The following is a 113,151-nucleotide window of genomic DNA, read 5'->3' as shown; positions in this document are numbered from 1 at the left end:
AGCGTGTTCAGGACGCTCCCTAACTACGCCGACACCGTGTCCGTCCGCTCACGCGGAAGGGCGCCTGGTCCAGAGGTTGCGACGCTAGTGCAGGGACGTTTCAAGAGGGATGGCAGCGCTTCGGCGGAGCCGGAGCACGGCGGGACCGACCGAGGTCCCTCGCCCCAGCACGCCCAGAACCCGGGCCCGACGGCGTCGGTGGACGGTGGTGAGCGCTCCGGGCGCCCCGCCGTTTCGGCGTCCCCGGGCGCGGCAAACCCCACTCCACCGCCGACGGCGAAGCCGAAGGGCCCCGTCGGCCCCGGCTCGCGAATAGCCCTGCGCAACTGGCGTATCTCCACGCGCCTCGTGGCGCTGCTGACGCTCCCGGTGGTCGCGGCCACCTCGCTGGGCGCCCTGCGCATCAGCGACAACATGGACGACATCCAGCAGCTCGACAACATGCGGCTGCTGACGGACATGACCAAGCGGGCCACCGAGCTGGCCGCCGCGCTCCAGGAGGAGCGCGACCAGTCGGCCGGACCGCTCGCGCACGGCGCCAAGGCCACCGACTACACGGTCAAGGGCTACCGGGACAAGTCGGACCGGGCCATGACCAGCTTCATCGAGGCCTCCGAGGAGATCGACGACACCAGCAAGGACGGCAACCTCAAGGGTGTCCGCGACAACCTCGTCCAGCTCGTCGGCGACCTGAGCGACATCGCGAAGATCCGCAACACCGCCTACGAGGCCAAGGACAACTCCACGCAGACCGTGGAGGCCTACCACCGTCTGATCACCAACCTGCTCGGTCTCTCGCAGGACATGGCGGAGGCGACCAGCAACCCGGAGATGATCCAGAGCACCCGTGCCCTGGCCGCCTTCTCCACCGCCAAGGAGTACGCGTCCATCCAGCGCGCGGTCCTCGCCGCCGCGCTGCCCGCGGACAACAAGACCTTCGGCGATCTGTCCGACAACGACCGGCTTTACGCCGAGTCGGCACTGACGAGCCAGCGCTCCGAGCTGAAGAGCTTCCGGAGCATCTACGGCACGCAGTCCTCCGCCGACCTGCTGAAGTCGATCGAAGAGGGCAACCCCACGATCAAGGCCAGCGACACCTACGCCAACCGTGCCCTGACCTCCGCGACGGGCCTGCAGTCACTGGACAAGCGCTCGTACCGGGACTGGGTCGACACCAGCACCACCAAGCTCCAGGGCATGCGCGCCATCGAGACCACGCTGCTCGAGGAGATGGAGCAGAAGGCCCGCGAGCTGCGCAACGAGTCCGAGCGCGAAGCGATCATCTCCGGTGCGCTGATCCTGCTCGTGCTCGGTGTCTCGCTGGTCGGCGCCTTCGTGGTGGCCCGCTCCATGATCCGCTCGCTGCGCCGTCTGGAGGAGACCGCCACCAAGGTCGCCCAGGACCGACTGCCCGAGCTGGTCAAGCAGCTGTCCGAGACCGACCCGCAGGACGTCGACACCTCCGTCGAGTCGGTCGGTGTGCACTCCCGGGACGAGATCGGCCAGGTGGCCGCGGCCTTCGACGACGTGCACCGCGAGGCGGTCCGCCTCGCCGCCGAGCAGGCCCTGCTGCGGGGCAACGTCAACGCGATGTTCACCAACCTCTCGCGCCGCTCCCAGGGCCTCATCCAGCGTCAGCTCTCGCTCATCTCCGAACTGGAGTCCCGCGAGGCCGACCCGGACCAGCTGTCCTCTCTCTTCAAGCTCGACCACCTCGCGACCCGCATGCGCCGTAACGGTGAGAACCTCCTGGTCCTCGCCGGTGAAGAGCCCGGCCGCCGCTGGACCCGCCCGGTCCCGCTGGTCGACGTGCTCCGTGCCGCCGCGTCCGAGGTGGAGCAGTACGAGCGCATCGAGCTGGCCTCCGTGCCGACCACCGAAGTGGCCGGCCGTGTGGTCAACGACCTCGTGCACCTGCTCGCCGAGCTGCTCGAGAACGCGACCTCCTTCTCCTCGCCGCAGACCAAGGTCAAGGTCACCGGTCACGCGCTGCCCGACGGCCGTGTGCTGATCGAGATCCACGACACCGGTATCGGCCTCTCCCCCGAGGACCTCGCGGCGATCAACGAGCGGCTCGCCTCGCCGCCCACCGTGGACGTCTCGGTCTCCCGCCGCATGGGTCTGTTCGTGGTCGGCCGGCTGTCGCAGCGCCACGGCATCCGCATCCAGCTGCGCCCGTCCGACTCCGGTGGTACGACCGCGCTGGTCATGCTGCCCGTCGATGTCGCCCAGGGCGGCAAGAAGCCCGCTCCGGGCAAGCCCGGCCCGGGCGGTCCCGGTGTCTCCGGTGGCCCGGCCGCAGCGCAGGCCGCTGCCGGTGTGGCTGCCGCACGTCGCCAGGCCCAGGCCGGCGGCGGCTCCCTCGGCGCGGGTGCGCCGGGTGGCGGTGCGCTCGGTGCCGGTGCGTCCGGCGGTGGCCGGCTCGGTGCCGGTCAGGGACCGCGTGCCGCGCTGCCCGGACGTGACGGTGGCGGCATGCAGGGTGGACCGGGCGCGCCGCGTGGACCGCAGGGTCCGGGCGCCCCGTCGCAGGGCCGTGGTGCTCCGGCCGGTGCCGGCGCCGGGTTCGGTGGTCAGGCTCCGGGTGCTCCGCAGGGGATGCAGGCCGCGGGCATGGGTCCGGACTCCTTCGGACCTGGCCAGGACGCTTTCAGCGGCGGCCAGAACGCCTTCGGCGACTCCCGTGGCCCCGGCCGCGAGCAGTCCCGGCCGGGCGGGCCCTCGGCTCCGCAGTCGCCGCCCCCCGGCGGCGAGCAGGGCCGTCGTGGCCGTCAGCCGCAGCTGCCGCCGCGCGGTGGCCCGCGTGCCGAGCTGCCCGGCGGCAACCAGCCCTCCCGTCCCAGCTGGAGCGACGAGAACGCGCAGCCGCCGGTGCCGCGCGCCTCGCTCGACACCCCGCGCGGGCACGACGAGGACCCCTCGCAGACCTCCCGTATGCCGCGTGTCGACGACCGCCAGGGTCAGGGCTCGACCTCCGAGTTCGCCCGCCCGGACTTCGACGCCCCGGCCCCTGGCGGGTACAACCCGCAGAGCACGGGCCAGTTCGCCCGTCCCGGCGCGAACAACGGACAGCAGAACCCGGGTCAGTTCGTCCGCCCCGACGTCTTCGGCGCCCCGGGCGGTCAGAACAACCCCTCGCAGACGGGCCAGTTCTCCGTACCGACGGCGTACGACGGCAGCTCGACAGGGCAGCACTCCCTGCCCGGCCGCCAGAACCCCGAGTCCACCGGCCAGTTCGAGCGGCCCCAGGTCAACGGCACCTACGGCGGCGACTCCGGCCTCGTCGGCCCGGCGCAGCCCCCGGTGCCGCCGCGTCCGCAAGGGCGGCCGGGCCGTCAGGAGCCCGAGGCCCTGCCACCGGCGACCGGTCCCGGCGACGGGCGTACCCCGCTGTACGACACGCTGGAGACCAACTGGTTCCACGGCGGTCCGCAGGGACAGCAGCCCGGTGCGAACGGTTCGGCCCACGCTCCGCAGCATCAGGAGCCGCCGGCCCCCGCGGAGCGGCCACAGCCGTCCTCCGCTCCTCAACGTCCCGGGTCGACCGCCTGGCGCAGCTCGCCGAACGACGATCTCGTCCGGCAGGCGGAGCGCGTCCGGCAGCCGGCTGCGGGCGGTGTCACCACCTCCGGCCTGCCGCGCCGGGTGCCTCGGGCGAACCTCGTCGCGGGCACGGCTCAGCAGCAACAGCACCAATCCGGTCCGGCTGTCTCGCGTGCGCCTGACGACGTACGCGGCCGTCTGACCAATCTCCGTCGGGGTATCGCGCAGGGTCGCCAGGCCGGCACCGGCCAGACCGGCAGCTTCCCGAGCCCCACTCACCAGCAGGAGCGTTAGTTGAGCCAGATGAGCCAGGCGGCACAGAACCTCAACTGGTTGATCACCAACTTCGTGGACAACACCCCGGGTGTGTCCCACACCGTCGTCGTGTCCGCCGACGGTCTGCTGCTGGCGATGTCGGAGGGCTTTCCCCGCGACCGTGCCGACCAGCTGGCGGCCGTCGCGTCGGGTCTGACGTCTCTGACGGCGGGGGCATCCCGGATCTTCGAGGGCGGCGACGTGGCCCAGACCGTCGTGGAGATGGAACGGGGGTTCCTCTTCCTCATGTCCGTCTCGGACGGCTCTTCCCTGGCCGTCCTGGCACACCCCGAATGCGACATCGGCCTCGTCGGCTACGAGATGGCGCTGCTGGTCGACCGCGCGGGCGCGGTGCTCACGCCCGACCTGCGCGCCGAACTGCAAGGCAGTCTGCTCCACTGATCGCCCTGGATCCAACCCGTCTCACCAAATCACCGTCCGGCCGCCACAATCCCCCCACTGGCCCTCACCCAGACGGCTTGACTGACCGACTTGCTGTCCCAGCCCGGAGGATTCATGACCCCGCCCACCGCCTCTCATGATCCGTACGCGGAGCCGTACGAGGATGAGGGCGACCAGCCGCTGGTACGTCCGTACGCGATGACCGGCGGCCGGACCCGGCCGCGCTACCAGCTGGCCATCGAGGCCCTGATCAGCACCACGGCTGACCCGGCAGCGCTCATGGGACTCCTTCCCGAGCACCAGCGCATCTGCCATCTGTGCCGTGAGGTGAAGTCGGTCGCCGAGGTCTCCGCGCTGCTGTCCATGCCGCTGGGCGTGGCCAGGATCCTCGTCGCGGACCTCGCCGAGGCCGGCCTGGTCGCCATTCACCAGCCGGGTGGCGACGAGAACAACGGTGGCGCTCCGGACGTGACGCTGCTCGAAAGGGTGCTCAGTGGACTTCGCAAGCTCTGAACCGGGCCGGGCGACCACCTCCGCCAAGATCGTGGTGGCGGGTGGCTTCGGCGTGGGCAAGACCACGTTCGTCGGCGCCGTCTCGGAGATCAACCCGCTGCGCACCGAGGCCGTCATGACGTCCGCGAGCGCGGGCATCGACGACCTCACGCACACGGGCGACAAGACCACCACCACGGTGGCCATGGACTTCGGCCGTATCACCCTGGACCAGGACCTGATCCTGTACCTCTTCGGTACGCCGGGCCAGGACCGCTTCTGGTTCATGTGGGACGACCTGGTGCGCGGCGCCATCGGCGCCGTGGTCCTGGTGGACACCCGCCGTCTCGCCGACTGCTTCCCCGCGGTCGACTACTTCGAGAACAGCGGACTGCCCTTCGTCATTGCCCTCAACGGCTTCGACGGGCACCAGCCCTACACGCCCGACGAGGTGCGCGAGGCGCTGCAGATCGGTCCGGACGCGCCGATCATCACCACGGACGCCCGTCACCGGTCCGATGCCAAGAGTGCGCTGATCACCCTGGTCGAGCACGCGCTGATGGCCCGGCTGCGGTAGCGCAAGTCAGTAGCGCCATACGGCAGTTGTCGTAGATGTGCCGAAGCCGGCTGTGGCCTTTGACACGGTCGGCTTCGTTGTTCATAACGTTTCGGCAGAGGAATCGGGTGGTACGGCCACTCGTCGCGGTCAAGTGGTGTCGCTGCGCGACAAATGCCCCGTCTTTTGACGGGGCTCGCTCTTTATGACCGTTTTATCTAGGGCTTACATCACTCGGAATCTGCCTCTTCCACTGTTTGGAAGAGCGCAGGCCGACGTGCTGGAATGCGAGAACTGCCCAATAGTCAAAGACGTACTCAGCAGTAGCGCGTACTCGATGGCGAACTGGGCTGAAGAGACACAGCGGCACATACGTAGGTGCCGACCCCGCCGGAAGGTTGTTGGTCGAGTGAGGCGAAGCAAGAGCAGTCCCGAGCCGTCGGCCCGGGGCAACTTCACCCCGCCGCCGCGCGGAGCGGCGCCCGCCCCTGTGCCCGGATCGGAACCAACGGCGGCGCCCGCGCCAAGCGGCGGCCGTCTCTCCCCGCGCAACTGGCGCGTGCCGACCCGGCTGAACGCGATCCTGCTCATACCCGTGCTGGTCGGCCTCGTCATGGGCGGCTTCCAGGTGAAGAGCTCGATCGACACCTGGCAGGAGGCCGAGGACGCGGAGAACACCGCGCGTCTGGTGGCCGCCGCCCTGACCTACGGTGACGCGCTCCTGGTCGAGCGCGACACGACCGCCGCGCCTCTGCTGCAGGGCAAGGGCGAGGACGACCCGTCGGTCGTCAAGGCCCGCGCCACCACCGACAAGGCCGCCGACGCCTTCGACGAGGCCGCCCAGAACATGCCGGACCGGGCCAACCTGGTGCGCCGTCTGGAGCGCTTCCGTGAGGTGGAGCCGGACCTGACGGACCTGCGCGCGGCCGCCTACACCAACAAGCTCACCGGCGTGCAGACCGAAGAGGGCTACGTCGAGGTCGAGCACCGCCTGCTGGAGTTCTCCAACGAGCTGGGCCTGGGCACCGGAAACATCACCAGCTACGGCCGTACGGTCTACGCCATCTCGCTCACCAAGGGCGCGCTCTCACTGGAGCGCTCCATCGGTATGCACATGCTGGTCAAGCCGGGCCCCAAGGCCGCGGACCTGGCCAAGCAGCGCGTCGCCCTCTCCTCGTACGCCTACCTGGAGGGCATCGCCATCCAGGAGTACCTCAGCGGTGGCACCGAGGAGGACACCCAGAAGCTCGAGGACGCCACCAAGGAGATCAAGGCCGAGGGCGTGGCGATGGCCACGGCGGCCAAGCAGAAGAACCCGGACTACGTGCCGCCGCCGTCCGACCCGGTCAAGATGGTCGGGGCGCTCGCCCAGCTGAGCTCCACGGACACCAGCGAGCGTGCCACGCTCGCCCAGGGGGGCATCACCGCCGAGAACTGGTGGGCGGTCAACACCCTCAAGTACAACGCGTACCGCGACATCGAGAACGACCTCGCCAACACCGCGGTGAACGAGGCGTCTGTCATCTCCGACGACGCCAAGCGCGACGCCCTCATCACCGGTGCCGTCGTCGTGGTCGCCCTGCTCGCCGCGTTCATCCTGGCCGGCATGGTCGCCCGCCAGATGTCCCGCGCGATGCGCCAGCTGCGCAACGCCGCCTTCGGCATCGCCGAGCAGCGCCTGCCGATGCTGGTCGACCAGCTCTCGCGCACCGACCCGGGCCGCGTGGACACCCGCGTGCAGCCCATCCCGATCAACACCCGCGACGAGATCGGCGAAGTCGCCCGCGCCTTCGACCAGGTCCACCGCGAGGCCGTCCGGCTCGCCGCCGAGCAGGCCCTGCTGCGGGGCAACATCAACGCGATCTTCACCAACCTCTCGCGCCGCAACCAGTCGCTGATCGAAGGCCAGCTGACCCTGATCACCGACCTGGAGAACAACGAGGCCGACCCGGACCAGCTGGAGAACCTCTTCCGCCTGGACCACCTCGCGACCCGTATGCGCCGCAACGGCGAGAACCTCCTGGTCCTCGCCGGCGAGGAGCCCGGCCGCCGCTGGGACCAGCCGGTCCCGCTGGTCGACGTCCTGCGCGCCGCCTCCTCCGAGGTGGAGCAGTACGAGCGCATCGAGCTCTCCGGCGTCCCGGAGGCCGAGATCCACGGCCGTGCCGTGACCGACCTCGTGCACCTGCTCGCCGAGCTGCTGGAGAACGCCACGACGTTCTCCTCACCGCAGACCAAGGTTCGTGTGACCGCCACCCGTCTCCCCGACGGTCGGGTCATGATCGAGATCCACGACAAGGGCATCGGCCTCACCGCCGAGGACTTCGCGGACATCAACCACAAGCTGGCCAACCCGCCGACCGTGGACGCCGCGATATCCCAGCGCATGGGCCTGTTCGTGGTCGGCCGGCTGTCCGACCGGCACGGCATCCGCGTCCAGCTGCGCCCCTCCGGCGAGCAGGCCGGCACCACCTCGCTGGTCATGCTGCCGGACGCCATCACCCACGGTGGTGGCGGCGAGCAGCAGCCGGCCCACGACGAGTTCACCGTCTCGCAGATCATCCCGGAGCAGCGTTTCCAGGGTGAGAACTTCAACCAGCAGCCGATGCGTACGGCCGCGGAGCTCGGCTTCGACGACAGCCAGTACAGCGAGGTGCCGGACGACCTGCGCGACCTGGACCCGGTCGGCCGCTCCCTGGCGCGCGAGGAGCGCCGGGCGGCCCTGGAGGCCGAGGTGCAGGGCCCGATGCCCGCCCTGGAGAATCGTGAGGCGTCCGGCTACGCCGACGACTTCCCCGTCCAGCCCTCCTACGACAACGGCCCCAACGGCTACGGCGAACAGCCCGGGGCCTACGACCGGCAGTCGGCGTACGACGAGCAGCAGCAGGCGGCGTACGACGAGCCGCAGATGCCGTCGTACGAGGAACAGCGCCCGGCGTACGACGACACGTACTACGCGCCGAACGGCGGCCTGCCGCGCAACGACACCTTCTCGTCGGGCGGCGGCTACCCCGAGCCCTCCTATCCGGAGCCTGCTCGTGAGGAGCCCGCGGCCGCGCGGTCGTCCGCCCCGGAGAGCTTCACCGCCTTCGAGCAGCGCCGCCACCAGGACGACTGGCCGCAGCAGGACGGCTACCGCAACGGCTACCCGGACCAGTACGCTCCGCAAGCGGAATCCGCGCAGGCCGATGACGTGAACGAGCGTGACCGCGTAGGCTTCGACCGTCCGGGACCGGCTCCCGCCGCAGGCCACGCCGTGACCGACGCCGGACTTCCCCGGCGTGGATCCGCGGCGAGCGGCGCCAACGGCGCCCGACCGGCGCGACAGGAGGCGCCGGCCCCCACACCGGAGAACAAGGGCGACAGCTGGCGTTCGCAGAACGACGAGCGCTGGCAGCAGGCCTCGCAGCTCAAGAAGCCCAAGGCGGGCGGGGTCACCTCCTCCGGCCTGCCGCGGCGGGTCCCGAAGGCCAACCTGGTCCAGGGAGCAGCCGAATCCACCCCCCAGGGCGGCCCACAGGTCTCCCGCGCCCCCGAGGACGTCCGGGGCAGGCTGAGCAATCTGCGCCGCGGTGTCCAGCGGGGACGCAGCGCAAACAGCGAAACGAACGGCCAGGGCTTCGGCCCTGACAGCACCTACAACCAGGAGCGTTAGTGTGAGCCCGATGAGCCAGGCGGCACAGAACCTGAACTGGTTGATCACCAACTTCGTGGACAACACCCCCGGGGTGTCGCACACGGTGGTGGTCTCCGCCGACGGACTCCTTCTGGCGATGTCCGAAGGCTTTCCGCGCGACCGCGCCGACCAGCTCGCGGCCGTCGCCTCCGGTCTGACGTCTCTGACGGCAGGCGCCTCCCGCATCTTCGAGGGTGGCAGCGTGAACCAGACAGTTGTGGAGATGGAGCGGGGATTCCTCTTCATCATGTCCGTGTCCGACGGTTCCTCGCTCGCAGTTCTCGCACACCCCGAGGCGGACATCGGCCTCATTGGGTACGAGATGGCGCTTCTGGTCGACCGTGCCGGTACGGTCCTGACGCCGGATCTGCGTGCGGAGCTTCAAGGCAGCCTGCTCAACTAACAGACAGTCGGTGCGTTTTGGCGTCCCGTGGCCGTAAGGTTTCGGGACGCGGCTCCACATGATGGGTGCCAGGCACAGTCGGAGGAGGAGAGAAAGTGGCAACACCCCCAGGCGGTTCATCGTCCGGTAATTGGTCGTACGGCCCTGGCCAGGGTCACAACGACGGTTCCCAGAACCCGAACCGTTACAACTTCCCCTCCACACCGAGCCAGCGGCAGCCGTACGCACCCCAGGGTCCCGGACCCTCGCCGTACGACCAGCCGCCGGCCCCGCGCATCCAGCCGGTGCAGCCGCAGCGACGCACCCCTGAGCCGGCGCCCGCCGGGGCGTCGAACAACCCCCTGGTGCGCCCGTACGCCATGACCGGCGGCCGGACGCGCCCGCGCTACCAGCTCGCCATCGAGGCACTGGTGCACACCACCGCGCAGCCGCACCAGATGCAGGGCCAGCTGCCCGAGCATCAGCGGATCTGCAACCTCTGCCGCGAGATCAAGTCGGTGGCGGAAGTCTCCGCCCTCCTGACGATCCCTCTCGGCGTGGCCAGGATCCTCGTCGCCGACTTGGCGGAGGCAGGCCTGGTCGCCATTCATCAGCCCGGCGGCGACGAGAACGCCGGCGGCCAGCCAGACGTGACACTGCTCGAAAGGGTGCTCAGTGGACTTCGCAAGCTCTAGCGGCGGTCCTTCCCGCTCCACCACCTCAGCGAAGATCGTGGTGGCGGGCGGCTTCGGCGTGGGCAAGACCACGTTCGTCGGCGCCGTCTCGGAGATCAACCCGCTGCGCACCGAGGCCGTCATGACGTCCGCGAGCGCGGGCATCGACGACCTCACCCACACCGGAGACAAGACCACCACCACGGTGGCCATGGACTTCGGCCGTATCACCCTGGACCAGGACCTGATCCTGTACCTCTTCGGTACACCCGGCCAGGACCGCTTCTGGTTCATGTGGGACGACCTCGTGCGCGGCGCCATCGGCGCGATCGTCCTCGTTGACACGAGGCGCCTCGCCGACTGCTTCCCTGCGGTGGACTACTTCGAGAACTCGGGTCTGCCTTTTGTCATCGCGCTCAACGGGTTCGACGGGAACCAGCCGTACAACCCCGATGAGGTGCGGGAGGCTCTGCAGATCGGGCCTGACACTCCGATCATCACGACGGATGCCCGGCATCGGGCTGACGCGAAGTCAGCGCTGATCACGCTGGTCGAGCACGCATTGATGGCACGGTTGCGGTAGTGGATGTGCGGCCACCGGGCCGCCTGGGACGGTTGTTGGCCGTCTGCGGGTGGCCGGGTGGCCGGTCGCGCAGTTCCCCGCGCCCCCAGGGGCGCGGAAGGGGCCCCTCTCCTTCGAGAGGGGCCCCTTCTTCATGTTCGGTGTCAGCGCCAGCTGTGCGGGGCGCGGAAGCCCGGCTCGCGCTCCAGGCGGCGCCAGCCGGCCTTGGCGCGGCCGCGGTGGGCCGGGGCGATGTCGGTCGGCTGGGCGGCGGCACGCGCGAGCAGGATCGCCGTGATGGCGGCGACTTCCTCGGGCTCGGCGTGGCCCTTCTCGACGCGGATATCAGGGAGGTTCATGGGTGTCAGTCTCCGTGGAAGAGGTTTCCGCAGCGGTACCGGTGGGTTACTGCGGGGGGTTGCCGTGCTTGCGGGACGGCAGGTCGGCGTGCTTGGTGTGGAGCATCGCCAGGGACTTGACGAGTACTTCGCGGGTCTCGGCGGGGTCGATCACGTCGTCGACCAGGCCCCGCTCGGCCGCGTAGTAGGGGTGCATGAGCTCGGACTTGTACTCCTTGACCATGCGGGCCCGCATGACCTCGGGGTCCTCCGCCTCGGCGATCTGGCGGCGGAAGATGACGTTGGCCGCACCCTCCGCGCCCATCACGGCGATCTCGTTCGTCGGCCAGGCATAGGTGAGGTCCGCACCGATGGACTGGCTGTCCATGACGATGTACGCGCCTCCGTACGCCTTGCGCAGGATCAGGGAGATCCGGGGGACGGTCGCGTTGCAGTAGGCGTAGAGCAGCTTCGCGCCGTGGCGGATGATTCCGCCGTGCTCCTGGTCGACACCCGGAAGGAACCCGGGGACGTCCAGGAAAGTGACGATCGGGATGTTAAAAGCGTCACACATCTGGACAAAGCGCGCAGCTTTTTCCGACGCCTCGATGTCCAGGACACCGGCGAGCACCTGCGGCTGGTTGGCGACGATGCCGACCACCTGGCCGTCGAGGCGGGCCAGAGCGCAGATGATGTTCCGCGCCCAGCGCTCGTGGACCTCCAGGTACTCGCCGTCGTCGACGATCTCCTCGATGACCTTGGCCATGTCGTACGGCCGGTTGCCGTCCGCCGGGACCAGGTCGAGCAGCGCCTCGCTGCGCCGGTCCGCCGCGTCCGCGGGCTCCACCCGGGGCGGGTTCTCACGGTTGTTCTGCGGGAGCAGCGAGATGAGGTAGCGCACCTCGGCGATGCACGTCTCCTCGTCGTCGTAGGCGAAGTGGCAGACGCCGCTCGTCTCGGCGTGCACGTCCGCGCCGCCCAGGCCGTTCTGGGTGATCTCCTCGCCCGTCACCGCCTTGACCACGTCGGGGCCGGTGATGAACATCTGCGAGGTCTCGCGGACCATGAAGACGAAGTCCGTCAGGGCGGGCGAGTACGCAGCGCCGCCCGCGCACGGGCCGAGCATGACCGAGATCTGCGGGATGACGCCGGACGCCTTGGTGTTGCGCTGGAAGATGCCGCCGTAGCCGGCGAGGGCCGAGACACCCTCCTGGATACGGGCGCCCGCACCGTCGTTCAGGGAGACCAGCGGCGCGCCCGCCGCGATGGCCATGTCCATGATCTTGTGGATCTTCGTGGCGTGGGCCTCGCCCAGCGCGCCGCCGAAGATGCGGAAGTCATGGGCGTAGACGAAGACCGTACGGCCCTCCACCGTGCCCCAGCCGGTGATGACACCGTCGGTGTACGGCTTCTTGGCCTCCAGGCCGAAGCCCTGGGCCCGGTGCCGGCGCAGTTGCTCGATCTCCCGGAAGGAACCCGGGTCCAGGAGCAGCTCGATGCGCTCCCGGGCGGTCAGCTTGCCCTTGGCGTGCTGAGCCGTGGTCGCCTTCTCGCTCGGGCCGGCCAGCGCCTGCGCACGAATCTCGTGCAGCTCGGCCGTCCGCCCGCGGGCGTCGATCGGCTCACCCGGTGCCTCATCCAAAACGGTCATGTAGCGACCTTACGAAGGACGCGCGCGAAAGCGAGCCGTTGACTCCGTACAGTCTCCGGACCCATTTACTGGTACCCCTGAACAGAACCCGGACCGCATGCAGCCTTTCCGACTGCTCAGAGGGCCTGCGGGTTGTGGAGGTCGCACAAAGCCGTCAAGCGAGAGTCACCTCACATCGATGGGTCGCGCATACCATCCCCGGAGTGACACGGACCCGCAGTCGGCGTCCTGTCGCGAGGACCTCGACCGAGTCGTCCGCCCTCAGAACCCGCCGAACGGGATGGTCCCAGACGATCTCCAGCGGCTCGCCCGTGCGGGGCGGCTCGCTCACGCAGAGCGTAGCGGTACGGCCCCCGTGGCGGAGCAGCACACTCGCGCCGGCGGAGGCGGTGAGCGGGCCGGCCGTGCCCGGCTGCCAGAAGTTGGCGGCCGTGAGGCCCTCGGAGGGGACGCGGACGGCCTGGCACATGTCGTCGTTGGCGAGAACCGACAGCCACTTCCGGTCGGCGGCGCGGTCGGCCACCTCGTCGCGGCCGGCGCCGGGCATGAGCAGATAGACGTAGGCCGCGTCGGTCGGGTCCGTGCCGTGGTCCAGCCAGAGGGTCTGCCAGCGGCGGGTGCGGCGCTCGGCGGTGCCGGTGGTGTTGATGTCGGCCCAGGCGCCGGTGCGGTCCTCGCGCAGGGTGCGCAGTTCGCCGTACGGCACGACCCAGCCGCCGTGGCCCGCCAGGTGGGCCCATCCTCGGCCGCGCAGGAGGGCCGGGGTGCCGCCCTCCCCCAGGTTGCGGTTGTCGACGACGGTCTCGACGGGGACGCCGTCGGCGCAGGTGATCCCGGCGCCGAGGCAGATCACGGTGTCCTCGACGCAGAACCACGACTTCCGGGCTTCGAGTGTCGATCCCAGGCCCTTCAGGTGCTGCCCGACCGCCGCGTACTCCCCGTCGGTCGCGCCGCCGACCCAGCGCACGGCGGGCTTGGGCACGCCCCACTCGCCGCCCGCCTTGTCGGGGAGGCGGAGCGTGGAGACGGTCGTACCGGGAAGGCGGTACCAGTCGACGGTCGGCCAGTACCAGTCCGTGTACTGATCACCCAGGCCCTCCGCCCACCAGGAGAGCATCCCGGCGCCGGTGTGCCAGCCGCGCGGGTTCTCGCCGTTGCCGCACTCGTAGTGGGCGATGCGGTCACTGGCCATGGCGATGTTCGCGACGAAGCGCGGCCGGCGGTGCACCGCCCGGTCCATCGCGGCGAAGAGGTGATGGCCGGCGGGTTCGGGCGCGGCGGCGACCGGTGCCGCGGCGGCGGTGTGCATTCGGGCGAGGTCCCCCACGTCGAACTGACGGGCCCTCAAGATCGGTGTGACGGTGTCCCGTTCGATCCATCCTTTGACCCGGCCGTACCAGCGCTCCCGTTCCGCCTCGCTCGCGCCGCCCGCGAGCAGGGCGATCGCGGCGATGATGCCCTGTCCGTGGTAGTGGTCGCTCCGCATGACCTGCCGGTCGTCGCTCTTGAGGTAACCCCGGCTGATGGCACGGCCGTTGACGCTGTCCATCGCCAACCCGTCGTGGATGAGGGGCGCGTAGGCGCGCTCGACGCTGTCGAGGACGATCTGCCTGTTCGGGTCCGTCACCTCCCACTCGGATCCGGCGAGCAGCGCGAAGAGGCGGCCGAGGCCGTCGAGGAGGACCTGGCCGTAGGTGCCGGAGTAGGCGACCCAGGTGTGCTGCACGAAGGAGCCGTCGGCGTGCAGGCCATCGCCCTTCGTGACGTACGGGAAGACCGGCGAGAGCGCGTCCCGCGCGAGGGCGATCTTCGCCGGTGCCCGGCCTAGGATGCCGCGCAGGGCGACGCTGCGGCACAGGTCGACGCGGTTGGCGCCGGTGGAGGTGCCGGAGTAGTCGGTGAGCATCGCGTCCGGGATGAAGTGGTCGACGGCCGCGCAGGCCGCGTCGATCCGGGCCGCGGTGAGGTGGTCGTACAGGGCGGCCGTGATGTCCGTCAGCAGGCGAGGGCTGCCGATCTGCCATTCCCACCAGTTGCCGTAGCGCGTGGTGGAGGGGTTGTAGACGGTGGCGGCGAGGTGGTCGAGGCCGCGCAGGACGTCGGCGAGGAGGGCCGGGTCGGCGGTGGATCCGGTGCCCTGCTGGACGTAGGCCTGGGTCATGGTCCACAGGCGGCTGTAGCTCTGGGTGATGCCGGCGGGCGGGTCGAAGGGGTGGCCGGGCCAGAGGGAGCCGGCGGTGGGGGCCATGGTCGCCCGGAAGCCGCGGGCGAGGGTGCCGGTTTCGGCCAGGCGGGCGGCGTACGGCTCCACGGCCGGGTCATAGCCCTCGCCGAGGGCGATGTCGAGCCAGCGCCGGCGGAGGGTGTCGTACGCGTCGGAATCCGCCGCTCGGGCCGGGGTCGCGGCGCCGTGGGCGAAGGTCGCGGCGAGCGCGGCGGCGTACAGGAAGGCACGGCGCGTGGGAGTCATGTCCATGCCCTATCACGTGACGGCGGGTAGTTCCACAGATACGGTCCGGATGTTGAATGCTGAACGGAATACGTCTACGGTGGTCCACGTTGAGTAGTTCAAGATTCAACATCACCTCCCGAGGAGTTACGTCATGGGCATCTTCAACCGCAAGGACACCACCGACGCCGCCACCCAGGCCGCTGCCGCCGCCGTCAGCCCGGACCTGGCCGCGCTGACCGGCGACTACACGATCGACCCGGCCCACTCCACTCTCGGCTTCGTGGCGCGGCACGCCATGGTCACCAACGTCAAGGGCAAGTTCCTCGACTTCAGTGGCTCGCTGCACCTTGACGGCAACGACCCGTCGGCGTCGACGGCGTCCCTCGACATCAAGATGGAGAGCATCGACACCGGCTCCGCGGACCGTGACGGACACCTCAAGAGCGCGGACTTCTTCAAGACCGAGGAGTTCCCGGTGATGACCTTCCGCTCCACCAAGGCGGAGGCGCTCGGCGGTGACGACTACCGCATCACCGGCGACCTGGAGATCCTCGGCACCACCCGGCCGATCACCATTGACCTGGAGTTCAACGGCGCCGCGAAGGACCCGTTCGGCAACGAGCGCGTCGGCTTCGAGGGCAAGGCGGAGATCCTGCGCTCCGAGTGGGGCCTGACCTGGAACGCCGCGCTGGAGACGGGTGGCGTGCTGGTCTCGGACAAGATCAAGCTGAACTTCGACATCTCGGCGATCAAGAAGGCGTGAGCCTTCTCTGAGGCAACCCGATGGCATGGCGCCGGTGAGTCCGTCACTCACCGGCGCTGTGTCAGTTGCCGCAGGATCGCGACGACCTGAGCCGCTCGGCTCTGTGGGGTCCGGGCGCGCAGGAGCCCGAGCATGAGCTGGTAGCGCTCGGTCCTGCCCAGCTGCTCGAAGGCCGCTGTGGCCCGGGGGTTCTCCGCCAGCGCCGCGGCCAGCTCGTCCGGGACCTCGGCGTTGCGCTGCGACTCGTACGCCGCCTCCCACCGCCCGTCCGCCTTCGCGGCGTCCACTTCGGCGAGGCCCGAGGGGCGCATCCGCCCTTCGGCGGCCAGTTCCGCCACCCGCCGCACATTGACCATCGACCAGAGGCTGCCGGCCCGGCGCGGGGTGATGCGCTGCGTGTAGTACGACGCGTCGAGTCCCTTGCGCTGCCCGGTGATCCATCCGTGGCACAGGGCCACGTCATTGACCTCGGCGGCAGTGACGGAGGGGATTCCGGAGTCCTTCTTGGCGACCTTCACCCAGAGGCCGGGGTGCGGGGCCGGGTGGCCGGTCAGCCAGGTGTCGAGGGCGACGGCTGATGCGAAGGCGCGGGGTTCCGGGTCGCGGTGGGGGCTCATGACGGAAACGTAGGGGCGAAGTAGGTCAGAAACCGTCCTCCATCGGCGGGCTCGGATCCCGGGTCAGTAGGCCACGCTCGGGTACCAGCCGCCGCGTCCCTGCGGGAGCAGGTCCAGGAGGTTCCAGACGGGGGCCAGCAGGTCGATGCCCCGCTCGCCGATGTCGTCGGACATGCGGGGATGCACGGAGTAGAAGTGGCGGAGCGTGCCGTCGGCGTCGCGGGTGAACACGGAAACGGTGGAGTCCTGTGCGCCATCCTTGTCCTCGCTGCCCGTGTCGTACTTGAACGTGCTGCCGCCGCAGCTCAGCAGCCGCAGTCGGTGCCACCCACGGCTGCGGGCGTGCTGCCGCAGGACGGGCGGGTCGGCGGCCGCCGCGATGACGAAGTCGGCATTGCGCGTGACGTGGTGGCCGATGTTGCTGAAGCCGTCGATCCACATGGTGCACATCGGGCAGGGGTCGGTATCCGCCTTGCCGTACATGAACTGGTACATGAGCAGCGGCCGTTCGGGGGCGGTGAACAGCTCGCTCAGCCTCACCTCGCGGACGGGTTCGTCGCCGGCGTCGAGGTCGGCGGGGCCTTCCAGGAAGACGTAGTCGTCGACCGGCGGCCCCGGCGGGAGAGCGCGCCGACGGACGGCGACTTCCTCGCCCTGGCGCATCAACTCGATCTCGGCTAGGCGCAGTTCCTCGCGGGCGGCGAGGTACTCCGCGGATTCACCTGGCAGTCGCGTGTGCCGGAACATCGCGCCCTCCCGGGTCGGCTCCCGTTCCCCGTGCCGCCTTCAGTCTAGGCCGGGGGCTTTGAGCGCTCACCTTCGCCGCGGCGGCCGGGACGGCGGGCTCATGGCTGCTTTTCCGGTACCGGCAGGAGAGCCGCCGCCTGATCGCGGGCGTGCGCGATCGGATCCGGGAAGACCTTCAGGCCGTGGGCCACGAGGGCCCCCTCGTGAAGGAGCATGAGCGTCCGGCCCAGGCGGTCCGCGGCGTCCGGGTCGAGGTCCCCGGCGAGGCGGGTGAACAGGGAGAGCATCCATTCCTTCTGCCCGGCGATGACCGGGAACGCGGGGTGGGCGGGGTCGCTGATCTCGGCGTGGGCGTTGACCATGCTGCACCCCTTGGAGCCGTACTCCGCCGACCATGCGCGCGAGGCGTCGAACACGGCCAGGACGCGGGCCCGCGGAGTCGCGGGCACCGGGTCGAGATGGTCGTCGAGGTACCGGGCGAGGAAGGCACGCCAGCGCTCGTCGCGGCCCGTCAGGTACTCCACGACGATCCGCTCCTTGGAGCCGAAGCGGTCGTAGAGGGTCTTCTTGGTCACCCCCGCCTCCGCGGCGATGAGATCCACGCCGACGGCATGAATGCCGCGCTCGTAGAACAGCCGCTCGGCGGCCTCCAGGATGCGCCGTGCGGCACGCGTCATCGTGACGCGCTGCGGGGTCGCTGAGGTGTCCATGGATCAAAAGTATACCGATCTGTATAATTTTTGGTACGAGCATGTATACCGATCGGTCTAGTGGAGGTGCTTGACGTGCACGCCCTCCTGTCCCTCGCCTTCGTCCTGTGCTGGAGCTCCGGGTTCATCGGGGCCAAGCTCGGCGCGGGGAGCGCGCCCGCGGTGACGATCCTGATGTGGCGCTTCCTGCCGCTCGCCGTGATCCTGATCGGCGTCGCCGCCCTGGTGGGGCGCGCGGCGTGGCGGGGCCTCACCGCGCGGGACGTCGCACGGCAGGCCGTGATCGGGGTGCTGTCGCAGAGCGGCTATCTGCTCACCGTCTACTACGCGATCCAGCTCGGCGTCTCCAGCGGCACCACGGCCCTGATCGACGGGGTCCAGCCCCTCGTCGCCGGGGCACTGGCCGGACCCCTGCTGGGGCAGTACGTCTCGCGCCGGCAGTGGCTCGGTCTGGGCCTGGGGGTGAGCGGCGTCGTCATCGTCACCGCCGCCGACGCCGGGGCGGCGACGGGCGTCGCCCCGTGGGCCTATCTCGTCCCGTTCCTCGGCATGCTCTCGCTGGTGGCGGCCACGTTCCTGGAGAGCCGCTCCCGTGCGCCGGTCCCGCCCGGCGTGGCGATGACCGTCCACTGCGCCACCAGCGCCGTGCTGTTCACGGTGTTCGCCCTGAGCACCGGTGCCGCCGAGCCGCCCGCCGAGGCCGCGTTCTGGACCTCGATCGGCTGGCTCGTCGCCCTGTCCACCTTCGGCGGCTACGGGCTGTACTGGATCATCCTGCGGCGCTCCGGGGTCACCGAGGTCAATACGCTGATGTTCCTCATGGCCCCGGTCACGGCGGTCTGGGGAGCGCTGATGTTCGGTGAGCCGTTCGGCGTGCAGACCGCTCTCGGCCTGTTCGTCGGCCTCGTGGCCGTGGGCGTCGTGCATCGCGGCGGCGATGTGTCCCGCCCGAAAACCGGTGGCTCCCGGCTGCGGGACCCGCATAGCCTGCCTCCGTGTCCAGCCCCGAAGCCTCCAGACTCCGGCCACCGGCTCTCCGGTGGCCGCAGGTGATGTCGGGCTGATCAGCGTTCACTTCCGCTTCCGGGCTCACTCCGCCGCCGGACGGCCGTTCCACGTGCCGTTTTCGACTTCGACTTCGGGTTGCGGAGTTTCTTCATGCCGTTCGCTCTACTTCTGCTGGGCGTCGCCGTGTTCGCACAGGGGACGTCCGAGTTCATGCTGTCCGGGCTGGTGCCGGACATCGCCCGGGATCTGGGGGTCTCCGTGCCCTCGGCCGGTGCGCTCACCTCGGCCTTCGCCGTGGGGATGGCGGCCGGGGCGCCGCTCATGGCCTGGCTCGCGCGGCGGTGGTCCCGGCGCGGGGCGCTGCTGGGGTTTCTGGCGGTGTTTCTCGCCGTCCATGTCGTGGGGGCGGTGACCGACAGCTTCGGCGTGCTGGTCGTCACCCGTGTCGTCGGCGCGCTCGCCAGCGCCGGGTTCCTGGCCGTCGCCCTCGTCACGGCCGTACGGATGGTGTTGCCGGAGGCCAAGGGGCGAGCCACGTCCACGCTGCTCGGCGGGATCACAGTGGCCTGTGTGGTGGGAGTGCCGGCAGGGGCGCTGCTCGGTCAACTCTGGGGCTGGCGTGCGGCGTTCTGGGCCGTGGCGCTGCTGCCCCTGCCCGCCGTGGTGGCCGTGGTGTGGTCCGTGCCCGGCGGTGCGGCCGACTCGGAGCGTTCCGCGCTACGGGGTGAACTGCGGTCGCTGCGCAGCCCCCGGCTCCGGCTGACCCTGCTGCTGGGCGCTCTGGTGAACGGGGCCACCTTCTGCTCCTTCACCTATCTGGCGCCCCTGGTCACCAGGGTGACGGGACTGGAGAGCGGCTGGGTGCCCGTCGTGCTCGCGCTGTTCGGCGCGGGGTCGTTCGTGGGCGTCGGGGTCGGGGGCCGGCTCGCCGATCGCCGGGCCGCTGCCGTGCTGTTCCGGGGCGGTGGCGCCCTGTTTCTCGGGTGGGGTGCCTTCGCGCTCGGCGCCGGGACGCCGGCCGTGACGCTCGGGCTCGTCCTCGTGCAGGGCGCCCTGTCCTTCGGGGTCGGGTCCACGCTCATCTCGCAGGCGCTGTACGCCGCGCCGGGCGCCCCCACCCTGGCCGGCGGCTTCGCGACGGCCGCGTTCAACGTGGGCGCGGCGCTGGGCCCCTGGCTCGGCGGTACGGCGATCGGGGCGGGGCTCGGATACCGGTCGCCGCTGTGGGTCAGTGCCGTACTGGTCGCGGTGGCGCTGGTGACGGCGGGCTCGGCGCACGGTCTGGCCGCACGGCGAAATGAGCGCGCGGCCGGGGGTCGCGCTCGGGCATCATCGTCCGCATGACCGCCACCTCCCGCCCCGGTTCCGCCTGGGTCGCCGTCGCCTCGTACGAGATCGAGAAGGGGAGCCTCCACCCCCTGGCCGCCGCGCGCGCCTGACTGCGTGACCGCGGGATCGACTGGATGCCGTTCACAGCGGGCGAGGTCCGCTGGGATCGGGTGTGTGCGCCCGGGGCCGACGGGCACTGGCGTGCGTGGATCACGGTCCAGGTGAACGCCGGTGCCCTCCGGCGGCTCGGGCTGCACCCCGAACAGCCGACCTGTGTCGTCAACGGCCCCTCGCCGCCCGGCTGGTGGCATGCCGCCGGGGAGCGGTACGCCCGGCGATGCCCGGGTGGGGGACCCCGCGCCTGAACGGGCATGGCCGGAATTGGCCCCTTGTGGGGGCGGTCACAGGATTCCCATAATCCAGCAAAGGAATTGACCGGCGCATGCCAGTAGACGTTCACTCCCCTGCTTGGCATGCCCCCGACATTTCAGCGCTTTCTCCACGTTCGCATGTCCAACCCCCCACGGAAGGCATCACGTTGAAGAAGCTCCTCACCGCGCTCAAGAGATGCGCGGCCCTCGGCGCCGCCGCTCTCGCGATCGTCAGCCTTCAGCCCGTCTCGGCCGCGCAGGCCGCCGACTCGCGCGTCGTCGGCGGAACCCGTGCCTCGCAGGGCGAGTTCCCGTTCATGGTCCGGCTCTCCATGGGCTGTGGCGGCGCGCTCTACACCCAGCAGATCGTGCTCACCGCCGCGCACTGTGTGGGCTCGACCGGCGCCAACACCTCCATCACCGCCACCGCAGGCGTCGTGGACCTCCAGTCCACCAGCGGCCGGGTGCAGGTCCGCTCCACGTACGTGTACCGGGCCCCCGGCTACAACGGCGACGGCAAGGACTGGGCGCTCATCAAGCTCGCCCAGCCGATCAACCTGCCGACGCTGAAGATCGCCACCACCTCGCAGTACAACACCGGCACCTTCACCGTGGCCGGCTGGGGCGCGGCCCGTGAGGGCGGTGCCCAGCAGCGGTACATGCTCAAGGCCAACGTGCCGTTCGTCAGCGACGCCCAGTGCCGCTCCTACAGCGGCTACAGCGGCCTCATCGCCAACGAGGAGATCTGCGCCGGCCTCCCGTCCGGCGGCGTCGACACCTGCCAGGGCGACTCCGGCGGCCCGATGTTCCGCCGCGACGCGAGCAACGCCTGGATCCAGGTCGGCATCGTCAGCTGGGGCATAGGCTGCGCCCGCCCGAACGCCCCCGGCGTCTACACCGAGGTCTCCACCTTCGCCTCCGCGATCGCCTCGGCGGCGTCCTCGCTCTGACCTCCCGGCGGTTCCGACCTGCCACTTTCACGGGCCCGGTGTCCTCGGACGCCGGGCCCGTGCCGTGCCTCGGATCCCTTCGCACGGACTCGCTGGAAGAAATTCCGGCGACGATGTCGAGAACCCGTGCCCGGCTCCGTCCCCGGGGTGAGCGCGACCACAATGGGTCGCACAGCACCGAGGAGACCACCATGGCCAAGTACCTGTTGCTCAAGCACTACCGCGGCGCCCCGGCAGCGGTGAACGACATCCCCATGGACCAGTGGACGCCGGAGGAGATCTCGGCACACGTGCAGTACATGAACGACTTCGCGGCCCGGCTGGAGAAGACCGGCGAGTTCGTCGACGGTCAGGCGCTCGCCCCCGAGGGGACGTGGGTCCGGTACGACGGTGAGGGGCGCCCGCCGGTCACCGACGGCCCGTTCGCCGAGACCAAGGACCTCATCGCCGGCTGGATGGTCATCGACGTCGACAGCCACGAGCGTGCCGTCGAGCTGGCCGGCGAACTGTCCGCCGCTCCCGGGGCGGGCGGGAAGCCGATCCACGAGTGGCTGGAGCTGCGCCCGTTCCTGGGCGCGCCGCCCACCATCTCGGACTGCGCCTTCCATGGATGAGGCTCTGCTGCGGAGCCTTACGCCCAGCGTGCTCGCCGTCCTCGTCCGCCGCGGAGCCGACTTCGCGGCGGCCGAGGACGCCGTGCAGGACGCACTGATCGAGGCCGTCCGCGTGTGGCCGGACGACCCGCCGCGGGATGCGAAGGGCTGGCTGGTCACCGTGGCCTGGCGCAAATTCCTCGACGCGACCCGGGCGGACGTGGCCCGCCGCCGGCGGGAGGACCTCGTCGACGACGAGCCTGCGCCCGGCCCCGCGTCCGCGGCGGACGACACGCTCCAGCTCTACTTCCTGTGCGCCCACCCGTCGCTGACCCCGTCGTCCGCGGTCGCGCTCACGCTGCGCGCCGTCGGCGGGCTGACCACCCGCCAGATCGCCCGGGCGTACCTGGTGCCCGAGGCGACGATGGCGCAGCGCATCAGCCGGGCCAAGCGCACCGTCTCCGGCGTGCGGTTCGACCGGCCGGGCGACGTCGCCACCGTGCTGCGCGTCCTCTACCTGGTCTTCAACGAGGGCTACTCCGGCGACGTCGATCTCGCCGCCGAGGCCATCCGGCTCACTCGGCAGCTCGCGGCCGCGATCGACCATCCCGAGGTCCGGGGGCTGCTCGCCCTGATGCTGCTGCACCACGCCCGGCGCGCCGCCCGGACCGCGTCCGACGGCAGCCTGGTGCCGCTCGCCGAGCAGGACCGCGGCCGGTGGGACACCGCGGCGATCGCCGAGGGGGTCGAGATCCTGCAGGCGGCCCTGGCCCGCGACCGCCTCGGCGAGTTCCAGGCCCAGGCCGCCGTCGCCGCGCTGCACGCCGACGCGCCCACCGCCGAGGAGACCGACTGGGTGCAGATCGTCGAGTGGTACGACGAACTCGCGCGCCTCACCGACAGCCCCGTCGTCCGGCTCAACCGGGCGGTGGCCGTGGGCGAGGCCGACGGGCCGCGCGCCGGGCTGGCGGCGCTCGCGGCACTGGACGACTCCCTGCCCCGCCACACCGCGGTGGCGGCCTACCTCCACGAACGCGCCGGCGATCTGACGACGGCGGCGCGGCTGTATGCCGAGGCGGCCGGGCAGGCCCCCAACCTCGCCGAGCGCGACCACCTGACCCGTCAGGCCGCCCGACTCAACACCGGCCGGCCTCGCTGAACCGCCGCGCCGGGAGTCCTGTCACCCGGCGTGCCGGTCCCGTCAGAACCCTCCCCCGCCGAAGTCCCCGCCGCCGAACCCTCCGCCGTCGAACCCGCCCCCGAAGTCCCCGGTGTCGAAGTCCGCGCCGGAGACGTCGCCGCCCTCGTACCCGCCGGTGCCGTAGCCGTAGCCCGCGCCGTAGTCGGCCGCGTAGGCCGGGGTGGCCATCGCGCTGCCGAGCAGGGTGCCGATGAGGAGGCCGGGGAGGATGCCGCCGCCGAAGTAGCCGCCCGCCCAAGGGCCGTAGGCCGGGCCGGCGTCCCAGTACGGGCGGCGGCCGTACTCGGTGTCGACCTCGCGGATCACGGGGTCGCGGCCGTCGGCGAGGCGGGTGCGGTCGGCCGCGCAGACCGGGACCTCGCGGGCGGTGCCGCCGGGCGGCGTCCAGGTCTCGTCGGCCACCGAGGGGCCGTGCCGGGGGTCGAAGAAGCACGGCGGCCGGCGTTGCGGCAGGGGCTGGTGCTCCCGCCGGGCGGCGAGCTGGGTGAGGGAGAAGCGGCCGTCGTCCAAGGCCTGGCTGACCGCTCTGACGTCCTGAGGTTTGCGGGCCGAGTCCATCAGCCGTTTCGCCTGGTCGTAGGAGTCCAGGGCACGCTCGTAGTCCGCGCGCATCGCGTCGTCGGCGCCGGCCTCCGCCGGGTGGAAGTCCAGACGGTCCAGTTCCTCGCCGAAGGCGGTGATGTCCTCGTCGACCACCACCCGCAGCTTCTCCAGCGCCGCCCGCTGCTCCCGCTCGTGGCGCCGCCGGTTGCGCCGGACCAGCGCGTATCCGCCCGCGCCGCCCGCCACCAGCACCGCCCCGACGGCGACCAGACCGCCGACGTCCACGCCCGAGCCGCCGCCGTCGCTCCAGCTGGCCGGTGCCGTGCCGCGCACATTGCGCAGCGCCGCGTCGACGAAGTCGTTCAGCTGGGCCTTGGGATCACCGGCGGACTGCACGGAGGTGACCAGGTTGTCCACCGCCTGCCGGGACATCACCGAGGCGTCGGCCGCCGCGTCGAAGCGATCGCCGACCCGGACGCCGTACAGACCGGTGACACCGGTCTCGGTACGGAGGTTCAGCAGGAGGTTCTTGGTCGGCTGGTCGGCGGGGAGGACGGCGACGAAGACCGGCTTGTCGGCGTCCTCGATCTTGTCGGCGAGCGCTTCGGCGTCCGCCGACGACAACTGGTCCGAGGCGTCGGGGTCCACATACACGGGACCGTCGCGCAGCGCCTCGGCGACCTGTGAAAGGTCCGTGGCCGCATGTGCGCCGGGCGCGCCTGCCATGAGCACCGCGATTGCCGCGGCGACCGGCACGATCAGCGAGCGCATGAGGCCCCGGAAGAGCGGAGTCCTCATACTTCGACGCTACCTGATGGGACGGGCGAAGGCGCCGGTCCCGGTGGCTGGAATCCCACCGGGACCGGCGGCCCCACGGCATCCCGCCGCGTGCCGTACGGCGGCTCAGGCCGCGCGGTACGCCGCGCTCAGCCTCTCCACCGCCGCCCCGTACCGGCCCGTCAGCAGGAGATGGTCGGCTTCGGCGAAGGGTTTCGCCACCGCCTCGGTGATCCCCGCGCCGGTGGCCTCCCGCTGGACGATCAGCCGTGCCTTGGTGACGAGCGCGCGGCCCGCCTCCTCGGCCCCGGCCTTCTCGGCGGCCCGGGCCGCGATGCCGAGCGCCTTCAGGGTCGCGGCACCGCCCTGGGGCACCTTGGTCAGCGTGGTCAGGCCCCAGCCGTACGGGAACCGCGGGTCGTACGACGCGTCCCCGACGTTGATCGGCAGCTGTGCCTCGCTCTTCGGCCAGGTCACGGGGAGCTGTCCGGTGAAGGGCCGCCTGCCGTAGAGGACGTCCGCGACGCCGTCGCCCTCCGTGCCCGGCAGCCAGGAGGCGACCAGAGCGTCGATACCGGCCAGCGCCTCGTCGTCGATCAGCTGCGGGCGCCCGGAGACGACCAGCACCGCGCACCTCATCGCGCCGCACACCTTGTCCACGGCGGCCCGGTCGGCGGCGCTCAGTCGAAGGTCATGGCCGTTGCCGACGTCACCGACGCCCTCGGCGTACGGGGTCTCTCCGACGACGACCACGCCGACGTCGTAACCGGTCAGGGCCTCGGAGGCGTCCTTGGAGTACGTCAGCCGCGCGGAGTTCTCACGCATCGCCTCCAGGATCGTCGTGCCGGGCGTGATGTCGCCGGACGAGCCCTGCCAGGTGATCGTCCAGCCGCCGCTCTGGTTGCCGATGTCGTCGGCGTTGGATCCGGCGACGTACACCTTCTGCGACTTCCTCAGGGGCAGCAGCCCGTCGGTGTTCTTCAGCAGCACCTGCGACTCCGCCACCGCCTGCCGTGCCACGGCCCGGTGTCCGGCGGACCCGATCTTCGCCGCGCCGCTCGTGTCGGCGTACGGCTTCTCGAAGAGCCCCAGCCGGAACTTCTGGGTGAGGATGCGGGACACGGCGTCGTCGATCCGCTGCTCGCTGACACGCCCGGCCCGCACCTCGGCGACGAGGGCCGAGTGGAAGTCCTTGTAGGCGTAGGGGGCCATGACCATGTCGACGCCGGCGTTGACCGACGTCCGCACGTCGCTCGCGTAGTCGCCGGGGATCTGGTCGATGCCGTTCCAGTCGCTGATGACGAAGCCGTCGAAGCCCATGCGGTCCTTGAGCACGCCGTTGATCATGCCGGCGCGGGCGTGCATCTTGACCGGGCCCTGGCCGTCGCCGATGAGGTCGAGCGAGGAGTAGGACGGCATGACCGTGCCGACGCCTCGGTCGACGGCGTTCTGGTACGGCGCCAGGTGGACGGCCTCCAGCTGCTGCCGGGTGACCTTGGTGACGCCCTGGTCGATGGTGTAGGTGCCGTTGGTGGAGGAGCCGTAGCCGGTGCCGCCGTCGCCGACGAAGTGCTTGGCGGTGGCGAGGACCTTGTCGTCGTCCTTGAGGTCCTTGCCGTTCGCGGCGCCCTGGAGGCCCTGGATGATCGTCTCCATCGACTCGACGAGGGCCGGATCCTCACCGAACGACTCGTACGCCCGTCCCCATCGGTCGTCCCGTGTCACGCACAGGCAGGGCGCGAAGTCCCAGGGGATGCCGGTGGCCCGGGTCTCGGCGGCCGTGACCGCTCCGGCCCGGTAGGCGATGCGCGGGTCTCGGGTCGCGCCGAGTCCGATGTTGTGCGGCATGATCGTCGCGCCGGCCAGGTTGTTGTGGCCGTGCACCGCGTCGACGCCGTAGATCAGCGGGATCTGGAAGCGGGTGGCCTGCGCCCGCAACTGGAAGCCGTCGATCATCCTGGCCCAGGCCTGCGGGGTGTTGGGCGTCGGTGTCGAACCGCCGCCGGAGAGCAGCGAGCCGAGGGCGTAGGCGGCGACGTCGCCCCCGTTGCCGATGGCGCCGCGCTCGGCCTGGGTCATCTGCCCGGCCTTCTCCGCCAGGGACATCCGCGACAGGAGGTCCGCGACGCGCTTGCTCACCGGCAACTCGCGGTTCAGATACGGCAGTCCGTGCGCGTCGACCACCACCTGCGGGGTCTCGGCGGGGGCCTTGGCGCCGGTGACCGTCAGCTTCAGCGGGACGGTCTCGGCGGGCTCGGCGGACCGGTCCTTGAGGGTGGGCACCCGGACGGTGCGCGAGGTGCCGGAGACGGTGCCGGTGGGGAAGGTGAGCGTGCCGCTGACCGGCGTGTAGTCCTGGCCGGAGTCCGCGGTGCCGCCCGTGGTCTCGTACGTGACCGTCACGGGCTCGTCGAGCGGGGCGGACCCGGTGGTGGCGACCGAGATCTTCACGGCCGCCGTGCCGCCCTCGCGCACCGCGTGGACGGCGGCGTCGGTGGTGACGGAGGCGCGCAGCGACTGGTCGGCCTTGCCGTACAACTCCACGCCGTCCATGGCGAATTCGCCCTTGCCGCCGACGGGGAGGGTGACGGAATAGCCCCAGGTCTCGGTGAGGCCGAGGATGTGGTCGATGCCGCCGACGGGCTGGTAGTCCGTGCGATAGGTGAAGTCGGTGAAGGGCAGCTCGATCTGTTTCCAGCCGCTGAAGTCGTCGGTGAACGACGTCGTCCAGAGCTCGGAGGCCTCACCGTTGGCGCCGCCGTCCTTGAGCTCGAAGGGGATCTTCCTGCCGTTGTTGCGGCCGTCCCACCACAAGCGGATCCCCTTGTGGGCGGACCAGTCGTGGGCGGGTTCGGCGGAGGCGAAGTCGTGGGTGAAGCCGCCGTAGCCGCTGATGTCGTAGGCGCCGGTGAGCACCTTCTCGCCCTCGGGCGCGTCGTCGCGGGCGGTCAGCGTCAGGGCGGGCGGGTCGTCGCTGTCGCCGCCCCAGGTGAAGAGGCCCTCGGCGGGCGGGCGCGCGAAGGGTACCTCGCCCTCGAAGCGGTCCACGGAGACCGGGGCGGGGTCGTCGGCGCCGGACGCGGGGCCGGCCGCGGTGAGCGGGAGCAGGGTGGTGAAGAGGGCGGCGGAGACGAGCAGGGCGGTTCTTCGCATGGAACGTCCCTCGACTCTCATGGTTCACTTATGACTTACCTCACGCCTTGAGTTAACTGGGGGCGCGGTTTGGCGTCAAGACTTCACGTCAGAACCGGTACGCCCTCAAGTCCTGGCCGGATCCGCGGCGTTGTCCCTTCATCTCGTGAACGCGCGACCCCTTGACGCGTATACGAAGCCGTCATTTACTCACGCCTCGCACGCCCCCTATCCCCCACCCCAGAAGGGCGGCGCTCCATGAGGAGATCCACTCGGACGCTCGGCCTGCTCCTCGCCGGGCTCCTCACCTCGGCCGGCTTCTCGGCGGCCACGCCCGCGCAGGCCGCGGGTGAACAGGTCACCGCCTGGCTCACCACGACGGACGACTCCGGCGGCCGCCATGTGGTCCGCGGGCTCCAGCAGCAGACGCCGTTCGCCTTCCAGGCCGGCTCCGGCGGCGGTGGCGAGAACATCACCGTCGACGAGAACACCCGCTACCAGACCTTCACCGGCGGCGGCGCGTCCTTCACGGACACCGCGGCCTGGCTGATGGACGGCAGCGGGGCGCTGTCGCAGGCCACGAAGGACGACACGATGCGCAAGCTGTTCTCCCCGACGGAGGGCATCGGGCTGTCGTTCCTGCGCAATCCCATGGGCGGCTCGGACCTCGCCCGCTTCGGCTACACCTACGACGACGTGCCGGCCGGGCAGACCGATCCGGATCTGTCCGAGTTCTCGATCGCACACGATCTCCAGGACGTCGTGCCGCTGACCAAGCAGGCGCGTCAGCTCAACCCGGGGCTCACCGTGATGGCCTCACCGTGGACGGCGCCCGCCTGGATGAAGGACAACGGGCAGCTCAACGGCGGCTGGCTGAAGGCGGAGAACTACGGCGCGTACGCCTCGTACTTCGTGAAGTATGTGCAGGCCTACCAGGCCCAGGGCGTCCCGATCGCGTACCTCACCGCGCAGAACGAGCCGACCTGCTGCTCGGGGTATCCCTCGATGAGCTGGAACGGGAGCGGCCTCGCGTACTTCACCAAGAACGAACTGCTACCGAAGCTGCAGAACGCCGGCCTGTCGACGAAGGTGCTGGCGCACGACTGGAACTGGGACACCTACGACGCCTACGCGGCCCAGACGGTCGACGACTCGGCGGTGCGGAACCATCCGAACTTCGGCGGGATCGCCTGGCACGGGTACGGCGGCGACGTGGCCAAGCAGACGCAGGTGCACAACCAGTATCCGCAGCTGGACGCCTTCGGCACCGAGCACTCGGGCGGCACCTGGATCGCGCACCAGCAGCGCGAGGACATGATGAACATCATCGACTACACCCGGAACTGGGCGAAGTCGGTGACGAAGTGGTCGCTCGCGGTGGACCAGAACCGGGGGCCGCACAACGGTGGCTGCGGGACCTGCGACGGTTTCATCACCGTGCACAACGGTGACTCGCGGCACGGGCAGGTCGACTACACCGTCGAGTACTACACGATGGGCCATCTGACGAAGTTCGTGAAGCCCGGTGCGCAGCGGGTCGCGTCCACGGCGTCTTCGTCGGTGCCGAACGTGGCGTGGCGCAACCCTGACGGGTCCAAGGCCCTGATCGCCTACAACGACGCTTCGGCCGCGAAGACCGTCACGATCAACTGGGGTTCGCAGCACGCCACTTACTCGCTGCCCGGCAAGACGTCGGCGACCTTCACCTGGTCCGGGACGCAGGCCGAGGGCCCGTCGCAGTCGGGGGCCTTCGTGGGCCTCGCGAACAAGTGCCTCGATGTCGCGGGCGGTTCGTCTGCGAACGGTGCCGCGGTGCAGCTCTACGACTGCAACGGCTCGGGTGCCCAGCGGTGGACCGTGCAGGCCGACGGGTCGGTGCGGGCGCTGGGCAAGTGCCTTGACGTCACGGCCGGCTCTACGGCCGACGGGGCGCAGGTGCAGTTGTACGACTGCAACGGCTCGGGTGCCCAGCAGTGGTCGTACAACGCGTCGACGGGCGATGTGGTCAACCGTGCCGCCAACAAGTGTCTGGACGTGACCGGTAACTCCTCGGCGAACGGCGCCCGTGCACAGATCTGGAGCTGCACGGGCGCCGCCAACCAGAAGTGGCGTCTTCAGTAGCGTCCGGGCGCACCCTCAGGCGTACGGCTCGCCCACGCCCAGCAGGTTGCCCTCACTGTCGTGGAACCAGGCGGCGCGCTCACCGCGCAAGCCCTTGCTCGGGTAGTGCCCGTCGATGTCGGCGATGCCGTCGACCGTGCGCAGGCCGGGCACGTCGACCTCCTCGAACTCGACGCCGCGCCGCCTGAGTTCCGCGACCACCGCCTCGACGTCCTCGACCTGCCATCCCATCTGGGTGAAGGTGCCGGGGGAGGCACCCGTCGACTGGTACACGGCGAACTCCGTGCCCCCGCACCGGTACAGCAGCCCGCCGGGGCGTTCGTCGACGGGTTCCAGACCGAGCTTCTCGGCGTAGAAGCGCCGGGCCCGCTCCAGGTCCTGGGCGGGCAGGCGCGGCGCCACCTGCCCCCGGCCGAGGAAGTGCCTGGCGTCTGTGTCCTTGTCGTCCATGGCTCCACTGTGCCGTGGACGACGGGGCCGGGGGGCGGCGGCGGGGTCCGTTCGGCCTACTCGGCCGGTGTCACCCCGGCCCGCAGCAGGCCGTACGTGTACGCGTCCTCCAGGGCCTGCCACGACGCCGCGATGACGTTCTCGGCGACGCCGACCGTCGACCACTCCCCCGCCCCGTCGGACGTGGAGATCAGCACGCGGGTCGTGGACTGGGTGCCGTGCACGCCCTCCAGGATGCGGACCTTGTAGTCGACCAGGTCCAGCTTGGCGAGCTGTGGGTAGATCTTCTCCAGGGCCACCCGGAGTGCCCGGTCCAGGGCGTTGACCGGGCCGTTGCCCTCGGCCGTGGCGACGATGCGCTCGCCCTTGGCGAAGAGCTTGACCGTGGCCTCGTTGGCGTGGCTGCCGTCGGGGCGGTCCTCGACGATCGCCCGCCAGGACTCGACCTGGAAGTAGCTCAGGGGCTTGCCCTCGACCTCGGTGCGCAGGAGGAGTTCGAAGCTCGCGTCCGCCGCCTCGTAGGTGTAGCCCTGGAGCTCGCGCTCCTTGACCCGCTCGACGACCCGGCCGACCAGTTCGCGGTCGCCGCCCAGGTCGATGCCTAGTTCCTTGCCCTTGAGCTCGATCGAGGCGCGGCCCGCCATGTCGGAGACCAGCATGCGCATCGTGTTGCCGACCTGTTCCGGGGCGATGTGCTGGTACAGGTCCGGGTCGACCTTGATCGCGGAGGCGTGCAGGCCGGCCTTGTGCGCGAAGGCGGACACGCCGACGTACGGCTGGTGGGTGGAGGGGGTGAGGTTGACGACCTCGGCGATGGCGTGCGAGATGCGGGTCATCTCGCGGAGGTGACCGTCGGGGAGGACCTTCTTGCCGTACTTCAGCTCCAGGGCCGCCACCACCGGGAAGAGGTTGGCGTTGCCGACGCGCTCGCCGTAGCCGTTGGCCGTGCACTGGACGTGGGTCGCGCCCGCGTCGACCGCGGCGAGGGTGTTGGCGACCGCGCAGCCGGTGTCGTCCTGGGCGTGGATGCCGAGCCGGGCGCCGGTGTCGGCGAGGACGGTGGAGACGACCGCCTGGACCTGGGCGGGGAGCATGCCGCCGTTGGTGTCGCAGAGGATCACGACGTCGGCGCCGGCCTCGGAGGCGGTGCGTACGACGGATTTCGCGTACTCGGGGTTGGCGCGGTAGCCGTCGAAGAAGTGCTCGCAGTCGACGAAGACGCGGCGGCCCTGCGCGCTCAGGTAGGACACCGTGTCGCGGACCATCTCCAGGTTCTCGTCCAGGGTGGTGCGCAGGGCGAGCTCGACATGCCGGTCGTGGGACTTGGCGACGAGGGTGATCACCGGGGCGCCGGACTCCAGGAGCGCGTTGACCTGCGGGTCCTCGGACGCCTTGCCGCCCGCGCGGCGGGTGGCGCCGAAGGCGACCAGCTGGGCGTGCTTGAAAGTGATCTCCTGCTGGGCGCGGGCGAAGAACTCGGTGTCCCGCGGGTTGGCGCCGGGCCAGCCGCCCTCGATGAAGCCCACGCCGAAGTCGTCCAGGTGCCGTGCGATGGCCAGCTTGTCGGCGACGGTGAGGTTGATGCCCTCCCGCTGGGCGCCGTCGCGCAGGGTGGTGTCGAAGACGTGGAACGAGTCGTCGAGTTCGCTGGTTACCGTCATGGTCGTAAGGCTCCTGTGTTGGATCTCGGTCTACCGGAATGACCGGTTCCACCGCCCCACCTATGGTCCCTCACGCTCTCCGCCCGGCTGCTGGTGGGCCGGGAAACAGAAAAACCTCTCGCGGGTGCGAGAGGTCTGCGCGCGGGTCGAGGACGACGGTGTCCGCCCGTACCTGGTCGTACGTGGCGGTCACTGCGGACCGGCGCGCCTGCTGCCAATAATCATGGCGAACGAGAGCACGGGGGCAGTCTGGCACAAGTCGCCCCCGTGCTCACCGTCCGTCTCAGGATGCGAGCACTGTGCTGATCACCGCAGGTGGCGGACGAAGCCGTCGCTCACCCCGTTGGTGTCGCCGGCGACGAGCTGGGACGAGGCACTGCTGAGGGCGAGGCGCTCGGCCCCGTCGCTCACCGACGCCAGCCACACGCTCGCGTCCGTCACCGGCCCGCCGCCGACGGCCTCGCTGACCAGGCGGGTGGACCCGGTGCGCAGATCGCGGAGGTAGATGTTGGCCGGGCCGAGCGTTCCGTCGGGCAGTCGCGGGGTGGCCTCGTAGCCGACATAGCGGCCGTCCGCGCTGACCACGGGACGGTCGGGCATGCTCTCGCCGTCGGGACCGGCGTCGATCCGGCGGGTGATGTCGGTCCGCAGGTCGCGGACGTAGATGTCGGACGCGTCCGGGCCGCCGCCGGGGACCAGGTCCTCGTCCCAGTTCTGGAAGGCGACGGTGCGACCGTCCGCGGAGAGCGTCGCGGGCAGGGCGTACCTCGGTGCGGGGGAGCCGTCCGCCTTGACGTTCACCCGCTCCTCGGCGCCGGTGCGGCGGTCGTGCACCCACGTGACGCCGTTCGAGCTGCGCGGGACGAGCTGTGTGTACAGCACGTACCGGCCGTCGGCGCTCACGCCCTGGAAGAGCGCCGGGTTGGTCGGGCGGTCCGGGTTGGTGATCCGCTCCGCCCGGCCGGTGCGGCGGTCGAAGACGTACACGGCTCCGAAGAGGTCGGCGGCTCCCTCCTCCATGCGGTCGGCCTTGGCGTTGAAGGCGATGTAGCGGGCGTCGGCCGACATGGCGGCGCCGGCCGCGTAGGCGGAGCCCCCGTCGAAGGCGACGCTGATCCGCTTCGTGGTGCCGGTGCGCCGGTCGTGCAGATAGATGTCGTCGGCCCCCGCGTCCGCCGGCGGGGTGTCCCAGTGGACGAGGTTCCTGGCGTTGGAGCGGAAGAGGACGTACCGGCCGTCGGCGCTGATGGACTGCAACGACGACCGCTGGTCGGCCTGGGTGCCGTCCGAGCCGACGCTGACCCGCTCGACGGCCCCCGTGCGCAGATCGCGCACGAAGACGTCCGACATCTCGTTGGTGTCGCCGGACACCAGGTTGGACGCGTCCGCCGTGAACGCCGCGAAGCGGCCGTCGGCGCTGAACTCCGGCGCGTAGGAGGGGCCGTTGCCCTGCTCCCCCGTCGGCGACAGGGTGACCCGTTCGACGGACGGGATGCGGGGCCCGGCGCTCGCCGACGTCCCGGGCAGTGCCGCCGTGGTGGCGGCCAGGGCTACGGCGACGGCGAGCGCGCGGACTCGCTTGGTGCTGTGCATGGTTGTTCCCCCGTGGTTGGTTGCTGTTACTGGACTGTCCGCAGGAAGACGTCCGTCACCCCGTTGGTGTCACCCTCCACCAGATCGGGTGACGCCGACTCGAACGCGACGACGGTGCCGTCGGCGTTCACGGACGGATGCCCGGCAGGCAGGTCGTTGCGGCCGCCCCGGCGGTCTACGCTGACCAACTGCCGCTCTCCGGTGGCTGGTTCGAGCAGGTAGACGGATGGCCCGGAGGTGTACGCGAGTGCCGTGCCGTCCCCGGCCAGCGAGGGCTGCGTGCCCTTGATCCGGGTCGTGGCACCGGTGTCCAGGTCACGGACGTGGATGTCGCGGCCCTGCTGGAAGGCGATCTTGCGGCCGTCCGCGCTGAGCGAGGGCGCCGACCCGTGCGTGGCGGCCTGCTCCAGAGCGCCGGTGTCCAGGTCGCGGACGTGGATGCCGCCGCCCTGCTCGAAGGCGATGTACCGGCCGTCGTAGCTGATCGACGGGTTGCCCGCCGCCTCGCCGGTCGGCGCGCTGACGACGTCGGTGCCGCCGCCGTTGAACCTGAAGCGGTAGACGCGGGGTTGCGGGTGCGGATCGGCGTCGGTGGCGGGCAGGGTCGCCGCGTAGGTGATCCACTGGCAGGTGGGGTCGACCACGGGCTGTCCCATCCAGGTGAAGCGGACGCCCTGGTAGGAGCTCAGGCTGGTGAGCTTGCCGACGGCACGGTTGCGGATGTGGACGCCCGGTCCGCCGTCGCCGTCGAACGGGGCCACGTAGCCCACCATGCGTCCGCTGTAGCAGGGAGTTCCGTCGCTCGAGGGCTTCTGTGCGGCGGAGTTGACCTGCGAGATGCCGCCCGCGGCGTTGACGAACACGTCATCCCCCGACGTGAAGGAGACGACCTTGTCCTCGCCCATCACCGGGTCGTACGACGGCCCGGCGAACTGCTGTCCGTCCCGGGTCAAGCTGATCCGTTCGGTGACCGAGGGCATCGGGGCCGGGTTCCGGCGGAGTTCGCCCGAGAAGACGAACACGTCCGACTCGGCATTGGTGTCGCCCGGCACCAGATGGGACTCCCTCGCGCTGAACGCGACCGCATGCCCCTTGGCGGCCAGCGCCCCGTCCATCACCTGGGCGGTCGGCGGCAGCGCGGCCCCGCGCGCCCCGGTCCGCAGGTCGCGCACCCGGGTGCCGTCCTCGCCCGAGAGGACCGCGTACCGGCCGTCCGCCGTGGTGGTGGAGACAGAGCCGTCGGCCACCCGCCGTGAGTGCCCGGTGCGGAGGTCGTGGACGTACAGGCCGCCGTCGGCCTCCAGCAGGACGCGGCGGCCGTCCGCGGTGATGCGGACCAGGTAGGCGACGCCGAGACCGGTGTCGACCTGGGTCCGTTCACCCGTCGCCCGGTCCTTGACGAAGACGTCCCTCGGGTCGTCCTCGGAGCCCGTCTGGACCGAGTAGGCGACCCGCATGCCGTCGCCGCTCACCGACGCCGCGCCCTTCGGGCCCTCCTCGGCCGGCGAGATCAGCTCGTCGGTGCCGGTGGCCGTGTCGCGGACGTACAGGAGCCGGGTGTTCTGCGGGCCGTTGCGGTTGCCGATGGTGTACGCGACGTGCGTGCCGTCCGGGCTGATCGACTGCGCCCGGCCCAGCTCGTTGGAGCCCGGCGGGTTCTCGGGCCACAGCCGCTCCGCACGGCCGGTGGCGCTGTCGTACAGGTAGGGGGCCGTGAACCGGGTGCCCGCGGAGAAGGCGACCCGGCCGCCGTCGGCGCTCAGCGCCGGCGAGGCGTACGTGTGGCCGTCGCCGAGGTCGATCTTGGTGACCGCTCCCGTGCTCAGGTCCTTCACCAGCAGGCACGGGAAGAAGTGCGCGCAGCCGAAGCTCGCCGCGGTGGTCGTGAACGCGACGTGGTGGCCGTCGGCGCTGATCACGGCGCCGCTCGACGGTCCGTCGGCCTGGCCGCCGTCGGCGGCGGTGCTCGCGCGCACGGTACTCGGCGGCTTCTGCGGACCGGCCTGGGCGACGGTCGCGGAGGTCCAGGTCAGGGCGATGGTGACGGCCGTGCCCAGCACGGCTCTCAAGGCGCGGGACATCAGTGAGACCTCCACCGGAAGACATCGGACACGCTGTTGGTGTCGCCGGGCACGACCTCCGCGTCGGCCGTGGAGTACACGACCGAGCGGCCCCGGTCGGAGATCGCCGCGCCGACGGCACTGCCGTGCCCGACGAGGACCTCGCGACCGCCATGGACGTTTCGCAGCCACAGGTTCGACTGCCCGTCCTGAAGCAGGACCCGGCGCCCGTCGGGGCTCACGGCCCGGACCTTCGCGCCCGGGAAGTGCTCGACCCGGCCGCTGCGCAGATCCCGTACGTACGAGCCGTCCGCCGAGTCCATCGCCAGCGTGCGGCCGTCGGCGCTCAGTTGGACCACGGTCGAGGGTGTCCCGTCGTCGGCCTCGGACTGCGTGCCGGCGGTGCGGTCGGCCACCCACACGTCGCCGGTGCCCTCGTCCTGGTAGGCGACGAGACGGCCGTCACCGCTGATCGACGGGTTGTCCATGTCCCGGGTGGAGTCCTGCGGGCCCGCGCTGACGGTCTCCCGGGTGCCGGTGAGCCGGTCGTAGAGGTCGATGCGGGTCGGGTACTGCGGATGCCCGGACCATCGGTAGGCGATGTAGCGGCCGTCCGCGCTGATGGCCGGCGCGTACGAGCTGTCCCGGCCGTCGGGCGCCCCGACCCGGATCCTCTCGCCCGTGCTCAGGTCGGTCAGGAAGACGTTGATGTTACGGCTGCCCCAGTCGATGTAGGTGGCGAAGCGGCCGTCGGCGCTGAGCTCGGGCGTGCTGAGCGAGTTCTCGATCTTCGTGACGGCGCCGGTGCGCAGGTCACGGACGTACGAGTAGGTGCCCGGGTGGGTGACGCCCTCGGGCACGAGGTTGGTCGCCGACGAACGGAACGCCGCGAAGCGCCCGTTCGGCGTGATCATCGCGGCGCTGGAGGCGCCGTCGGCCTGGCTGCCGTCGGCGGCGGTGCTGATCCTCTCCACGCGAGGTGTGTGCGGCGCGGCGGCTGCGGTCGTTGCGGTGAGCGCGAGCAGCAGCGCCGTCCCTAAGGAGACCCCGGACACACGCACGGCTCTGGACATGTTCCCCCCTGTTGTCCCCGTGGACGCTTCTCCCCCGGCCCGCGCCGAGGGCTCCCCACGAGGCAAACGCACCAGGCGCTACAGGGTCAATCCGCAGTAATGCGTACAACCAGGGCGCGGGCTCAGGAGTCCGCGAGGAGGGCGTCGTCGAGGAACTCCCTTACGTGGCGCAGAATCTGCGCCCGGTCCGTGCCCCGCAGTCCGATGGCGACATGGATCGAGAACCCGTCGAGGAGCGCCCGCAGCCGCGCCGCGAACCGGTCCGGGTCGACCGTGCGGAACTCACCCCTCGACACCCCCTCCGCCAGCAGCGCCACCAGGTCGCGGTGCCAGGCGCCCTCGATGGCGGCCTGCCGGTCGCGGGCGGCGTCGTCGGCGTTCTGCGAGCGGTTCCAGACCTCGAGCCACAGGGTCCAGTGCGGGTCGCGGTGGCCGTCGGGCACGTACAGGTCGACGTAGGCGTCGAGCCGTTCGCGGGCGGAGGCGGACCGGGTGAGGAGCCGCCCGCGCTCGGCGCCGAGCCGCCCCTCGCTCCACTCCAGGGTGCGCAGCAGCAGCTCGTCCTTGGAGTGGAAGTAGTAGAGGAGATGGCCGCTGCTCATACCGACCTCACGGCCGAGCGCCGCCATGGTGAGCTTCTCCAGACCGCGCTCGGCGATCATCTCCATGGCGGCGGCGAGCACCTCGTCGCGGGGCGGCGCCTGCCTGCGCCCACCGGCCATCTGCGGCTCCTAGATCTTCGGCTGCTGCTGCGTGATGCAGTGGATGCCTCCACCACCCGCGAAGATCGTACGGGCGTCGACGAGGGTCACCGTCCGCTCCGGGAACAGCCGCCGGAAGATGCCGGCCGCGAGCTCGTCGCGCGGGTCGTCGAAGCCGCAGAGCACCACACCGCCGTTGCAGAGGTAGTGGTTGATGTAGGAGTAGTCGGCCCAGTGGCCGTCGGCCTCCAGGACGGTCGGGGCGGGGACCTCCACGACCTCCAGGCGGCGGCCGCGCGCGTCCGTCTGCGATCTCAGCAGGCCTACGGTCTCCTTGGTCACCTCGTGGTCGGGGTGCGCCGGGTCCGGCTGCACATGGGCCACGACCACACCGGGACGGGCGAAGGCGGCGACGATGTCGACGTGGCCGAGGGTGCCGAAGCCGTAGGGAGGGTAGTCGCCGGTGAGGCCGCGGGGCAGCCAGATCGCCTTGCGGGTGCCGAGCATGGCGTGGATCTCGGCCTCCACCTCCTCCCGCGTCCAGTGCGGATTGCGCTCCGGACCGAGCTGGACGGTCTCGGTGAGCAGGACCGTCCCCTCGCCGTCGACATGGATCGCCCCGCCCTCGTTGACCAGTCGCGAGGCGTACGTCCTCGTCGAGCCGGCCAGGTGGCAGACGTGTGCGGCGATCTCCGCGTCGTGCTCCCAGCTGGCCCAGTCCTGCGCGCCCCAGCCGTTGAACGTCCAGTCGACGGCGGCGAGTTCACCGGCACCGTCGGTCAGGAACGTCGGGCCGATGTCGCGCATCCAGGCGTCGTCGAGGTCCCGTTCGACGGTCTCCACCCCCGGCCCGAGCAGCGTCCGGGCCTCCTCGGACTGTCCCGGGCCGCACACCACCGTCACCGGTTCGAAGCGTCGCACGGCACGGGCGACCGACGCCCAGGCCAGGCGGGCGGCCACGAGATCCTCGGCGCTCTCGAAGGTCACGTTCGGCCCCGGCCAGGCCATCCAGGTGCGCTCGTGCGGGGTCCACTCGGCCGGCATGCGGAAGCCGTCGGAGGCAGCAGACATGGGGTGTCCTTAGAGGAAGTAGAGGCGATTGAGGGAGACGGACTCGGCCGGCTCCGAGTGCACCGGGTCCCCGTCGAGGGTGACCAGACCGGTGCGCTGGTCGACGTCGACCTGTCCGGTACGGGAGTTCAGGCGCAGATCGGCCGGCCCGATCCCGCGCGTGCCGCGCACGGCGACCCTGCGGCGCCGGGTGGGCATCGTGTCGTTGCCCTGGTCGAGGGCGGCCTGGGCGACGAAGGCGACGGAGATGTCGGCGGGGGTGGCGCCGTACGACCCGAACTGCGGGCCCAGGACCAGAGGTTCGCAGGTGTCGGTGGCCGCGCCCGGGTCGCCGGTCACGCCGTACGCGGGGAACCCGGACTTGAGCACCAGCTGCGGCTTGGCGCCGAAGTACTCCGGGCGCCACAGCACGATGTCGGCGAGCTTGCCGACCTCCAGCGACCCCACTTCGTGCGAGAGCCCGTGAGCGATGGCGGGGTTGATGGTCAGCTTGGCCATGTAGCGCAGGACGCGTTCGTTGTCGTGCTCGTCGGGGGCGCCGAACTCGGCCTTCATCTTGCCGGCCATCGCGAAGGTACGGCGGACGGTCTCCCCGGCCCGGCCCATGCCCTGCGCGTCCGACGAGGTGATGCCGATCGCGCCCAGGTCGTGCAGCACGTCCTCCGCGCCCATCGTCCCGGACCGGATGCGGTCGCGGGCCATGGCCGCGTCGCCGGGGAGGTCGGTCTTGAGGTCGTGGACGGAGACGATCATGCCGTAGTGCTCGGCGACGGCGTCCCGGCCGAAGGGCAGGGTCGGGTTGGTGGAGGAGCCGATGACGTTCGGGACGCCGGCCATCTTCAGGACGTTCGGGACGTGTCCGCCGCCGCAGCCCTCGATGTGGAAGGCGTGGATGGTGCGGCCCTCCAGCACCCGCAGGGTGTCCTCGACCGACAGGCACTCGTTCAGGCCGTCGCTGTGCAGGGCGACCTGGACGTCGTGCTCCTCCGCCACGCGCAAGGCCGTGTCCAGCGCCCGGGTGTGGGCGCCCATGTCCTCGTGCACCTTGAAGCCGGAGGCGCCGCCCTCGGCCAGTGCCTCGACGAGCGGGGCGTCGTGCGAGGACGACCCCCGGCCCAGGAAGCCGATGTTGACCGGCCAGGCGTCGAAGGCGTTGAACGCGTGCCGCAGCGCCCACGGCGAGTTGACGCCGACGCCCCACACAGGCCCGAACTCCTGGCCGATGATCGTGGTCACCCCGGAGGCGAGCGACGCCTCCATGACGCGCGGCGACAGCAGATGGACGTGGGTGTCGACGGCCCCGGCAGTCGCGATGAGCCCCTCGCCGGACACGATCGAGGTGCCTGTGCCGACGACGACGTCCACCCCGTCGAGGGTGTCGGGATTCCCGGCCCGGCCGATCGAGCAGATCCGGCCCTCCCTGATCCCGATGGAGACCTTCCGGATCCCCAACGCGGCGTCGATCACGACGACGTTGCTGACGACCACGTCACAGGTCTCCCGCACGGCGGCGGCCTTGAGGTGCAGGCCGTCCCGGGCGGTCTTGCCGAACCCGGCGAGGAACTCGTCGCCGTAGCGCTGCGCGTCGGAGTCGACGCGGATCGTCAGGCCGGAGTCGCCGAGCCGGACACGGTCACCGGCGCGCGGGCCGTGGGCGGCGGCGTACTCGTACGGGCTGAGGCGGCGTGCCTCGGCGGGGTGGCCTCCTGGGCGGCTCATCGCTCGACCTCCTGAGCAGGTGTGTCCGACGCGCCGAGGTAGCCGCAGGCGGCGGCGCGGCGCAGTGCCTCCGCGCGGGCGCCGGGCGCGTCCAGCGGCCCGTCGACGAGTCCCGCGAACCCGATCGCGATCCGCTCGCCCCCGATCGGCACGAGTCCGACCTCGACGCTCTCCCCCGGCCCGAAGCGCACGGAGGACCCGGCGGGGACGGCGAGCCGCATCCCGTAGGCCGTGTCCCGTACGAAGTCGAGGCGCGGGTTGGCCTCGAAGAAGTGGAAGTGGGAGGTGACGGAGACGGGCACGGTGGCGGTGTTGGTGACCGTCAGCCGTACGACCGCCTCGGGTTCGGCGTGGGCGGGCCCCGGCAGCAGCGCGCCCGGCGCCCGGTCGCCCAGCCCCCCGCCGATCGGATCGCCGACGACGGCGAGCCGCGAGCCGTCGTCGAAGACCGCCTCGACATGCACCTCGGTGACGACGTCCGCCACGCCCGGCAGCACGTCGTCCGGCCCGAGCACGGACCGGGCCCGCTCGATCGCCTCGGCGAGGCGGACGCCGTCGCGGGCGGCCTCGCACACGGTGTCCGCTATGAGCGCCGTCGCCTCCGGGACGTTCAGCCGCAGCCCGCGGGCCCGGCGCGCCCGGGCCAGCTCGGCGGCTCCGAAGAGCAGCAGCCGGTCACGTTCCGTGGGGGTCAGTCTCACTACGCGGCACCTCCTTGCCTACCCGACTTTAGAGCAACACTCTAAACATGGAATTCCTCCCGTCGAAAGGTTGACAGCAAACTTCGGGCCATCCAGATTGAACGTCACTCAAACCCAGGGAGACCACCCATGCCGATGGAACAGCGCGGAGTCGACACCATCCCCGAGGAGGAACGCACGAGCGGTCCCCGGGATCTCGTATCGATCCTGCTGGGGTCGAACCTCTGCCTCGGAGTGATCGTCTTCGGCTGGCTCCCGCCGTCCTTCGGCCTGGACTGGTGGGCCTCGGTGAGCTCGATCGTGGTGGGCACGCTGGTCGGCACGGCCCTCACCGCCCCGCTCGCCCTGATCTCCCTGCGCACCGCGACGAACCTGTCCACCTCCTCCGGCGCCCAGTTCGGCGTGCGCGGCCGCCTGGTCGGCTCGGTGGTCGGCCTACTGCTCGCCCTCGGCTACACGGCCCTGACCGTGTGGATCGGCGGCGATGTGATGGTCGGCGTACTGGGCCGGCTCATCGGCCTGCCGGCGAGCGGGGTGTCGTACGGCGTGGTGTACGGGCTGCTGGCCGCGGCGACGGTCGCGGGCGCGGTGTACGGCTATCGCGTGCTGCTCGCCATGTCCCGCGTCCTCGCGGTCGGCATGACGGCCCTGCTGGTCCTCGGTGTGGTCGCCTACGCCCCGCACTTCACCACCGACGCGCTGCCGGAGGCGGGCGGCTATCTGCTGGGCGGCTTCTGGCCGACGTGGCTGCTCGCGGCGGTGGCGGCGGGCCTGTCCGGGCCGATCGCCTTCATCACCCTGCTCGGCGACTACACCCGCTACATCTCCCCGGTCCAAAACTCCTCACGCCGGGTGCTGCACGCGACCTGGCTCGGCCTGATCCTGGGACTGCTGGTGCCGCAGCTGTTCGGCACCTTCACCTCGTACGCGGCACGGGCGGCGCTCGACTACGCCGGACCCCTCGTCTCCGCGTCCCCCGCCTGGTACCTGGTCCCGCTCCTGGTGGCCGCCTCCGCGGGTTCGGTCGGCAACGCCGGGCTGATGCTCTACTCCATGGGCCTCGACCTGGACGCCATCCTGCCGCGCGCCTCCCGGGCGACGGCGACGTACACCGTCGCCGTGATCGCCACGGTCTGTGTCTTCGTCGGCCACTACTACTCGAGCGCGCAGGACGCGATGACGTCCTTCGTCCTGCTGCTGACGGCGATCGGCACGCCATGGGCGGTCATCACACTGATCGGCTTCGCCCGCTGCCGTGGGGTGTACGACGCGGAGGCCCTCCAGGTCTTCAACCGACGGGCGCGGGGCGGGATCTACTGGTACCGGGCCGGCTGGAACATCCCGGCGACCGTGTCCTGGGCCCTGGGCGCGACGGTCGGCCTGCTGGCCGTGTCCCTGCCTTCGTACGAGGGGCCGCTGCTGTCCCTGACGGGCGGCGTGGATTGCAGTTTTCTGCTGTCGGGGCTGGTGGGAGGGGTGGCATACGCTCTGTCGGCCCCGGGCGCCGCGAGGACGGAACCCAAGGCCGACAACGCGGCGCCGGTCGGCCAGAACAGCCCGTCCGGCGTTTGAGGACGAGGCCGTCTAGGCCGAAGCGGGGGTCTGGGGGCGGCAGCCCCCAGCGGCCCCGGCCCCAACGCCGAGCACCGAGTCAGCCCAGCTGATGCATCCACCCGTGCTGGTCAACGGCAGTGCCCCGCTGAATGTCCAGGAGGGCCTGGCGGAGCTTCAGCGTCACCTCGCCGGGCTCCCCGTCGCTCTGCCGCCACTGCGCACCCGTGCGCTTCACCATGCCGACCGGCGTGATGACCGCGGCCGTACCGCAGGCGAAGACCTCGGTGAGCGTGCCGTTCTCCGAGTCGCGCTGCCACTGGTCCACGGAGACGCGGCCCTCCTCGGCCTCGTAACCGAGGTCACGGGCGACCTGGAGGAGGGAGTCGCGGGTGACGCCCTCCAGGATGGAGCCGGTGAGGGACGGGGTGATGATCTTGTCGCCGTAGACGAAGTACAGGTTCATGCCGCCGAGTTCCTCGACCCACTTGCGCTCGACCGCGTCGAGGTAGCAGACCTGTGCGCAGCCCTCGGCGGCGGCCTCGGCCTGGGCCAGCAGGGACGCGGCGTAGTTGCCGCCCGTCTTGGCGTCGCCCATGCCGCCCGGCACGGCGCGGACGTGCTCCTCGGAGACCCAGATCGACACCGGCTTGACGCCACCGGGGAAGTAGGCGCCGGCCGGGGAGGCGATGACGATGAACAGGTACTCACTCGCGGGCTTCACGCCCAGGCCGACCTCGGTCGCGATCATGAACGGACGCAGGTAGAGGGACTCCTCGCCGCCGTGCGCCGGGACCCAGGCCTCGTCCTGCCGCACCAGTGCGTCGCAGGCCTCGATGAACGTCTCGACCGGCAGCTCGGGCATGCCGAGCCGGCGGGCGGAGGACTGGAAGCGCTGGGCGTTCTTCTCGGGGCGGAAGGTCGCGACGGTCCCGTCGGGCCGGCGGTAGGCCTTGAGGCCCTCGAAGATCTCCTGCGCGTAGTGCAGGACCATGGTGGCCGGGTCGAGGGAGAGCGGCGCGTACGGCACGAGCTCGCCGTCGTGCCAGCCACGGCCTTCGGTCCACTTGATCGTCACCATGTGGTCGGTGAAGTGGCGGCCGAACCCCGGGTTGGCCAGTATCGCCTCGCGCTCGGCGGCGGCGAGCGGGCTGGCGGAGGGCTTGAGCTCGATCGTGGGCGTCGTCATGAGTAGATGTCCTTCACCGGTTTCGTTGTGGCGGGCCGCGATCACGCCAGTACTGCCTGTGGCCAGTGCTAGGACGTCCGAGCATTTCTTCATATCGCGGCTCCGCGTTCGATTATCGCAAGCGGGTGCCGTGGAAGAAATCGGCCTGTTAGACGTGATCGGCGTGAAATCGCGATCCAGGGGTTGATGGTGTCACCCGGCGGCGGACATGGGGAAGCCGCCGGGTGCGAAGTGACCCGACGGCTTCGAATGTTGCTCGAGTGGCGCGACGGGCGTCAGCCGGCTACTCGTACGGCCAGCGCGTCGCCGATCTCCGACGTGCTGCGGGCGGGCTTGCCGGTGCGCTCCGCGAGGTCGACGGAGACGGCCTCGTCGATGCGGGCGGCCTCGGCGTCGTGGCCGAGGTGGCGCAGGAGCAGGGCGACGGACAGGACCGTGGCGGTGGGGTCGGCCTTGCCCTGGCCGGCGATGTCCGGGGCCGAGCCGTGGACCGGCTCGAACATGGACGGGAACTCGCCGCCGGGGTTGATGTTCCCGGACGCGGCGACGCCGATGCCGCCGGAGACAGCCGCGGCGAGGTCGGTGATGATGTCGCCGAACAGGTTGTCGGTGACGATGACGTCGAAGCGCTCGGGCTGGGTGACCAGGTAGATGGTCGCCGCGTCGACGTGCATGTACTCGGTGGTGACCTCGGGGAACTCCTCGGCCACCTTGTTGAAGATGTTCGTCCACAGGTGACCGGCGAAGGTCAGCACGTTGTTCTTGTGGATCAGCGCCAGCTTCTTGCGCGGGCGGGCCTGCGCACGGGCGAAGGCGTCGCGGACCACACGCTCGACACCGAAGGCCGTGTTCACGGAGACCTCGGTGGCGACCTCGTGCTCGGTGCCCTTGCGGATGGTGCCGCCGTTGCCCGTGTACGGGCCCTCGGTGCCCTCGCGGACCACGATGAAGTCGATGCTCGGCTCACCGGCGAGCGGGGTGGCGACACCCGGAAGGAGCTTCGACGGACGCAGGTTGACGTGGTGGTCGAAGGCGAAGCGGAGCTTCAGCAGGAAGCCGCGCTCCAGGACCCCGGAGGGGACGCCCGGGTCACCGATCGCGCCCAGCAGGATGGCGTCGTGCTTCTTCAGGGCGTCGAGGTCGGCGTCGGTGAGGGTCTCACCCGTGGCGTGGTAGCGCTTGGCGCCGAAGTCGTACTCCTTGGTCTCCAGCTTCACATCCTCCGGGAGGACGGCGGAGAGGACCTTCAGGCCTTCGGCCACGACCTCCTGGCCGATGCCGTCACCGGGAATCACTGCGAGATTGAGGCTGCGAGACATGTCGGCACCCTACTCCTCGTCCCATGGGATGACATGCGGTGTCCGCGATGCGGACAGCCGGACGGGGGAAGGCTCCTGCGCTTCAACCGCCGTTCACCCGGATGCAGGACGGGTGTTGGCCGTCGCTGGGAACTTTCCCACCATGGACGTTCCCGACTTCGGCATCCCCCCGCAGCTCGCCCGGCGGATGAGCATGGCCGAGCAGCACGAGTACCTGCGCACCAAGCTGACCCGGCGCCGCACGCTGGTGACCGCCGGCGCGGTCGCGGGCGGGCTGCTGACGGGCTGCTCGGCGTCGGGCACACCCGGTGCGAAGCCCTCCGTATCGGCGTCCGCGTCCACTCTCACGAAGGTGCCGGGCTCGGCCGTCGTCCCGTTCGGCCGCCATCTCGCCTTCGGCGCCGACCCGAAGTCGCAGATGCGGATCTCCTGGCAGATCCCGGCCGCGGTGAAGAAGCCGTACGTCCGGATCGGCCTGCGGCCCGACGACCTGAGCCGCAGGATCGACGCCGAGATCCGCGATCTGTACACCCCCGAACTGCAGGGCATCCGCGCGGCGTTGGAGCAGTACTACGTCCACGCGGCACTGGACTCCCTGCGCCCCGGCACGACGTACTACTACGGCGTGGGCCATGACGGCTTCGACCCGGCGGCCCCGAAGAACCGCGCGACGATCGCCTCCTTCCGCACGGCTCCCGCGAGCCCGGAGACCTTCACCTTCACGGCCTTCGGCGACCAGGGCGTCAGCGAGGCGGCCGCCACCAACGACAAACTCCTGCTGGATCAGGACCCGGCCTTCCACCTCCACGCCGGCGACATCTGCTACGCGAACGTCAAGGGCCTGGGCAAGGAGTCGGACGCCTACGACCCCGGCTACTGGGACGGTTACCTCAAGCAGACCGAGTCGGTGGCCAAGTCGGTGCCGTGGATGGTGACGACCGGCAACCACGACATGGAGGCGTGGTACTCGCCGGACGGCTACGGCGGCCAGCTGGCCCGCTGGTCCCTGCCGGACAGCGGCTTCGATTCCCGTACGGCCCCGGGCGTGTACTCCTTCACCTACGGCAACGTCGGCTTCGTCGCGCTGGACGCGAACGACGTGTCGTACGAGATTCCCGCCAACCGGGGCCACACGGACGGCCGTCAGACCAAGTGGCTGGACGAGCGGCTCGGTGAGCTGCGGGCGGCGAAGGGCGTCGACTTCATCGTCGTCTTCTTCCACCACTGCGCCTACTCGACGTCCTCGCACGCGTCCGACGGGGGTGTGCGGGCGGAGTGGGTGCCGCTGTTCGCGCAGCACGAGGTGGATCTCGTGATCAACGGGCACAACCACGTCTACGAGCGGACGGACGCCATAAAGAACGGCGAGGTCGGCCGGCAGGTGCCCATCGGCGCCTCGACGGACCCGACGCGGGACGGCATCGTGTACGTCACGGCGGGCGGCGGCGGCAAGGAGCTGTACGGCTTCCCTCCGGGCGTCGAGGAGAGCTACGAGGGGCATGTGACCGAGCGGGAGTCGGTCGACACCTTCAAGTGGACCAAGTCACGCAACACCAAGCCGGAGAGCGTGCAGTGGTCGCGGGTGCGCTACCGGGGTTTCTCCTTCCTCGCGGTGGAGGCGGAGAGCGGCGCGAAGCCCCGGCTGAAGGTGTCGGCACTGGCGCAGACCGGCGAGCGCATCGATCACTTCGAGGTGCGGCGCGGGGCATGAGGCCACGCGCCGCACCTCGGTCGGGCGCGGCTCCCGGCTTTTTGGTTGGGCGGCCGGCGCCCCGAAGGGGCGCGGGGAACTGCGCGACCAGCCACAAGGGCGCCGCAGACGAACGATGGTCTGCCCCGGCGCCCCCAGCGGAGCGTTCAGGCGGCCTGGTGGCCGGTGATGCCGCCGTTGTCCCTGCGGTCGAGGGCGCGCTGGAGGGCGGCCGCGGCGTTCTTGCGGTCGGACTCGCTCGTGCGGGAGATGTGACGGACTCGACGGCGGGCGGTCGTCTCGGCCATGGGAAATCGACTCCTTCGAGAATCCGGGAGTGACACAAGGGGGATACGAGACGCCGGGTGGGGCGGGGAGCGGTGCCGCAGGGGTTGCCTGCACGGGGCCCGGCTCACGACCGCCATTCGCTTGATCGAGCGAGACGTTCGGCTTCTACAAAGCTAAGGGAGGACAGCGCGTCTGTCTCCACAATTACTCGGACTTCCTACTATCTGAGACGGCCGAGTGGGTCACACGCCGCTGACCTGCGCTTTCTACTTACGGCCCGTCACAGCACATCTCCGTCCCGCCAGTCGAAGACCAGCTCGAATGCGGGATCGAGCGGCCCGGCGAGTGCCGTCCGCGCAAAGGTGCTGCCCTCCTCCTCGGGCAGATGGACGACACCCTCGAGCCCGAGCCCGCAGACCCGTCCGCTCCACGCCTCCCACCCCCGGGCGGCGTACAGCGCGGCCCCCTCGTCGCTCGCGGAGAGCATCCCCGCGTCGTAGGCCCGGTCGATCACCCGCTCCAGCTCCGCCATCACCCGGCCGCCCAGCCCCGTGCGGCGCGCATCGGCGCGGACGCCGACCGCCTCGACGTACCCGACCCGCAGCCACCGGCCCCGGTGCCGCACCCGCCGCATGACCACCGACCCGTGAGCGACGAGCCGCCCGGCGTCGTCATGGACGAGGGCATGCATCCCGCCGAGGCCGTGCTCGAAGTCCTCGTCGGAGAAGTCGCCGTCGAAGGCGTCGTCCAACAGGGCGCGGATGGCGCGCAGTTCGGCGGGGGTGAGGTCGGCGGTGTGTGCGGTGCGCGACGTGGGTGCGGACGCGGTCGTGGTCATCCGTCCAGTATCGGCACCGCCGGCCGACCGCTGCCGGGGATCGCCCACTCGGCTGATCCTCCGGGCGGCACGGGACAGACGGTCACGGCGAGGGGAACGGTGAGGTCATGAACGACACGGCGAAAGTGTTCCTCGAGGGCGGCCCGGACGACCTGCCCGAACGGGTCGTCCCTGCCCCGTCCCCCGGCCCGGACGTCAAGATCAAGCTGCGCGGTGGGTACGAACACTTCCGGCCGACGACGCGACAGGCGAACACCCCGGAGGGCGCGCTGCCGGTCTACGAGTGGTGGGAGCGCACGGAGATCGCCGAGTAGCTCACCGCAGCGCGACCGCCACCGCACGGCAAAGGGCCGGGTCCGCTCAGGACCCGGCCCTTTGCCGTCGAGTCGGCGTGTCAGCCCATGTGCGGGTACGTGTAGTCGGTCGGCGCGACCAGCGTCTCCTTGATGGCGCGGGTCAGCGTCCAGCGCATCAGGTTCTGCGGGGCGCCGGCCTTGTCGTTGGTGCCGGAGGCACGGCCGCCGCCGAAGGGCTGCTGGCCGACGACGGCGCCGGTCGACTTGTCGTTGATGTAGAAGTTGCCGGCCGCGTAGCGCAGCTTCTCCATCGTGTACGCGGCCGCCGCGCGGTCACCCGAGATGACCGAGCCGGTCAGCGCGTAGGCGGACACCGACTCCATCTGCTCCAGCATCTCGTCGTACTTGTCGTCCTCGTAGACGTGCACGGCGAGGAACGGGCCGAAGTACTCGGTGGTGAAGACCTCGTTCTCCGGGTCGCTGCACTCGACGACGGTCGGGCGGACGAAGTAGCCGACCGAGTCGTCGTAGGAGCCGCCCGCGACGATCGTGCAGGTCGGGTCGGACTTCGCACGGTCGATGGCGGCCTTGTTCTTGGCGAAGGCACGCTCGTCGATGACGGCGCCGATGAAGTTGGACAGGTCGGTGACGTCACCCATGGTGATGTAGTCGACCTCGGTCGCGAACTCCTCCTTGAAGCCGGAGTTCCAGATCGAGGCGGGGATGTACGCCCGGGAGGTCGCCGAGCACTTCTGGCCCTGGTACTCGAAGGCACCGCGGGTCAGCGCCGTCTTCAGGACCGCCTTGTCGGCGCTCGGGTGGGCGACGACGAAGTCCTTGCCGCCGGTCTCGCCGACGATGCGCGGGTAGGAGCGGTACTTCTCGATGTTGTTGCCGACCGTCCTCCACAGGTACTGGAAGGTCTTGGTCGAGCCGGTGAAGTGGATGCCGGCGAGGTCGCGGTGCTCCAGAGCGACCTTGGAGACCTCGATGCCGTCACCGGTGACGAGGTTGATGACGCCCTTGGGCAGACCGGCCTCCTCAAGCAGCTGAAGCAGCAGCACGGCGGCGTGGGTCTGCGTCGGGGACGGCTTCCAGACCACCACGTTGCCCATCAGCGCGGGCGCGGTGGGCAGGTTGCCCGCGATGGCCGTGAAGTTGAACGGCGTGATCGCGTAGACGAAGCCCTCGAGCGGACGGTGGTCGAGGCGGTTCCAGACGCCCGGGGAGTTCGCCGGGGGCTGCTCGGCGAGCAGGTCACGGGCGTACTTGACGTTGAAGCGCCAGAAGTCGACGAGCTCGCAGGGGGTGTCGATCTCGGCCTGCTGGGCGGTCTTGGACTGACCGAGCATGGTCGAGGCGGCCAGCGTCTCGCGCCAGGGGCCCGCCAGCAGCTCGGCGGCGCGCAGGATGATCGCGGCGCGGTCGTCGAAGGACATCGCGCGCCAGGCCGGCGCGGCGGCCAGGGCCGCGTCGATGGCGTCCTGGGCGTCCTGCTGGGTGGCGTTGCCGTAGGTGCCGAGGCGGGCCTTGTGGTTGTGCGGCTGCACGACGTCGACGCGGTCACCGCCGCCCATCCGCTTCTCGCCGCCGATGGTCATCGGCAGGTCGATCGGGTTCTCGGCCAGCTCCTTGAGCTTGACCTCCAGGCGGGCGCGCTCGGGCGAGCCGGGGGCGTAGCCGTGCACCGGCTCGTTGACGGGGGTGGGGACCTGGGTCACAGCGTCCATGAGATCCGTAACTCCTTGAACTTGAGCGGGTGTTCGGGCTCAGCCCTTGCTGATCATGCTGCGGGCGAAACTGTGCTTTCCCGGGGGACAACCCCCGGACCCCCGGCAGAAAGGCCTCTGCGTGTGCGTCATTTCTCAACCTCGGGTGAGCATGCTGCGGGCGAAGAAGCGCAGGTTGGCCGGCTTCTCGGCCAGTCGCCGCATGAAGTAGCCGTACCAGTCGGTGCCGTAGGCGGTGTAGACGCGCATGCGGTGGCCCTCGGCGGCGAGGCGCAGGTGCTCGTCGCTGCGGATGCCGTACAGCATCTGGAACTCGTACTCGTCGAGCTTGCGCCCGGCCGTGCGGGCCAGTTCCTGGGCGATGGAGATCAGGCGCGGGTCGTGGGAGCCGATCATCGGGTACCCGGCGCCCTCCATCAGAACCTTCAGGATCCGGACGTACGCCTTGTCGATCTCGTGTTTCTGCTGGTAGGCGACCTCGACGGGCTCCTTGTAGGCGCCCTTGACGAGCCGTACCCGGCTGCCGCTCTCCGCGAGGCGGCGGGCGTCGGCCTCGGTGCGGAAGAGGTAGGCCTGGATGACGCAGCCGGTCTGCGGGAAGTCCTTCCGCAGCTCGTCGTGGATGGCGAACATCGAGTCGAGGGTGGTGTGGTCCTCGGCGTCGAGCGTGACGGTCGTACCGATCGCGGCGGCGGCCTCGACGACCGGCCGGACGTTGGCGAGGGCCAGCTCGTGGCCGCCCTCCAGCGCCTGCCCGAACATGGACAGCTTCACGGACATCTCGGCCGTGGTACCCAGCTCCAGCTCCCCCAGCCGGTCGATGAGCGCCAGATAGGCGTCCCGGGCGGCCGCGGCCTGCTCCGGGCGGGTGATGTCCTCGCCGACGACGTCCATCGTCAGCTCCAGGCCCCGGTCGCTGAGCTCCCGGATGATCGGCACGATCTCGTCGACCGTCTCACCCGGGATGAAGCGGTCGACGACCTGCTTTGTCACCGGGGCAGCCGAGATCAGGCGTCGCATCCGGTCGCTGCGCGACGCGGCAAGAATCACGGGACCCAGCACGGGGCACCTCCACAGACAGCAGAAAAGCAGCCGAGCCCCAACCATTCGGGGACGGCACGGAGAACCACCGTGAAACCTAAGGATCCCTCCGATCGTCGGCCATCGACAGCTGTCACGCATCCGTGCCACAGATCTCAGACAGATGTATGAAGGCCCTCGGAAAATGCGGGAGAATGCCCGGGTGACGTCCGAATTCAAGGGTGACTATCAGGAGCTGGTCGACGAGATCTCGGAGCTCCTGGGCGCCCCCGCGACACTGGAGAACCGGGACTTCGAGCTGATCGCCTTCGGTGCCTACGACAGCGAGGACGACCTCGACGCGGCGGCCCTGGACCCCGTGCGCACCCGCTCGATCCTGACGCGCCGCTCGACGGCGGCCGTACGGACCTGGTTCGAGGGCTTCGGCATCACACGCGCGACCGGCCCGGTGCGGATCCCGCGCACCCCCGAGGCGGGGGTGTACCGCGGACGTATCTGCCTCCCGGTACGCCATAGGGGTGTCGTCCTGGGCTACGTCTGGCTCCTCGACGACGACCCGGGCCCCACGGACCAGCAGCTGACGGCCGCGATGGAGGTGACCGCCCGGATCGGCGCGCTGCTCGCGGACGAGGCACAGCACGGTGCCGACCTCAGCCGGGAACTGAGGGCGGTGCTGACCGCGGAGCGCGGCTGGCAGGGGGACATGGCGGTCGCCGAGCTGCGCACGGCCCTGGGTGCGCGTGCGGACGGCGTCCATACGGTGGTCTGCGTGGCCCCCTGGCCCTCGGCCGACCCCGACGACGCCCCGTCGGTGCGGACGGTGCCGCACGCGACCGCGCTGTGCACGCTGCCGTGGGGTGCCGACGGACAGGGCCTCGCGGTGCTGGTCCGGCTGCGCTCGCCCGAGGTGCGCACGGCGGCGCTGGCGGCGGCGTCCCGCCTGCTCAAGGAGGGCCCCAGCGCCCGTTCTCCCGCGCAGGGCAGGGCACAGGCGGCGGCCGGCCTCGGCGACCCCCGCACCGGCCTCGCCGACCTGGGCACGGTCTGGCAGGAGGCGTCGGCCGCGGCCCGCGCGGCCCTGGCGGAACCGCGGCTCGGCCCGGTGGCGGAGTGGTCGCGCATCGGCCCGTACCGCCTGCTGACCTCGCTCTCCCAGGAGACTGTCCACGACCCAGCCGTCGCCCCGCTCCTCTCCCCCGCCCACCACGAGCTCGCCCGCACCGCCGAGGTCTACCTGGACTGCGCGGGCCAGGCCGGCCGCACCGCCGGCGAACTCGGCATCCACCGCCAGACCCTGTACTACCGCCTCTCCCGCGTCGAACAGCTCACCGGCCTGGATCTGGACGACGGGGAGGACCGGCTGCTGTTGCACATGGCGTTGAAGGGGGCTCGGCTGTAGCCCTGGCGCTCGGTCAGCGGGCCGTGATGGCGGTGAGGGCGTCGTGCAGCGCGGTGCGGCTCGGCGGGCCGTCGCTCCAGCGGGCGGCGATGTGGCCGTCGGGGCGGACGAGCAGTGCTCCGTGCGGGCCCAGGCCCTGGAGGCCGGGGTGCTCGGCGGGCAGGGTCTCGACGCGCAGCGGCCAGGGCGGGGCGCCGGGTGACTCCCCCCGGGCTTTGGTGAGCAGGGTGAACCACTCGCCGAACGCGTCGAGGGTGGAGCGGCTGTCCGTGAGCCAGAGATGCGGCACACGGTGGCCCGGTTCGGCCGTGGGGACGTAGGCCGTGCCCGTCTCGGGCGGCTCCGGTGGGGTGCCGTCCCCGGTCAGGACGGCTCGGGAGCGGTAGGCGGCGCCGAGTACGAGACCGAGTTGCGCGAAGTACTGTTCCGACCAGGGCGGTTGGACCTGGTCCGCCGTATGGGCCGCGCCCAGCTGCAGCTGTTCCCGGCGCACGTCCTGCACCTGGAACATCATCCTGGAGTTCTCCACGGCCTGGCCGAGGGTCCGGTGGGCGACCGGCCGCCGTTCCGTGTCGTAGGTGTCCAGAAGCTCCGGTCCGGCCCAACCGCGCAGCACACCGGCCAGTTTCCAGCAGAGGTTGTGCACATCGGCCACGCCGACGTTCATGCCCAGACCGCCGGCGGGCGGGATCGCGTGCGCCGCGTCGCCGGCGAGCAGGACCCGGCCGTGGCGGAAGCGCTCGGCGACGAAGGCGTTCACCACCCAGTGCTGCACCCGCAGCACGTCGACTTCCGCATCGGCGCCCAGGGAGCGCGAGACGAGGCCGGACCAGTCGGCGCCGTCGGTGTCCTCGGGTGTGGGCACGAACAGGGCCCAGCCTCCCTCGGGATAGAGCGGCAGGAACGATCCCTGGGAGGTGAGGTAGACCCCTGCGGGTTGGCGGGCGGACCAGTGGTCGAGGTCGGCGTCGAAGACGACGGTGGTCACTCTGCCGACCGCGCCGGGTCCCTCGGTGCCGATGCCCAGCCGTTCCCGGACGGTGGAGTTCGCGCCGTCGGCGGCCAGTACGTAACGGGCACGGACGCGCGTTTCCTCGCCGCTGCCGTGGTCGACGAGCAGAGCCACGGCACTCCCGTCCTCCTCGGCCAGGTCGACGAGCTCGGCCCCGAACCGCACCTCCGAGCCGGCCGCGCCCAGCAGCGTGGGCTCCAACCGATCCTGGGAGGTGACCACTCCGGTCACGGGACTCTCGGGCACCGGCCCGTTGACCCCGATCATCGCCGCCGTGGCGAAGTCGGGGGCGTGCAGCGTGTCACGGAAGCGGATCCGGCCGTACTCCGGTGCGAACGCGGCCGCCTTGATCCGCTCGGCGAGTTCGAGCTGCCGGAAGATCTCCATCGAGCGCACGTTGACCAGCCGGGACCGTGGAAAAGGCGAAAGCTCACGGCGCTTCTCGACCAGCAGGGTCCGCACGCCCCAGCGTTCGAGCAGTGCGCGGGCGGTGAGCCCGACGGGCCCGCCACCGACGATCAGAACCTCCGCCTCGGCGTCCGCCGCGGGCATCTCGGGCTGCATGGGATCAATCATCCGCACCCTGCGGACGGCCGCAACGACAGGCGCCGGCCAGAACCTCACCCCGGAATGCGCGAGGGGCGGGTCACTTCCTCGTGGCCGCCTCAATCACCTGACGCAGTCCCTCGGTGAGCTGTTCCGCGCCGGGGGCGGTCTTCGGGTCGAACTGCCACTGCGCGATGAGTCCGGTCATCAGGGTCACGTAGAACATGCCGAGGGTGTCGACGACCTCCTCCGGGACGTCCTCCTCCCGTCCGCCCATGAGCAACGGAATCAGTCCTCGCCCGGCCTCCCGCTGAGCCGCCGCCAGACGGTCGCGGAGCTCGGGCAGCCGGTCGCCCATGACGACGATCTCCATGCTGAGCCGCCACATGGAACCGGGCTCCCGCATGGTGCCGATGATGTTCGACCACACCTGCTGGAACCTTTCGAACGAGCCCGGCTCGGCGGTGATCCCGGCACTCCCGTCGCCGTCGAAGGCATCGCTCATCCCCTCGACCAGCGATACGTACGCCTGCGCCAGCAGCGCGTCCTTCGAGCCGTAGTGGTAGCCGATCGAGGCCAGGTTGGTCCCCGACTCCTTGACGATGTCCCGCGCCGTCGTGCGCGCGAACCCCTTTTCCAGCAGGCAGCGCTTGGCGCCCTCGAGCAGATCCTCACGGTGTCCCATACCACCACCCTACCGCCGATCCATACAACCGTCCTAAACGCACGTCTTATACAAGTGTTCTAGACAAGCGTTTAAGACGCGCGTACATTCACCGGCATGACAACGAACCCGAACAGCACCACCACCCCGCCGGCCCGCGCCGGCCGGCGCGAATGGACCGCGCTCGGCGTGCTGATGCTGCCGCTGCTGCTGGTCTCGATGGACGTCTCGGTCCTCTACTTCGCGGTCCCGTCGATCAGCGCGGACCTGGAGCCGAGCGGCACCCAGCAGCTGTGGATCTTCGACATCTACGCCTTCGTCCTGGCCGGCCTGCTGATGACGATGGGCTCGCTCGGCGACCGCATCGGCCACCGCCGGCTCCTGCTGCTCGGCGCCGCCGCCTTCGGCACCGCCTCACTGACGGCGGCCTACGCGAACAGCGCCGAAATGCTGATCGCGGCCCGCGCGGTCCTCGGCATCGGCGGCGCGACCCTGATGCCGTCCACGATGGCCATCCTGCGCACGATGTTCACCGACTCCGGCCAGCGCGCGAAGGCGATCGGCGTGTGGTCCGGCGTGATGACCGGCGGGATCGCACTCGGCTCGGTGATGAGCGGCGTGCTGGTCGAGCACTTCTGGTGGGGCTCGGTCTTCCTGGTCAACCTGCCCGCGATGGCGCTCCTGCTGCTCCTCGGCCCGCTCCTGCTCCCCGAGTCGAAGAACCCGGCCCCCGGCCGCTTCGACCTGCTGAGCGTCCCGCTGTCGATGGCGGCAGTGCTCCCCGTGGTCTACGGCCTCAAAGAGATCCCCTCCGAGGGCTGGAACGTCCGCTACGTCGTCTCGATCACCGTCGGCCTGCTGTTCGCCGCGCTCTTCGTGCACCGCCAGCGCACGGGCGCCTCACCGATGATCTCGCCCGCCCTGTTCCGGGGGCGGGGCTTCGCGCCCTCGGTCGCCCTGAACCTCGTCTGCATGTTCGCGGTGATGGGCTCGTCGTACTTCACCACGCAGTACTTGCAGTCGGTGCTCGGCATGGGCGCTCTGGAGGCGGCCCTGTGGGCACTGCTGCCGTCGGTGCCGATCGGGGCGGCTGGGCCGATCGCGACCCAGCTGGTGCAGAAGGGCGTCAACCGCGCCTATGTCGTCACGGCGGGCTTCGTGATCGCCGCGGCCGGCTTCGCGCTGCTGACCCTCGCCGGAACGGACTCGATGTGGCTGGTGCTGACCTCGTGCGCGGTCCTGGCCGTCGGAGGCGTCACGGTGATGTCCCAGATCATGGACCTCGCGATGGGCACCGCCCCGGTGGAGCGGGCCGGCGCCGCGTCCTCCCTGATGGAGACCGGCGGAGAGTTCGGCGGCGCGCTGGGCATGGCGGTGCTCGGCTCGATCGGTACGGCGATCTACCGCCACGACATCCCGTCGTCGGCCCCGGACGCGGCACGCGAGACGCTGGGCGGCGCGCTGGCGGTCGCCGACCGGGTCCCGGGCCTGGCCGCGGCGGCGCGGGAGGCGTTCACCAGCGGGATGCAGGGGGCGGCGATCGCGGGGGCGGTGCTGCTGGTGGGCGCGGCGGTGCTGGCGGCGGTCACGCTGCGGCGAGTCGAGGTGCGGGAGCCGGCATGCGAAACGCCGGACGAGCAGAGCGAACTCAGCACGTCCGGCGTTTGAGAAGGCGATGTCAGACCAGGTTCACCGACCGGGCCGACGTCGCGCCGATCTCCTCGGCCACCTCCGTCAGCACCGCCTGCGTCACGGTGTCGTCCACCGTCAGGACCGCCAGCGCCTCGCCTCCGGCGACCGCACGCGAAACCTGCATCCCGGCGATGTTGATCCCGGCCTCACCGAGGATGCGGCCGACGGTGCCGACGACACCCGGCCGGTCCTCGTACCGCAGCACCGCCATGTGGTCGGCGAGCGCGAGATCCACGTCGTACTCGCCGACCGCGACGATCTTCTGGAGGTGCTTGGGGCCGGCCAGCGTGCCGGAGACCGACACCTCCTCGCCGCCCGAGAGCGTGCCGCGCACGGTGACGACGTTGCGGTGGTCGGTCGCCTCCGAGCTGGTCGTCAGCCGCACCTCGACGCCGCGCTCCTGCGCGAACAGCGGGGCGTTGACGTACGAGACGGTCTCGTCGACGACGTCCTCGAAGACACCCTTGAGCGCGGACAGCTCCAGCACCTTCACATCGTGCTGGGTGATCTCGCCGTACACCTCGACGTCGAGGCGGACCGCGACCTCACCGGCGAGCGCCGTGAAGATCCGGCCCAGGCGCTCGGCGAGCGGCAGACCCGGCTTGACGTCCTCGGCGATGACGCCGCCCTGGACGTTCACCGCGTCGGGCACGAGCTCACCGGCGAGGGCGAGCCGCACCGAGCGGGCGACGGCGATACCGGCCTTCTCCTGCGCCTCGTCGGTGGAGGCACCGAGGTGCGGGGTGGCGACGACCTGGTCGAACTCGAAGAGCGGGGAGTCCGTGCAGGGCTCCTTCGCGTACACGTCGAGACCGGCACCGGCGACCCGGCCCTCCTTGAGGGCGGAGTACAGCGCCTCCTCGTCGACGATGCCACCGCGGGCGGCGTTGACGATGCGCACGCTCGGCTTGACCTTGCGCAGCGCCTCGTCGCCGATGAGGCCGACGGTCTCGGGGGTCTTGGGCAGGTGGACGGTGATGAAGTCGGAGACCTCGAGCAACTCGTCCAGGGACAGCACCTTGACGCCCATCTGCGCGGCGCGCGCGGGCTGGATGTAGGGGTCGTAGGCGACGACCTTCATCCCGAAGCCGGACATGCGCTGGGCGACCAGCGCACCGATCCGGCCCAGTCCGACGACACCGAGGGTCTTCTCGGCGAGCTCGACGCCCGTGTACTTGCTGCGCTTCCACTCGCCGTTCTTCAGCGCGGCGTTGGCCTGCGGGATGTGGCGGGCGGTGGCGACGAGAAGACCGCAGGCCAGCTCGGCCGCGGTCACGATGTTCGAGGTGGGGGCGTTGACGACCATCACGCCGGCCTTGGTGGCGGCGGAGACGTCGACGTTGTCCAGGCCGACGCCGGCTCGCGCGACGACCTTGAGCTTGCGCGCGGCGGCGACCGCCTCGGCGTCGACCTTGGTGGCGGAACGGATCAGAATCGCGTCCACGTCGGCGATGGCCGGGAGCAGCTCGGCTCGGTCCGCTCCGTTGCAATGCCGGATCTCGAAGTCGGGGCCGAGCGCGTCCACGGTCGCGGGCGACAGCTCTTCGGCGATGAGTACGACGGGTTTCGAGCTCACGTGAGTCCTCACATGTCCAATGCGGACGGCCGTCCCGACGGCCGCAGGCGGTGGAGGGGTGGTCCGCGTGGAAGACGCACGACGCTGTGGGCCTGACGCGTATGTAGTACGGCAGTGTAGTGGCGCGGTGAGAGGCATCATGCGCCTCTGCGGAAGGATCACCCGTCCGTGATGCGACGGGTTGGACAACGGGGCCGGAGCGGCCTGCTCCGGCCCCGTCGGCTGAGGCTTACGCCTCCTCGTTCACCCAGCTCATGAGCTTGCGCAGCTCCTTGCCGGTGGTCTCCAGCAGGTGCTCGGAGTCCTGCTTCTTGTACTCGTTGTACTTCTTCAGACCGCCGTGGTACTCGTCCATCCAGGCCTGGGCGAAGGTGCCGTCCTGGATCTCGGCGAGGACCTGCTTCATCTCGGCCTTGGTGGCCTCGGTGATGATCCGCGGGCCGGTGACGTAGTCGCCCCACTCGGCGGTCTCGGAGATCGACCAGCGCATCTTCTCCAGGCCGCCCTCGTACATGAGGTCCACGATCAGCTTCAGCTCGTGCAGGCACTCGAAGTACGCGATCTCCGGCTGGTAGCCGGCCTCGGTCAGCGTCTCGAAACCGGCCTTGACCAGGGCGGCCGTACCACCGCAGAGGACGGCCTGCTCACCGAACAGGTCGGTCTCGGTCTCCTCGGTGAAGGTCGTCTTGATGACGCCGGCGCGGGTGCCGCCGATGCCCTTGGCGTACGACAGCGCGAGCGCGAAGGCGTTGCCGGTCGCGTCCTGCTCGACGGCGGCGATACACGGAACGCCGCGGCCCTCCTCGTACTGGCGGCGGACCAGGTGGCCCGGACCCTTCGGGGCGACCATGCAGACGTCCACGCCGGCCGGGGGCTTGATGAAGCCGTAGCGGATGTTCAGGCCGTGGCCGAAGAACAAGGCGTCGCCGTCGTTCAGGTTCGGGGCGATGTGCTCCTCGTAGACCTGGGCCTGGATCGGGTCCGGGACGAGGATCATGATGACGTCGGCCTCGGCGGCGGCCTCGGACGGGGTCACCACGCGCAGACCCTGCTCCTCGGCCTTCGCCTTGGACTTGGAGCCCTCGTGCAGACCGACACGCACGTCGACACCCGAGTCACGGAGCGACAGCGCGTGGGCGTGGCCCTGGCTGCCGTAACCGATGACCGCGACCTTGCGGCCCTGGATGATGGACAGGTCGGCGTCGGCGTCGTAGAACAGCTCGGCCACTTTGGGTTCTCTCCTTGAGTGCAGATGGTGCGTCCCACCGTATGACGGTGGGGGTGGGGGAAGTCGCGGGGTCTCGGAATACGGGCGGCCGGTTCCCCCGGCCGCCCGAACGCGTGCCTAGGCCGACCGGTCGAGCGCGCGCAGCGACCGGTCCGTGATCGAACGCGCGCCGCGTCCGATCGCGATCGTGCCGGACTGGACGAGCTCCTTGATGCCGAACGGCTCCAGCATCTTCAGCATGGCCTCCAGCTTGTCGCTGGAGCCGGTGGCCTCGATGGTGACGGCCTCCGGGGAGACGTCGACGGTCTTGGCGCGGAAGAGCTGGACGATCTCGACGATCTGGGAGCGGGTCTCGTTGTCGGCGCGCACCTTGACCAGGACGAGTTCGCGCTGAACGGCCGAACCCGGCTCCAGTTCGACGATCTTCAGCACGTTGACGAGCTTGTTGAGCTGCTTCGTCACCTGCTCCAGCGGGAGGTCCGCGACGCTCACCACGATGGTGATGCGGGAGATGTCGGGGTGCTCGGTGACGCCGACCGCGAGCGAGTCGATGTTGAAGCCGCGGCGGGAGAACAGGGCGGCGATCCGGGCGAGGATGCCTGGCGTGTTCTCCACCAGGACGGAGAGCGTGTGCTTGGACATGGTCTTTTACGTCTCTCTCGCTCAGTCGTCTTCGTTGTCGCCGAAGTCGGGGCGGACGTCCCGTGCGGCCATGATCTCGTCGTTGGAGGTGCCGGCGGCGACCATCGGCCACACCATCGCGTCCTCGTGGACGATGAAGTCGACGACGACGGGACGGTCGTTGATCGAGTTCGCCTCCTCGATGACCTTGTCGAGGTCCGCCGGGGACTCACAGCGGATCGCGTAGCAGCCCATGGCCTCCGACAGCTTCACGAAGTCGGGGACGCGGGTGCCGGCGCTCGGCTGCTTGCCGTCCGCCTCCGGGCCGCTGTGCAGCACGGTGTTGGAGTAGCGCTGGTTGTAGAAGAGGGTCTGCCACTGGCGGACCATCCCGAGGGCGCCGTTGTTGATGATGGCGACCTTGATCGGGATGTTGTTCAGGGCACAGGTGGTGAGCTCCTGGTTGGTCATCTGGAAGCAGCCGTCGCCGTCGATCGCCCAGACGGCCCTGTCCGGCACACCTGCCTTGGCGCCCATCGCGGCCGGGACCGCGTAGCCCATCGTTCCGGCGCCGCCGGAGTTCAGCCAGGTCGCGGGCTTCTCGTACTGGACGAAGTGCGCGGCCCACATCTGGTGCTGGCCGACGCCCGCCGCGAACACCGTGCCCTCGGGGGCGAGTTGGCCGATGCGCTCGATGACCTGCTGCGGGGACAGCGAGCCGTCCTCGGGCTGGTCGTAGCCGAGCGGGTAGGTTTCGCGCCAGCGGCTCAGGTCCTTCCACCAGGCGCTGTAGTCGCCCTGGTGGCCCTCGGCGTGCTCCCTCTGGACCGCCTGGACCAGGTCGGCGATGACCTCGCGGGCGTCACCGACGATCGGCACGTCGGCGGCGCGGTTCTTGCCGATCTCGGCCGGGTCGATGTCGGCGTGGACGATCTTCGCGTGCGGCGCGAAGCTGTCCAGCTTGCCGGTGACCCGGTCGTCGAAGCGGGTTCCGAGGGCGACGATCAGGTCGGCCTTCTGCAGCGCGGTGACGGCGGTGACCGCACCGTGCATGCCCGGCATTCCCACGTGCAGCGGGTGGCTGTCGGGGAATGCGCCGAGCGCCATCAGGGTGGTGGTGACGGGCGCTCCGGTGAGTTCCGCGAGGACCTTCAGCTCGGCGGTGGCGCCGGACTTGATGACGCCGCCGCCGACGTAGAGGACGGGCCGCTTGGCGGCGGTGATCAGCTTGGCACCCTCGCGGATCTGCTTGGCGTGCGGCTTGGTGACGGGCCGGTAGCCGGGCAGGTCCATGGTGGGCGGCCAGGAGAAGGTGGTCTTCGCCTGGAGGGCGTCCTTGGCGATGTCGACCAGGACCGGGCCGGGGCGGCCCGTGGAGGCGATGTGGAACGCCTGCGCGATCACCCGCGGGATGTCCTCGGCCTTGGTGACCAGGAAGTTGTGCTTGGTGATCGGCATGGTGATGCCGACGATGTCCGCCTCCTGGAAGGCGTCCGTACCGATGGCCTTGGACGCGACCTGCCCGGTGATCGCCACGAGCGGCACCGAGTCCATGTGCGCGTCGGCGATCGGCGTGACCAGGTTGGTGGCACCGGGACCGGAGGTCGCCATACAGACGCCGACCCTGCCGGTGGCCTGCGCATAGCCGGTGGCCGCGTGGCCGGCGCCCTGCTCGTGCCGGACCAGGACGTGGCGCACCCGGGTGGAGTCCATCAGAGGGTCGTACGCCGGAAGGATCGCACCACCGGGAATGCCGAATACCGTGTCGGCGCCGACCTCCTCGAGCGAACGGATCAGGGACTGCGCACCCGTGACGTGCTCTGGGGCGGACTGCTGTCCTCCGGATCGGGGCCGCGGCTGCGGATTATGGGCCCCGGTGGCCTGCTCGGTCATCGGCATTCTCTTCTCGATGCTGAGGGTTTTTGCGAGGTTTGAGCGGAGTTATGGTGTTGCACGACTGGTGCCTGTGCAACAAAAAACCCCTCGTGCCATAAGGCAAGCGAGGGGAGCGCGCCGGGTGTGGACGCTGGGAGTCCGGGTCTGTCCGGACGTCACCAGCCTCAGCCGACGCGCTTTCCAAGTACGAGAATTCGGGTGCGCATGGCACTGACCCTCCCCCCGGCGCACACCCACTGTCAAGTGGGTGGGACGGGAGTCTCATTATGTGAGCGAAGGGCACTGCCGCCTCCGAGAACAGCGGGCACACCACTGGTGTACACCCCCGTACCCCCTCCTGCGAACGCGGGCTCGGTCGGCCCGTGCGGCACCGGATAGTGGCCGGAACTGAGCGCACGACGCAGCCGGTACTCGTCGAGCGGCCCGGAGAACGCCATGCCCTGCCCGTGCGTGCAGCCCATCGCGCGCAGCGCCACGACCTGCTCAGGCAGATCCACGCCGTCGGCCACGGACTGCAGCCCGAGGTCGGCGGCGATCCGCAGCAGCCCACCGGTGATCTTGTGCAGCCGCGCGGACTCGACGACTCCCTCGACCAGACCGCGGTCGAGCCTCAGGACGTCGACGGGGAGCCTGCGCAGCGCGGTGATCGCCGCGTATCCGGTGCCGAAGCCGTCCAGGGCGACCCGGACGCCGAGTCTGTGCAGGCCGCTCAGGCGGCGCTCCAGGTCGTCCAGCGAGATGCGGGGATCGAGGTCGGACAGCTCGATGACCAGCGACCCGGAGGGCAGCCCGTGCCGGGTCAGCAGCGCCTCGACCGAGCCGAGCGGCATCGACCGGTCCAGCAGCCGGCGCGCGCTCATCCGCACGGCTACGGGTACGGCGAGCCCGGTCGCGGTGCGCTCGGCGGCCTGCTCCACGGCCTCCTCCAGCATCCAGCGGCCCAGCTCGGCGGTCTTGTCGCTGTCCTCGGCCACCCGGAGGAACTCGGCGGGCGTGAACAGCACCCCTTGCGAGGACCGCCAGCGCGCCTGGGCGGCGACCGAGGTGATCCGGCCGTCCTCCAGACACACCACCGGCTGGTGCAGCAGCGCGAACTCGCCGTCGTGCAGCGCGGCACGCAGACGCGTGGCCAGCTCCGCCTTGCGTACGACGTCCTGCTGCATCTGCGGCTTGTACAGCTCGACACGGCCCTTGCCGCCCGCCTTGGCGCGGTACATGGCGAGGTCGGCGTTGCGCAGCAACTCCCCCGCGCCGAGACCCGATTCGGCGAAGGCGACACCGATGGAGGCGTTGACCCGGACATCGTTGCCGTCGATGAGATACGGCTGGGACAGCGTCATCCTGAGGCGGTCGGCGAGCTCCAGGATGTGCCGTTCGCGGGCGGCGCGATCACGGGTGTTGTCCCCGGCGATCAGGGCCGCGAACTCGTCGCCGCCCAGCCGGGAGGCGGTGTCCCCGCCCCGGACGGCGTCCTGGAGTCTGCGGGCGGCCTGGACGAGCAGCTCATCCCCGGCCTGGTGCCCGATCGTGTCGTTGACGCCCTTGAAGCCGTCGAGGTCGATGAACAGGACGGCCGTGTTGCGCAGGGCGACGCCCCGGTCGGAGGCGCGGCGGCCGGACAGGGCCTGCTGGACGCGCTGGGTGAACAGCGCGCGGTTGGGCAGGTCGGTCAGCGGGTCGTGCTCGGCGTTGTGCTGGAGCTGTGCCTGGAGACGCACCCTTTCGGTCACGTCCCGGCTGTTGAAGATGAGGCCGCCGTGGTGACGGTTGATGGTCGACTCGACGTTGAGCCAGCCTTCCTCGCCGGACCGGAAACGGCACTCGATGCGCGTAGTGGTTTCCTCCAGCGGGCTGGCGGCGAGGAAGCGGCGCACTTCGTGCACCACGCAGCCCAGGTCCTCCGGGTGGATGAGATTGGCCAGTTCCGTACCCACCAGGTCCTCGGCGGAGCGGCCGTAGACCCCGGCGGCGGCCGGAGAGACGTACCTCAGGATGCCGTTCGGCGCGGCGATCATGATGACGTCGCTGGAGCCCTGCACCAGGGAGCGGAAGTGGTTCTCCTTCTGCGCCAGTTCCTGGGTGAGGGTGATGTTGTCGAGCAGCATGATGCCCTGGCGCACCACGAGCGCCAGCACCACGGTGCCGCCGGTGATGAGCACCACGCGGTCGACGCTGCGGCCGTTGAGGACGTTGTAGAGGATCCCCAGGGTGCAGACGGCGGCGGCGAGGTAGGGCGTGAGCGCGGCCAGGGAGCCGGCGATCGGGCGGTTGGCCGGGTACCGGGTGTGATCACCTCCCTGCGCGGGCGGGTGATGGTGGCTTCCGCCGCGCTGTCCGGGCACGTGCTCGTGCACCACGCGCGTGTGCCCGGCCTGGTCATGCCGGTCGGCGTCCTCCTGCCCGTGCCGGGGCGCGGCCCACGGGGCGTACGCCAGAAGCAGCGAGCCGGCGAACCAGCCCGCGTCGAGCAGCTGGCCGGAGCGGTAGCTGTTGTGCAGCAGCGGCGAGGTGAACAGCGCGTCGCACATCACGGTCAGGGCGAGCGCGCCGATCGCGGTGTTGACCGCGGTGCGGTTGGCCGAGGAGCGCCGGAAGTGCAGCGCGAGCACCATGCTGACCAGGGCGATGTCGAGCAGCGGATAGGCCAGCGAGAGCGCGGCGTGCGCCACGCTCGCTCCGCCGCCGGCGTCGATCTTGGCCGCCTGGGCGAGCGCGAGGCTCCAGGCCAGCGTGAGCAGCGAGCCGCCGATCAGCCAGGCGTCCAGCCCGAGGCAGACCCAGCCGGCCTTGGTCACCGGGCGCTTGGCGAGCACCAGGAGTCCCACGATGGCGGGCGGCGCGAAGCACAGGAAGAACCCGTCGGCGTAGGAGGGGCTGGGCACGGGCCGCTCCAGAACGACCTCGTACCACCCCCAGACCAGGTTGCCGAGGGCCGCCATGGCCGAGGAGAGCGCGAACAGCAGCCAGGCGGGTCGAAAGCGGATACGGCGGCTACGGGCGTAGCGGAAGCAGGACACGGCGGCCGCGCCGGCCGCGGCGGCCAGTCCGAAGTCGCCCATGATCAGCGCGACTTGGGCCGAACCCCAGCCGAGCGCGGAACCGACGGCGTATCCCGCGCACACCAGGGCCAGAACGAGTTGCGGCAACATTCCCGAGCCGCTGCCCCTCGACGAGGGACGAGGCAGCCTCATCGGCGACGAACGCCGCGCCCGCAGCGCTCCGTCGAGCGTGGTCGTGGGGGGCGGTGGCGAGCTCACCGGTCCCTCCCGGTCCGCGCCGCTCGCGGGTCCCGAGGGTCCCGGTGCGCTGGGTGCGCATGCCGCCTGCGGCTGCTGTGCATGCCGTGGTGATGGTTGTGACGGCAGTCGTGGGTGCCGTGCCGGCCGCGTCTGCCCGCGGCCGTCTGCCAGGGTCGCCGCCGACGGCCCTGTCGCGTCGGATCGCTCGTCCATAGGCCGTGCATCGCCCGTCGCCCCCCTCACAAATCTGCAATGTCCATCCCCGGCGCCGAACGGTGCGCGGCGCTGCCCCTGTCGGGGACGATACACCAGTCTCGTCACTCAGGGACATAGTGCCTCTACGCTCCGTGACGACCAGCGCATATGCGAGTACGGACCGCTTCCGTGGGGTTGCGGACGGTACTCGAAACGGATTATGGGCCGGTTGCACGCGACACGCGCGGCACCCGCGCGATGGTCAGCCGATCGATGTCACGCGTGCGTCGCTCCCGTCGTAAGGATCACGTTGCGCAAGGGCTCCCGGTTCACGTAACGAGTCAACTGGTCCACCAGAAGCCGCTTGGCCCGCGGTAGGAACGCGGACGTCGGACCGCCCACATGCGGGCTGATCAGCACGCCCGGCGCGCGCCACAGGGGGTGCTCCCGGGGCAGCGGTTCGGGGTCGGTGACGTCGAGCGCGGCGGTGATGCGCCCGGTCTCCAGCTCGGCCAGCAGCGCCTTGGTGTCCACGACCCCGCCACGGGCGACGTTGACCAGCAGCGCGCCGTCCTTCATCCGGGCGAGGAAGTCGGCGTTGACCAGGTGGCGGGTGGCGTCCGTCAAGGGCGTGGACAGGATGACGACATCCGCTTCCGGGAGCAGTGCGGGCAGTTCGGTGAGCGGATGCACATATCCGCGCGCCGTGGTGCGCTCAGAGCGCGCGACGCGCGCCACCCGCGCGAGTTCAAAAGGCGCGAGCCGGTCCTCGATGGCGGCCCCGATCGAGCCGTATCCCACGATGAGGACACTCTTGTCCGCCAGCGCGGGCCGGAATCCGCCGAGCCACTCCCCCCTGTCCTGCGCCCGCACGAAGTCGGGGACGCCGCGCAACGAGGCGAGGATCAGGGTGAGCGTGAGCTCGCCGGTGCTCGCCTCGTGCACTCCGCGCGCGTTGCACAGCCGCACGCCGGACCGCAGATGCCTCAGTCCCGGCTCCACATGGTCGGTGCCGGCGGAAAGCGTCTGCACGACCTCCACACCGGTCATCTCCGGCAGGGGACGCTGCCCGAGCCCGGGCGGCTTCATGTACGGGACGACGTAGAAGACGCACTGGGCCGGGTCGGCGGGGAAGTCCTCGCCACCGTTCCAGAAGCGGTAGTTGAGGGCTTCCGGCAGGCCCTCGATCTCTTCCGGCTGGATGGGGAGCCATACGTCAGGAGTCATGGTCAGGAGGCTAGGGCCTTCCCGACGGGTCAGGCCGGGGAAAGGTGACGGTGCCCGATCATCACGCCCCGGCATGACCCGTCGGGAAGGCCCTAGGTCAGGCGAACTGGAGTGCAGAGGTTAGGTTGGGGTGCCGGAAGAGGGAGGGTTACGGCCAGGTGGAGCGCAGGACGATCGGCGCGGCGGCACTCGCGGTGGGAGCCGTCGGGCTCGGGTGCATGCCGATGAGCTGGGCGTACAGCTCGTCGCGGCAGCGGGGCGAGGAGTCGGTCAGGGCGGTGCACCGGGCGCTCGATCTGGGCTCGACGCTGCTGGACACGGCCGACATGTACGGCCCGTTCACCAACGAGCTGCTGGTGGGGCGGGTGTTGAAGGAACGCCGCCAGGACGCGTTCGTGTCGACCAAGGTCGGCCTGCTGGTGGGCGAACAGCACATCGTGGCCAACGGCCGCCCCGGCTATGTGAAGCGGGCCTGCGACGCCTCCCTGCGCCGTCTGCAGACGGACGTCATCGACCTCTACCAGCTGCACCGCGCGGACCCCGAGGTCCCCGTCGAGGAGACGTGGGGCGCGATGGCGGAGCTCGTCCGGGCCGGAAAGGTACGGGCGTTGGGGCTGTGCGCGATGGGCGCGCGGGGTGGCCGGCGCTTCGGAACGCGCCTGCACGACGCGACGATCCGGCAGTTGCAGCGGGTCCAGCAGGTCTTCCCGGTGAGCGCGGTGCAGGCCGAACTGTCGGTCTGGTCGCCCGAGGCGCTGGAGGCGCTGCTGCCGTGGTGCGAGGCACGCGGCATCGGATTCCTGGCGGCGATGCCGCTGGGCAACGGCTTCCTCACCGGCACCCTGACCCCCGGCCAGGGCTTCGAACCGGACGACGTGCGCGCCCGGCACCCCCGCTTCACCGCGGAGATGATGGCCTCGAACCAGCCGATAGTGGCCGGCCTGCGCCGGGTCGCGGCCCGGCACGGGGAGGGGATCACACCGGCGCAGGTGGCGCTGGCGTGGGTGCTGGCCCAGGGGCCGCACGTGGTGGCACTGCCCGGCACCAAGCAGGAACGCTGGGTCACGGAGAACGCGGGTGCCGAGGGGCTGCGGCTGACCGCGCAGGATCTGGCCGAGGTGGCGGACGGGCCGGGGGCACAGGGATCCTGGGACTGAAGCCGCCGGATTTTCGGGCTCCGGGCGGACACCGCCCACCCGGGGCCGGGCGGCGCTGATTCAAGATTCATGGATCGGGAACCTCTGAGGCGCGAGCGGTGTAAGAAAAGTAGAACCCGCCGCATCGAAGGGACCGTGATCGTGCAACGTCGAGCTGTGTCGGCCGTCTTGGCCGCGGCCGCACTCCTGCTGACGGCCGGCTGTTCCTCCGGCGACGGGGAATCGCCGGGCGACGGCGGAAACAACAAGGCCCCCAGCGCCACCACCCCGACCTCGCCCACCGGGCAGGCCGCCGAGACCCCACCGGCGCAGGGCTCGGTCAAGGTGGTCCGCACGGTCACCGAGGGCCTGAGCACCCCCTGGGGCCTGGCCCCGCTGCCCGACGGCGACGTGCTGGTCTCCTCCCGCGACGACGCCACGATCACCCGGGTCGACGGGGAGACCGGCAAGAAGACCGAGCTGGGCGAGGTGCCGGGAGTGTCACCGGCGGGCGAGGGCGGGCTCATGGGCCTGGCGCTGTCCCCTGACTACGCCTCCGACCACATGGTCTACGCCTACTTCACCTCGGCGTCGGACAACCGCATCGTCCGCATGCTGTACGACGAGCAGCGGCCCTCCGGCGACCAGCTGGGCGCGCCCGACACCATCTTCAAGGGCATCCCCAAGGGCTACATCCACAACGGCGGCCGGATCGGCTTCGGCCCGGACAAGATGCTGTACGCGGGCACCGGGGAGAGCGGTGACACGGGCCTGTCCCAGAACAAGGACTCCCTGGGCGGCAAGATCCTCCGCCTGACTCCGGAGGGCGAACCGGCGCCGGGCAACCCCTTCTCCGACTCCCCCGTGTATTCCTACGGCCATCGAAACGTCCAGGGCTTGGCCTGGGACTCCCAACAGCGCCTTTTCGCCGCGGAGTTCGGCCAGGACACCTGGGACGAGCTGAACGCGATCAAGCCGGGTGACAACTACGGCTGGCCGGAGGTCGAGGGCAAGTCGGAAGACTCCGCATACCACAACCCCCTGGCCCAGTGGGGCACCGACGACGCCTCCCCCAGCGGCATCGCCCAGGCAGAGGGATCCATCTGGATGGCCGGTCTGAAGGGTCAGCGCCTGTGGCGCATCCCGCTGAACGGCACGGAGGCCTCGGCGGACCCGCAGGCCTTCCTGGACGGCGACTACGGCCGGCTGCGGACCGTGGTGTCGGCGGGCGGCGACAAGCTGTGGCTGGTGACCAGCAACACGGACGGACGGGGCGACCCCAAGGACGGGGACGACCGGATTCTGGAGCTGCAGGTGACCTGAGCGGCCCTTGCCCCGAGCGTCGTCACCCCGTGCCGTCGTCCCCGTTGTGCGGCTGGCCCTCCTCGCCCGACGGCTCGGGCGGTCGGACGACGACCTTCCCGGACACGAGGTCTATCGGTCCCCGCCCGGGGTCGTTGTCCCCGACGTCCTCGCGGGTCAGTTCCAGGCGGTTCTGTTCGTCGCGGGTGTGCTTGCGGCCCGGGGCGAAGAGCTCCTCGAAAGCGTTGAACACGCAACCTCCCTGGACCGACGTCCCTTACAGCGTATGCCTCAGTTCGTCGTACCCGACGTGAGCTTTTCGGCCGGGAACAGACCCAGTCGGTGCGCCACCGCCGCCGCCTCCCCCCTCCCGGAGACGCCGAGCTTCCCCAGGATGTTCGAGACATGGACGCTGGCCGTCTTGGGGGAGATGAAGAGTTCCTCGGCGATCTGGCGGTTGGTGCGGCCGGCGGAGACCAGGCGCAGGACGTCTCGTTCACGGGTGGTGAGGCCGAGGGAACCGGCCGGGTCGGTCGGGGGCGGGGCGGTCGTGAGGCTGAGGCGGGCTCGCTGCGCCAGGTGTGTGGCGGCGTCGACGAGGGGGCGGGCGCCCAGGTGGGTGGCGGTGGCTCGGGTGAGGCGGAGCAGTTCCGTGGCGCGGGCGCGCTCGTCGTCGCCGCCGATGACGAGCAGCGCCTCGGCCAGGCGGTGGCGGACCTGGGCCAGGTCGTAGGGGCGCTCCAGGGGTTCGAAGGCGGTGACCACGTCCGACCAGGTGTCGGGGGTGTCCTGGCCCACGGCCCGGTCGAGTTCGGCTCTGGTCCATCGCTCGTAGGCCAGCCAGAGGGGAGCGCCCGTGGTGAGTTTGCGGACTGCCTCGAAGAGCCGTTCCAGGAAGGCGGTGCGGCCCTCCTGTGCGGTGGGCAGCGCATGGGCGCGGGCGTCGGACTCGGCGATTGCGGCGGTCAGCAGCAGTGGCCAGGCGTAGCGCTGGGTGCCGGGTGGGAAGCCGGCGCTCAGGGCCCGGTCGGCCTCGGCGCGGGCGTCGAGGAGGCGGCCCTCGGCGGCGGCTATGCCGAGGGCGAGGAAGGACATCGGCAGATTGTTCTGCGGCATGGGGTCGTGCGTGCCGTAGTGGGCGCGAGCGGCCTCGAGATGACGGGTCGCCTCGGCGATCTCGCCGCGGGCGAGGGCGAGATGGGCGAGGCGGTTGGAGCCGCCGCCGCGCGGCTTGGCGGACTGTCCGGTGCGCTGGGCGTTCATGGCGGCCTCGGCGGCCTCGTCCCAGCGGCCCAGGGAGATCAGTGACTCGGCGAGGTTCGTCCAGATCCAGGCCTCCGAGTCGCGCAGGCCCCACTCCTGGGTGAGTCGCAGGCCCTCGCGCAGGATGCCGACGGAGTCCCCGGAGCGGCCGACGCCTTCGAGGACGGACGGGAGGTTCACATGGCTGCGGCCCACCACGGCGGTGAGTCCACGGGCCAGTACCTCGTCCTTGACCTCGTACATCTGCGCCACTCCGGCGTCGATCTCGCCGGCGTCGACCATGAGGACGCCGAGGGTGAGGCGCGCGTTGAGTTCGATGACCTCGGCGCCCACCATGCGCGCGTACTCGACGGCCCGCTCGGCGGCGGACATGGCGTCGGGGCCGGGGGCGCGCAGCATCGACCAGTTGGCCGCGGCGGCCAGCACCTCGGCGTGCACCTCGGACGGCGGCAAGCCGCGCACCAGTTCCTGCGCGGTGCCCAGTTCCTTCCAGCCGTCACCGCGCGCCTGTGCCTGGACCAGCCGGGAACGCTGGACCCAGAACCAGGCGGCGCGCAGGGGGTCGCCCTCGTCCTCCAGCAGATGCAGGGCCCGCTTGATGATCTTCAGGGCGCGTTCGCGTTCCCCGCACAGCCGTCCGGCGACGGCGGCCTCGGCCATCAGGTCGAGGTAGCGCAGGGGTGTGGTCGCGGGGTCGCAGCCGCAGGGAGGGTAGACCTCCGCGTAGTCGACGGGGCGCAGTGTGGCGCGGACGTCCTCGGGGGCGGTGTCCCACAGCTCCATCGCGCGTTCCAGCAGCCGCAGTTGCTCGGCGTGGGCGTGCCGGCGGCGGGCGGTGACAGAGGCGTCCAGGACGGCGGGCAGGGCCTTGGCGGGGTCGTGGGCGTGGTACCAGTAGCTGGCCAGCCGCATGACGCGCTCGCCGGCCGGGACGAGTGTCGGGTCGGCCTCCAGGGCCTCGGCGTAACGGCGGTTGAGCCGGGAGCGCTCGCCGGGCAGCAGGTCGTCGCCGACGGCCTCGCGGACCAGGGAGTGCCGGAAGCGGTAGCCGTCGCCGCCGGGCGCGGCGATGAGGATGTTGGCGTTGACGGCGGCCCGCAGCGCCTCGATGAGGTCGTCCTCGGCGAGCCGGGCGACGGCGGCGAGCAGCCGGTACTCGACGGTGGAGCCGCCCTCGGCGACGATCCGGGCGACCCGCTGAGCACTCTCGGGCAGGCTCTCGACCCGGACCAGGAGCAGGTCGCGCAGGGAGTCGGTGAGGCCGGTGCAGCTGCCTTCGTGGGCGGCGACGGCGAGTTCCTCGACGAAGAAGGCGTTGCCGTCGGAGCGTTCGAAGATGGCGTCGACCTGGGCCGGGTCGGGCTCGTGGGAGAGGATCCCGGCGACCTGCCGGCCGACCTCGGCGCGGTTGAAGCGGCCGAGTTCTATACGGCGGACGGTGCGCAGCCGGTCCAGTTCGGCGAGGAGCGGACGCAGCGGGTGGCGTCGGTGGATGTCGTCGGAGCGGTAGGTGGCGAGGACGACCAGACGGCCGGTACGCAGGGTGCGGAAGAGGTAGGCGAGGAGATGGCGGGTGGAGGCGTCGGCCCAGTGCAGGTCCTCCAGCACGACGACGACCGTACGGCCGGTCGCGACACGCTCCAGGAGCCGGGCGGTGAGCTCGAAGAGACGGGCCATGCCCTCCTCGTCGGAACGGTCCGCTCCGCGGGCAGGAGCTGTCTCGCCCAACTCGGGCAGCAGCCGGGCCAGTTCCTCCTCCTGGCCGGCGGCAGCGGCGGCGAGTTCCTCGGGCAGTTCGCGGCTCAGGGCGCGCAGTGCGGTGGAGAACGGGGCGAACGGCAGTCCGTCGGCACCGATCTCCACGCAACCGCCGAGCGCGACGACGGCACCCTCGCCCGCGGCGGCGGCGAACTCCTCGACAAGGCGGGTCTTGCCCACCCCGGCCTCGCCGCCGATCACCAGCGCCTGCGGCTCGCCCTCGGCGGCACGGACGAGGGCGTCGTTCAGCGTCTCCAACTCGGTCGCGCGGCCTACGAACACGGGACTGACCGACCTGCTCTCCACGGGTTCGAGCATGTCACGCGACGCGGGCGGTGCGGCACCGGTTTTTGCCGGGCCCGGTTTCGGCTCCGGATGGGCCTGGTCCTCGGACGCCGGTCGGGCCGAACGGCCCGGACCGGCGTCGTGAAGCCCTGCCTTCGCCGCCTTCACGCGGCGCGCGGATGCCGATGCCTGCGGAAGCGGGACCTATGCGTCTCCGGTTCCGCCCCGTTCTCGGCCGAGCGCTTAGAGGCCTCGCGGCGCTCGGCGCGACGGACCCGGAGCGCCTCGCGGACCAGGCGCTCGTGCTCGGCCCGGCGGATCAGGTCGGCGGAAAGGATGTGGTGAAGCTCGTACTCGTGCATGGCGGGAACCTTGTTCTTCCTGGTGGGAGTCGGGTTTCGGCATCGCTTGCGGCGATGACTCAACCTTCGTCTCCCAGGCGGGTCCGCCACATCGGGAGAGTTCCGCATCTTTGCCGGGGGGTTGGGCCTTAGATGCGCGTGAGGGGTCTCAGACGCGCCGTAAGTACCTCACGGAACGTCTAAGACCCCTCGGGACCTGCGGTGACTCAGCCCGCTGAGGGCAGGCCGAGCAGTGCGTCGGTGTACTTGAGCACGGCCAGCAGCAGGCCGATGACGCCGAGCGCGACGCCGCCCCAGGCGACGGACTTGATCCATGCGGCCTGCGGCTTGCCGGGCGCCCCGAACGCGGGACGGGCGAGCACGACGGCGCCGACGATCAGCGCGACCAGCGCGAACACGCCGGCCCACAGGGCGGAGGTCTGCCAGGCATCGCCGTAGACCTCCTTGATCTGTGTGGCGACGCCCGCGTTGGAAGCGGTCTCCAGCTGGCCGATGAGGGTCTCGCGCGCGGCGGCGACCGTGCCGATCCAGCCACCGGTCAGGGAGACGAGGCCGAGCGCGACGGAGACGACCGCTCCCGCGCCCTGGCCGACGCCGGAGGGGCCCGCTTCCGTTGCCTCGACGGTCACCTCATCCTCGTGCTCGCTCCCGTCGACGTCCTCGGCCTCGGCCTCGGTCGCCTTGGTGACGTCCACGTTCTCGTCGTCGGTCTTGGCCTCGGTCACGGTCTCGTCCACTGTCTTCGTTCCCATGTCTCGCACCGTACGGACGCTCTCTGAGAAGTCTCTTAATGATCGTTGTGTGCGGCACGCGCGCGTATGTCACGCCACTGCGGGGCGAGGATCGACCACACCTCCAGATCGTGCCGCACCCCACGATAGGGGTGCGCCTGCCGGCGTACCCCGTCGCGGGTCATGCCGAGGCGCCGGGCGACGTTCAGGCTGGGGGTGTTTCCGGAGGCGGCGACCCATTCGACGCGGTGGATGCCGCGTTCCTCGACGGCCCAGTCGATGAGCACCCGCATGGCCCGGGTGATGAGGCCGCGTCCGGTCGCGGCGGGCTCCAGCCAGCACCCGACCTCGCAGTTGCCGGTCGCCGCGTCGAAGTTCAGGGTGAGAACCCCTCCGACGAGTTTTCCGTCCAGCCAGATGCCGTGGTACGACGCCGTGTCCGCGGCGCGCATGTCCGCGTACCGCTGGAGTGTCTCGCGTGCCGACGCCAGGTCGCTGACGTTCGAGCCGAACGGGATGTACTGCCCGATGAACTCCCGGCCCCGCTCCAGGTTCGCGAGGAACTCCTCGGCGTGCCACGGCTCCAGGGGCCTCAGCTCGGCCCCGTGGTCATCCAGCGATATCGCGTACATCGCCCCGCCGCTCCTTCTCCAGTTCCGCCACGACATCGGTGAGCCTCTCATGGGCGGCCCGGGACTCGGGCGGCTCGATGCTGATGCGGGGCATGCGCTTGTCGAGCCAGCGGGGCAGCCACCAGTTGGCGCCGCCGAGCATGTGCATCAGGGCGGGGACGAGGAGCGTGCGCAGCACGAAGGCGTCCAGGGCGACGGCGGCGGCCAGCGCGATGCCGAACATGGCGATCACGCGGTCGCCGCTGAGGACGAAGGCGAGGAAGACCGAGATCATGATGACCGCGGCGGAGTTGATCACCCGGCTGGTCTCGGCGAGGCCGACCCGGACGGCCCGCCGGTTGTCGCCGGTCTCCAGCCACTCCTCGTACATCCGGCTGACCAGGAAGACCTGGTAGTCCATGGAGAGGCCGAAGAGCACCGACACCATGATGACCGGCAGGAACGGCTCGATCGGGCCCGCGCGGCCCAGCCCCAGCAGCTCGCTCCCCCAGCCCCACTGGAAGATCGCGACGACCACACCGAATGCGGCGGCGACGGCGGCCACGTTCATCACGGCGGCCTTCAGCGGAATGCCGACGGACCGGAAGGCGAGCAGAAGCAGCAGACAGCCCAGGCCGATGACGACCCCGACGAACAGCGGCAGCTTGCCGACGATCACATCGGCGAAGTCGTCGTAACCGGCCGTCATGCCGCCGACCTGCACATCGAGCGAGGTGCCGGTCTCGGCGCGGGGCAGTACCTCCTCGCGCAGCCGGTCGACGAGGTCGCTGGTCTGCCGGGACTGCGGGGAGGACTCCGGTACGACGGTGAGGTACGCGGTGTCGCCGCCGGCGTTGTACGTCACCGGGGTCACCGAGGCGACGCCCTCGGTACCCCGCAGGGTGGTGTCGAGGTTGTCGAGGGCGAGCTTGTCGTCGCCGCCGTCCACCTCGGTGACCAGGGTGAGCGGCCCGTTCACGCCGGGTCCGAAACCGTCGGCGAGCAGGTCGTAGGCCTGGCGGGTGGTGGAGGTCTCGGGGTCGTTGCCCTGGTCGGAGGTGCCCAGGCGCAGGCCGAGGGTGGGCAGCGCGAGGACCGTGATGACGGCGAGCGCGACGGCGCCGAGCGCCTTGGGGTGACGCTCCACGAACGCCGACCAGCGGGCGGCGAAGCCGGTCGGCAGCTCGGGCTCGGGGCCGTGCTCGGTGAGCCGGCGTCGCTCGCGGCGGCTGAGGGCGCGCATGCCGATGAAGGACAGCAGAGCGGGCAGCAGGGTCACGGAGGCGGCGACCGTGAGGACCACGGTCAGCGAGGCGGCGATCGCGACGCCGTTGAGGAAGCTCAGCCGCAGGATCAGCATCCCGAGCAGGGCTATGCACACGGTCGCGCCCGCGAAGACGACGGCGCGTCCGGTGGTCGCGACGGCGTTCGTGATCGACTCGGTGACGGGCAGGCCGCGTTTCAGGCCGCGCCGGTGTCTGGTGACGATGAACAGCGCGTAGTCGATGCCGACGCCGAGCCCGATGAGCATGCCGAGCATGGGCGCGAAGTCGGCCACGGTCATCACATGTCCGAGGAGCACGATCCCGGAGTACGCGGTGCCGACGCTGACCAGTGCGGTGGCGATGGGCAGCAGGGACGCGGCCGGCGAGCCGAAGGCGAGGAGCAGCACGACGGCGGCGACGGCCACCCCGACGACCTCGGCGACATGACCGCCGCTCGACTCGGTGAGGGCGACGGCGCTCCCGCCGAGCTCCACCTGGAGCCCGTCCGCCTCGGCGTCCCTGGCCGCGTCCACGACGGCCTGTGCCTCGCCGCTGTCGAGGCTCTCGGCACTGTCGTCGAAGGTGACGGTGGCGTACGCCGTCCTGCCGTTCTCGCTGATCTGGGCGGCGCCCTGCTTGTCGTACGGGCTGCCGACGGCCGCGACGCCGGGGAGTTCGGCGATCCGGTCCAGGGTGCGCGTCATGGTCTGTTCGACGTCGGCGGCCTGGACGGTGCCGGACGTGGTGTGCCAGACAACGGTGTCGCTGTCGCCGCCGAGGCCGGGGAAGCCGTCCTCGAGGAGCTGGGTGGCGCGGCCCGATTCGGTGCCGGGGACGTGGTAGTCGTTCGAGTACGCGGAGCCCGTCATCGCGGCGGCCGCGGTGACCCCGCCGAAGGCGAGCAACCAGAGCAGTGCGGCGACGAGGCGACGTTGAACACACCAGCGTGCAAGAGCTGCCACGAACGTGCTCCCGGGACTATTTGTGGATCTTTGGCCGGGAACCGTCGTCCATGAAGTGAACAGCCCGCAAAGAACGCATGAGCGATGTGAAGCAAACTCTCGCAGGCGCAAGAGATCGTTTGCCGCGTTCGTGCGGTTATTCACAGGAGTGGGAGCCAGATCACAGGACAGTAACGGTCACTCTGTCGTCCCTGCGTGACGCCTTTCACATCAGTCGAACTGATCTCCCAGCGCCATCACCATCACACCGGTGACGAGGAGCCACAGCGCCCGGCGGGTGCGACCCCGCGAACCGAGGAGCGCGGCCACCGCGCAGACCGCGGCGCCGACGGCATAGGCGGCCGGGACGAGGGCCGGGGCGGACCCGCTCGCCCGCCCCGCCGACGCGGCCAGCCCGGCGACGGTGAGGAGCAGCCCGGTCACGACCGCCGTCCAGCGGGCCCGCCGCGCCACCTGCGCCGGGTCGTCGCCGTCCTCGGGGTTCTCGACGTCCTCGACGTCCTCCCGGTCCTCGGCCTGTATGTCGTCCGGCGTCTCGGACCGCTCCTCCCGCGTCCCGGCCATCTCGGAATCACCGCGTCCACTCATGGCGGGCGAGCGTAGCGCGTCGCGCTGAGAAACCGGATGCGGGGCCGCATGGCCGGCTGTTAGCTTGCGACGTTCCGACGTGGTGCGGCACACCGCCGCCGACCTGGGCAGGTGCATTGTTTGAGCGTCCGATCGAGCTCCTCCGTATCCCTTTCCGCTTCCCCGGACTCAAGGAGCCCGTTCACCGATGCCAGACATCACCCCGAGGACCTCGGATGAGGATCTCGCCAAGCGGCTGACCCACCCCCGCTACCCGCGCAGCAACAACTACGACCCCCGCTGGGTCGTCGAGAACCAGATGGGCCCGAACGCACTCTGGCTGCTGGAGTGGCTGGCCCCCGCTCTCGGCCTGGACGCCCTGCGCCCCGGTGCCCGCGTCCTCGACCTGGGCTGCGGCCGGGCGATGACCTCCGTCTTCCTGGCCAGGGAGTACGACGCCCAGGTCACCGCCGCCGACCTGTGGATCGAACCCGACGCCAACGCCCGGCGCGTCGCCGAGGCCGGGTTCGCCGACCGAGTGCTGCCCGTGCGCGTGGAGGCACACGACCTGCCGTTCGCCGAGGGCAGCTTCGACGCGATCGTGAGCGTCGACGCGTACCAGTACTTCGGCACCGACGATCTGTATCTGCCCACGCTCACCCGCCTGTTGAAGCCGGGCGGGCGGATCGGTGTCGTCGTGCCCGCGCTGCGGGAGGAGCCGGACGGTCTCGAACCGCCGGAGCATCTCAAGCCCTGGTGGGAGCCCGGTTACTGGTGCTTCCACTCCGCCGACTGGTGGCGGCGGCACTGGACGCGCAGTGGCGCCGTCGAGGTGGAGGGCGCCGAGTGGCAGCCGGACGGCTGGCAGGACTGGCTGCTGTGGTGCGACGTCATCGCCGAGGAGAGCCCGGAGGAGTTCCATCGCACGATGGCCCGCCAGGTCGGCGAGATGGTGCGGCTGGACGAGGGGCGCGCGCTGGGCTTCGTACGGCTCGTAGGACGCCGTAAGTGACCCCCTAGGCAGCACGACGGCCCCGGAGGCAGGTCCTCCGGGGCCGTACGCGCTGTGTCTCAGCCTTCGCTGACGCCCAGCTTCTGAAGGATCAGCTCCTTCACGCGAGCCGCGTCGGCCTGGCCCCGGGTCGCCTTCATGACCGCACCGACCAGGGCGCCGGCCGCGGCCACCTTGCCGCCGCGGATCTTGTCCGCGATGGCCGGGTTGCCGGCGATGGCCTCCTCGACGGCGGTGCCCAGGGCACCCTCGTCGGAGACGACCTTCAGACCGCGCTTGTCCACGACCTCGTCCGGGGTGCCCTCGCCCGCGAGGACGCCCTCGATGACCTGGCGCGCCAGCTTGTCGTTCAGGTCGCCCTTCGAGACCAGCTCGGAGACCCGGGCGACCTGGGCCGGTGTGATGGACAGCTCGTCCAGCGACGTGCCCGACTCGTTGGCGCTGCGCGCCAGTTCGCCCATCCACCACTTGCGGGCGGAGGTGGCGTCGGCACCGGCGTCGATCGTGGCGACGATCGGGTCCAGCGCGCCGGCGTTGAGGATCGCCTGCATCTCGGTGGCCGAGATGCCCCAGTCCGCGAGGAGGCGGTTGCGGCGCACCAGCGGCAGCTCGGGCAGCGCGGCGCGGATCTCCTCGACCCACTCACGGGAGGGGGCGACCGGGACGAGGTCCGGCTCCGGGAAGTACCGGTAGTCCTCGGCCTCTTCCTTCACCCGGCCCGAGGTCGTGGACCCGGTGTCCTCGTGGAAGTGCCGCGTCTCCTGGATGATCGTGCCGCCGCCGTTCAGCACGGCGGCGTGCCGCTGGATCTCGAAACGGGCCGCGCGCTCCACGGACCGCAGCGAGTTGACGTTCTTCGTCTCGGAACGCGTGCCGAACTTCTCGGTGCCGTTCGGGCGCAGCGACAGGTTCACGTCGCAGCGCATCTGCCCCATCTCCATGCGGGCTTCCGACACACCGAGCGCCCTGATGAGCTCGCGCAGCTCGCGGACGTACGCCCGCGCGACCTCGGGAGCCCGCTCGCCCGCACCCTCGATCGGCTTGGTGACGATCTCGATGAGCGGGATGCCGGCGCGGTTGTAGTCCAGCAGCGAGTGCGAGGCGCCGTGGATACGGCCCGTCGCGCCGCCGACGTGCGTCGACTTGCCGGTGTCCTCCTCCATGTGGGCGCGCTCGATCTCCACACGGAAGGTCTCGCCGTCCTCCAGCTGGACGTCGAGATAGCCGTTGAAGGCGATCGGCTCGTCGTACTGGGAGGTCTGGAAGTTCTTCGGCATGTCCGGATAGAAGTAGTTCTTCCGGGCGAAGCGGCACCACTCGGCGATCTCGCAGTTCAGCGCGAGACCGATCTTGATCGCCGACTCGACGCCGGTCGCGTTGACGACCGGGAGCGCGCCGGGCAGGCCGAGGCAGGTCGGACAGGTCTGCGAGTTGGGGTCGGAGCCCAGCTCGGTGGAGCACCCGCAGAACATCTTCGTCTTGGTGCCGAGTTCGACATGGACCTCAAGGCCCATGACGGGGTCGTACGACGCCAGCGCGTCCTCGTACGACACCAGGTCGGTCGTGGTGGTCACGGTGAAACTTCCCTCTCAGCCCAGCAGGACGTCGTCGTCGCCCAGCCGCTTCAGCTCGCGGTAGAGGATGGCGAGGCCGGTGACGATCGCGGCGGCGGACACGGCGGCGTCGATCAGGACCAGCGTGTCGCTCTCGGCACGGGCCTTCTTGAACCGCTTGGCGACACCGACGGCGCCGAACGCCGTGGTGGCGATGGACAGGTACGTACCGGACTTGGACTTCTTGAAGTCCTTGGCCTTGGACAGCTTGCTCACAGCGACGGAGCCTCCTCCAGGAGCGGGTGCCCCCACCTTTCCACGAAGGCCGCCTCGACGGCGGCGCCGACCTTGTAAAGGCGCTCGTCCTTCATGGCCGGGGCGATGATCTGCAGGCCGACCGGGAGGTTGTCCTCCGGAGCCAGGCCGCACGGCAGCGACATCGCGGCGTTGCCCGCGAGGTTCGTCGGGATGGTGCACAGATCGGCGAGGTACATCGCCATCGGGTCGTCGGCCCGCTCGCCGATCGCGAAGGCGGTGGTCGGCGTCGTCGGCGAGACGATGACGTCGACCTGCTCGAAGGCCTTCTCGAAGTCGCGCGTGATGAGCGTACGGACCTTCTGGGCGCTGCCGTAGTACGCGTCGTAGTACCCGCTCGACAGGGCATAGGTGCCGAGCATGATGCGGCGCTTGACCTCGGGGCCGAAGCCCGCCTCACGGGTGAGGGAGGTGACCTCCTCGGCCGAGTGGCCGCCGTCGTCGCCGGTCCGCGCGCCGTAGCGCAGGCCGTCGAAGCGGGCGAGGTTGGAGGAGCACTCGGAGGGCGCGATCAGGTAGTACGCCGAGAGGGCCAGGTCGAAGGACGGGCAGTCCAGCTCGACGATCTCGGCGCCCAGCTCCTTCAGCAGCTCGACGGACTCGTCGAAGCGCTGGATGACGCCGGCCTGGTAGCCCTCGCCGCGGAACTGCTTGACGACGCCGACGCGCATGCCCTGGACACTGCCGTTGCGGGCGGCGTCGACGACCGGCGGGACGGGGGCGTCGATGGAGGTGGAGTCCATCGGGTCGTGCCCGGCGATGACCTCGTGCAGCAGGGCCGCGTCCAGGACCGTACGGGCGCAGGGCCCGCCCTGGTCGAGGGAGGACGAGAAGGCCACCATCCCGTAACGGGACACGGCCCCGTACGTCGGCTTCACACCGACCGTGCCGGTGACGGACGCCGGCTGGCGGATGGAGCCGCCGGTGTCGGTGCCGATGGCGAGGGGTGCCTGGAAGGAGGCGAGCGCGGCGGAGGAGCCGCCACCGGAGCCGCCGGGGATCTTGGTCAGGTCCCAGGGGTTGCCGGTCGGGCCGTAGGCGCTGTTCTCGGTGGAGGACCCCATGGCGAACTCGTCCATGTTGGTCTTGCCGAGGATGACGACGTCGGCGGCCTTCAGCCGCTTGGTGAGCGTCGCGTCGTACGGCGGGATCCAGCCCTCGAGGATCTTCGAGCCGACGGTCGTGGGAACGCCCTCGGTGGTGAAGATGTCCTTCAGCGCGAGCGGGACGCCGGCCAGCGGACCGAGCTTCTCGCCCTTGGCGCGCTTCTCGTCGACGGCGCGGGCCTGGGCCAGGGCGCCCTCGCGGTCGACGTGCAGGAAGGCGTGGACCTTCTCGTCGACGGCCTCGATGCGGGCCAGGTGGGCCTCGGTGACCTGCACGGCCGTGAGCTCGCCGGAGGCGATCTTCTCAGCCGTCTCGGCGGCGGTGAGCTTGATGATGTCCGTCATGGCTTCTTAGTCCTCCCCCAGGATCTGCGGCACCTTGAAACGCTGCTGCTCCTGGGCCGGGGCGCCGGAGAGCGCCTGCTCGGGGGTGAGCGACGGACGGACCTCGTCCGCCCGCATGACGTTCGTCAGCGGGAGCGGGTGCGAGGTCGGCGGTACGTCTTGGTCGGCGACCTCACTGACGCGTGCGACCGCGCCGATGATGTCGTCCAGCTGTCCCGCGAAGTGCTCGAGCTCTTCGGGCTTCAGCTCCAGACGCGCCAGCCGGGCGAGGTGGGCGACCTCCTCGCGCGTGATGCCAGGCATGCAGCGATCCTCTGGGGTGAGTGTGTGTGGTTTGGCCCAATCCTATGGGGCCGGGACCTGTGCCCGTGAAACGGTTTCCCAGGGGCCTCGTCCGTCAGTGACGGCGCCCCTCCCAGACCTCGCTCCTCATGAAGTGGTTGTCGTACAGCTCCTGCACCTCCAGCAGGCTCTCCGGGGTGGCCTCGCCGAGGGCGATGCGCTGGATATGGCGGAAGTACTCGAAGCGCTCGACGCCGGGGGTGATGACGATCAGCAGGTCGGCGTCGGCGCCCGGCACGGCGGCGAAGGCGTGCGGTTTGCCGGGCGGTACGACGACGAGGTCGCCGGGTCCTGCGGTGACGACGTCGTCGCCGGAGAGGATCTCGGCGGCGCCGTCGAGCAGGAAGAACATCTCGGCGGAGTTGTCGTGCCAGTGCGGCTTGGCGCCGTCGGCGCCGCCCGCGAGCGTGACGCGCTGGGTGGACAGCGCACCGCCCGTCTGGCTGCTGTCGGCCAGCAGACGCATGGTGGTGGGCGCGCGGCCGACGACCTCCGCCTCGGCCTCGCGGACGATCACGGACTCGTCGAACTTCGGAACGAACAGCGACATGTCGAACCCCCGGTGACGGTCTTGGCGTACCCGGACGTACTCGGACGTACTAGGACGTGGTCAGACGAGGAAGAGCAGGGCGGCGCTGATCAGGACGACGACCGCCGTGGCGAAGTGGATCCCGAAGGCGACGGCCTTCGCACCGCCGTGCCGCAGCACTATCAGTGTGTCGAAGAGCGGCACGATCGCCACCGCGAGCATGAACCAGGCCTCGGCGCGGGCGCCGACGAAGAACAGCAGCGCGAGGCCCATCAGGCCGAAGGTGCCGTCCCGCAGTCCCTTGATCGAGAGATAGGCACCGGCATCGCCGTCCGGCCGGGCGGGGACGCCGTAACCGGTGGCGGCGGAGGCGGGCTGGAACAGGAACCGGTACCCGAGGAACACGCAGAACAGGTTGAGCACGACGGCCAGGGTGTAGGCGGTCACGGTCATGTCTTCACTCCTCGCTAGCACTGCTAGGGACAGGAGCGAAGCTAGCAGAGCGTCGACAATTGCGCTAGCGCTGCTAGAATTCCTGGCATGTCGATCCAGACGCGCAAAGAGCGCGAACGAGCGGAACGCGAGCGGCTGATCGTCACCGCCGCACGGGAACTCGCGGAGTCGGAGGGCTGGGACGCGGTGACGACCCGTCGGCTGGCGGCCGAGATCGAGTACAGCCAGCCGGTCCTCTACAGCCACTTCAAGGGCAAGGACGCGATCATGGCCGCGGTGGCGGTGCAGGGCTGCGCGGACCTGGCCGACGAGTTGCATCGGGCCCGTACGGCGGCGCGGGGCAGGCGCGCGGCACTGGCGGCGGTGGGCGAGACGTACACGGCGTTCGCACGTCGCCGGCCGGCGCTCTACGACGCGATGTTCACGCACCGGGTGGACCTGCCCTTCGCCACCCCCGAGGCCCCCGAACCCCTGCAGCGGGCCTTCGCCGAACTGCTGGCGGCGGTCGAGCCGATCGCCGCCGAGGGAGACGACCCGGGCCTGCTCACGGAGACGTACTGGGCGGGCCTGCACGGTCTGGTCACGCTGATGCGGAGCGGGCGGCTGCCGGAGGGGGCGCACGAGCGGCGGCTGGACCTGCTGACGGGGCATTTCACAGCGGGGGCGGACAGCTAGCAACCCCGCGCGGAACGCCCCTTCTTCAGCTCTTCAGCCGACCCGCACGGCAGGGCACTTCATTCGGCGGCCGGCAGTGCCGCGCGCGGCCGCTGCCACCCGCGCGATCCCCGCGCCAGCAGCCATGCCGTGGTCTCCTCGGGCGGCATCGCGGCGGCCACCAGCCATCCCTGTACCGCGTCGCAGCCCAGATCGCGCAGCCGCTCCCATGTCTCGTCGTCCTCGACGCCCTCGGCGACCACGAGCAGCCCGAGCGAATGCGCCAGATCCACGGTGCAGCGCACGATCTCCGCGTCCTCGGTGTCCACCGCGAGCCGCGCCACGAACGACCGGTCGATCTTCAGCTCGCTCACCGGCAGCCGCCTGAGATGCACGAGCGACGAATACCCCGTGCCGAAGTCGTCCAGCGACATCTTCACGCCGTGCCCGGTCAGCCCGGCCAGCGTGTCCGCGGCGCGCTGCGGGTCCTCCAGGAGGACGTGTTCCGTTATCTCCAGTTGGAGCGCTCCCGCCGGGACCCCGTGCCGGGCGAGCCGCGCGGCGACCGAGCCCGCGAAGCCGGGGGTGTGGACGTCGCGCGGCGAGACGTTGACCGCGACGGGCACGAACAGGCCCTGGGACCGCCACCGGGCCACCTGCCCGAGCGCCGTCTCCAGCACGTACTCCGTCAGATGCGGCATCAGCCCCGACGACTCGGCGATCGCTATGAACTCGTCCGGCGGCACCTTCCCGCGTTCGGGGTGCACCCACCGCACCAGGGCCTCCAGCCCCGCGACCTGCCCGTCGAAGCGGACCTTCGGCTGGTAGTGCAGCTCGACCTCGTGCGCGTCGAGGGCGCGGCGCAGATCCCCCAGCAGACCCAGCCGGTCCGGGGTGTTCGAGTCGCGCTTGGACTCGTAGACCTCGACGCCCGTACGGTCCCGCTTCGCCTGGTACATCGCCACGTCCGCGCGCCGCAGCAGCCCCTCGGCGTCGAGGGCGTGGTCCGGGAAGACGGCGACTCCGGCGCTGGCCTCCAGGACCAGGGTGAGACCGTCGAGGTCCAGCGGGGAGCTGAGGGCGGTGACCAGGCTCCGGGCGACCCGGGTCGCGGACGTCGTGGAGTCGGCGACGGGCAGTAAGACGGCGAACTCGTCACCGCCGAGCCGCGCGGCCTCCGCTCCGCGCGGCAGGGCGAGCCGCAGCCGGTCCGCTATCTGCAACAGCAGCCGGTCACCGGCCAGATGACCCAGCGTGTCATTGACCGATCGGAACCGGTCGAGGTCGATCAGCATCAGGGCGGACCGGGCGCCGATGCGCTCGGCGTCGTCGAGCGCGGTCCAGATGCGTTCCAGCAGCCACTGCCGGTTGGGCAGCCCGGTCAGCGGGTCGCGCAACTGCTCCTCCGCCCGGGCCCTGGCTATCCACAGCGTGGAGTCGAGGGCGACGAGGGGGATCGAGAACAGCGGCAGCAGCAGGGGCTTGGCGATGGCGACGACGCACACCAGCGGTGCGATGCCGAGCAGCGCGACCGCGACCAGGCCCTGTCTCACCAGCGCGGTGCGCTCGACGGTGGGCAGGCCGCCGCGTGGGGACTGGAGGTACCACAGCAGGACCCGGGTGACCGCGAGATAGGCGGCGGCGACGAGCACCACGCCGGGGGCGGCGTAGAGCGTCCAGGTGTCGGGGTTCCAGGGGGTCTCCACGGTGGGCACCCGGCCGAAGGCGGCCAGCACGAGGGCGCCGGCCGCGATGCCGAGGATGTCCACCGCGCCGTGCAGCACGCCCTGCCGCCAGCGGTTGCGGCGGGCGACACCGACCAGGACGACGACGGTGAGGCTGACCATGCCGGCGGGCACCCAGCCGTACAGCATCAGCACGGCGAGGGTGAGGGCGGCGCCGGAGCCGGTGCCGCCCCACCAGCGGGCGCGGCCGAGCGCGACCAGGTGGCCGACGATGATGCCGGTCAGCACGGCCAGCGACCAGCCGACCGTGCCGGACGGGAAGAGGGCGTGGTTGTCGGTGAACGCCCGGTAGAACCCGGCGCCGAGGACGAACCCGGCCGCCGCGACGACCGCCGCGGGCAACGCGGGCCAGGACAGGTGCCGTTCATGATCGGGGTCCGGCAGCCCGGCGGCGTGCTCGGGGCCGAGCGGCCCGACGCTTCGGCCGTCCACCATGGTGGGCGGCCCGGCGGCGCTCCCCGCGCCTCTTTCCGGGCGCGAACGCTCCGCGCTCCGCGACGCCCGTCCCCGCCATGCGCCGGTCAGCCGGCGCAGGCGTGAGCGCGGGGCGGCGCTCTCGGTCGGTTCCATTCCCGTCCCTCTCACACCCGGCGGTGCCCACGCCACGCGGCCCGATGCCCGACAAACCTTCAACGGCACCGCGTCGGAAAACCCTTCCCCTCGCCCTTCGAAGCCCGTCAAGAGCAAAGGGATGCCCCGACCGCAGCTGGGCACGGCAGGTGCATATCTCAACAGTAGGCCGCAGAAGGCTTCTACGGGCAGCGGTCGTCGACGGTTGCCCGAATGCGCCCCAGCCACCCGTATGCATCTGGTATGCACCGATCGGGTGGCCTTCAACCGTTACTCCTCCAGGGGGAGGGCAACTTCGGCCGCCGCGTCGGGACCCTGTTCCAGCAGGACGTTGAAGCCGTCCTCGTTCAGAACAGGCACCTTGAGCTGCATGGCCTTGTCGTACTTGGACCCAGGGTTGTCGCCTACGACAACAAAAGATGTCTTTTTCGAAACGGAACCGGTCACTTTCGCTCCGCGACTCTGGAGCGCGTCCTTGGCGCCGTCGCGCGTGAAGTGCTCCAGTGTGCCGGTGACGACGACGGTAAGCCCTTCCAGCGGGCGGGGGCCTTCGTCCTCGCCGGACGACTGCTCCTCCAGCGGGACCCCGGCCGCCTTCCACTTGCGGACGATCTCGCGATGCCAGTCCTCGGCGAACCACTCCTTGAGCGCCGCGGCGATGATCGGACCGACCCCGTCGGTCGCCGCCAACTCCTCCTCGGTGGCCTGGTCGATACGCTCGACCGAGCGGAACTCGCGCGCGAGAGCCTGCGCCGCCACCGGTCCGACGTGCCGGATGGACAGCCCGTTGAGGAACCGGGCGAGCGGGCGCTGCTTGGCCGCCTCGATGTGCTCCAGCAGGGCGAGGGTGTTCTTCTTCGGCTCGCCCTTCTGGTTGGCGAAGACCGTGACGACCTTCTCCTCGCCCGTCTTGGGGTCCCGCTTGGGCAGACCACTGTCCGGGTCGAGGACGTAGGCCTTGATGGGCAGCAGCTTCTCCACCGTCAGGTCGAACAGGTCGCCCTCGTCGACCAGCGGCGGGTCGGCCGGCTCCAGCGGGCGGGTGAGCGCGGCGGCGGCCACCCCGCCGAAATGCTCGATGTCCAGGCACTCGCGGCCGGCGAGGTAGGAGACGCGCTCCCTCAGCTGGGCGGGACAGGCACGGGCGTTGGGGCACCGGAGGTCGATGTCGCCCTCCTTCATGGGCCTGAGCGCCGTACCGCACTCGGGACACACGCTCGGCATCACGAACTCCCGCTCGCTGCCGTCGCGCAGATCGACGACCGGGCCGAGGATCTCCGGGATGACGTCCCCGGCCTTGCGGATGACCACGGTGTCGCCGATGAGCACGCCCTTGGCCTTGACGACCTCCTGGTTGTGCAGGGTCGCGAACTCGACCTCACTGCCCGCGACGGTGACCGGCTCGACCTGGGCGTACGGTGTGACCCGGCCGGTGCGGCCGACGCCGACCTTGATGTCGACGAGCTTGGTGTTGACCTCCTCCGGCGCGTACTTGTAGGCGATCGCCCAGCGCGGTGCGCGCGCGGTGGAGCCCAGGCGGCCCTGGAGCCGGATCTCGTCGAGCTTGACGACGACTCCGTCGATCTCGTGCTCCACGGAGTGCCGGTTCTCGCCGTAGTGGGCGATGAACTCCCGTACACCGCCGAGGTCCTCGACCACCCGGTTGTGCGGCGAGGTGGGCAGGCCCCAGGTCTTGAGGAGGTCATAGGCCTGGGAGAGGCGGCTCATGCCCGTGAAGCCCTCCAGGGCCCCGATGCCGTGGACGACCATGTGCAGCGGGCGGGTGGCGGTGACGCGCGGGTCCTTCTGGCGCAGCGAACCGGCGGCGGCGTTGCGGGGGTTGGCGAAGGGCTTGTCGCCGGCGGCGACCAGGCGCTCGTTGAGCTCGAGGAACTTCTCCATCGGGAAGTAGACCTCGCCGCGGATCTCCACCAGGTCGGGGACCTTGTCGCCATGAAGGCGGTCCGGGATCTCCGCGATCGTACGGACGTTGGGGGTGATGTCCTCGCCGGTGCGGCCGTCGCCACGGGTGGCCGCGCGCGTGAGACGGCCGTTCTCGTAGGTGAGGTTGACCGCGAGGCCGTCGACCTTCAGCTCGCACAGGAAGTGATACTCCTGCTCGCCCAGTTCGCGCGCGATGCGGTCGACCCAGGCGGCGAGTTCGTCGTCGTTGAAGGTGTTGTCGAGCGACAGCATCCGCTCGCGGTGCGCGACCGCCGTGAACTCCGTCGCGTACGAACCCGAGACCTTCTGAGTCGGCGAGTCCGGGGTGCGCAGCTCCGGATACTTCTCCTCCAGCGCCTCCAGAGTCTTCAGCAACCTGTCGAACTCGGCGTCGCTGACGACCGGAGCGTCCTTCACGTAGTACCGGAAGCGGTGCTCCTCGACCTGCTCCGCCAGCTGCGCGTGCTGTTCGCGGGCCTCGGCGGGCACCGCCGTCGTCTCCGCTTGCTTGTCGCCGGCCACCGTATCGTCCTCCCGTTACTCTGGGTTGTCCGCGAGGGATCTCGCCGCCCGGACGCAGTGGGCGAGAGCCCTGCGTGCGTAGTCGGGGGAAGCCCCCGCGAGTCCGCACGACGGAGTGACCGTGACGGCCTCCGTGAGAAGCGCCGGTGACAGCCCCAGCCTGCGCCACAACGTCCTGACACCCATGACGCTACCGGCAGGGTCTGACAATCGGCCGTCCGTGCCCGGGACGACACCTGCGAAGAGCCGGGTGCCGTCTTCCACCGCCTCGCCGATCGCGTCGTCGTCACGCTCGGTGAGGAGCGAGAAGTCGAAGGAGATCGCCGTCGCGCCCGCCCGGCGCAGCAGGGCGAACGGGACGTCCGGTGCGCACGAGTGGACCACGACGGGGTCGTCGCCGTGAACCCCGACGACATCGCGGAGGGTCGCCTCGACGATCTGCCGGTCCACGGCCCGGTGGGTCCGGTATCCGCTGGCCGACCTGACCTGGCCGCGCAGTACGGAGACGAGCGAGGGCTCGTCGAGCTGGAGGACGACTCGGGCACCGGGGACGCGGCGCCGGACCTCCGCGAGGTGCTGCCGCAGCCCTTCGGTGAGCGAGGCGGCGAGGTCGCGGCAGGCGCCGGCGTCGGAGAGCGCGGCCTCGCCGTTCCTCAGCTCCAGTGCGGCGGCGAGGGTCCAGGGGCCGACCGCCTGGACCTTCAGCAGCCCGTCGTAGCCCTGGGTGAACTCCTCCAGCGCGTCGAGGTCCTCCCCCAGCCACGACGTGGCCCGCCTGGTGTCCCGGCCCGGCCGGTCCCCGATCCGCCACCCGCTGGGCTCCACGCGCGCGTACAGCTCGACGAGCATCCCGGCGGTCCGGCCGATCATGTCCGCGCCGGGGCCACGGGCGGGCAGTTCCGCGAGGAACGGGAAGTCCTCGAAGGACCCGGTGACGGTCTTGGCGGCCTCACGGGCGTCGCCGCCGGGCATGGAGCCGATGCCGGTGGCGGGGGCGAAGGCGAACGGGCTGTTTTCACTCACCCGGGAAGCCTATGCAACCCGCGGCACCGGTCTTCACCCCTCCGGCCCGGTCAGCGTCCCGGCCGCACCGTCAGGTCGTTCACCTCGGCGTCCCCCGGCAGGTCCAGAGCCATCAGGATCGTCGTCGCCACCGACTCGGGGTCGATCCACTTCGAGGCGTCGTACTCCTTGCCCTCCTGCTGGTGGACCTTGGCCTGCATGGGGCTCGCCGTGCGCCCGGGGTAGACGGAGGTCACCCGGACTCCGTTGCCGTGTTCCTCGTGGCGGAGGGAGTCCGCCAGGGCCTTGAGGCCGTGCTTGGACGCGGCGTACGCGGACCAGCCCGCGTGGGCGTTGAGGCCGGCGCCGGAGTTCACGAAGATCACGTGCCCGCCGGCGACGCGGAGTTGGGGGAGGAAGTGGCGGGTCAGCTCGGCCGGGGAGATCAGGTTGACGTTGAGCTGGTGGCGCCAGGCCTTCGGGGTCAGGTCGCCCACCGGGCCCAGGTCCACGACTCCGGCGATGTGGAGCAGGGAGTCCACGCGGTCCGGAAGTGACTGGTGGGAGAAGGCCCAGGACAGCTTGTCCGGGTCCGTGAGGTCGCCGACCAATGTCTTCGCGCCGGGGAACTCCGCCGCCAGCTCCTTCGCGCGGCCCGCGTCGCGCGCGTGGAGGACGAGATCGTCCCCGCGCGCATGCAGGCGGCGGGCGACGGCCGCGCCGATGCCGGAACCGGCTCCGGTGATCACATGTGTAGCCATGCCCGCCATGCTCGCATCAGTGGGAAATCACTCCACGCCCTGGCTCTCCTCCAGGTACGCCAGCGCACCCACCGGCTCCTCCGCGAACAGCACCAGGTCGGTCAGCGGGCGGGGCAGGAAGCCCTCGTCCTCCATGCGGCGGAACTGCTCCTTGAGGCCGTCGTAGAAGCCCGCGGTGTTGAGCAGGACCACCGGCTTGTCGGTGTGGCCGTGCTTCTTCAGCTCCAGGATCTCCGTCGCCTCGTCCAGGGTTCCCGTGCCACCGACCATGATCACCACGGCGTCGGCCTTCTCCAGGAGCAGCCTCTTGCGCTCGGCGAGGTCCCTGGCGACGACCATCTCGTCGGCACCCTGGCGGGCCTTCGCCGCCAGGAAGTCCACGGAGACCCCGCACAGCCGCCCTCCGGCCTCCTGCACGCCGTCGGCGACCACCTTCATCAGCCCCACGTCGGAGCCGCCCCACACGAGCGTGTGCCCACCCTTGCCCAGCAGCTTCGCGAACTCGCGCGCGGGGCGCGTGTAACGGTCGTCGAGGTCGGCGGCGGAGAGGAAGACGCAGATTCGCATGCAGCCACCGTACGCGGGAAGAACCTGGCGCCCGTGAGCGCTGGTGCGGATATGGCTGACGGACACACGATCACGATCGAGCAGGGCACGCGGCGCGTGCGGGTGGTTCACGGCGACCAGGTCCTCGCGGAGAGCGACCGGCCTCTCGTCCTGCGGGAGACGGGCTGTCCCGTGCGCTACTACATCCCGCCGGAGGACGTACGGCTGGACCTGCTGAAGCCCTCCGAGACGCACACCTACTGCCCCTTCAAGGGAACCGCCTCCTACTGGTCGCTGCCGGACGCGGCGGATCTCGTATGGGGCTATCCGGACCCGAAGACGGACGTGGCAGAGATCAAGGACCACCTCTGCTTCTACGAAGTCGAAGTGTCATGAGTGATTAGTTTCCTGCCGTACGGCAATCTCCACAGACATGGACAAGAACACCATCTCGGCCGACGGCACCTCCATCGCTTACCAAATCACCGGTGAGGGCCCGGCGGTGATCCTGATCAGTGGGGCGATGTCCACGGGGGGCACGGTGGCGCCGCTGGCCGTGCCCCTGTCGGAGCGCTTCAGGGTCGTCGCGTACGACAGGCGCGGGCGCGGCCAGAGCGGTGACACGGCGCCGTACACGGTTGAGCGCGAGGTCGAGGACCTCGCCGCGCTGATCGAGGCGGTGGGCGGGGAGGCGGCGCTGTACGGCACCTCGTCGGGCGGCGCGCTCGCGCTCGAAGCGGCGGCGAGCGGGCTGCCGGTGCGTCAGGTCGCGGTGTACGAGGTGCCGTTCGCGGTCTACGAGGGCGGCGCGAAGGAGCGCGCGGAGTACACCGAGCGGCTGACGGAGGCGCTCGAGGAGGGCCGGCGCGGGGACGCGGTCGAGCTGTTCCTGCGGCTGGCCGGGATGGCCGAGCAGATGATCCAGGGCGCCCGCCAGTCCCCCATGTGGCGTGGCATGGAGACGATCGCGCCGAGCCTGGCCTACGACAACGCCGTGATGGGCGACGGCCTGGTACCGCGGGATCGGCTGGCCTCGATCACGGCCCCGGTGCTGGCCGTCGCCGGCAGCGCGAGCCCCGCGTGGATGCAGGAGGCGGCACGCGCGGTCGCCGAGACCGTGCCCGGTGGGTCGTACCGGAGCCTTCCGGGGCAGACGCACATGGTCGAGCCGGAGGTGCTGGGGCCGGTGCTGGTGGAGTTCTTCGGGGCGTGAACGGCCCCAAGCCCCCCGGGCGCCCGGCCCCCGGTCTGCGCGCCTGTCAGACGGCCGTCGGCGTCGCCCGTACCGTCGACGCGATCGTCGCCGAGCCCACCACGCGTGTGTCCTCGTACAGCACGATCGCCTGGCCGGGGGCGACACCGCGGACCGGCTCGGTGAAGGTGACCTCCAGGGAGCCGTCGATCAGTTCGGCGGTGACCTCGGTCTCGCCGCCGTGGGCGCGGAGCTGGGCGGTGTAGGTGCCGGGGCCGGTCGGGGCGGCGCCGCACCAGCGGGGCTTGACGGCGCTGAGGGCGCTGACGTCCAGGGACGCCGCCGGGCCGACGGTCACGGTGTTGTCGACCGGGGAGATGTCCAGGACGTAGCGCGGCTTGCCGTCGGCGGCGGGCGTGCCGATGCGCAGGCCCTTGCGCTGGCCGATGGTGAAGCCGTACGCCCCCTCGTGTGTGCCGAGCTTGGCACCCGACTCGTCGACGATGTCGCCCTCCGCCTTGCCGAGGCGGTTCGCGAGGAAGCCCTGGGTGTCGCCGTCGGCGATGAAGCAGATGTCGTGCGAGTCGGGCTTCTTCGCCACCGCGAGGCCTCGGCGCTCGGCCTCCGCGCGGATCTCGTCCTTGGTCGTGACCGTGTCGCCGAGCGGGAACATCGCGTGGGCGAGCTGCTTGTCGTCGAGGACGCCGAGGACGTACGACTGGTCCTTGGCCATGTCGGAGGCACGGTGCAGCTCGCGCGTGCCGTCCTCGTGCAGTACGACCTGCGCGTAGTGGCCGGTGCAGACCGCGTCGAAGCCGAGGGCCAGCGCCTTGTCCAGCAGGGCCGCGAACTTGATCTTCTCGTTGCAGCGCAGGCACGGGTTCGGGGTGCGGCCGGCCTCGTACTCGGCGACGAAGTCCTCGACCACGTCCTCGCGGAAGCGGTCGGCGAGGTCCCAGACGTAGAACGGGATGCCGATCACGTCCGCGGCACGTCGGGCGTCGCGTGAATCCTCGATGGTGCAACAGCCCCGCGCGCCCGTGCGGAAGGATTGCGGGTTCGCGGAGAGCGCGAGGTGGACGCCGGTGACGTCGTGGCCCGCTTCGGCCGCGCGGGCGGCGGCGACGGCGGAGTCGACCCCGCCGGACATGGCGGCGAGGACGCGGAGGGGGCGGGAGGGCTGCGCGGTGTCAGTCATAACCCCTCCAGGGTAAGGGGGCGCGGGAACCAGGGCCCCCGAGTATCCGTTGACGATCACATGGGACAGCGGAAGGCTCCGAAGGACGGCGACCGGAAGGTCGGGCGTCGTGCGTTGCTCATCGGCGGGACGGCGGCCGCGGTGGGCTCGGCCGTGCTGGCCCGCGACGAGCTGGCACGCCTGTGGTGGCGGGTGCCGGGCGTGGAGAAGCCGCGCAAGGAGGGCGAGGTCGACTTCGCCGGGGCGCGGTGGGTGGCGGCGTCGGACGCCAACTGGCGGCGGGCGGACCGCCCCGACGACTACGGCATAGACATGGTGGTCATCCATGTCACCCAGGGCAGCTTCGACAGCGCGGTGAAGGTGTTCCAGGACCCGGAGCACGGTGCGGCCGCGCACTACATCGTCCGCAAGGACGGCCACATCACACAGATGATCCGCGAGCTGGACGTGGCGTACCACGCGGGCAACCGCGACTACAACGAACGCAGCGTCGGCATCGAGCACGAGGGCTTCGTGGACCGCCCCCAGGACCTCACGGACAAGATGTACGAGGCCTCGGCCCGCCTCACGGCCCGCATATGCGCGCGCTACGACATTCCCGTCGACCGCGAGCACATCATCGGGCACGTGGAGGTGCCGGGGACCGATCACACGGATCCCGGGAAGCACTGGGACTGGGACCGGTACATGAAACTCGTGCGGGCGGCACGTACGGCGCCCGCGTAGCGCTCATGTGAGGCCGGCCGCCCGCGCGCGTTCCACCGCCGGCCCGATCGCCTTGGCGACCGCCTCGACGTCGGCCTCCGTGGAGGTGTGGCCGAGGGAGAAGCGGAGGGTGCCTCGGGCCAGGTCGGGGTCGGTGCCGGTGGCCAGGAGGACGTGGCTGGGCTGGGCGACGCCCGCGGTGCAGGCGGAGCCGGTGGAGCACTCGATGCCCTGGGCGTCGAGGAGCAGGAGCAGGGAGTCGCCCTCGCAGCCGGGGAACGTGAAGTGGGCGTTCGCCGGGAGTCGGCCCCCGCGTGCCGGGTCGCCGCCGAGGATCGCGTCCGGGACCGCCGTACGGACCGCGTCGACCAGCGCGTCGCGCAGGGCGCCGATCTCCCGGGCGAACCACTCCTGCTGTTCCGCGGCGAGGCGGCCGGCGACCGCGAAGGAGGCGATGGCGGGGACGTCGAGGGTGCCGGAGCGGACGTGGCGCTCCTGGCCGCCGCCGTGCAGGACGGGGACGGGGGTCTGGTCGCGGCCGAGGATCAGGGCGCCGATGCCGTACGGGCCGCCGATCTTGTGGCCGGACACCGTCATCGCGGCGAGGCCGGAGGAGCCGAAGTCGACGGGGACCTGGCCGAAGGCCTGGACGGCGTCGGCGTGCAGGGGGACGTCGAACTCCTTTGCCGCCTCGGCCAGTTCGCGGATCGGCAGAACCGTGCCGATCTCGTTGTTGGCCCACATCACGGTGGCCAGGGCGACATCGTGCGGACTGCGGGCGATGGCTTCGCGCAGGGCGTCCGGGTGGACCCGGCCGTGGGAGTCGACGGGGAGGTATTCGACGTCGGCGCCCTCGTGTTCGGCGAGCCAGTGGACGGCGTCCAGGACGGCGTGGTGTTCGACGGGGCTGGCCAGGATGCGGGTGCGCGCCCTCGCCGGGTCGGCGTCGCGGCGGGACCAGTACAGGCCCTTGACCGCGAGGTTGTCGGCCTCGGTGCCGCCGGAGGTGAAGACGACCTCGCTGGGGCGGGCGCCGAGCGCTTCCGCGAGGGTTTCGCGGGCCTCCTCGACGGTTCGCCTCGCTCGGCGGCCGGAGGCGTGGAGGGAGGACGCGTTGCCGGTGACGCTCAGCTGGGCGGTCAGCGCCTCTGCCGCCTCCGGGAGCATGGGAGTCGTCGCGGCGTGGTCGAGGTAAGCCATGGTGGCCACGATTCTAAAGGGCGCCGGTAAGCGGTCTCGCTACGTATCGAGGTCGGCCCGGCTGCGGCCGGGTCGTGCGCCCTTGCCGCGTACCCCCCTGAGGGCGGTGGCCGTGCTCGGCCGCCGCTAGAAGCTCCAGGACAGCGTGCTGTCCACCTGCATGAATGCCAGCAGGACCAGCAGGTCGGCGACCCCCAGTCCTATGCCCAGGTAGGCCCGTCCCTTGCGCCGGGTGCCCCGCCAGAGGGACGCCGCGGCCAGCACGATGGCGGTCGGGCCGAGGAAGATGTTGAAGACCAGGAGGCCGAGGAGGCCGAGGATGAAGGACGCCACGGCCATGCCGTCTGCGTCGCGGGTGCGGGTTGCGGGGCGGCCTGCGGCCGGTGCGGTGAGTTGCATGGGTGTCAGCTCCTGAGAGGTCGGTTCGGGCCGGTCGGTGATGTCAGTTGCGGCGGGCGTGACGCTCGCGGGCGGCGAAGACGCCCAGCCAGACGGCGATCACGGCGGCGGTGACGGCGGTGAAGGCGAGCGGGGCGTGGGCGACGGTGCCCAGCAGAACGCCCAGCAGCAGGAGCGCGGCGACGAGGAACAACATGGGTCGGATCCCCCTTCGAGATCTCTCGCGTGGATCTCTCTCGTTACGGTTCGGTGAACAGTTGTAGTAACACTTGTTCACTGACCCCCAAGTCTAGCGCGCCCTACGGCTTTTCAATTCCAGAGAACAGTTGTTAACTGCATGGCATGAGTCACACCCTCGGCATTCGGCAGGCCCAGAAACAGAAGACCCGGCAGTCGCTCCTGGACGCTGCGTTGGGACTGCTGGAGGAGCAGAGCCTGAGCAGTCTGGGCCTGCGCGAGGTCACACGCGCCGTCGGCGTCGCCCCGACGGCCTTCTACCGGCACTTCCGCTCCACCGCCGACCTCGGCGTCGCCCTCGTCGAGGAGGCGCTCGGCAGTCTGCACCCGATGATCCGCACGATCGTCTCCTCGGCCGGCGACAGCGACCGACGCATCGAAAGCGCCGTCGAGTTGATAGCCCGTCACGTCGAGACCCACCCGGCCCACGTCCGCTTCATCGCCCGTGAACGGCACGGCGGAGTGCAGTCGGTCCGGGAGGCGATCCAGGACCAACTGGCCCGATTCGCCCAGGAAGTGAAGGTCGCGCTCGCCAAGGACCCTGTCTCCGAGGGCTGGAACGACGACGACCTCCTCATGCTCGCCAACCTCTACGTCGACCAGATGCTGATGACGGCCTCGCTGTTCCTGGACGTCCTGGAGGCAACGGAGGAGGAGCGGCGCCGCGTCGTTCAGGTCGCGACCCGCCAGATGCGGCTGATAAGCATCGGCCGCACGCACTGGCTGGACTGAGCACGGGCGCCGTCCGGCCCACGGGCCCGGCGACACGACAAGGGCGGCACCCCCGGCCATCGGGAGTGCCGCCCCTGTCGTACGGCATGGAGGGCGTCGTACGGAGTCCGCGTCAGCTCTTGGTCGCCGACGCCGCCGCGCTGGGCGCCCCGCTCGGCACACCGCCAGAGGCCGCCCCGCCCTGGCCGCCGCCCGGACCGCCGCAGCCGCCGCCCTGGCCTCCGCCGGGACCACCCTGCCCACCGCCCTGGCCCGCTGCGGGAGCGCCACTGGGAGCACCGCTGGGAGCACCGCTGGGAGCACCGGACGCCCCCGCCGAAGGCGCCCCCGACGGAGCCCCGCTCGGCATACCCGAAGGCGCCTCGCTGGGCGCACCACTCGGCGCCCCGCTGGGCGCCCCCTGCCGGCACGAGGACGACTGCTGACCGGAGTTGCCGCTGTTCGAGGTCGACGACGAGTCGCCGGACCCGCAGGCCGCCAGGGCCAGGGGCGAGAGCGCCAGCAGGGCCACGGCGGGGAGGAGACGCGCACGCTTCATGAGAGACAGCTCCATGGAAGATGAGGAAAGTCCTTGAAGCGGGACTCAACCAACGCCGCTTAGGGCTTCCTTGAGGGCGTGCTGTCGACGGCCTGTGCGCCGGGCAAAGCACACCTCAAGACGCCTCGATGACCTGCGCCTTTCCTCGGCTCCGCGCGCTAATCGCTGGTACAGGGCCGTGACAGAAGCCGTCGCCTCCCGCCACGGCCGGAGCGCGTCTCAGCCGAGCCGCACCCGTGCCAGCTGCCTCGACTGGGCGACCAGACGGTCCTCGCTGTCCCAGACCTCCGCGTCCTCCTCCAGGAAGCCGCCCGCGAGGTTGCGGGTGGTGATCGACACCCGCAGCGGGCCCGGAGCCGGCCGGGAGCGCACATGCACCGTCAGCTCGACCGTCGGGACCCAGCCCGAGATTCCGATCTCGAACGCGGTCGGGGGCAGCGCGTCGACCGCCAGCAGCAGGGAGAAGGGGTCGGCGTCGCGGCCGTCGGCCAGGCCGAACCACGCGCGCATCTCGCCCTTCCCGGACGGCCGGCCCAGTGCCCAGCCCAGGGTCGACGGGTCGAGCTTGAGCATCAGACGGTCGGCGATGGCCGAGCTGCCGGAGACGGGCGCCGGGCCGTCCTCGGGGCCGAAGCAGTGCTCCATGGGCGCGAATTCGGGCACCTTGGCCGTCGTACGGACATCGTCCGGGAGGGAGTCCAGGTCGCCGTAGGAGGCCAGGACGCGGATCCGCTCGACCTCGCGGCCCTGCTCGTCGTACTGGAAGAGCGAGGCCTGGCCGGTCGACAGCGTCCGGCCGGTGCGCACCACGTCCGTGCGGACGACCGCCGGGCCCGGCTGGGACGCCGTCAGGTAGTGCGCGGAGATCGTGAACGGGTCGCCGTGCGGCAGGGCGTCCGCGAGGGCGCGGCCCAGGACGGCCAGCAGGTATCCGCCGTTGACGGCGCTGATGATGGTCCAGCCGGCGGAGAGGTCGATGTCGTAGACGCCGGGCTCGCGTCGGGTGACCGCGGTGTCGCGGTCGAACTCGCTGTCGCCGATCGTGGCCCGCGGGGCCGTCGGGGCAGAGGCTGCTTCTGGCATGGATGAACGGTACAACAGCAAACTACTAAGCGGTAGCTTTTCGCTTTGAGGGCCACCAACCCCGGCGAGATGTGGGCAACTTTTCGGTAAGTGTCCCTGCTCGCCCGAAACCCGAGGACCGGTCTCCCCCTCTATCAGGACATGAGTCTCACCGGGACGCCGTTCCTCTACACGCTCGTCGCGCTCTGCCTCGTCGCCGTCGTGCTGCCGCTCGGCCTGTGGTCGCGGGTGCGCGGACCGAAGGTGGTGCGGGCCGTCGCCCGGGTGCTGATGGTGCTGTTCGCGCAGGGCACCGCGGTCGCCCTGGTCTTCACGATGGTCAACAACTCCAACCAGCTGTACGACAACTGGGGCGATCTGCTCGGCACCAGCGACCATGTGCACGAGGCCGCCGACCTCGGCGCGAGCGGGACCGGCGGGATCGCCCTGGAGAAGCTGCCCAAGGTCCGCCAGACCTTCCAGCGGGCCAAGGGTCCGGGCATGCGCGCGGAGGGCGGGGTGCTCGTCACACAGCTCAAGGGCCGGGTGTCCGGGGTGCACGCCGAGGTCAACGTGTGGCTGCCGCCGCAGTACCACGAGCCCGCGTACCGCAACCACAGGTTCCCGGTCGTCGAGGTGCTGCCGGGCTATCCGGGCTCTTCGAAGGCCTGGTACGGCACCATGGACGCGCCCCAGCAGCTGGCCCCGCTGATGCGCAGCGGTCAGGTCGAGCCGTTCATCATCGTCTCGCCCCGCACCACGCTGCTGCCGGGCAAGGACACCGGCTGCGCGAACATCCCGGGCAAGGTCAACGCCGACAGCTGGCTCAGCATCGACGTGCCGAAGATGGTCAGGGACAACTTCCGGGCCCAGGCGGCGCCGGACGGCTGGGCGGTGGCCGGGTACTCGGCGGGCGCGCACTGCGCGGCGAAGCTGGCGGTCGCGCACCCCGACCGGTACCGGGCCGCGGTCAGCATGTCCGGCTACAACGACCCCGTAGCCGTGCCCCAGTCGCTCGCCGGCAAGTCCCCGGCCCTGCGGGCGGCGAACAACCCGTACGCGCTCCTCAAGGGCTCCCGTGTCCCGCCGCGCGTCGCGCTCTACATGTCCGGTCAGCCGAACGACGGGTACGAGGCGGCCATGGCACTCAGGCGGATCGCGAAGGCTCCCACGACCGTGAACGTGGTGTTCGTCCCGAGCGAGGCCGGCGGCCACACCATGGCGCTGTGGAAGCCGCAGGTCGTCCCGGCGTTCCGCTGGCTGAGCGAGGTCATGGGGAACGAGCACCGGGCCCGCACGGCGCCGGGAACTACTCCTCTCGCACCGTCGACCGCCGGTTCCAGGCACGCGGAGCTCGCCAGTGGTACTTCATCGCCAGCAGTCGGAGCACGAAGGCCGTGACGGCCGCGAGGGTGCTGGTGAGCGAGTTCAGGGCGTCGTAGTGGATGCACAGGACGGTCATCGTGGCGCCGACGATCGCCGGGACCGCGTACAGGTCGCGGTCCCAGCGCAGCAGTGACGGCACCTCGTTGGCGAGGACGTCGCGCAGCACACCGCCGCCGACCGCGGTCGCGAGGCCCAGGGCGACGGATGCGGTGAGGTTGAGGCCGTAGTCGTACGCCTTCGTCGTCCCGGCGACGCAGAACAGGCCGAGGCCCGCCGCGTCGAAGACGTTCACGCCGGTCTGGATGCGCTCCACGTGCGGGTGGAGGAAGAAGACGAGGACCGCGGCGAGCAGCGGGGTAAGGAAGTAGCCCAGGTCCGTGAAGGCGGCCGGGGGCACCGCGCCGATGACGACGTCCCGGAACAGCCCGCCGCCCAGGGCGGTGACCTCGGCGAGCACGGCGATGCCGAAGACGTCGAAGTTCTTGCGGACGGCCAGCAGGGCGCCGGAGATCGCGAAGACGAAGATGCCGATCAGGTCGAGCGTGTGCTGGACGGACGGGCTGAACAATTGCTGGAGCACCCGTACATTCTTGCGCAGCACAAAGCCCCCGCCTTGCAAAGGAAGGCGGGGGCCTGGGCTGGGTTACTTGTCGTCGGCCGAGTTTTCGCCGGACGTTTCTTCGGACGTCGCCTCCGCGGCGGCCTCTTCGGCCGGCGCCTCTTCGGAGGACGTGGCCTCGGGGGCCTCGTCGGAGGTCGCGGCCTCAGGGGCATCGGCTGAGGTCGCGGCCTCGGAAGGCTCCTCCGAAGCCGCAGCCTCGGACGTGACAGCCTCAGCGGCCACGGCCTCGGACACCCCCACAGGCACCAGCTCCGCCGCCTCCTTGGCCACGGTCAGCAGCACCGTGTCCTGCGGCTGCTGGTCCTCGAAGTTCTCCGGGTGGTGGCACGCCACCCGCTGGCCCGGCTTCAGCTCCGCCAGCGGCGGCTCCGTCGTCCGGCAGATCTCCGTGGCCTTCCAGCACCGGGTGTGGAAGCGGCAGCCGCTCGGCGGGGCGATCGGCGAGGGCACGTCACCGCGGAGCAGGATGCGCTCGCTCTTGACGCCCCGGCGCTTCGGGTCCGGGATGGGCACCGCCGACATCAGGGCCTTGGTGTACGGGTGCATCGGCGCCGTGTAGAGCGACTCGCGGTCGGCGAGCTCGACGATCTTGCCGAGGTACATCACGGCGATACGGTCCGAGACATGCCGTACGACCGACAGGTCATGGGCGATGATCACGTAGGTGAGGCCGAGCTCCTCCTGGAGGTCGTCCAGCAGGTTCACGACCTGCGCCTGGATCGACACATCGAGGGCGGAGACGGGCTCGTCGGCCACGACCAGCTTGGGGTTCAGCGCGAGGGCGCGGGCGATGCCGATGCGCTGGCGCTGGCCGCCGGAGAACTCGTGCGGGTAGCGGTTGTAGTGCTCGGGGTTGAGACCGACCACCGACAGCAGCCGCTGGACCTCCTTCTTGATGCCGCCCTCGGGCGCGACGCCCTGGAGCTTGAAGGGGGCGCCGACGATCGTGCCGATGGTGTGCCGGGGGTTCAGCGACGAGTACGGGTCCTGGAAGATCATCTGCACGTCACGGCGCATCGGGCGCATCTGCCCGACGCCGAGGTGCGTGATGTCCCGCCCCTCGAACTCGACCGAGCCACCGGTCGGTTCGAGCAGCCGGGTGATCAGCCGGCCCATCGTCGACTTGCCGCAGCCCGACTCGCCGACGACGCCCAGCGTCTCGCCCTTGCGCACCTCGAAGTCGATGCCGTCGACCGCGCGCACCGCGCCGGTCTGCCGCTGGAGCAGGCCCTTGCGGATCGGGAAGTGCTTCTGAAGGCCCTTCACCCTCAGCAGGACCTCGCCGTCGGCGGCGCCGTCTTTCGTGAGGGTGTCCGTCTGCGCGGGGATCTTCACCGCTTTTTCGTCGCTCACAGCTTCGGCGCAATCTCTTCGGTCCAGATACGCTCCCGCTGCTCCTGGCCCATGTGGCAGGCGGCCCAGTGCCGCTCGCCGACCTCGGCCAGCTCGGGGCGGACCGTGCGGGTGACGTTGTCCTTCGGGATGTCGGCGTACGGGCAGCGCGGGTTGAAGGCACAGCCGGACGGGACGTTGATCAGGGAGGGCGGGGAGCCCTTGATCGGGATGAGGCGGTCGGTCTCCTCGCGGTCCAGCCGCGGCATCGAGCCGAGCAGGCCCCAGGTGTAGGGGTGGCGGGGCTCGGAGAAGACATCCTCGGCGGATCCGCGCTCCACGCACCGGCCGCCGTACATGACCAGCAGGTCGTCGGCCATCTCGGCGACGACGCCCAGGTCGTGCGTGATCATGATGACCGCGGAGCCGAACTCCTTCTGAAGGTCCCGGATCAGATCGAGGATCTGCGCCTGCACGGTGACGTCCAGGGCGGTGGTCGGCTCGTCGGCTATGAGCAGCTCGGGGTTGTTCACCAGCGCCATGGCGATCATGGCGCGTTGGCGCATACCGCCGGAGAACTCGTGCGGATAGCCGTCGACGCGCTGGTGGGGCTCGGGGATGCCCACCCGGTCCAGCATCTCGACGGCCCGCTTGCGGGCCTCCTTCTTGCTGACCTTGTGGTGGACCCGGTACGCCTCGATGATCTGCTGCCCGACCGAGTAGTACGGGTGCATCGCGGACAGCGGGTCCTGGAAGATCATCGCCATCTTGCGGCCGCGCAGCCGGCGTACGTCGTCGGGGTCGGCGGCGATCAACTCCTGGCCGTCCAGCCAGACTTCGCCGGAGACCTTGGCGTTGGCCGAGCGGTGCAGGCCCATCAGGCCGAGCGAGGTGACGGACTTGCCGGAGCCGGACTCGCCGACGATGCCCAGGGTCTTGCCCCGCTGCACGTCGAAGCTGACGCCGTCCACCGACTTGACCAGACCGTCGTCCGTGTTGAAGTGGACGCGCAGATCGCGTACGGACAGGAACGCGTCGTCCGTGTCGGACGGGGCGGCGACGGCGGGTTCGCCGAGGGCCGCTTTCTCGAGCTTGCTCACGAGTACCTCACCCGGGGGTCGATGGCGGCGTACACCAGGTCGACGACGAGATTGCAGAAGACGATGAAGAACGCGGCGACGAGCGTCACGCCCATGACGATGGGCAGGTCGTTGTCCTTGATGGACTGGACCGCGTAGGCACCGATGCCCTGCAAGGAGAAGACGGTCTCGGTGAGCACGGCGGAGCCGACGAGAGTGCCGAAGTCCATGCCGAAGATGGTGACGATCGGGGTCAGCGCGGCCCGCAGGCCGTGCTTGGCGACGACCGAGGTCTCCTTGAGACCCTTGGCCCTGGCCGTTCTGATGTAGTCCTCGCCCATCGTCTCCAGCATGCCCGCCCGGGTGAGTCGGGCGTAGAGCGCGGAGAAGAGGAAGGCGAGGCTGACCCAGGGCAGGATCAGATGCCAGGCCCAGTCCGCGGGGTTCTCGGTGAAGGGGACGTACTCGATGGTGTCCCAGATGGGGATCTCGTACACGAACAGGGCGTTCAGCACCTGGCCGGTGAAGAAGATCGGGAGGGAGACGCCGGCGAGCGCGATGAACATCGCGATGCGGTCGATGGGCTTGCCCTTGCGCAGCGCCGAGATCACGCCGGTCGTCACACCGAAGATCAGCCAGATCACAGCGGCGCCGACGGCGAGCGAGAAGGAGACCGGGATCCGTTCCGTCAGCTGGGGCCATACCTCGACGTGACTCTTGAAGGAGTAGCCGAAGCAGGGGGCGTCACAGTGGGTGGCGTCGGGACCGAACTTGTAGTCGGCGCCCACCACGAGGCCCTTGATGTAGTCCCAGTACTGGACGGCGATGGGCTGGTCCAGCCCGAGGTTCCGCTTGATGGCGGCGACGGACTCGGGGTTGGCGTCCTTGCCGACATACTGCGTGGCCAGCTGGTCGGCGGTCTGGCCACCGAGGCGTGGCACCAGGAAGAAGATCGCGAAAGTGACTGCGCTGACCACCAGCAGCAACAGTATCGCGCCGAAGACGCGTCGGATGATGTACGCAGCCACAGCTGTACGGCTCCGGTCGGCCGGGGCGGGTTGTGCCCGCCCCGGCCATCCAGTGCCTTCACCTGCCTTTCAGGGGGATCCGGCCTTGCTGGTCACTACTTGGTGGAACTCATCAGCAGGTAGTCGTACATGCCGAGGTAGGCCTGCGTGACCGTGACGTTGGCCGCGGACTCCGGCCGGTACAGCAGGTTCTTGCGGTAGATCAGCGGAACGACCGAGGCGTTGTCCATGACCATCTTGTCGATGTCGCCCCAGGCCTTGGTGCGGGCCGCGTCGTCGGTGTTGGCGATCGCGTCCGTCAGGGCCTTGTTGATCTTCGGGTCGTCCAGCTCCATCAGGTTGTTGCCACCGGAGGGCTTGATGGCCGCGCCGTTGACGATCTGGTCGAGGAAGCCGAAGCCGGTCGGCCAGTCAGCACCCCACGCCATCGAGAGCATGCCGAGCTTGTTGTCGTGGACGTAGCTCGGGACACCGGCGAAGTTGGAGAAGTACTTGCCGGAGGGGAACTGCTTGATCTCGACGTTGATGCCGACCTTCTTCAGCGAGGCCTGGACGGCCGTGGCCGACGCAACCTCGGCGGGACGGTCGGAACGCGCGGTCAGGATCGTGTCGAAGCCGTTCGGCTTGCCGCACGCCTTCAGGGCTTCCTTGGCCTTGGCCACGTTGCCCTTGTTGCCGTCCGTCGCGTAGGTGTCGAACTTGGTGTAGCCGTTCACCGACGGGGGCAGCAGCGTGCTCGCCACGTCACCCTTCGGCGAACCACCGATGGCGTCCTGGACCGACTTCTTGTCGACGGCCCACTGCACGGCCTTGCGGCAGTCGGCGTTGTCGAACGGCTTCACGTTGACGTTCAGCGCGATGTACTGCGTCGCACCGGCGTACGAAGCGTCCGTCGAGGCCGCGTTCTTGCCGACCAGGACCTTCGGCTGGGTCGCCGGCTGGACACCGGTGCCCGCCGCGTCGGCCGTGATCTTGTTGGAGAGCAGGTCGTTGTCGACCGTCACCGGGTTGACCTTGAACTTGATCGAGATCTTGTCCGGCAGCGCCTTGCGGACCGGGTCCGTCTTGGCGTCCCAGTTCTTGTTGCGGACGAGGGTGGCGCTACGGCCCTCCTCGTAGGACTCGAACTGGTACGGGCCGGAGGACACGATGTTCTGCACGTACTTCGCGCCGGTGTCCTTGGCCTGCGGCACCGGAGCCGTCTGCGAGAACGTCGCCAGGTAGTCGAAGTCCGCGAACGGCGCCTTCAGCTTGAAGACGATCGTGCTGTCGTCCGGCGTCTCGATGGACTTCAGACCGTCGGCGGACTTGTCCTTGTACGGGCCCTTGTACTTGTCGCCGCCGTCCAGGTACGCCTTGAAGTAGGTCGGACCGTTGGACAGCGCCTCGGGCGCGAAGTTGGAGCGCTCGATGGCGTACTTCACGTCCTTGGACGTGATCGGCGTACCGTCCTGGAACTTCACGCCCTTGCGAAGCTTGTACGTCCAGGTCTTGGCGTCCGCGCTGGGGGTGCCGAGGGATTCCGCCAGGTCGGGGACGACCTCGAGGCCTTCCTTGCCGGCTGCCGGCTTGAACGTGGTGAGGGCACGCGCGTAGAGACGGGAGAAGTTCTGCACCCAGCCGTAGTACGTGTTGCCCGGGTCAAGGGAGTCCGGCACGTCCGAGTGCTCGTACGTGACCGTGCCTCCCTTCTTGTCCGACGCGTTCACGATGGAGGTCAGCGCGGCATCCTTCTTGCCGTTGCCTCCGCCGTTGCTGTCGTTGTCATCTCCGCCACCACACGCTGCAGCACCCAGCGAGAGCGCCAGGACCGACGCGATGGCGGCGGTCACCCTTCTCGTCTTCACCTGAGGAAAGCCCCCTCTATCGATTGATCACTTGCTGCGAGGGTCAAGGGCGTCACGCAGCCCGTCACCCAGCAGGTTGAACGCCAGGACGGTGACGAAGATCGCCAGTCCGGGCACGAACATGTACTGCGGATCCGCTGTGTAGAGATCCACAGCGTTGCTGAGCATGCCGCCCCAGGAGGCCTGCGGCGGAGCGATGCCGACTCCGAGGAAGCTCAGCGCGGCCTCGAAGAGGATGTTCGTCGGGATGATCAGCGTCGAGTAGACGAGGATCGGCGCGACGAGATTGGGGAGCAACTCGCGGAACAGGACGTACGGTCCCCGCGCGCCCAGGCTGGTGGCGGCCTCGATGAACTCCCGCTTGCGCAGGCTCATGGTCTGCGCGCGCACGATACGGCCGATGTACGGCCAGCTGAAGAAGCCGATCACGAAGATCAGCACACAGATGCGCAGCGGAAGGCCGTCGAGTCCGAAGAAACCGTCCTGCACAGAGGCGGAGATCGAGATCGCGAACAGCAGCAGCGGGAACGCCAGGAAGGTGTCCATCAGCTTGCTGATGACGCTGTCGATCCAGCCGCCGTAGTAGCCGGCGATCACACCGAGCACCGTGCCGATGCACACGGACAGCATCGTGGCGCCGCCCGCGACCAGCAGCGACACCCAGGAGCCGTCGATGATGCGGGCGAGCATGTCGCGGCCGTACTGGGGGTCGACGCCCAGCGGGTGGTCCCAACTCATCCCGCCCCAGCCGCCCTTGGGGGCGAGCAGGGCCGGGTCGATCAGGTCCTGGTTGAACTGGTTGGGGTCGAGGTCGAACACCCACAGGATCGGCTTGGAGAGCACTGCCATGAGCACGAGGCAGATGACGACGATGCCACCGGCCATCGCGACCTTGTCGCGCTTGAAGCGCATCCAGGCGATCTGGGTGAGCGAACGCCCCTCGATCTGGCTCTTCTTGACTCCGGCGAGCACGGCCTCGGGCTGCGCTTCGGCCTCCGCTCCCGTTGTCTCGATCGGTGCGGTCACGGTGAGATTGACCCCTCTCGGCCGACGGTTGCCGACCCCCTTGCTGCCGCTGTAGCGGTTGCTTTATCTCGTACACAGGACCGACCGGCCCGTGTCTTGCGGGGAGTCTTCAACGCATTGGCGATCTGTTGCCAGAGCTGGCGGGGAAAGGATGCGCAACCGTGATGCTGTCTGGGGGGTTCCGTTATCCGAACAGCGGGTAACGATCGGCGGACGGGTGCCAGTTGGGGCGTATGAGGGCGGACCGGGACCTTCCGATCGCATCTACGCGCGGAGATACGCCTATGAAACCGCAGTCAGCGGACGCATGCACCTACGAAGTCGGGATGCCGACTGAACGGTAGGTTAGCGCGTCAAATGATCAGTAACGGCCCTGTGCCGGAGGGTAACCGTAGCCACCCGCGGGGGCCTGCGCGGGAGCGGCGTGTGCCTCGCGGTCGTAGAACGGACGGGCCTCCGCCCGCATCCACATCGCGACCGGATCGTCGTCGTCGGACATCGCCACGGTCGAGACGGGCAGCCCGTCCGGGACCGCGCCGATCGACTGGAGCATCATCGAGCGGACCGAGTCCACCGCGGGCGGGCTGGTGTCGTACACGTCGAGCCCGATGGCGAGATACGGCGCGCCGAGCGCCGGCTGCACCCAGGCGCGGCGCAGGGAGCGGACGGCAGGGGTGCGGTGGGCGTTCTGCGCGAGCAGGGCGTAGAACTGCGGGATCTCGATGCCGGGCTCCGACAGGCGCAGCGGTCCGGCGGGCTGGCGGTCCAGGCCGGTGGCGATGCGGCGCAGGTCGAGCCAGGGGATGCCGACGCCGCCGCCCGGGGCGTGCGGGTTCAGCCAGAGGCCGTAGTGGTCCGGGTAGAGGGCGCGGGCCGCGTCCGCTCCGTCGACCACTTCGTAGCTGCGGTTCCAGCCGCTGGCCGACAGCTCCTGGGCGGAGGTGACGCAGGGGGCGTAGCCGTAGCCGTCGACCTCCATGTTTCCGTACTGGGCGTCCGGGGAGCCGGCCTGGCCGTGCCACAGCAGCATCCAGATCTGGCCGCCGTTCGGGGTCGCGAGCGCGCGCAGGAGTGCCTCGTAGGCGTCGTAGCGCCCGGGGGTCACCTGGCGCAGCATGTGCTCGACCTGACCGGTCGAGGTTGTGCCAGCGCTCACTTTCTACCGCCCCTCCGTACAACACCTTGCCCGCACTGTGCCCCTAGCTTAAGCCCGGCCAGGAGCTCGGAACTTGCTGCCACAGCGCGGCCGCGGGTCGTTCGTGGTTGCTCGCGCAGTTCCCCGCGCCCCTGTCGGGGCGCTTCGCCTAGCCTCGCTGGTAGAAGGGCCGTACCTTCGCCCGCATCCACTCGATCACCGGGTCCTGGGCCACGTCGAGCAGCACCAGGTTGACCGGCCACGCCACCGGTGCGCGGCTCAGGGCGCGGGCGAGGGCGTCCATGGGTGCGGCGCGCAAGTCGCCCTCCCAGTGGGAGAGTTCCACGCCGATGAACATCACCGGGTCGGCCGTCTCGACGGCCGCCAGACAGCGACGGGCCGTCGTGACCACGCCGGTCTCGGCGAACGTGGCCGACGCCGCCGCGAGGAAGTCGATCGGGTCGTCCTGCCAGTTGGGCTCGTAGAGCTTGACGCGGCCGCCGGAGGTGAGGCCGTCCAGCGAGGTGCGACCCACCCGGCAGAGCTCGGCGACCGCGGCCGGGGGCAGCGGGACGCCGACCACGCCGTCCGGGTTCAGGGCGATGCCCAGGTGCGGGGGCAGACCGCGGGCGAACTCCACGGCCGGGGCGATCGTGTACGACATGTGGGCGCCGACGACCTGGCGGAACTGCTCCTCGGAGCTGAAGACCGGGACGTATCCCTGGCCCTCGATCTCCACCGTGGGCAGGTCAAGCGGGCCGCTGTGCGGGCCGCCGCCGCTGGGCAGGGGCACCCAGACGAAGCTGCGGCCGAGCACCTCGAGGATCCTCCCGCCCGCCGAGGGCAGGCCGAGGGAGGCCGAGAGCACCTCCTCCAACTCGTTGCCGGGCCAACCGCCGTGCGGATGGGGGTGTGCCGATGCCGGGAAGTCCGCGGGGAGATCCGCTGCGAAGTCCATCTGTGTGACCGCCTGCTGTGAACCACGTCTGAGACCCAAAAGGCTAGCCGGTGTCCGACCGACGCAGCCCTACGGGCGGTCATCCACCGAATACGACCGGTCAGCCCACCACTCCGTCCACCACCCGGACGCCTTCGTCTACCGCCGCTCGGCCCCGCTTACGGCACTCACCTCGTGATCCCAACCCGCCGCGCCCCGACCCGGCCCAGCCGCCGGCCCGCGATGGCACAGAAAGGCCTACCGCAAGCCACCTCGCCGCGTCGGCGACAGCCTTCCGAGGCCGTGCGAGGCGGCAGCCCCGACCGACGGCCGCTCGCCCCGGCCGGGGCCTCTCACGCCGTGAACCCGATCCGCCACATCCTGGCCGGGCGCAGCGGACAGGCAGCCAGACCGGGGCAGCCCGACCGCCAACGACCGCCCGCTCCCGCTCACAGCCACCCCGCGACCCGGTCCGCAGCGCCCCGACCCGGCACACCAGCCGGCCCGCGATGGCGCAGAAAGGCCTACCGCGAGACACCTCGCCGCGTCGGCGACAGTCCTCCGAGGCAGTGCGGGGCGGCAGCGCCGACCGAGAGCCGCCCGCCCGCCCGGGGCCACTCAGCCCGCGAACCCGATCCGCCGGAGCACATCCGCCGCGTCCCGGTCCAGCAGTACCGCCGAGCCGCATCCCGGTGGCAGGTCGCCCTTGGCCACCGAGCGCAGCAGGCGGGAGGCGGCCGTGCGGTGGCGTAGGAAGGCGTAGCGCGAGACGCCTCGGCCTCGCTCTCGCTGGCCCTCCAGCGCGGTACCGGGGGTCACGTCGAGGAGCAGCAGGTGGAGGGTGCCGCCGCGGCGGCGGGCCTCGCGGGCCAGCCAGGCGCGCACCCAGGTCTGCGTCCCGCAGTCGTGCACGACGACGCCCTCGCCGGTACGCAGGACGCGGCGCAGTCCGGCGTAGTGGGCGAGGCGGACCAGGGGGCGGTAGAAGGCGTAGGGGAGGAAGCCCGGCATCCGGGCGTCCCAGCGGTCCCGGGTGTCCTGGGAGTCGATACGGGTGCCCTTCACCGTCCGCCGCATCAGCGTGGACTTGCCGCTGCCGGGCAGACCGGTGATGACGACGAGGTCCTTGGGACCGAAGAGCAGCGCGTGCGGGCTGTGGCCCGAGCGCTCGCGCAGATCACGGACCACGGGCGCGGGGCACATGGCGCGGGCCTCGGCGGCCGGGGCGGCGGGCTGCTTGGGCAGCGCAAGGCCCGAGGTCGTCGCATACGCCGTGGTGCGGTTCACCGTCATCGTCCTCCTCCGGGGTCAGGATTCCCCATCCCCACTGAGCGTAAAGAGAAGGTAATAGAGGATCTCTTCCTTTTTCGTTCGCTTCCTGCCACAAGCCGGTTACAGACATGGCCTGCCCCCGACCGGGCCCGGCATGCAATGATGTGCGCGCCAACTGCATACCGGCCGTTTGAATCCGCGCGGGAGAGTCCCCAGCAGTGCATCGCTGGGGCGCCGAAGGAGCAAGTCCCTCCCTTGAATCTCTCAGGCCCCGTTACCGCGCGGGCGAGGCACATCTGAAAAGCGAGCCGCCCCACTCTTCGAGAACGGGCGTGGCTCCACCCAAGGTGCAACCCGTGATCGTCCCCGTGGCGGTCGTGGCGAACCTCTCAGGTTCCGATGACAGATGGGGAGGAACGACCTCGCCCGTCATGCCTTGGGAGACATCCGTCCGATGAGCAGCACTGAACCCCGCCGTACCGCGCTCGATGCCCTGCATCGCTCGCTCGGCGCGACGATGACCGACTTCGCCGGCTGGGACATGCCCCTGCGCTACGCCTCCGAGCGCGACGAGCACAACGCCGTACGCACCAGGGCCGGCCTGTTCGACCTCTCCCACATGGGCGAGATCACCGTCACCGGCCCGCAGGCCGCCGACCTGCTGAACCACGCCCTCGTCGGCAACATCGCCTCGATCGGCGTCGGCCGCGCCCGCTACACCATGATCTGCCAGGCCGACGGCGGCATCCTCGACGACCTGATCGTCTACCGGCTCGCCGAGACCGAGTACATGATCGTCGCCAACGCCTCCAACGCCCAGGTCGTGCTGGACGCGGTCACCGAGCGTGCCGCCGGCTTCGACGCCGAGGTGCGGGACGACCGGGACGGGTACGCGCTGCTCGCCGTACAGGGCCCCGAGTCCCCGGGCATCCTGAAGTCGCTGACCGACGCCGACCTCGACGGCCTGAAGTACTACGCCGGCCTGCCCGGCACCGTCGCCGGCGTCCCCGCGCTCATCGCCCGCACGGGCTACACCGGCGAGGACGGCTTCGAGCTGTTCGTGAAGCCGGAGCACGCCGTCGAGCTGTGGCAGGCGCTGACCAAGGCGGGCGAGAGCGCCGGCCTGGTCCCCTGCGGACTGTCCTGCCGCGACACCCTGCGCCTGGAGGCGGGGATGCCGCTGTACGGCCATGAGCTGACGACCTCCCTCACCCCCTTCGACGCCGGGCTCGGCCGGGTGGTGAAGTTCGAGAAGGAGGGCGACTTCGTCGGGCGCGAGGCGCTGACCGAGGCCGCCGCCCGCGCCTCGGCGAACCCCCCGCGCGTCCTGGTCGGCCTGGTCGCCGAGGGGCGTCGCGTCCCGCGTGCCGGGTACCCGGTCGTCGCCGGCGGCGAGGTCATCGGCGAGGTCACCTCCGGCGCGCCCTCCCCCACCCTGGGCAAGCCCATCGCCATGGCGTACGTCGACGCCGCGCACTCGGCGCCGGGCACGGCCGGAGTCGGCGTGGACATCCGCGGCAGCCATGAGCCGTACGAGGTCGTCGCGCTGCCGTTCTACAAGCGGCAGAAGTAACGCCAGAAGTAGAGACTGACAGCGGCGAGCGCGTGACTCTGCGCACATTTCCGCTGCTCAGACACGTTTCCCTCAGTCCCCCATTCACCACCACTCCCGCGCGTACAGGAGAATTCAGGCCATGAGCAACCCCCAGCAGCTGCGCTACAGCAAGGAGCACGAGTGGCTGTCGGCCGCCGAGGACGGCGTCTCGACGGTCGGCATCACGGAGTTCGCGGCCAACGCGCTCGGCGATGTCGTCTACGCCCAGCTCCCCGAGGTCGGCTCGACGGTGACCGCGGGTGACACCTGCGGCGAGCTGGAGTCGACCAAGTCCGTGTCGGACCTGTACTCCCCGGTCACCGGTGAGATCACCGAGATCAACGAGGACGTGGTGAACGACCCGGCGCTGGTGAACTCCGCGCCCTTCGAGGGCGGCTGGCTGTTCAAGGTACGGATCACGGAGGAGCCGGCCGACCTGCTCTCCGCCGACGAGTACGTCACCCACACCGCCGGCTGAGGAGTCGTATCCCTTATGTCTGCCCCCATGTCTGACAAGTCCCTTCTGAACGCACCCCTGCACGAGCTGGACCCGGCGATCGCCGCCGCGCTCGACGCCGAGCTGGAGCGTCAGCAGTCCACCCTGGAGATGATCGCCTCCGAGAACTTCGCGCCGGTCGCGGTGATGGAGGCACAGGGCTCGGTCGCCACCAACAAGTACGCCGAGGGCTATCCCGGCCGCCGCTACTACGGCGGCTGCGAGCACGTCGACGTCGCCGAGCAGATCGCCATCGACCGGGTCAAGGAGCTGTTCGGCGCCGAGTACGCCAACGTGCAGCCGCACTCGGGCGCCTCGGCCAACCAGGCCGCGCTGTTCGCGCTGGCCCAGCCCGGCGACACCATCCTCGGCCTGGACCTGGCGCACGGCGGCCACCTCACGCACGGGATGCGGCTGAACTTCTCCGGCAAGCAGTTCAAGGTCGTCCCGTACCACGTGGACACCGAGACCGGCCTGGTCGACATGGCCGAGGTCGAGAAGCTCGCCAAGGAGCACAAGCCCAAGGTGATCATCGCCGGCTGGTCGGCCTACCCGCGCCGGCTGGACTTCGCCGAGTTCCGCCGGATCGCCGACGAGGTCGAGGCGTACCTGTGGGTCGACATGGCCCACTTCGCCGGTCTGGTCGCGGCGGGCCTGCACCCGAACCCGGTCGAGTACGCGGACGTGGTCACCTCCACGACGCACAAGACGCTGGGCGGCCCGCGCGGCGGCATCATCCTGGCCAAGAAGGACTTCGCGAAGAAGCTGAACTCGTCCGTCTTCCCGGGCTTCCAGGGCGGCCCCCTGGAGCATGTGATCGCGGCCAAGGCGGTGTCCTTCAAGGTCGCCGCCAGCGAGGAGTTCAAGGAGCGCCAGCGCCGCACGGTCGACGGCGCCCGCATTCTCGCGGAGCGGCTCACGGCCGCCGACGCCCGCGAGGCCGGCGTGAACGTGCTGTCCGGCGGCACGGATGTGCACCTGATCCTCGTCGACCTGCGTGAGTCCGAGCTGGACGGCCAGCAGGCCGAGGACCGCCTCCACGAGGTCGGCATCACGGTCAACCGCAACGCCGTCCCGAACGACCCGCGCCCGCCGATGGTGACGTCGGGCCTGCGCATCGGCACGCCCGCCCTGGCCACCCGAGGCTTCACGGCCGAGGACTTCGCCGAGGTCGCGGACGTCATCGCCGAGACGCTCAAGCCGTCCTACGACGCGGGCGCGCTCAAGGCCCGGGTCAAGGCGCTCGCCGACAAGCACCCGCTGTACCCCGGTCTGAACAAGTAGTTCCTTTTTGTGGGGTGTCCCGCACACTGGTCAGTGAGCGGGCGGGGCACCCCGCGGAAACCCTCCGCACCACCCCGTATTGAGGAGTTCCCCGTGGCCATCTCGGTCTTCGACCTGTTCTCGATCGGCATCGGCCCGTCCAGCTCCCACACGGTCGGCCCGATGCGCGCGGCACGCATGTTCGCCCACCGCCTGCGCAACGAGGGCGTGGTCCCCTCGGTGGCGTCCATACGCACCGAGCTGTACGGCTCGCTCGGCGCGACCGGCCACGGCCACGGCACCCCGAAGGCCGTACTGCTCGGTCTCGAGGGCGCCTCGCCGCGCACGGTGGACGTGGAGGGGGCGGACGAACGGGTCGAGAAGATCAAGTCGGAGGGCCGCCTGAGGCTCCTCGACGAGCAAGAGATCCCCTTCGACTTCGACAAGGACCTCGTGCTGCACCGCCGCAAGGCCCTGCCGTACCACGCGAACGGCATGACCCTCTGGGCCTACGACGCCTCCGGCACCGAGCTTCTGTCCAAGACGTACTACTCGGTCGGCGGCGGCTTCGTCGTCGACGAGGACGCGGTCGGCGCGGACCGCATCAAACTCGACGACACCGTCCTGAAGTACCCCTTCCGCACGGGCGACGAACTGCTGCGCCTGACGCAGGAGACGGGCCTGTCGATCTCCTCGCTGATGCTGGAGAACGAGCGCGCCTGGCGCTCGGAGGAGGAGATCCGCGAGGGCCTGCTGGAGATCTGGCGGGTGATGCGGGAGTGCGTGGCACGCGGCATGGCACGCGAGGGCATCCTGCCGGGCGGTCTGAAGGTCCGCCGCAGGGCCGCGAACACCGCCCGCAAGCTGCGCTCCGAGGGCGACCCGAAGGCGCTCGCCATGGAGTGGATCACGCTCTACGCGATGGCCGTGAACGAGGAGAACGCCGCCGGCGGCCGCGTCGTGACGGCCCCGACGAACGGCGCGGCGGGCATCATCCCCGCGGTCCTGCACTACTACATCAACTTCGTGCCCGGCGCGGACGAGGACGGGGTGGTCCGC

Annotated in this window: 98 protein-coding genes and 1 riboswitch (1 of these 99 cut by a window edge); of the genes, 34 read left to right on the top strand and 64 right to left on the bottom strand. The window is 70.5% G+C overall.

Going from position 1 to position 113,151, the window contains the following annotated elements:
• Window positions 1-87: 87 nt before the first annotated feature.
• The 8 genes from ACFQ6S_RS27805 to ACFQ6S_RS27770 all read left to right on the top strand — a co-directional run bounded on the left by ACFQ6S_RS27805 (window position 88) and on the right by ACFQ6S_RS27770 (window position 10,623).
• On the top strand, window positions 88-3,837 hold the full coding sequence (locus tag ACFQ6S_RS27805) for a nitrate- and nitrite sensing domain-containing protein (protein ID WP_383415296.1): 3,750 nt from the start codon (window positions 88-90) through the stop codon (window positions 3,835-3,837).
• Between the two features lie 9 nt (window positions 3,838-3,846).
• Window positions 3,847-4,260, top strand: a complete 414-nt coding sequence (locus tag ACFQ6S_RS27800; RefSeq protein WP_005479910.1) for a roadblock/LC7 domain-containing protein — start codon at window positions 3,847-3,849, stop codon at window positions 4,258-4,260.
• 114 nt (window positions 4,261-4,374) lie between these two features.
• Window positions 4,375-4,773 carry a DUF742 domain-containing protein gene (locus tag ACFQ6S_RS27795; RefSeq protein ID WP_003997626.1) on the top strand — a complete coding sequence of 133 codons (399 nt, stop codon included), beginning with the start codon at window positions 4,375-4,377 and terminating at the stop codon, window positions 4,771-4,773.
• Entirely contained in the window at window positions 4,754-5,329 is a 576-nt protein-coding gene (locus tag ACFQ6S_RS27790; RefSeq protein WP_030948707.1) for an ATP/GTP-binding protein, read from the top strand. The genes ACFQ6S_RS27795 and ACFQ6S_RS27790 overlap by 20 nt, the downstream gene beginning before the upstream one ends.
• 388 nt (window positions 5,330-5,717) lie before the next feature.
• Window positions 5,718-8,963 carry a nitrate- and nitrite sensing domain-containing protein gene (locus ACFQ6S_RS27785; RefSeq protein ID WP_383415291.1) on the top strand — a complete coding sequence of 1,082 codons (3,246 nt, stop codon included), beginning with the start codon at window positions 5,718-5,720 and terminating at the stop codon, window positions 8,961-8,963.
• 10 nt (window positions 8,964-8,973) lie between these two features.
• Window positions 8,974-9,387, top strand: a complete 414-nt coding sequence (locus ACFQ6S_RS27780; RefSeq protein ID WP_005479603.1) for a roadblock/LC7 domain-containing protein — start codon at window positions 8,974-8,976, stop codon at window positions 9,385-9,387.
• A gap of 95 nt (window positions 9,388-9,482) precedes the next feature.
• Window positions 9,483-10,061 carry a DUF742 domain-containing protein gene (locus ACFQ6S_RS27775; RefSeq protein ID WP_383415288.1) on the top strand — a complete coding sequence of 193 codons (579 nt, stop codon included), beginning with the start codon at window positions 9,483-9,485 and terminating at the stop codon, window positions 10,059-10,061.
• Window positions 10,042-10,623, top strand: coding sequence for an ATP/GTP-binding protein (locus tag ACFQ6S_RS27770; protein ID WP_026248371.1), 582 nt, complete (start codon window positions 10,042-10,044; stop codon window positions 10,621-10,623). Before ACFQ6S_RS27775 ends, ACFQ6S_RS27770 begins: the two co-directional genes overlap by 20 nt.
• 143 nt (window positions 10,624-10,766) lie before the next feature.
• Here ACFQ6S_RS27770 and ACFQ6S_RS27765 read toward each other — a convergent pair whose 3' ends face one another.
• From ACFQ6S_RS27765 to ACFQ6S_RS27755, 3 genes are all read right to left on the bottom strand, one after another.
• Window positions 10,767-10,961: an acyl-CoA carboxylase subunit epsilon gene (locus ACFQ6S_RS27765; RefSeq protein ID WP_383415285.1), complete on the bottom strand. Its 195-nt coding sequence runs from the start codon at window positions 10,959-10,961 to the stop codon at window positions 10,767-10,769.
• Window positions 10,962-11,007: 46 nt separating this feature from the next.
• Window positions 11,008-12,591, bottom strand: a complete 1,584-nt coding sequence (locus ACFQ6S_RS27760) for an acyl-CoA carboxylase subunit beta (protein WP_383415283.1) — start codon at window positions 12,589-12,591, stop codon at window positions 11,008-11,010.
• A gap of 154 nt (window positions 12,592-12,745) precedes the next feature.
• Window positions 12,746-15,067: a polysaccharide lyase 8 family protein gene (locus ACFQ6S_RS27755; RefSeq protein ID WP_383415280.1), complete on the bottom strand. Its 2,322-nt coding sequence runs from the start codon at window positions 15,065-15,067 to the stop codon at window positions 12,746-12,748.
• Between the two features lie 127 nt (window positions 15,068-15,194).
• Between ACFQ6S_RS27755 and ACFQ6S_RS27750 the strand changes: the two genes are divergently transcribed.
• A complete protein-coding gene (locus ACFQ6S_RS27750; RefSeq protein WP_383415277.1) occupies window positions 15,195-15,806 on the top strand; it encodes a YceI family protein in 612 nt (203 codons plus the stop codon).
• A gap of 47 nt (window positions 15,807-15,853) precedes the next feature.
• Here ACFQ6S_RS27750 and ACFQ6S_RS27745 read toward each other — a convergent pair whose 3' ends face one another.
• The 3 genes from ACFQ6S_RS27745 to ACFQ6S_RS27735 all read right to left on the bottom strand — a co-directional run bounded on the left by ACFQ6S_RS27745 (window position 15,854) and on the right by ACFQ6S_RS27735 (window position 17,880).
• Window positions 15,854-16,423, bottom strand: a complete 570-nt coding sequence (locus ACFQ6S_RS27745; RefSeq protein WP_383415274.1) for a YdeI family protein — start codon at window positions 16,421-16,423, stop codon at window positions 15,854-15,856.
• 63 nt (window positions 16,424-16,486) lie between these two features.
• Window positions 16,487-17,170: a DUF899 family protein gene (locus ACFQ6S_RS27740; RefSeq protein ID WP_383415272.1), complete on the bottom strand. Its 684-nt coding sequence runs from the start codon at window positions 17,168-17,170 to the stop codon at window positions 16,487-16,489.
• A 98-nt stretch (window positions 17,171-17,268) separates the two neighbouring features.
• Window positions 17,269-17,880 carry a TetR/AcrR family transcriptional regulator gene (locus ACFQ6S_RS27735; RefSeq protein WP_383415269.1) on the bottom strand — a complete coding sequence of 204 codons (612 nt, stop codon included), beginning with the start codon at window positions 17,878-17,880 and terminating at the stop codon, window positions 17,269-17,271.
• A 75-nt stretch (window positions 17,881-17,955) separates the two neighbouring features.
• On the opposite strand from ACFQ6S_RS27735, the gene ACFQ6S_RS27730 reads away from it, so the two are divergent.
• The 6 genes from ACFQ6S_RS27730 (at window position 17,956) to ACFQ6S_RS27705 (ending at window position 23,290) form a co-directional block, all read left to right on the top strand.
• Window positions 17,956-18,933, top strand: coding sequence for a DMT family transporter (locus tag ACFQ6S_RS27730; protein WP_383415266.1), 978 nt, complete (start codon window positions 17,956-17,958; stop codon window positions 18,931-18,933).
• A gap of 105 nt (window positions 18,934-19,038) precedes the next feature.
• On the top strand, window positions 19,039-20,232 hold the full coding sequence (locus ACFQ6S_RS27725) for a Cmx/CmrA family chloramphenicol efflux MFS transporter (protein WP_383415264.1): 1,194 nt from the start codon (window positions 19,039-19,041) through the stop codon (window positions 20,230-20,232).
• A gap of 119 nt (window positions 20,233-20,351) precedes the next feature.
• Window positions 20,352-20,582 carry a hypothetical protein gene (locus ACFQ6S_RS27720; protein ID WP_383415261.1) on the top strand — a complete coding sequence of 77 codons (231 nt, stop codon included), beginning with the start codon at window positions 20,352-20,354 and terminating at the stop codon, window positions 20,580-20,582.
• 173 nt (window positions 20,583-20,755) lie between these two features.
• Window positions 20,756-21,538, top strand: a complete 783-nt coding sequence (locus tag ACFQ6S_RS27715; RefSeq protein WP_383415258.1) for a serine protease — start codon at window positions 20,756-20,758, stop codon at window positions 21,536-21,538.
• A gap of 191 nt (window positions 21,539-21,729) precedes the next feature.
• On the top strand, window positions 21,730-22,152 hold the full coding sequence (locus ACFQ6S_RS27710) for a YciI family protein (protein ID WP_383415255.1): 423 nt from the start codon (window positions 21,730-21,732) through the stop codon (window positions 22,150-22,152).
• Entirely contained in the window at window positions 22,145-23,290 is a 1,146-nt protein-coding gene (locus ACFQ6S_RS27705; RefSeq protein WP_383415252.1) for an RNA polymerase sigma factor, read from the top strand. Before ACFQ6S_RS27710 ends, ACFQ6S_RS27705 begins: the two co-directional genes overlap by 8 nt.
• 42 nt (window positions 23,291-23,332) lie before the next feature.
• On the opposite strand, the gene ACFQ6S_RS27700 is transcribed toward ACFQ6S_RS27705, so the two are convergent.
• Together ACFQ6S_RS27700 and ACFQ6S_RS27695 are read right to left on the bottom strand one after the other, a co-directional pair.
• Window positions 23,333-24,673, bottom strand: a complete 1,341-nt coding sequence (locus tag ACFQ6S_RS27700; RefSeq protein WP_383415249.1) for a hypothetical protein — start codon at window positions 24,671-24,673, stop codon at window positions 23,333-23,335.
• A gap of 105 nt (window positions 24,674-24,778) precedes the next feature.
• On the bottom strand, window positions 24,779-27,805 hold the full coding sequence (locus ACFQ6S_RS27695) for a glycoside hydrolase family 3 N-terminal domain-containing protein (RefSeq protein WP_383415247.1): 3,027 nt from the start codon (window positions 27,803-27,805) through the stop codon (window positions 24,779-24,781).
• 237 nt (window positions 27,806-28,042) lie between these two features.
• Here ACFQ6S_RS27695 and ACFQ6S_RS27690 point away from each other — a divergent pair, with 237 nt between their 5' ends.
• Window positions 28,043-29,905 carry a lectin gene (locus tag ACFQ6S_RS27690; protein WP_383415244.1) on the top strand — a complete coding sequence of 621 codons (1,863 nt, stop codon included), beginning with the start codon at window positions 28,043-28,045 and terminating at the stop codon, window positions 29,903-29,905.
• Between the two features lie 15 nt (window positions 29,906-29,920).
• Here ACFQ6S_RS27690 and ACFQ6S_RS27685 read toward each other — a convergent pair whose 3' ends face one another.
• The 9 genes from ACFQ6S_RS27685 to ureA all read right to left on the bottom strand — a co-directional run bounded on the left by ACFQ6S_RS27685 (window position 29,921) and on the right by ureA (window position 40,934).
• The gene (locus tag ACFQ6S_RS27685; protein WP_383415241.1) at window positions 29,921-30,355 is read right to left on the bottom strand and encodes a VOC family protein; all 435 of its coding nucleotides are present in this window, start codon (window positions 30,353-30,355) and stop codon (window positions 29,921-29,923) included.
• 56 nt (window positions 30,356-30,411) lie between these two features.
• The gene (gene cimA / locus ACFQ6S_RS27680; RefSeq protein ID WP_383415239.1) at window positions 30,412-32,016 is read right to left on the bottom strand and encodes a citramalate synthase; all 1,605 of its coding nucleotides are present in this window, start codon (window positions 32,014-32,016) and stop codon (window positions 30,412-30,414) included.
• Window positions 32,017-32,322: 306 nt separating this feature from the next.
• On the bottom strand, window positions 32,323-33,609 hold the full coding sequence (locus ACFQ6S_RS27675) for a TolB family protein (protein WP_383415237.1): 1,287 nt from the start codon (window positions 33,607-33,609) through the stop codon (window positions 32,323-32,325).
• 26 nt (window positions 33,610-33,635) lie between these two features.
• Entirely contained in the window at window positions 33,636-35,690 is a 2,055-nt protein-coding gene (locus tag ACFQ6S_RS27670; RefSeq protein WP_383415235.1) for a TolB family protein, read from the bottom strand.
• Window positions 35,690-36,742 carry a TolB family protein gene (locus ACFQ6S_RS27665; RefSeq protein WP_383415232.1) on the bottom strand — a complete coding sequence of 351 codons (1,053 nt, stop codon included), beginning with the start codon at window positions 36,740-36,742 and terminating at the stop codon, window positions 35,690-35,692. The genes ACFQ6S_RS27670 and ACFQ6S_RS27665 overlap by 1 nt, the downstream gene beginning before the upstream one ends.
• 122 nt (window positions 36,743-36,864) lie before the next feature.
• On the bottom strand, window positions 36,865-37,464 hold the full coding sequence (locus tag ACFQ6S_RS27660; protein WP_383415229.1) for a TetR/AcrR family transcriptional regulator: 600 nt from the start codon (window positions 37,462-37,464) through the stop codon (window positions 36,865-36,867).
• 9 nt (window positions 37,465-37,473) lie between these two features.
• Entirely contained in the window at window positions 37,474-38,514 is a 1,041-nt protein-coding gene (locus ACFQ6S_RS27655) for an agmatine/peptidylarginine deiminase (RefSeq protein WP_383415226.1), read from the bottom strand.
• 9 nt (window positions 38,515-38,523) lie between these two features.
• Complete coding sequence (locus ACFQ6S_RS27650) at window positions 38,524-40,233, bottom strand: urease subunit alpha (RefSeq protein ID WP_383415223.1); 1,710 nt, start codon at window positions 40,231-40,233, stop codon at window positions 38,524-38,526.
• Window positions 40,230-40,934: an urease subunit gamma gene (ureA, locus tag ACFQ6S_RS27645; protein ID WP_383415220.1), complete on the bottom strand. Its 705-nt coding sequence runs from the start codon at window positions 40,932-40,934 to the stop codon at window positions 40,230-40,232. Before ureA ends, ACFQ6S_RS27650 begins: the two co-directional genes overlap by 4 nt.
• Before the next feature lie 129 nt (window positions 40,935-41,063).
• Between ureA and ACFQ6S_RS27640 the strand changes: the two genes are divergently transcribed.
• On the top strand, window positions 41,064-42,506 hold the full coding sequence (locus ACFQ6S_RS27640) for a cytosine permease (RefSeq protein ID WP_383415217.1): 1,443 nt from the start codon (window positions 41,064-41,066) through the stop codon (window positions 42,504-42,506).
• A 79-nt stretch (window positions 42,507-42,585) separates the two neighbouring features.
• Here the strand turns inward: ACFQ6S_RS27640 and ACFQ6S_RS27635 are convergent, their stop codons facing one another.
• Both ACFQ6S_RS27635 and ACFQ6S_RS27630 read right to left on the bottom strand, forming a co-directional pair.
• The gene (locus ACFQ6S_RS27635; protein WP_383415214.1) at window positions 42,586-43,674 is read right to left on the bottom strand and encodes a branched-chain amino acid aminotransferase; all 1,089 of its coding nucleotides are present in this window, start codon (window positions 43,672-43,674) and stop codon (window positions 42,586-42,588) included.
• 275 nt (window positions 43,675-43,949) lie between these two features.
• Complete coding sequence (locus ACFQ6S_RS27630) at window positions 43,950-44,993, bottom strand: 3-isopropylmalate dehydrogenase (RefSeq protein ID WP_383415212.1); 1,044 nt, start codon at window positions 44,991-44,993, stop codon at window positions 43,950-43,952.
• Window positions 44,994-45,135: 142 nt separating this feature from the next.
• Here ACFQ6S_RS27630 and ACFQ6S_RS27625 point away from each other — a divergent pair, with 142 nt between their 5' ends.
• Window positions 45,136-46,704, top strand: a complete 1,569-nt coding sequence (locus ACFQ6S_RS27625) for a purple acid phosphatase family protein (RefSeq protein WP_383415210.1) — start codon at window positions 45,136-45,138, stop codon at window positions 46,702-46,704.
• A 146-nt stretch (window positions 46,705-46,850) separates the two neighbouring features.
• Here ACFQ6S_RS27625 and ACFQ6S_RS27620 read toward each other — a convergent pair whose 3' ends face one another.
• Together ACFQ6S_RS27620 and ACFQ6S_RS27615 are read right to left on the bottom strand one after the other, a co-directional pair.
• The gene (locus ACFQ6S_RS27620) at window positions 46,851-46,991 is read right to left on the bottom strand and encodes a hypothetical protein (RefSeq protein WP_383415207.1); all 141 of its coding nucleotides are present in this window, start codon (window positions 46,989-46,991) and stop codon (window positions 46,851-46,853) included.
• Between the two features lie 260 nt (window positions 46,992-47,251).
• Window positions 47,252-47,809: a GNAT family N-acetyltransferase gene (locus ACFQ6S_RS27615; RefSeq protein ID WP_383415204.1), complete on the bottom strand. Its 558-nt coding sequence runs from the start codon at window positions 47,807-47,809 to the stop codon at window positions 47,252-47,254.
• Window positions 47,810-47,916: 107 nt separating this feature from the next.
• On the opposite strand from ACFQ6S_RS27615, the gene ACFQ6S_RS27610 reads away from it, so the two are divergent.
• Window positions 47,917-48,123, top strand: coding sequence for a DUF5988 family protein (locus ACFQ6S_RS27610; RefSeq protein WP_383415201.1), 207 nt, complete (start codon window positions 47,917-47,919; stop codon window positions 48,121-48,123).
• 80 nt (window positions 48,124-48,203) lie between these two features.
• Here ACFQ6S_RS27610 and pruA read toward each other — a convergent pair whose 3' ends face one another.
• Together pruA and ACFQ6S_RS27600 are read right to left on the bottom strand one after the other, a co-directional pair.
• Window positions 48,204-49,835, bottom strand: a complete 1,632-nt coding sequence (gene pruA, locus ACFQ6S_RS27605; RefSeq protein WP_383415198.1) for an L-glutamate gamma-semialdehyde dehydrogenase — start codon at window positions 49,833-49,835, stop codon at window positions 48,204-48,206.
• A 135-nt stretch (window positions 49,836-49,970) separates the two neighbouring features.
• Window positions 49,971-50,897, bottom strand: coding sequence for a proline dehydrogenase family protein (locus ACFQ6S_RS27600; protein WP_383415196.1), 927 nt, complete (start codon window positions 50,895-50,897; stop codon window positions 49,971-49,973).
• Between the two features lie 181 nt (window positions 50,898-51,078).
• On the opposite strand from ACFQ6S_RS27600, the gene ACFQ6S_RS27595 reads away from it, so the two are divergent.
• Window positions 51,079-52,275, top strand: a complete 1,197-nt coding sequence (locus ACFQ6S_RS27595; RefSeq protein WP_383415193.1) for a PucR family transcriptional regulator — start codon at window positions 51,079-51,081, stop codon at window positions 52,273-52,275.
• A gap of 13 nt (window positions 52,276-52,288) precedes the next feature.
• Here ACFQ6S_RS27595 and ACFQ6S_RS27590 read toward each other — a convergent pair whose 3' ends face one another.
• Both ACFQ6S_RS27590 and ACFQ6S_RS27585 read right to left on the bottom strand, forming a co-directional pair.
• The gene (locus tag ACFQ6S_RS27590; RefSeq protein WP_383415190.1) at window positions 52,289-53,851 is read right to left on the bottom strand and encodes an FAD-dependent monooxygenase; all 1,563 of its coding nucleotides are present in this window, start codon (window positions 53,849-53,851) and stop codon (window positions 52,289-52,291) included.
• Between the two features lie 82 nt (window positions 53,852-53,933).
• Complete coding sequence (locus ACFQ6S_RS27585) at window positions 53,934-54,518, bottom strand: TetR/AcrR family transcriptional regulator (protein WP_383415188.1); 585 nt, start codon at window positions 54,516-54,518, stop codon at window positions 53,934-53,936.
• Between the two features lie 96 nt (window positions 54,519-54,614).
• Between ACFQ6S_RS27585 and ACFQ6S_RS27580 the strand changes: the two genes are divergently transcribed.
• Window positions 54,615-56,165, top strand: coding sequence for an MFS transporter (locus ACFQ6S_RS27580; protein WP_383415185.1), 1,551 nt, complete (start codon window positions 54,615-54,617; stop codon window positions 56,163-56,165).
• A gap of 10 nt (window positions 56,166-56,175) precedes the next feature.
• On the opposite strand, the gene serA is transcribed toward ACFQ6S_RS27580, so the two are convergent.
• The 6 genes from serA to ACFQ6S_RS27550 form a co-directional block, all read right to left on the bottom strand.
• Window positions 56,176-57,765, bottom strand: a complete 1,590-nt coding sequence (serA, locus tag ACFQ6S_RS27575) for a phosphoglycerate dehydrogenase (protein WP_383415182.1) — start codon at window positions 57,763-57,765, stop codon at window positions 56,176-56,178.
• Window positions 57,766-57,994: 229 nt separating this feature from the next.
• Complete coding sequence (gene ilvC / locus ACFQ6S_RS27570) at window positions 57,995-58,993, bottom strand: ketol-acid reductoisomerase (protein ID WP_383415179.1); 999 nt, start codon at window positions 58,991-58,993, stop codon at window positions 57,995-57,997.
• 117 nt (window positions 58,994-59,110) lie between these two features.
• Window positions 59,111-59,635: an acetolactate synthase small subunit gene (gene ilvN, locus ACFQ6S_RS27565; RefSeq protein ID WP_007496172.1), complete on the bottom strand. Its 525-nt coding sequence runs from the start codon at window positions 59,633-59,635 to the stop codon at window positions 59,111-59,113.
• 21 nt (window positions 59,636-59,656) lie between these two features.
• A complete protein-coding gene (locus tag ACFQ6S_RS27560) occupies window positions 59,657-61,513 on the bottom strand; it encodes an acetolactate synthase large subunit (RefSeq protein ID WP_383415176.1) in 1,857 nt (618 codons plus the stop codon).
• 236 nt (window positions 61,514-61,749) lie between these two features.
• Complete coding sequence (locus tag ACFQ6S_RS27555) at window positions 61,750-64,767, bottom strand: putative bifunctional diguanylate cyclase/phosphodiesterase (protein ID WP_383415173.1); 3,018 nt, start codon at window positions 64,765-64,767, stop codon at window positions 61,750-61,752.
• 453 nt (window positions 64,768-65,220) lie between these two features.
• A complete protein-coding gene (locus ACFQ6S_RS27550) occupies window positions 65,221-66,171 on the bottom strand; it encodes a 2-hydroxyacid dehydrogenase (protein ID WP_383415171.1) in 951 nt (316 codons plus the stop codon).
• 158 nt (window positions 66,172-66,329) lie between these two features.
• Here ACFQ6S_RS27550 and ACFQ6S_RS27545 point away from each other — a divergent pair, with 158 nt between their 5' ends.
• Together ACFQ6S_RS27545 and ACFQ6S_RS27540 are read left to right on the top strand one after the other, a co-directional pair.
• Complete coding sequence (locus ACFQ6S_RS27545) at window positions 66,330-67,328, top strand: aldo/keto reductase (protein WP_383415168.1); 999 nt, start codon at window positions 66,330-66,332, stop codon at window positions 67,326-67,328.
• A 156-nt stretch (window positions 67,329-67,484) separates the two neighbouring features.
• Window positions 67,485-68,630, top strand: a complete 1,146-nt coding sequence (locus tag ACFQ6S_RS27540; protein ID WP_383415165.1) for a PQQ-dependent sugar dehydrogenase — start codon at window positions 67,485-67,487, stop codon at window positions 68,628-68,630.
• Window positions 68,631-68,652: 22 nt separating this feature from the next.
• Here ACFQ6S_RS27540 and ACFQ6S_RS27535 read toward each other — a convergent pair whose 3' ends face one another.
• The 7 genes from ACFQ6S_RS27535 to ACFQ6S_RS27505 form a co-directional block, all read right to left on the bottom strand.
• Window positions 68,653-68,862, bottom strand: a complete 210-nt coding sequence (locus ACFQ6S_RS27535; protein ID WP_383415162.1) for a DUF6191 domain-containing protein — start codon at window positions 68,860-68,862, stop codon at window positions 68,653-68,655.
• 38 nt (window positions 68,863-68,900) lie between these two features.
• Complete coding sequence (locus ACFQ6S_RS27530; RefSeq protein ID WP_383415160.1) at window positions 68,901-71,948, bottom strand: AAA family ATPase; 3,048 nt, start codon at window positions 71,946-71,948, stop codon at window positions 68,901-68,903.
• A 131-nt stretch (window positions 71,949-72,079) separates the two neighbouring features.
• Window positions 72,080-72,277 (bottom strand): hypothetical protein, encoded by a 198-nt coding sequence (locus tag ACFQ6S_RS27525; RefSeq protein ID WP_383415159.1) that lies wholly within the window; start codon window positions 72,275-72,277, stop codon window positions 72,080-72,082.
• 206 nt (window positions 72,278-72,483) lie between these two features.
• Window positions 72,484-73,029 carry a hypothetical protein gene (locus ACFQ6S_RS27520; RefSeq protein ID WP_383415156.1) on the bottom strand — a complete coding sequence of 182 codons (546 nt, stop codon included), beginning with the start codon at window positions 73,027-73,029 and terminating at the stop codon, window positions 72,484-72,486.
• Window positions 73,030-73,064: 35 nt separating this feature from the next.
• Entirely contained in the window at window positions 73,065-73,640 is a 576-nt protein-coding gene (locus ACFQ6S_RS27515) for a GNAT family N-acetyltransferase (RefSeq protein WP_383415153.1), read from the bottom strand.
• The gene (locus ACFQ6S_RS27510; RefSeq protein WP_383415150.1) at window positions 73,618-75,846 is read right to left on the bottom strand and encodes an MMPL family transporter; all 2,229 of its coding nucleotides are present in this window, start codon (window positions 75,844-75,846) and stop codon (window positions 73,618-73,620) included. The genes ACFQ6S_RS27515 and ACFQ6S_RS27510 overlap by 23 nt, the downstream gene beginning before the upstream one ends.
• Window positions 75,847-76,056: 210 nt before the next feature.
• Window positions 76,057-76,434: a hypothetical protein gene (locus ACFQ6S_RS27505; RefSeq protein ID WP_383415147.1), complete on the bottom strand. Its 378-nt coding sequence runs from the start codon at window positions 76,432-76,434 to the stop codon at window positions 76,057-76,059.
• Between the two features lie 187 nt (window positions 76,435-76,621).
• On the opposite strand from ACFQ6S_RS27505, the gene ACFQ6S_RS27500 reads away from it, so the two are divergent.
• Entirely contained in the window at window positions 76,622-77,425 is an 804-nt protein-coding gene (locus tag ACFQ6S_RS27500; protein ID WP_383415144.1) for an SAM-dependent methyltransferase, read from the top strand.
• Window positions 77,426-77,484: 59 nt separating this feature from the next.
• On the opposite strand, the gene gatB is transcribed toward ACFQ6S_RS27500, so the two are convergent.
• The 6 genes from gatB to ACFQ6S_RS27470 form a co-directional block, all read right to left on the bottom strand.
• Window positions 77,485-78,999 carry an Asp-tRNA(Asn)/Glu-tRNA(Gln) amidotransferase subunit GatB gene (gene gatB, locus ACFQ6S_RS27495; protein ID WP_383415141.1) on the bottom strand — a complete coding sequence of 505 codons (1,515 nt, stop codon included), beginning with the start codon at window positions 78,997-78,999 and terminating at the stop codon, window positions 77,485-77,487.
• 15 nt (window positions 79,000-79,014) lie between these two features.
• Window positions 79,015-79,254 (bottom strand): hypothetical protein, encoded by a 240-nt coding sequence (locus ACFQ6S_RS27490; protein ID WP_194040287.1) that lies wholly within the window; start codon window positions 79,252-79,254, stop codon window positions 79,015-79,017.
• Window positions 79,251-80,744 (bottom strand): Asp-tRNA(Asn)/Glu-tRNA(Gln) amidotransferase subunit GatA, encoded by a 1,494-nt coding sequence (gatA, locus tag ACFQ6S_RS27485; protein ID WP_383415137.1) that lies wholly within the window; start codon window positions 80,742-80,744, stop codon window positions 79,251-79,253. The genes ACFQ6S_RS27490 and gatA overlap by 4 nt, the downstream gene beginning before the upstream one ends.
• A gap of 6 nt (window positions 80,745-80,750) precedes the next feature.
• Window positions 80,751-81,047, bottom strand: coding sequence for an Asp-tRNA(Asn)/Glu-tRNA(Gln) amidotransferase subunit GatC (gene gatC, locus ACFQ6S_RS27480; protein WP_007384860.1), 297 nt, complete (start codon window positions 81,045-81,047; stop codon window positions 80,751-80,753).
• A gap of 94 nt (window positions 81,048-81,141) precedes the next feature.
• Window positions 81,142-81,636 carry a cupin domain-containing protein gene (locus tag ACFQ6S_RS27475; RefSeq protein WP_383415134.1) on the bottom strand — a complete coding sequence of 165 codons (495 nt, stop codon included), beginning with the start codon at window positions 81,634-81,636 and terminating at the stop codon, window positions 81,142-81,144.
• Between the two features lie 60 nt (window positions 81,637-81,696).
• Window positions 81,697-82,068 carry a DUF4267 domain-containing protein gene (locus ACFQ6S_RS27470; protein WP_383415132.1) on the bottom strand — a complete coding sequence of 124 codons (372 nt, stop codon included), beginning with the start codon at window positions 82,066-82,068 and terminating at the stop codon, window positions 81,697-81,699.
• Between the two features lie 87 nt (window positions 82,069-82,155).
• Here ACFQ6S_RS27470 and ACFQ6S_RS27465 point away from each other — a divergent pair, with 87 nt between their 5' ends.
• Window positions 82,156-82,743, top strand: coding sequence for a TetR/AcrR family transcriptional regulator (locus ACFQ6S_RS27465; protein ID WP_383415130.1), 588 nt, complete (start codon window positions 82,156-82,158; stop codon window positions 82,741-82,743).
• Between the two features lie 59 nt (window positions 82,744-82,802).
• Here the strand turns inward: ACFQ6S_RS27465 and ACFQ6S_RS27460 are convergent, their stop codons facing one another.
• The 5 genes from ACFQ6S_RS27460 to ACFQ6S_RS27440 all read right to left on the bottom strand — a co-directional run bounded on the left by ACFQ6S_RS27460 (window position 82,803) and on the right by ACFQ6S_RS27440 (window position 89,833).
• A complete protein-coding gene (locus ACFQ6S_RS27460) occupies window positions 82,803-85,037 on the bottom strand; it encodes a putative bifunctional diguanylate cyclase/phosphodiesterase (RefSeq protein ID WP_383415127.1) in 2,235 nt (744 codons plus the stop codon).
• 270 nt (window positions 85,038-85,307) lie between these two features.
• Entirely contained in the window at window positions 85,308-87,503 is a 2,196-nt protein-coding gene (ligA, locus tag ACFQ6S_RS27455) for an NAD-dependent DNA ligase LigA (protein WP_383415125.1), read from the bottom strand.
• A 15-nt stretch (window positions 87,504-87,518) separates the two neighbouring features.
• A complete protein-coding gene (locus ACFQ6S_RS27450; protein ID WP_383415123.1) occupies window positions 87,519-88,526 on the bottom strand; it encodes a methionine synthase in 1,008 nt (335 codons plus the stop codon).
• Window positions 88,527-88,576: 50 nt separating this feature from the next.
• Window positions 88,577-89,275 (bottom strand): SDR family oxidoreductase, encoded by a 699-nt coding sequence (locus ACFQ6S_RS27445; RefSeq protein WP_383415120.1) that lies wholly within the window; start codon window positions 89,273-89,275, stop codon window positions 88,577-88,579.
• A gap of 18 nt (window positions 89,276-89,293) precedes the next feature.
• The gene (locus ACFQ6S_RS27440) at window positions 89,294-89,833 is read right to left on the bottom strand and encodes a TIGR00730 family Rossman fold protein (RefSeq protein WP_383415118.1); all 540 of its coding nucleotides are present in this window, start codon (window positions 89,831-89,833) and stop codon (window positions 89,294-89,296) included.
• Between the two features lie 51 nt (window positions 89,834-89,884).
• Between ACFQ6S_RS27440 and ACFQ6S_RS27435 the strand changes: the two genes are divergently transcribed.
• Window positions 89,885-90,208: a DUF427 domain-containing protein gene (locus ACFQ6S_RS27435; RefSeq protein ID WP_383415115.1), complete on the top strand. Its 324-nt coding sequence runs from the start codon at window positions 89,885-89,887 to the stop codon at window positions 90,206-90,208.
• A 37-nt stretch (window positions 90,209-90,245) separates the two neighbouring features.
• Window positions 90,246-91,025 carry an alpha/beta fold hydrolase gene (locus ACFQ6S_RS27430; RefSeq protein WP_383415112.1) on the top strand — a complete coding sequence of 260 codons (780 nt, stop codon included), beginning with the start codon at window positions 90,246-90,248 and terminating at the stop codon, window positions 91,023-91,025.
• A gap of 46 nt (window positions 91,026-91,071) precedes the next feature.
• On the opposite strand, the gene mnmA is transcribed toward ACFQ6S_RS27430, so the two are convergent.
• The gene (mnmA, locus tag ACFQ6S_RS27425; RefSeq protein WP_383415109.1) at window positions 91,072-92,202 is read right to left on the bottom strand and encodes a tRNA 2-thiouridine(34) synthase MnmA; all 1,131 of its coding nucleotides are present in this window, start codon (window positions 92,200-92,202) and stop codon (window positions 91,072-91,074) included.
• 60 nt (window positions 92,203-92,262) lie between these two features.
• On the opposite strand from mnmA, the gene ACFQ6S_RS27420 reads away from it, so the two are divergent.
• Window positions 92,263-92,928: an N-acetylmuramoyl-L-alanine amidase gene (locus ACFQ6S_RS27420; RefSeq protein WP_383415106.1), complete on the top strand. Its 666-nt coding sequence runs from the start codon at window positions 92,263-92,265 to the stop codon at window positions 92,926-92,928.
• 3 nt (window positions 92,929-92,931) lie between these two features.
• On the opposite strand, the gene ACFQ6S_RS27415 is transcribed toward ACFQ6S_RS27420, so the two are convergent.
• From ACFQ6S_RS27415 to ACFQ6S_RS27405, 3 genes are all read right to left on the bottom strand, one after another.
• Complete coding sequence (locus ACFQ6S_RS27415) at window positions 92,932-94,107, bottom strand: cysteine desulfurase family protein (RefSeq protein ID WP_383415103.1); 1,176 nt, start codon at window positions 94,105-94,107, stop codon at window positions 92,932-92,934.
• A 126-nt stretch (window positions 94,108-94,233) separates the two neighbouring features.
• A complete protein-coding gene (locus tag ACFQ6S_RS27410; RefSeq protein WP_383415100.1) occupies window positions 94,234-94,506 on the bottom strand; it encodes a DUF4190 domain-containing protein in 273 nt (90 codons plus the stop codon).
• A gap of 43 nt (window positions 94,507-94,549) precedes the next feature.
• Window positions 94,550-94,702 carry a hypothetical protein gene (locus ACFQ6S_RS27405; RefSeq protein WP_383415097.1) on the bottom strand — a complete coding sequence of 51 codons (153 nt, stop codon included), beginning with the start codon at window positions 94,700-94,702 and terminating at the stop codon, window positions 94,550-94,552.
• Window positions 94,703-94,848: 146 nt separating this feature from the next.
• On the opposite strand from ACFQ6S_RS27405, the gene ACFQ6S_RS27400 reads away from it, so the two are divergent.
• Entirely contained in the window at window positions 94,849-95,475 is a 627-nt protein-coding gene (locus ACFQ6S_RS27400) for a TetR family transcriptional regulator (RefSeq protein ID WP_383415094.1), read from the top strand.
• Window positions 95,476-95,587: 112 nt separating this feature from the next.
• On the opposite strand, the gene ACFQ6S_RS27395 is transcribed toward ACFQ6S_RS27400, so the two are convergent.
• A complete protein-coding gene (locus tag ACFQ6S_RS27395; RefSeq protein ID WP_383415092.1) occupies window positions 95,588-96,013 on the bottom strand; it encodes a hypothetical protein in 426 nt (141 codons plus the stop codon).
• A 219-nt stretch (window positions 96,014-96,232) separates the two neighbouring features.
• Window positions 96,233-97,096, bottom strand: coding sequence for a thioesterase family protein (locus ACFQ6S_RS27390; protein ID WP_383415089.1), 864 nt, complete (start codon window positions 97,094-97,096; stop codon window positions 96,233-96,235).
• Between the two features lie 141 nt (window positions 97,097-97,237).
• Here ACFQ6S_RS27390 and ACFQ6S_RS27385 point away from each other — a divergent pair, with 141 nt between their 5' ends.
• Window positions 97,238-98,476 (top strand): alpha/beta hydrolase, encoded by a 1,239-nt coding sequence (locus ACFQ6S_RS27385; protein ID WP_383415086.1) that lies wholly within the window; start codon window positions 97,238-97,240, stop codon window positions 98,474-98,476.
• On the opposite strand, the gene ACFQ6S_RS27380 is transcribed toward ACFQ6S_RS27385, so the two are convergent.
• The 9 genes from ACFQ6S_RS27380 to ACFQ6S_RS27340 all read right to left on the bottom strand — a co-directional run bounded on the left by ACFQ6S_RS27380 (window position 98,385) and on the right by ACFQ6S_RS27340 (window position 108,760).
• Window positions 98,385-99,041 (bottom strand): trimeric intracellular cation channel family protein, encoded by a 657-nt coding sequence (locus ACFQ6S_RS27380; protein WP_383415865.1) that lies wholly within the window; start codon window positions 99,039-99,041, stop codon window positions 98,385-98,387. The genes ACFQ6S_RS27385 and ACFQ6S_RS27380 overlap by 92 nt on opposite strands.
• Window positions 99,042-99,104: 63 nt before the next feature.
• On the bottom strand, window positions 99,105-100,436 hold the full coding sequence (locus ACFQ6S_RS27375) for a dipeptide ABC transporter ATP-binding protein (protein ID WP_383415083.1): 1,332 nt from the start codon (window positions 100,434-100,436) through the stop codon (window positions 99,105-99,107).
• The gene (locus ACFQ6S_RS27370) at window positions 100,433-101,515 is read right to left on the bottom strand and encodes an ABC transporter ATP-binding protein (protein ID WP_383415081.1); all 1,083 of its coding nucleotides are present in this window, start codon (window positions 101,513-101,515) and stop codon (window positions 100,433-100,435) included. The genes ACFQ6S_RS27375 and ACFQ6S_RS27370 overlap by 4 nt, the downstream gene beginning before the upstream one ends.
• Window positions 101,512-102,522, bottom strand: a complete 1,011-nt coding sequence (locus ACFQ6S_RS27365) for an ABC transporter permease (protein WP_383415078.1) — start codon at window positions 102,520-102,522, stop codon at window positions 101,512-101,514. The genes ACFQ6S_RS27370 and ACFQ6S_RS27365 overlap by 4 nt, the downstream gene beginning before the upstream one ends.
• A 95-nt stretch (window positions 102,523-102,617) precedes the next feature.
• Window positions 102,618-104,354, bottom strand: coding sequence for an ABC transporter substrate-binding protein (locus tag ACFQ6S_RS27360; RefSeq protein ID WP_383415862.1), 1,737 nt, complete (start codon window positions 104,352-104,354; stop codon window positions 102,618-102,620).
• 42 nt (window positions 104,355-104,396) lie between these two features.
• On the bottom strand, window positions 104,397-105,395 hold the full coding sequence (locus ACFQ6S_RS27355; RefSeq protein ID WP_383415076.1) for an ABC transporter permease: 999 nt from the start codon (window positions 105,393-105,395) through the stop codon (window positions 104,397-104,399).
• A 361-nt stretch (window positions 105,396-105,756) separates the two neighbouring features.
• A complete protein-coding gene (locus tag ACFQ6S_RS27350; RefSeq protein ID WP_383415073.1) occupies window positions 105,757-106,551 on the bottom strand; it encodes an enhanced serine sensitivity protein SseB C-terminal domain-containing protein in 795 nt (264 codons plus the stop codon).
• A gap of 148 nt (window positions 106,552-106,699) precedes the next feature.
• A complete protein-coding gene (locus ACFQ6S_RS27345; RefSeq protein WP_383415071.1) occupies window positions 106,700-107,488 on the bottom strand; it encodes an enhanced serine sensitivity protein SseB in 789 nt (262 codons plus the stop codon).
• Between the two features lie 597 nt (window positions 107,489-108,085).
• Complete coding sequence (locus ACFQ6S_RS27340) at window positions 108,086-108,760, bottom strand: AAA family ATPase (protein ID WP_383415068.1); 675 nt, start codon at window positions 108,758-108,760, stop codon at window positions 108,086-108,088.
• Between the two features lie 170 nt (window positions 108,761-108,930).
• A riboswitch (glycine riboswitch) is annotated at window positions 108,931-109,029 on the top strand.
• Between the two features lie 164 nt (window positions 109,030-109,193).
• Between ACFQ6S_RS27340 and gcvT the strand changes: the two genes are divergently transcribed.
• The 4 genes from gcvT to ACFQ6S_RS27320 all read left to right on the top strand — a co-directional run.
• Window positions 109,194-110,312, top strand: a complete 1,119-nt coding sequence (gcvT, locus tag ACFQ6S_RS27335) for a glycine cleavage system aminomethyltransferase GcvT (RefSeq protein WP_383415065.1) — start codon at window positions 109,194-109,196, stop codon at window positions 110,310-110,312.
• Between the two features lie 121 nt (window positions 110,313-110,433).
• On the top strand, window positions 110,434-110,811 hold the full coding sequence (gcvH, locus tag ACFQ6S_RS27330) for a glycine cleavage system protein GcvH (protein WP_383415062.1): 378 nt from the start codon (window positions 110,434-110,436) through the stop codon (window positions 110,809-110,811).
• A gap of 27 nt (window positions 110,812-110,838) precedes the next feature.
• Window positions 110,839-112,113 (top strand): serine hydroxymethyltransferase, encoded by a 1,275-nt coding sequence (gene glyA / locus ACFQ6S_RS27325; RefSeq protein ID WP_383415059.1) that lies wholly within the window; start codon window positions 110,839-110,841, stop codon window positions 112,111-112,113.
• Window positions 112,114-112,206: 93 nt separating this feature from the next.
• On the top strand, window positions 112,207-113,151 hold the 5' portion of the coding sequence (locus ACFQ6S_RS27320; RefSeq protein WP_383415056.1) for an L-serine ammonia-lyase. It continues 423 nt past the right edge of the window; 945 of the gene's 1,368 nt are visible here — the first part of the coding sequence; its start codon is at window positions 112,207-112,209; its stop codon lies beyond the right edge, outside the window.

It is taken from the genome of Streptomyces sp. NPDC056479, from assembly GCF_042795335.1.
Lineage (GTDB): Bacteria > Actinomycetota > Actinomycetes > Streptomycetales > Streptomycetaceae > Streptomyces.
The sequence above is the reverse complement of the archived record's forward strand: the minus strand, read 5'-3'. Positions and strand labels throughout refer to the sequence as shown.

Excerpts from the sequence above, each read along its gene's own strand:
- ACFQ6S_RS27515 (WP_383415153.1), bottom strand. The coding sequence starts at position 73,640 with ATGTACGCGATATCGCTGGATGACCACGGGGCCGAGCTGAGGCCCCTG.
- ACFQ6S_RS27720 (WP_383415261.1), top strand. The coding sequence starts at position 20,352 with ATGCCGTTCACAGCGGGCGAGGTCCGCTGGGATCGGGTGTGTGCGCCC.
- ACFQ6S_RS27405 (WP_383415097.1), bottom strand. The coding sequence starts at position 94,702 with ATGTTGTTCCTCGTCGCCGCGCTCCTGCTGCTGGGCGTTCTGCTGGGC.
- ACFQ6S_RS27655 (WP_383415226.1), bottom strand. The coding sequence starts at position 38,514 with ATGTCTGCTGCCTCCGACGGCTTCCGCATGCCGGCCGAGTGGACCCCG.
- ACFQ6S_RS27395 (WP_383415092.1), bottom strand. The coding sequence starts at position 96,013 with ATGAAGCGTGCGCGTCTCCTCCCCGCCGTGGCCCTGCTGGCGCTCTCG.
- ACFQ6S_RS27435 (WP_383415115.1), top strand. The coding sequence starts at position 89,885 with ATGGCTGACGGACACACGATCACGATCGAGCAGGGCACGCGGCGCGTG.
- ACFQ6S_RS27660 (WP_383415229.1), bottom strand. The coding sequence starts at position 37,464 with ATGGCCGGTGGGCGCAGGCAGGCGCCGCCCCGCGACGAGGTGCTCGCC.
- ACFQ6S_RS27675 (WP_383415237.1), bottom strand. The coding sequence starts at position 33,609 with ATGCACAGCACCAAGCGAGTCCGCGCGCTCGCCGTCGCCGTAGCCCTG.
- ACFQ6S_RS27520 (WP_383415156.1), bottom strand. The coding sequence starts at position 73,029 with ATGGGAACGAAGACAGTGGACGAGACCGTGACCGAGGCCAAGACCGAC.
- ACFQ6S_RS27700 (WP_383415249.1), bottom strand. The coding sequence starts at position 24,673 with ATGAGGACTCCGCTCTTCCGGGGCCTCATGCGCTCGCTGATCGTGCCG.
- ACFQ6S_RS27760 (WP_383415283.1), bottom strand. The coding sequence starts at position 12,591 with ATGACCGTTTTGGATGAGGCACCGGGTGAGCCGATCGACGCCCGCGGG.
- ACFQ6S_RS27625 (WP_383415210.1), top strand. The coding sequence starts at position 45,136 with ATGGACGTTCCCGACTTCGGCATCCCCCCGCAGCTCGCCCGGCGGATG.
- gatC (WP_007384860.1), bottom strand. The coding sequence starts at position 81,047 with ATGCCTGGCATCACGCGCGAGGAGGTCGCCCACCTCGCCCGGCTGGCG.
- ACFQ6S_RS27740 (WP_383415272.1), bottom strand. The coding sequence starts at position 17,170 with ATGTTCCGGCACACGCGACTGCCAGGTGAATCCGCGGAGTACCTCGCC.
- ACFQ6S_RS27340 (WP_383415068.1), bottom strand. The coding sequence starts at position 108,760 with ATGACGGTGAACCGCACCACGGCGTATGCGACGACCTCGGGCCTTGCG.
- ACFQ6S_RS27445 (WP_383415120.1), bottom strand. The coding sequence starts at position 89,275 with ATGGCGGGCATGGCTACACATGTGATCACCGGAGCCGGTTCCGGCATC.
- ACFQ6S_RS27580 (WP_383415185.1), top strand. The coding sequence starts at position 54,615 with ATGACAACGAACCCGAACAGCACCACCACCCCGCCGGCCCGCGCCGGC.
- ACFQ6S_RS27665 (WP_383415232.1), bottom strand. The coding sequence starts at position 36,742 with ATGTCCAGAGCCGTGCGTGTGTCCGGGGTCTCCTTAGGGACGGCGCTG.
- ACFQ6S_RS27440 (WP_383415118.1), bottom strand. The coding sequence starts at position 89,833 with ATGCGAATCTGCGTCTTCCTCTCCGCCGCCGACCTCGACGACCGTTAC.
- ACFQ6S_RS27525 (WP_383415159.1), bottom strand. The coding sequence starts at position 72,277 with ATGCACGAGTACGAGCTTCACCACATCCTTTCCGCCGACCTGATCCGC.
- ACFQ6S_RS27585 (WP_383415188.1), bottom strand. The coding sequence starts at position 54,518 with ATGGGACACCGTGAGGATCTGCTCGAGGGCGCCAAGCGCTGCCTGCTG.
- ACFQ6S_RS27610 (WP_383415201.1), top strand. The coding sequence starts at position 47,917 with ATGAACGACACGGCGAAAGTGTTCCTCGAGGGCGGCCCGGACGACCTG.
- ACFQ6S_RS27385 (WP_383415086.1), top strand. The coding sequence starts at position 97,238 with ATGAGTCTCACCGGGACGCCGTTCCTCTACACGCTCGTCGCGCTCTGC.
- ilvN (WP_007496172.1), bottom strand. The coding sequence starts at position 59,635 with ATGTCCAAGCACACGCTCTCCGTCCTGGTGGAGAACACGCCAGGCATC.
- ACFQ6S_RS27390 (WP_383415089.1), bottom strand. The coding sequence starts at position 97,096 with ATGCCAGAAGCAGCCTCTGCCCCGACGGCCCCGCGGGCCACGATCGGC.
- ACFQ6S_RS27635 (WP_383415214.1), bottom strand. The coding sequence starts at position 43,674 with ATGACGACGCCCACGATCGAGCTCAAGCCCTCCGCCAGCCCGCTCGCC.
- ACFQ6S_RS27650 (WP_383415223.1), bottom strand. The coding sequence starts at position 40,233 with ATGAGCCGCCCAGGAGGCCACCCCGCCGAGGCACGCCGCCTCAGCCCG.
- ACFQ6S_RS27710 (WP_383415255.1), top strand. The coding sequence starts at position 21,730 with ATGGCCAAGTACCTGTTGCTCAAGCACTACCGCGGCGCCCCGGCAGCG.
- ACFQ6S_RS27500 (WP_383415144.1), top strand. The coding sequence starts at position 76,622 with ATGCCAGACATCACCCCGAGGACCTCGGATGAGGATCTCGCCAAGCGG.
- cimA (WP_383415239.1), bottom strand. The coding sequence starts at position 32,016 with ATGACGGTAACCAGCGAACTCGACGACTCGTTCCACGTCTTCGACACC.
- ACFQ6S_RS27465 (WP_383415130.1), top strand. The coding sequence starts at position 82,156 with ATGTCGATCCAGACGCGCAAAGAGCGCGAACGAGCGGAACGCGAGCGG.
- ACFQ6S_RS27755 (WP_383415280.1), bottom strand. The coding sequence starts at position 15,067 with ATGGACATGACTCCCACGCGCCGTGCCTTCCTGTACGCCGCCGCGCTC.
- ACFQ6S_RS27560 (WP_383415176.1), bottom strand. The coding sequence starts at position 61,513 with ATGCCGATGACCGAGCAGGCCACCGGGGCCCATAATCCGCAGCCGCGG.
- ACFQ6S_RS27670 (WP_383415235.1), bottom strand. The coding sequence starts at position 35,690 with ATGTCCCGCGCCTTGAGAGCCGTGCTGGGCACGGCCGTCACCATCGCC.
- ACFQ6S_RS27615 (WP_383415204.1), bottom strand. The coding sequence starts at position 47,809 with ATGACCACGACCGCGTCCGCACCCACGTCGCGCACCGCACACACCGCC.
- ACFQ6S_RS27630 (WP_383415212.1), bottom strand. The coding sequence starts at position 44,993 with ATGTCTCGCAGCCTCAATCTCGCAGTGATTCCCGGTGACGGCATCGGC.
- ACFQ6S_RS27470 (WP_383415132.1), bottom strand. The coding sequence starts at position 82,068 with ATGACCGTGACCGCCTACACCCTGGCCGTCGTGCTCAACCTGTTCTGC.
- ACFQ6S_RS27430 (WP_383415112.1), top strand. The coding sequence starts at position 90,246 with ATGGACAAGAACACCATCTCGGCCGACGGCACCTCCATCGCTTACCAA.
- ACFQ6S_RS27690 (WP_383415244.1), top strand. The coding sequence starts at position 28,043 with ATGAGGAGATCCACTCGGACGCTCGGCCTGCTCCTCGCCGGGCTCCTC.
- ACFQ6S_RS27460 (WP_383415127.1), bottom strand. The coding sequence starts at position 85,037 with ATGGAACCGACCGAGAGCGCCGCCCCGCGCTCACGCCTGCGCCGGCTG.
- ACFQ6S_RS27800 (WP_005479910.1), top strand. The coding sequence starts at position 3,847 with ATGAGCCAGGCGGCACAGAACCTCAACTGGTTGATCACCAACTTCGTG.
- ACFQ6S_RS27685 (WP_383415241.1), bottom strand. The coding sequence starts at position 30,355 with ATGGACGACAAGGACACAGACGCCAGGCACTTCCTCGGCCGGGGGCAG.
- ACFQ6S_RS27345 (WP_383415071.1), bottom strand. The coding sequence starts at position 107,488 with ATGGACTTCGCAGCGGATCTCCCCGCGGACTTCCCGGCATCGGCACAC.
- ACFQ6S_RS27750 (WP_383415277.1), top strand. The coding sequence starts at position 15,195 with ATGGGCATCTTCAACCGCAAGGACACCACCGACGCCGCCACCCAGGCC.
- mnmA (WP_383415109.1), bottom strand. The coding sequence starts at position 92,202 with ATGACTGACACCGCGCAGCCCTCCCGCCCCCTCCGCGTCCTCGCCGCC.
- ACFQ6S_RS27725 (WP_383415264.1), top strand. The coding sequence starts at position 19,039 with ATGCCGTTCGCTCTACTTCTGCTGGGCGTCGCCGTGTTCGCACAGGGG.
- ACFQ6S_RS27505 (WP_383415147.1), bottom strand. The coding sequence starts at position 76,434 with ATGAGTGGACGCGGTGATTCCGAGATGGCCGGGACGCGGGAGGAGCGG.
- ACFQ6S_RS27530 (WP_383415160.1), bottom strand. The coding sequence starts at position 71,948 with ATGCTCGAACCCGTGGAGAGCAGGTCGGTCAGTCCCGTGTTCGTAGGC.
- ACFQ6S_RS27415 (WP_383415103.1), bottom strand. The coding sequence starts at position 94,107 with ATGGCTTACCTCGACCACGCCGCGACGACTCCCATGCTCCCGGAGGCG.
- ACFQ6S_RS27705 (WP_383415252.1), top strand. The coding sequence starts at position 22,145 with ATGGATGAGGCTCTGCTGCGGAGCCTTACGCCCAGCGTGCTCGCCGTC.
- pruA (WP_383415198.1), bottom strand. The coding sequence starts at position 49,835 with ATGGACGCTGTGACCCAGGTCCCCACCCCCGTCAACGAGCCGGTGCAC.
- gcvT (WP_383415065.1), top strand. The coding sequence starts at position 109,194 with ATGAGCAGCACTGAACCCCGCCGTACCGCGCTCGATGCCCTGCATCGC.
- glyA (WP_383415059.1), top strand. The coding sequence starts at position 110,839 with ATGTCTGACAAGTCCCTTCTGAACGCACCCCTGCACGAGCTGGACCCG.
- ACFQ6S_RS27590 (WP_383415190.1), bottom strand. The coding sequence starts at position 53,851 with ATGCAGCCCGAGATGCCCGCGGCGGACGCCGAGGCGGAGGTTCTGATC.
- ACFQ6S_RS27795 (WP_003997626.1), top strand. The coding sequence starts at position 4,375 with ATGACCCCGCCCACCGCCTCTCATGATCCGTACGCGGAGCCGTACGAG.
- ACFQ6S_RS27735 (WP_383415269.1), bottom strand. The coding sequence starts at position 17,880 with ATGGACACCTCAGCGACCCCGCAGCGCGTCACGATGACGCGTGCCGCA.
- ACFQ6S_RS27780 (WP_005479603.1), top strand. The coding sequence starts at position 8,974 with ATGAGCCAGGCGGCACAGAACCTGAACTGGTTGATCACCAACTTCGTG.
- ACFQ6S_RS27420 (WP_383415106.1), top strand. The coding sequence starts at position 92,263 with ATGGGACAGCGGAAGGCTCCGAAGGACGGCGACCGGAAGGTCGGGCGT.
- ACFQ6S_RS27765 (WP_383415285.1), bottom strand. The coding sequence starts at position 10,961 with ATGAACCTCCCTGATATCCGCGTCGAGAAGGGCCACGCCGAGCCCGAG.
- ACFQ6S_RS27410 (WP_383415100.1), bottom strand. The coding sequence starts at position 94,506 with ATGCAACTCACCGCACCGGCCGCAGGCCGCCCCGCAACCCGCACCCGC.
- ACFQ6S_RS27745 (WP_383415274.1), bottom strand. The coding sequence starts at position 16,423 with ATGAGCCCCCACCGCGACCCGGAACCCCGCGCCTTCGCATCAGCCGTC.
- ACFQ6S_RS27620 (WP_383415207.1), bottom strand. The coding sequence starts at position 46,991 with ATGGCCGAGACGACCGCCCGCCGTCGAGTCCGTCACATCTCCCGCACG.
- gcvH (WP_383415062.1), top strand. The coding sequence starts at position 110,434 with ATGAGCAACCCCCAGCAGCTGCGCTACAGCAAGGAGCACGAGTGGCTG.
- ACFQ6S_RS27400 (WP_383415094.1), top strand. The coding sequence starts at position 94,849 with ATGAGTCACACCCTCGGCATTCGGCAGGCCCAGAAACAGAAGACCCGG.
- ACFQ6S_RS27640 (WP_383415217.1), top strand. The coding sequence starts at position 41,064 with ATGCCGATGGAACAGCGCGGAGTCGACACCATCCCCGAGGAGGAACGC.
- ACFQ6S_RS27695 (WP_383415247.1), bottom strand. The coding sequence starts at position 27,805 with ATGCGAAGAACCGCCCTGCTCGTCTCCGCCGCCCTCTTCACCACCCTG.
- gatA (WP_383415137.1), bottom strand. The coding sequence starts at position 80,744 with ATGACGGACATCATCAAGCTCACCGCCGCCGAGACGGCTGAGAAGATC.
- ACFQ6S_RS27475 (WP_383415134.1), bottom strand. The coding sequence starts at position 81,636 with ATGTCGCTGTTCGTTCCGAAGTTCGACGAGTCCGTGATCGTCCGCGAG.
- ACFQ6S_RS27550 (WP_383415171.1), bottom strand. The coding sequence starts at position 66,171 with ATGACTCCTGACGTATGGCTCCCCATCCAGCCGGAAGAGATCGAGGGC.